We start from the raw sequence: 115343 nt of genomic DNA, 5'->3' as shown, positions 1-115343 counted from the left end.
TGCTCGACATGAAGCGCACCTTCGACGAGATCGTCGAGGCGCACGCGGACCGCGAGCGGGCGGCCGCCATTCTGGGCAACCCCTTCTACCAGTCGCTCTCCGCCGGCTTCGCGGGCACGCAGGAGTACATGGCGATGGAGAAGCTGGGGCAGCTGCGCGCACGGGACGAGTGGGACCTCATCGTCGTCGACACCCCGCCGTCCCGTTCGGCCCTGGACTTCCTCGACGCCCCCAAGCGCCTCGGATCCTTCCTGGACGGCAAGTTGATCCGGGTCCTGATGGCCCCGGCGAAGGTCGGCGGGCGCGCGGGAATGAAGTTCCTGAACGTCGGGATGTCGATGATGACCGGCGCCCTGGGGAAGCTGCTCGGCGGACAGCTCCTGAAGGACGTCCAGACCTTCGTGGCCGCGATGGACACCATGTTCGGCGGGTTCCGCACCCGCGCGGACGCCACCTACAAGCTGCTGCAGGCGCCCGGTACGGCCTTCCTGGTGGTGGCGGCGCCGGAGCGGGACGCGTTGCGGGAGGCGGCGTACTTCGTGGAGCGGCTGGCCGCCGAGGACATGCCGCTGGCCGGTCTGGTGCTCAACCGGGTCCACGGCAGCGACGCCGTCCAGCTGTCGGCCGAGCGGGCACTCGCCGCCGCGGAAAATCTTGAAGAGCCCCGCATTGTGGATCAGCAGGACGGGAAAGCTGGACTTCGTAACTCTCCCGACACGTACGGCAGTTCATCTTCTTCCGCCTCCGAGGCACCTGAAACCGACGCAGGCTCCCCCGCCGCCACGGACCAGGACCGGAGCGTGGAGCAACTCACGGCAGGCCTGTTGAGGCTTCACGCGGAGCGCATGCAGCTGCTCTCCCGTGAACAGCGCACGCGTGACCGCTTCACCGCGCGCCACCCCGAGGTGGCGGTGGCGGAAGTGGCCGCGCTGCCCGGTGACGTCCACGACCTCGTCGGACTGCGGGACGTCGGAGACCGGCTCGCGGCCAATCAGGACGAGCGTCCCGAGGAGCACGAGGCACACGGGTAAGGAGCCCTGATCGTCCGGTGCGGTGACCGAATCCCTCCGCGACCCGCACCACACATGAGCGTCCCAGCCGGCGGGCACGGCTGCCGCACCGCTCGCCCCGGGGCCGTCCCGAAACCGGGAGCCCTTTGGGGCCAGGAGTCGACACACAGGCTGTGGAAACCGAGTCGCACACACACTGCCCGAGCGACTGCGTCCACCGATCGGCGAGGACACGGGCCCCCACGGACGTCCCGGGCAAGTAGTCTTAGCGACCCCGCAGGTCCGGCCGCCAGGGGTGACCGCGCCCACTGCAGGCCCGGATCCGCCATGACAGCAGGCTCACGCCGACCCTGCCGCATGACGATGCCGGTCGTGACGACAGCCGTTGTGTGCGGCAGACCTCATGAGCGTCCCGCGCAACGGACGTCTCGGGTCATCGACGGCCGGCGGAACCGCTCTCCGTGGACTCGCCGAGGGCACGCCGGGGACGACCCGACGCCCCGGGGAGTCCCCGAAGGCGTCCGCGTCCATCGACAGCTCGAGCCGATCCCGGACCCGGCCGGTCCTCAGCCCACGGCCGCGTAGTTCTCGTACACCTCTTCCTCGTCGAGGGGCAGCAGGCCGGCGCCGCGCTCGTACTCCGTACGCGCGGTCTCCAGCAGGCGACGCCACGAGGTGACGGTCGGCCGCCTGCGCAGCAGTGCGCGGCGCTCCCGCTCCGTCATGCCACCCCACACGCCGAATTCGACGCGGTTGTCCAACGCATCGGCCAGGCACTCCGTGCGTACCGGACACCCGGTGCACACCGCCTTGGCCCTGTTCTGCGCTGCTCCTTGAACGAACAGTTCATCCGGATCGGTAGTGCGGCAGGCCGCCTGCGCACTCCAGTCGGTTACCCAGCCCATACCGGCGCCGTCCTCTCCCGAATCGAGGCTCCCCCACGGCGGCAGCGGCATATTCACCGCCGCCAGTTGAGGACGTTACGGAAGGCGGGCACAGCGCAACACCCCCTTCGGGCCCAATCTTGAATGGCCCGAACGGACTATGGGTAAACGGCAGATCACCCGGGGGAGTGAGCTGGGGGCATACGTGACTTTCCCGGCGAACCGGACAATTCAGTTGCGCCACAACGGACGCCCGGTGACACACAAGGCGGATTCGGGCACGCACCCAACAAAAAAGTCGGGAGAACACCGGAACGATTCGGGGTCGCCGGACGTACTTGATACGTGGCCCTACTGCTGTGACAGTTGGGTTCAGCTTAGGCCAATGCCTGGACGCGTGTCCGCCGAATGAGAACGTAGGCTGCCCTCATGCCAAAGAAGCGCTCGGGCGGGGGGACGTCCCCCGTGCAGCAGGCCGCCAAGTTCCTCGGAGTGAGTGTGCTCGCGGGGGCGGTGATGGCCGGCATCGCGCTGCCCGCCGCCGGCGCGCTCGGGCTCGCGGCCAAGGGGTCGGTCAAGGGATTCGACGAAATTCCGGCCAATCTGCAGAGCCCTCAGCTCAGCCAGCGCACAACCATCCTGGACAGCCAGGGCGGCCAGATCGCCACGGTCTACTCGCGCGACCGCACGGTCGTGGACCTCAAGGACATCTCGCCGTACATGCAGAAGGCGCTCGTCGCCATCGAGGACTCGCGGTTCTACCAGCACGGCGCGATCGACCTGAAGGGTGTCCTGCGCGCGCTGAATCAGAACGCGCAGAGCGGCGGAGTGGCCCAGGGCGCCTCCACGCTGACCCAGCAGCTGGTGAAGAACTACTTCGTGGAGGAGGCCGGCGACGACCCGACGAAGGTCGCCCAGGCCACCCAGCAGACCGTCGGCCGGAAGATCCGCGAGCTGAAGTACGCGATCCAGATCGAGGAGAAGCTCGGCAAGAAGAAGATCCTCGAGAACTACCTGAACATCACGTTCTTCGGCCAGCAGGCGTACGGCGTCGAGGCCGCCTCCCAGCGGTACTTCTCCAAGCACGCCAAGGATTTGAGCCTGCAGGAGTCCGCGCTGCTCGCGGGCCTCGTCCAGTCACCCACGCGGTACGACCCCGTGAACGACGCGACGGAGGCCAAGAAGCGGCGCAATGTGGTGCTCCAGCGCATGGCGGATGTGCACGACATAACCCAGGCCGAGGCCGACAAGGCCAAGGCGACCCCCCTCGGACTGCACGTGAGCCAGCCGAAGAACGGTTGCATCACGGCCGTCAAGGGCGCGGGCTTCTTCTGCGACTACGTCCGAGAGGTGTTCCTGAACAACCCGGCGTTCGGCAAGACTCAGGCGGACCGGGCGAAGATCTGGAACCGCGGTGGTCTGACGATCCGCACTACGCTCGACCCGCAGGCGCAGGAGTCGGTGCAGTCGTCCATAAAGGAACACGTCTACAAGAGCGACGAAGTGGCCACGGCCGCGACCATCGTCGAGCCGGGCACGGGCAAGATCCTCGCGATGGGCCAGTCCCGTCCGTACGGCTTCGGCAAGAACGAGACCCAGATCAACCTCTCGGTGGACAAGTCCATGGGCGGCGGCGCGGGCTACCAGCCCGGTTCGACGTTCAAGCCGATCGTGGCCGCCGCCGCCCTCGAAGGCGGCACGCCGGCCACCCAGGAGTACCCCTCGCCGTACGAGATGGCGTATCCGAGCCCGGTCTCGATCTGTGACGGCAAGGTCTGGAAGGACGACCCGTACAAGCCGACCACGCTGACGAACGAGGACGAGTCGGAGCACGGGCCGTACAGCATGAAGGAGGCGACCGCCAAGTCGGTCAACACCTACTACGTGCAGCTGATCGGCGACATCGGCATCTGCCCGGTGATCGACATGGCCAAGAAGATGGGCGTCAACCGGGCGGACGGCACGGCGATCAACCAGGCGCCGTCGATCGCGCTCGGCACCCAGGAGATGTCCCCGCTGACGATGGCGAGCGCCTACGCGGCCTTCGCCGACCGCGGCACGTACTGCACGCCGGTCGCCATCGAGTCCATCACGCAGACCGTCGCCAACCAGAAGAAGTCCCTGCCCGTCCCGAAGACGACATGCTCGCGCGCGATGTCCGAGACCACCGCCGACACGATCAGCACCCTCCTGAAGGGCGTGGTCGAGGACGGTACGGGTACGCAGGCGGGCCTTGACAGCCGTCCCAGCGCGGGCAAGACCGGTACGACGGACAATCGCTACGCGGCCTGGTTCGTCGGCTACACGCCGAACATGGCGGGCGCCGTCTGGGTCGGCGACCCGGCCCACAAGCGGCAGATGAAGAGCATCCGCATCGGCGGCGTGTGGAACGACAAGGTCTACGGTGGCCAGGTCCCGGGCCCGATCTGGCGAGACATGATGAACGGCGCACTGCAGAACAAGCCGGTCGAGAACTTCAACCTCGTCAACATCCCCGACCGACAGGACCGGGGGGACGGCGACGGTCACGGTGACGGGCACGGCCGCGGCAACGACAACGGCGGCCTGGTCAACGGCGGCCTGACCGACGGCGGTCTGACCGGCGGAGGCGCCAACGGCGGTCAGACCGGTGGTGGGTTCCCGACGCCTTCCTTCTCCATTCCCGAGGGATGGATCCAGGGGAACGGAAACGGCGGCAACGGAAACGGCGGACAACGGGGCTAGCCGGCACCGCGGGTCCGCGGCCGTCGGCACCGCGCCGGCGCCGAGGTGATGCTCGTACGACGACGGGGCGCCCCTTCTGTGAGGGGCGCCCCGTCGTCCTGTCCCCGGTGCGGGGCCGTTCGATCAGCCGCCCGCGAGGAGCTGCTTGACCACGGCGGCGACACGACCGCCCTCCGCCTGACCTGCCACCTTCGGGTTCACGATCTTCATGACCTGGCCCATGGCGCGCGGGCCCTCGGCACCGGCCGCCTTCGCCTCCTCGACGGCCTGGGCGACGATCTGCCGCAGCTCGTCGTCGGACATCTGCTTGGGCAGGTACGTGGCCAGCAGCTCGCCCTCCGCCTTCTCCCGCTCGGCCTGCTCGGGGCGGCCGCCCTGCGCGAAGGCGTCTGCGGCTTCACGGCGCTTCTTCGCCTCGCGAGTGATCACCTTGGTGACCTCCTCGTCGGAGAGCTGGCGCTTCTCCTTGCCGGCGACCTCCTCCTTGGTGATCGCGGCGAGCGTCAGCCGGAGCGTCGAGGAGCGGAGCTCGTTGCGCTCCTTGATCGCGGCGTTGAGGTCTTCCTGCAGCTTCGACTTGAGCGTGGTCATGGCTCCGATTGTCGCAGGTGTGACGGCGCGGCCGCCCATTGATTTCCAGGGGTTCGCACGGCCCTCCCCGAACACGCGCCGGCAACGGGCCCTCGTCGTCGGCGGAAGCGCTCGTCCGGCGGTGCCCCCGTTGTCCACAGATGAGTCGACGCCGCCTCTTGTTCTGACACGATGGTCGTATGCGCGCGCGATACGGAGTACCCCTGGGAATCACGGCGGTGGCCGCCGCCGGACTGCTCTACTCGGCCGGGTTCGAAGCCCGCTCCTTCCGGCTGCGCCGGGTGACGATCCCGGTGCTGCCGCCGGGGGCGCGCCCACTGCGCGTGCTCCAGGTCTCGGACATCCACATGGTGAGCGGGCAGCGCAAGAAGCAGCGCTGGCTGCGCTCGCTGGCGGGTCTGCGCCCCGACTTCGTGATCAACACCGGGGACAACCTCTCCGACCCGGAGGGCGTGCCCGAGGTGCTGGACGCGCTCGGCCCGCTGCTGGAGTTCCCGGGGGCGTACGTCTTCGGTTCGAACGACTACTACGGTCCCAAACTGCGCAACCCCGCCCGATACTTGCTCGAGAAGACGCAGGGCCGCCACGGTCTGAACGGCAACGCGCCCGCGGTCGGGGTCGTCCACAACCCCTGGGAGGACCTGCGCGACGGCTTCGACGCCGCCGGCTGGCAGAACCTGACGAACACCCGGGGGGCACTGAAGATCGACGGCCTGGAGGTGGAGCTGACGGGCCTGGACGATCCGCACATCCGGCGCGACCGCTACGAACACGTGGCGGGCGGCCCGTCCTTGTCGGCGGACTTCTCGATCGGCGTGGTCCACGCCCCGTACCTGCGCACGCTGGACGCGTTCACGTCGGACGGCTATCCGCTGATCCTGGCGGGGCACACCCATGGCGGCCAGCTGTGCATCCCCTTCTACGGTGCGCTGGTCACCAACTGCGACCTGGACACGGACCGGGTGAAGGGCCTGTCCCGGCACACCGCCGAGGGACGAGCGTCGTATCTGCACGTGTCGGCGGGCTGCGGCACCAACCGCTACACGCCGGTGCGGTTCGCGTGCCCGCCGGAGGCGTCGCTGCTGACACTGGTCGGCAAGGAGTAGCGGCCCGGACGCGGGCTGCGGTCGTAACCCGACTGGACCACCCATATCGCCCGATCTGCCCCATCCACTTAGCGTGAGGGCATGATCTCGCCGATACCCAAGGAGATCCCCGACCTGCCGGCGGTGCAGAGCAGGCCGAGGCTGCGGCCGTCCTTCGTTCCTCCTGCGGCCGTGGTGGCCCCCACCTATCGTCCGATGGCGGCCGCCTACCGTTTGCTGGTCGCGCTGGTCGCCGCGGCGGCGGTGGCCCTCGATCTGCTCATCGGCAGTCCGGTCCGGGTGCTGAGCCATTTCGCTGTCCAGGCCAACGTGATCGTCGCCGTGGTCTTCGCCCTGTCGGCGTGGCGCTGCACGACGGCCCGCCGCCCACTGCCCGCCCTGGTGACCGGGGGCGCGCTGTTCTATGTGCTGATCGCCGGCCTGGTCTACCACGTGCTCCTGCTGCACGAGCCGGGCTCTTTCTCCCTGACGAGCCGACCCGCCGTGCACACTGTCTGGGCGGCGGTCGCGAGCCACGTGATCCACACGGTGACGCCGATCGCGGTACTCCTGGACTGGCTGCTGATCATGCGCCCGGCCCCGCTGTCCCTGCGCCAAGCGCGGACGTGGCTGCTGTACCCCATGGCGTACCTGGCCGCATCCCTGGTGCGCGGCGAACTGATCACTCCGGGTACGCCCGGCCGGTACCTCTACCCCTTCCTGGACGTGGGTCGACTCGGCTACCGAAGCGTCCTCGCCAACGCGCTGCTCCTGGGTCTGGCGTTCTTCGCCCTGGCCGTCCTCCTGGTCGCCCTGGACCACATCCGCCCCGACCCCACCCGCCGTCACCGCCGAAAAACCGGATTTCGTCTACGGCTGCCGGTGGGCTAAAGTAAACGTCGTCGCCGCGACAAGCAGCGACATCGGGGTGTAGCGCAGCTTGGCAGCGCGCTTCGTTCGGGACGAAGAGGTCGTGGGTTCAAATCCCGCCACCCCGACAGTGAAGTACCAGGTCAGGGGCCTGATCCGCATCGCGGGTCGGGCCCCTGAGCGGTTTCCTGGGTCTGCCTGGGAGAAATCTGGGAGAAGATCTTGGAATCTCGCTGCTAGCCAACCCCCGCGACGCGCCCGCAACCGCTCACTTCCCTGTCACCCACTGCGGGCCACCCCCGCCCTGTCAGAGGTGCTGCCGCTACTGTCACAGAAGATCGATAGGGCAGCGTTGCTGGGGGGAGCTGACTGTGGGCGGGAAGCTACGTGTGGGACAGGTGTATCGCTACGCGAGTGGCAAAGATCCAAAGCCAGCGTCGCTGGATGGCTTCCCAAACTTCCACCACGTGACCAACTCGCCAGTCCACAAGCGCGCCTTGCTAGAGGCTGGCATCAACGGCATGGCCAAGGTGACTACCTCCGATGGCACCCGCCGGCCGGCGATCCTCATTCGATCCAGCCCCTGGAAGGCTGGTACCGAGCAGACGCCATGGCACGACGTATTCGACATGGACAACGGCCACGTCCGCTACTTCGGTGACCACAAAGCCGGTCTGAGCGCCACACCCGGCACCACCACCGGCAACGCGGCTCTGCTCGACGCCTTCACTGGCCACCAAGGGCATACACTCGAAGAGCGGGCAATTGCCGCTCCTCTGCTGTTGTTCCGTGCCGTCTCGCAGAACGGCAAGCCCAAGGGACATGTGGAGTTCTGCGGGGTGGGCATCGTCGAGCGGACTGAGCGGCTGGTGCAGTGGGGCGGACGCGAACACACGACGTTCGTGAACTATGTCTACGACATCGCCCTCATCGATCTCACGTCAGAGGGTGACGCGGTTACTTGGGACTGGATCGAAGCCCGCCGAGACAAAGGCACTTCCCACGCCCAAGCCCTCGAACTGGCACCGCGAGCATGGCGCGAGTGGGTCAAGCACGGCTCCTCGGCCCTCCCCAGACTTCGCCGACGAGTCGCACAGGCCCAAGTCACCAAGGTGCGTGATCAGCGCCCCCAGCTCGGTGGTAGCGGTGCCGCGGATCTCGAACTGGTCTACAGGTACTTCGACGGCCGCAAACACGATTTCGAGGCGGTAGCCGCTGCGGTGGCCGCCCGGCTGCTGCGCGGGGCTGGGCATGGCTACGTCGAAGGCTGGCTGACGCGCCGGTCAGGTGACGGCGGAGCTGATTTCGTAGGACGCCTCGACCTTGGTACCGGCTTGGCTGGCACAAGTCTTGTTGTCCTCGGGCAGGCCAAGTGCGTCAGACCCGACACCCTCATCACGGCCGAGCAGATCGCTCGGGTTGTTGCTCGGCTCCGGCGCGGATGGATCGGCGTCTATGTAACTACAGGTGCCTACTCGGAACCCGCACAGACAGAGATGGTGGAGGATCAATACCCGATCATCCTCATCAACGGTATGAGCCTCGTCGCAGAACTACGCAGCATGGCCCGCGATGACCACGGGGGCGACCTGGCCGCATGCATTGAGCGTGTCCTCAGCAGCCGTGCGAGCGTTGTTACTAACCGTCGCCCGGAAGAGATTCTTCTGCAGTAACCAGCTCGGGATAGCTGGTCGCCGTCACGGCGGTGCGGGACAAGGACTTGGAACAGGAGCTCACGACGGGGGAACGCGCCCTCGAACGAGACCGTCTGTCCCTGCCGCCGCTGATCATGACCAGCCGGGAATTGGCCGCGGAGGTGCGGGCCGGTACAGCACCGAGCCAGCGGCACAGGACTTCGCTCGGTATCCGAACGAGAGCCCGACTTCCTGTCCAGATGACCTGTCTGCGGCGATGTTCAAAAAACGGCTGCACCAGCGATCTCACGCTGTCACAATAAGGCCAAAGTAGCGGCAGGGGAGGGCACATGGGGGAAATCTACGGCGAGTCGCCGCGGCCTTGGACTTTCGTAATAGGCAAGACAGCTACAAATAGCGAAAAAGAGCTAATCGAGTCCATCCCAGGCACGGTAGAACATGTCGATCATATTTCTAACGTCCGACAGGAAAATTTTGATGCCGCCATCGTCTTTGGCAATCTGCCAGCAACGCCTGCAACACATCTCATGGTGATGAAAATTGGCGGATCCGGAGTGACTGATGGCTGGGGAACTAAACAGTACCTGGTTCACACCTCGGGAAATTCTACACTCCTCACGATCGAAACGGAAAGCGCCCCTGAGGGCGTTTCCACTGCAGAACTGCGCGAGTTGGCCGAGCTGATCAGAAACAAGCGGCCGCACGCCTTGCTTCGTAGCGGTTTTTCGGGTCATTGGTCGAATGCTGACGTCACTCCGATCATTCGCGAGAAAGACGGTTCTGCGTGCGTCGGATGGTGGAGGAGACCAGAAGGTAAGGGAAGCGAATTTTGGTGGTTTCCTCGCGGCACCCCCGGCCTAGCTACCTGGCGCTCAGCCCTCTACGCAAGGTGGAACAAAGTTGCACCCCTAAGGTTCCCCAACGGCACAGAAGACTGGACCACGTCGCCCGACTGGATCACAGCTGAAGAAATCTCCGCCATGCAAGCCCTGAAGGCTCATGACAGGGAGACCGAGGAGATAGTTTCACGGAGGACACGACAGTCAAATGTCCTCAAGCGAGAGATCGCAAGCGCCACCGAAGCGGCGAACTCTACGACGAGATTGCTTCTGACAGCTCAGGGTAAGCAACTAGTCGACGCAGTGGAATCGACCCTATCAGACATCGGCTTCACAGTTATCGACTCCGACGAACAGAAAGGAGAGGGAGCCTACCTCCTTGAGGACCTCAAAATAACTCATGAGGACTGGGTTTGCTTGGCGGAGGTACGCGGATACGCAAAAGGAGCAAAAACCAGCGATCTTCAGCGGATTGAAAGAGCCGTGCGCCACTATGAACGGGGGCACGGCACGGCGCCTTCCGCTCGCTGGTACGTGGTCAATCACAACCTAAGGGCTAGCCCGAGCAGCAGACCTGCCGTCCTCTCTGGCGCAACCGACGACATCGAGGTATTCGCCGAAGAGAATGGCCTCGTGGTTGACACGCGCGATCTCTTTAGACTCGCGAGGGATGTCAGGGAAGCTCGCCTGTCCAGCGCACGCGCACGTGAGCTACTCATGACCAGCTCAGGCGTACTCGCCTACCCGTCCCAGCAGAACCAAGCCAGAGGCCCCGCGGGAGACGAAGAGGGGGATCAAGCAGGGGGCCAAACTGAGCAGCCCGACCAAGACACTTCCGGAACGCAAAGGCCACTACAAGGCTGAGCGCGTTTGGGACGAAGAGGCCGTGGGTTCAAATCCCGCCACCCCGGCAGAGGGGTATTTCAGGGCCGGTGTGTGTATTCGCACACCGGCCCTGATTCGTTGTGTGGGACCCCTCCGGAGAAATCCGAGAGAAGATCTTGGGATCGTGCTCTCAGATGGCGTCTACCGCCGCGCCCTGAGACGCTCCCGCAAGAGATCGTTGAACACCGCAACCGGTGACGTGGGACATATCGCGAGCCGGGCATCGAGGGATGCCTCCCACTCGGCGGTGAGGTGAGCCAAGAGCTCCGCACGCATTTCTCGGGTGATGTGCGAATAGCGTGACTGCACCGAGCCGTCAACGTGCCCCATGCGCTCATCCATCAGCTTCGGCGGAGTGCGGAATCCCTCCATGCGCGTCTTGTGCGTGTGGCGCAGCCCGTGAGGCGTGAGCCCCTTAGCAATCGGCAACCAGCAGGAGTCCGCCCGCGCTTGGGCGCCTCTCCCCCGCGCTGGCACACCGGGCCATGGTTCGGCGAGCACGGGTACGGGACGCGCCTCCTGCGGAGCCTTCTTCGGGTACCAGCCGGAAGCGGCCGGCGTGAACAGCCACGTGGCGAACCCGTTCCGGCGCCAGTGCTCCGCCTGGTCGACGGCGCCTCCGCCGCGGGTGAACCCGAGAGCCTCGATCGCCTCACGAACGCGCGCCTTGGTGGCTTCGGCTACGGCGTCCGGCCGGTTGAGGACGTTGGACACTGTGCCGGTGGAGACGCCAGCGCGTCGCGCCACGTCCACCACCTTCGCTCCGGTCTCCCCGGTACGGGACACTCCCTGTCCTCGGAACACGTACGTCTTGCCGTGGCACGTGCATGGCTTCGGCTGCGTACGTGCTATGTGCCCGGTCCACAGGCGAGCGAGCCACGCCGGGGCGTCGATGGTGCGGTAGCTGTCGTCCTTGGGCGGGCAGCGCTCGAACTCTCCGGAGTCGAGTTCGTAAAGCTGCCATTCCACGCGCACGGCTGAGGGGCGGATGAACTCCGACTCCAGGCCCACGATTTCGGCCCACCGCATCCCCGTGTAGCCCTTGGTGACAAGCGCTACGAACTCGTTATCGCGCCCGGAGAGTAGCGACGCACGCTCGGCGCACAGCAGGATACCGAGCGGATCCGTGACGACCTTTTCCGGCCCGCGGTCACGCGAGCGTCCGGCGCGTTTCCCCCTGCCACGGCGCTTCGTAGCGGGGTTGGAGCTGATGAGTTCCTCGTCCACCGCGTCTTCCAGGACCAGGTGAAGCGTGCCGCGCCACGTCTTCACGCTCGATGCGGCGTACAGCGCCTTTTCCTTCTTCTCCCACACGTCGACGTCCACTCGTTGGATCGACGCAAGCGAGCGGTCCTCGAACTCCGGAAGTAGATGTTCTTCCAGGTGACGGCGATAGTTCTGCATCGTGGACGCGGCCAGATCTTGCGCCACGTACCACCGTGAGGCGTACTCGCCAAAAGTGATCTGTCCGGCCGCCGGATCCTTCCATGTGCCGCCTCGCACCTTAGCTTCTTCGGCATCAGCGGCCTTCTTAGCTTCGCGCTTGGTACGGAAACGGATGGCGTTGCCGTTCTCGTCGGCCACTGTTCCGTACTTACGCGGCGAGATCTTGTAGCGGCCACGCCAGTACGTGCCGCGGTTCTCGACGTACCCCATGCTTCCTCTCATCACAAGCGACGGGCGGGAGCCGGTGGTTCGGCTCCCGCCCGTCTCGTCATCTCGTTGTCAGGCTGCGTTCCGAGCACGTCGCGGACGTCGCGCCCTGAGTTGCACCGCAGGAGCGTCGAAGGAGACGCCTTTCCGACGGCGCGCCGAAGTGACCTTGTTCTCGGAGGTATTCACCTGGTCCGGACGCTCCTCAAGGATGTGAAAGATGTCCTCCACGTGTGTCCGCGTGAAGCGATAGCCGCTGCCGCTACGTATGAAAGGGATGCGGCGACGGCGCGCCTGTTCCTTCACCCACCACTCCGAGCAGTCAAGCGCCTCAGCGACTTGGGCAGGTGAGTACGTCGGCGGAAGCGCATCATTCTTCTGACCCGAGTTCATGGCTTCTCCTTCTTGGAGTCGAGCAGGCAGGACGGGGGCGGTGGCCCCCTTCCTGTCAGGTCCGCTACTTCCGCTACCTCCGCTACCGCCGTGGTCAGGGGCATGATCGAGGTAGCGGATCGGGTTAGCGGTAGCGGATAGAGCCGCTACCGGCACAGAATCGCGGGCGGGGGCAGGTAGCGGATGGAGCGGCGCGGTAGCGGATGCGGTGTACCGATCCGCTACCGGTTTTAGGGCTCTGACCTGCCCGGTAGCGGCGGTAGCGGAAGTAGCGGACTTTCAGAGGGGGGTGGGCAGTAGCGCTGCCACGCGTCGTTCAGATCCGTTGCGTAGTAGCCCTTCATCACGCTCCCGCCTGCCTTGATGTTGCGGGCTGCGATGGGGGTGTTGTCCGCGGTCATGTACTCGCGCAGCATCCGTGATAGTCCGCGTGCGTCGAGTGGCTTGCCGCTCATGTCCGCCCACGGTGCCTCTTCGAGGCTGTGGAGCCTGTCGAGGATGGCAACGGTGGGCAGGCGGTCGATGCCGTTGAACACGTAGTCCCGCAGGTCGGTCAACAGCCGGATGCCGATGCTGCCCTTGTCGCTGGTTTTCGCCGCGTTCACCAGCTCGATGCAGGCCTCGCGGGCCCTCTCCGGCCACGCGCCGCCCGCCGCGTCTGCCACGGCAAGCAGGGGCTCCCATACATCCGCGGGCCGGTCGCTGATGCCCTCCGGAAGCCTCGGGAACACGCCGTCGACCACGTGGCGGACGGTCTGTGCCCACGCGGCAAGCCGGTCCCGCAGCTCATGTCCTTCCTTCTCGTGGATGCGCTGGCGGAAGGGCTCCACCAGCAGTCGCCGAACGGCGAGGCCACACACAACCCGAGGTAACCGAGCGTGACCGTGAGCAGGCATGCGATAGCAAGGAGGATGGGGTCATCGGGGGCCCTCCGGGGCGGTTTCAAGGGGCTTCCGCAGGTGGGCCGCTATCCGCTAGCGGCCTGATCAACGAGGGTCTCGGGCGCTAGCGGGGGCGCTAACGTTAGCGGGGCGTGCCGCTATCGTTAGCGCCCTGGCGGGTCAGCTCGCGCCCCGGTTCCCGTCACGCTCCGCGATCGCGGCGGCGATGTGGGAGCGGTCGATACCGCGCCGGTTGACGACTTTGCCGTTGACGCGGCGGCCCACCTGGATGGTGGTGATGCCGTGCGGCTTGAGGGCGGCGGCGAGCGCGTCAGGGTCCCAGCCGTCGTAGACGTCGAGGCGCAGTTCGGCGAGCCGGGCTGTGATGGTCTCGGACCATTCCTTGGCTTGCGCGGCGGGGACGACGGCGAGGATGTCGGCGAGCAGGTCGTAGGACGGCCCGGTCACTGTCTCCGGGGCCTCCCCGAGCGCGTGCCCGGACAGGAGCCCGGCCTTTTCGCGGGCCTTGCGGGCGCGGGCGGCGATGGCTGCGGCGCCGGGGGCGTCCACGAAGGTGCCGTAGACGATCCGGGCGTCGGCGCCCTCGCCCACGAAGTAGTGGATGCCCTTGTCACCCCAGGCGAACATGGTCGCCCGCACCCCGCGCTTGTAGGCGGAGGTGCCGAGCACCATGTCGTTCTCCGTCTGGCCCATGACCTTCAGACACCACCTGGTGGAGGCGTTCGCGCTGATGCCGGTGGGCAGCGACTTGGCGTCCGGGCGCTGGGTGGCCAGCAGCATCACGATGCCGGTGGCCGGACCGCGCTTGACCAGGTCGGTCGCGATCTCCTCGAACTCCTTGCCGTGCTCGGGGTGCTCGAACAGCACCTGGCACTCATCCACCCCGACCACGATCGGGTGCAGCCCCAACGACCCCTTGTCAGCGAGCGCGGACGTGACCTTGGACTCGGGGCAGATGTCCCGCGGCAGTGAGCGGATCACCTTGGTACGGCGGCGCAGTTCCTCGCGCAGCGCCCGCCAGTCGGCAAGCGCGTACTGGATGGCCTCGTCGTCGTCGCCGGCCGCATGCCGGTGCGAGACCGCATCGCCCACCGGATCGAGGTCGCCGGTGCCCTTCATGTCGTAGGTGTGCAGCTCCGCCCGCGGATCCAGCGCGGCCATGAGAAGCAGGAGCCTGAGCAGGAACGTCTTGCCCATGCGCGGGATCGCGCCGATCACCCCGGCGATGTACATCAAGGTGACCTCGACCCAGCGTCCGCGCTGGTCCGTACCGTAGGCGACGGGCTTGAACAGGTCCACCGTGCCAGCCTTGGCCAGCGGCCACGCGGGCTTCTTCGCCTTGGACAAGTCCTGGTCACCGACCCACAGCACCAGGTGCCCGGTGTGCTCTTCGGCCACCGCCTCGGGCCACACGCAGCCCAGAGGCCGGCGCAGACCGGAAGCGAGACGCTCACGGCGCTCGATGATGTCCGTGACCGTCACGCCGAAGGGCAGGTTGCCTTGCGCGCGCCAGCCGGGGCCGTCGCGGGTGATCGGGGCGGTGAACTCGAACCCGTCCCGGCCCTTGGCCTGCGCCTGATTGATGGCCGGGATACCGAGGGAGCCGAGCGCCCGCAGCACGATGTCACTGGTGAGCTTGGTCGCCTTCGGCATTTCCACAGCCCTGTGGATGACAGGGGCATCGGCCCTGCGCCCGGCGGCACCGAGCGCCATCACCAGCGCGCTCACCGACAGGGCTTGCAGCCAGCCGGGGGCGAGTACGTAGATGGCGAGCGCAGTCGCCAGCCCGACGAACATCCCCAGCACGGCGACGAGGGTGCGCAGTCGGACCCGGCCGTCGCGCTGCCGCGACAGCTTCAGATACTCGGCTGCATCCTCGCGCCGCACCGCGGCGAGTCGGACAGGCTCGCCCTCACGGTCGGCCACCCACCGCATCGTGCCGCCCACGAACTTCGCGGCCCCTGCGGGGGCTTGGAGGGTGAGGCGAGCGGCGTAGACCGGGGCCCGCAGCGCGTGATACCCGGCCGTGTGGGCGTAGTGACGCGCCACCCACGCGGACGCGGTGCGCAGTTCCGCCAGGGAGCGCAGCCACGCCGGAACGACCGGACGGCGCTGCGCTGCGGCGAGCCGACCGAGGTAGCCGGGACCGGCCGCCTTCAGCGTCGGCGAGTCGACCAACACCGTCGTGTTCGGATCGGCTGACTCCCTGCCCGACTCGCCGGGGCCGGAGTCGGCCGACCGGTCGGCACCGGGTCGGATGGTCGGATCGGTCGACTCCTGGCGGGCCGAGCGGGCCTTGTCGAGGTCGACCACTTCGCCGCCGGAGTCGGCGGCCATCTCGGCTTCCAGCCGGTTGAAGAGTTCGTTGTCGTCGTCGGGGTGCTTCACTGAGGGTTCCTTCTCTCTGGGAGGGATGCGGGGCCCGGCCGCTGCTTTGGTCGGTTTGGGACCGGGCCCCGTGGCTGTTCAGGCGGCGCGCTGTTCCTCGGGGTAGGCGCAGGGGACGCACGTCCCGAGCGAGGTCGGGATGCAGTAGCTGTAGGTGACCTGGCACGTGGGGCAGGTGCGGCGGGCGAGCATCGCCAGGGCGAGCGCGCCCCACTTGCGCGACGTCATCGTCCGGACCGGCTTCGCCCGGTCGACGCGGTAGAGGTAGGCGACCTGCACGCCCGACTTGCGGCCCCGGTGGCGGCGCATCACCTGTGCGGCGACCGGCTGTCCGCCCGGCCGCAGGCCGGCCGCCCTGAGTTGTCGGCGGGTGGCGTAGCCGTCGGGGGCGAACCGCCACGGGAAGGTGGGGATACCGAATCGGGCTCCGGTCGGGTCGAAGCACTTGGTGTAGGCGGACATCAGGCCGCCACTCCTACAACCGGCACATCGGCGCGGGCGCCGGCGCGTCCGGCGCGGCGGCCGGCGAGGGTGGCGAACAGCCTGCCGAGCCCCGCCCGGCGAGTGCCGGTGCGGGCTTGCTTGGCCGCGTACATGGCTTCATCGGCCCGCCGGAGCAGGCCGGACAGGTCGTTGTCGGGGAAGTCCGCGGCGCGCACCCAGCCGAGCGAGACGGTGGTGTGTACGGCAGGGTCCTGGCCGTCGACGGGGCGGGCGAGCGCGCCGTGCAGGACGGCGAGCATGTCGCCGGCGGTGCCGTTGTCGTCGATGAGGACGGCGGCGAACTCATCGCCCCCGAGCCGCCCGGCGACCCCGGATCGGCCGACGTGGTGGGCGAGCCGGTCGGCGGTCGCCTTCAGCAGAGCGTCCCCGGCCGCGTGGCCGAAGGTGTCGTTGATGTGCTTGAACTTGTCGACGTCGGCGAGCACGACGACCGCGCGCGGGTCCTTGAGCAGGCCCGTGGCGCGTTGGGTGAAGCCGTCGCGGGTGCGTAACCCGGTGAGCGGGTCGCGCCGGGCGGTGTTTAGGCAGCGGCCGAGCCACCGCACGTGCACCGCCCAACCGGCGGCCAGAGGCAGCGCGGACAGCAGGATCGTGGCGAGCGTGTTCATGCGGCCACCCCGTCGCCTGCGTCGGCCGCGGTCCGGTCGATGGGGTGCAGCGTGCGGCCATCGGCGCGTTCGGCGAGCAGGGCGTCACGCACCTGCCGGGCGGGACCGGAACCGCAGTGCAGGGCCTTACGGAGCGCTTCGGCGTTGATCGCGGTGTCGGTCCAGTCGGCCGTGACCGTGCGCGCCTCGGTGAGCAGGTCGGCCACGGTGCGCGGCGCTGCCTTGGCCTTGCTCTTGGCGGGCCGCTTCCGCGGCGGCTTGGGCGCCGAAGAGGTGGGCTCTTCCGGGGCCGGGGCCGGGGCCGGGTTGGTGGCGGGGGCGAACTCCACCGCGGTCCCAGCGGGGTTCAGTTCTCCCAGGTGCAGAAGCACGCGTTCACGGCGAGGGGTCTTGCGCCGCCATGCACGGCCGTAGCGCTCACGCAGGTCCGCGCGGGCCAACAGCCGTTCCCGCTCACGGGCGAGGGCGTCGGCGTAGGAGGTGACCTCCCACAGCGTCATCCGACGCCACAACGCGAACGTCGACAGCGGGGCGAGCATCCAGCGGGAGAACCGGATCTTCTCCATCCGCCGGCCGGTCGCGGCACCGATCCGTACGGCGTAAACGTGGGCGCCGATCTCGGAGAACACCACCCACAGCAGGGGCATCGTGCCGTGCGCGAGCTTGGCCGACAGGGAATGCCCGGCCGCGATGTTCAGCCCGCACGTGATCAGCGTGAGCGCCCAGGGCACGAACCGCACCCACGCAAGCGCCATATCCATCCGGATCAACAGCAGGTTGGCGACGGTGAACGCCGGAATGGCCACGTCGATGCCGACCGGCAGCATCCACGGAGCGCCGAAACCCCAGTGTGCCGCGGCAGTGGAGACCGCGTCGAAGGACGAGATCAGTCCCAGGGCGCCGACGCCAGCCGCGGCCAGCGCGCCCAGCCCGGCAAGACCCATCTCCGGGCGCGTCAGCGGCGGCACGGCGGGACGCTCGATGGCCTGCGTCGTCATGCCGCCACCCCCCGGCGGGGCGTGCGGCGGCGGGTGGGGCGGACCAGGGGGACGATGTCGAACAGTTCCGGGTGCATCTCGACGACCCCGGCCGCGATGCGGATCAGGTCGTCGGGCATGTCGGGGTGGTCCGCGAGGATGTCGCGGCCTGCGTCCTCGCGGGCGGCGCGCTCTTCGTCCGTCTCGCCCTCGACCCCGAGCCACAGCTCGACCGGGGTGCCCAGGGCCAGTTCGGCGAAGTCGTCGACAGAGACGGCCTGATGACCGCCGATGTAGGTACGCACAGTGCACTCCTGATGGTGGAGGGACGGAAGGAAGCCGGGACGGGCGCAGGCTTGTGGTGAGACGGCGCCCGTCCCGGCGGAAGGGCTGAGAGTGGAAGCGCGGCAACTGCCGCGGAAGGTTCTGCGGATGCAAGATCACGCAGTGCCAGTCACCGCCCTGGAGGGCGGATCCGGGCAGGTCACCCGGCCCAACATGGGAGGTCGGGATGGTGACCCGCACCCATCGACCGCACGTGTTCATGCGGCTGGGTCGGCACTCTGTTGAGTTCTTCACAGCGATTGCTCCGGGCGATACATCCGGACGCTGTTCGTGCAGGTCAAGCAGGTCGTTCAAACGCTCTGCCCTTTCGGGTGAGCCGTTCTAGCAACTCTGCCTCAGAGTGCACTGTGAGGCAGAGTGCGTCAAGTCCCCTCGCGGAACAGGCAGCGTGGGACGCTGGTTCTACCTCTGCGGCTTAGGCACTATGAGGCAGAGACCTAGACGAGACATGGGGTGCAGATGGTCGAGTGGACCGGCAAGTTCGCCTATCAACAAGTGGCCGATGACCTTCGGCGACGCATCGCTGATGGCGAGTTCGCCAGCACCGGACAGCTCCCGTCCTTGGCGCAGCTCCAGGAGATGTACGACGTCACGGTCACGGTCGCCCGCGCCGCCATCAATCAGCTGAAGGCTGACGGCTTGGCGGTGAGCCACCAGGGCAAGGGAGCCTTCCTGACACCCGACGCCGGCCACGCCGCCCGGATCAGCGATCCTGCCGGAGCTGTGGCCGAACTGCGCGAGGAAGTCGAGAAGCTGCGGAGCGAGGTTAGTGAGCTGCGCCAACGCGTAGTGACCCTGGAAGAGAACTGACCTTTTGGCGGGTCGGGAAGGGGCCTGTGCGGTCGCGTCGGGCAGCATCTCAACCTCCTTGTGTCGGCGTGGGAACAAGTTCACCGCCACAGCGCGAAAACCTGTATCACGTCCCGCTACTTGAGATAATCCTGGCGGTTTTATACATCCGCTTACACATGCGCTATCACGAATTTCCATATACCTAGTCGAACCGCTACACTCCCGGCTCGACTAGCTATCTAGGAGGGGCAGATGGCTCGGAAGCACCCAGACTGGAAACCCGATCTCCTGCGAATGCACCGCGAGGAAATAGGACTCACCCTGGAAGACACCGGGGAAAAACTCCGCGAAATCGCGGAGCGTCACGGCTTCAATATTGCCGCGAACTTCCAAAAAACTATCTGGGGCCACGAGAAGGGCTCGGTATACCCCGGTCCGCATTACCGCCGGGCGTACTGCCGTCTCTATCGTCGCAACGAGGCACAACTCGGCTTCCGTAAAGCCCTGCCCGGAGAGGATGCCCCTGTGGAATCCGTGCCGGCGCCCGCTTCCGCCGAGCGAAAGCTCCCTGACCAACCAGACGCAGTACGTCAAGCGCTCAGCAGTATCCGTGAAGGTACCGACGATGTGGACAGTGAGGCGCTGCGCAATCGCGTGGTGGATGCATGGCGCCGCCACACGGCAGGGGGAAGTGTCGACGGCCCTACCGTGGTCCTGGTCGGAGGGTTTGCAGGCTCGGGAAAGTCGGAGTTCGCAAAGTTCCTCGGCGGGCTCACCGGTTGGCCCATCCTCGACAAGGACTCACTGACGCGCCCCCTGGTAGACCAACTCTTGGTCGCACTGGGCGGAGAGGCGCACGACCGGAGTTCGGATCTATACCGGGAAAAGGTTCGCCCGCTCGAATACCGGTGCCTCATGGAAGCCGCATGGGACAACGTGGATTGCGGGATTTCTACGATCCTCGACGCCCCGTTCATCTCCGAATTCTCCCAGGCCGAGTGGATGCAACGCTTTCAAAACCGCTGCCGTTCAAAGCGCGTCTCCGTCGCGACCATATGGGTTGAGTGCGACCCGGAATCGATGCGCGAATACATCGAATTCCGCGGGGCGGCGCGCGATGCTTGGAAGATGGAAGCTTGGGATGAATACGTCGTAGGGCTCGACCTGAAGATGCGCCCGCAAGGCCCGCACTTCGTCGTCGACAACCGGCTCGGCGCCGCCGTGGCCCTGGTCGACGAAGCCCGTGACGTACTGAGTGGAGGCGGACTGTGAAACCTACGGGCGTCATCCTGTACGGCCCTCCGGGGTCCGGCAAAGACACGATCACGGCCGAACTGTCCGCATCGCGGCAGGAGTTCACGCTCTTTCGGCGGCTCAAGGCGGGCCCCGGACGGACCACGGGGTACAGGCTCACGACGGCCGAGCACATCGCGGAACTGGCGCAGGCCGGAGAGGTTCTGTACCGCAACAGCCGGTACGGCGCTGAGTACGCCATCGACCGCAGCGAGGTTTCCTCGCTCGTCGACTCCGGGCACATCCCCGTCCTTCACATGGGCCAGTTGGCCGGAGTCCGCGCTGTCGCGGTCTACCCCATCAACTGGGTACGGGTGCTCCTGTGGTGCCCCGAAGATGTGACGCGTCAGCGCTGCCAGGACCGCGGAGACACGGGCTTGGAAGCCCGGCTCAAGGTCTGGCACGAGACCCGGCAGGATCTCTTGGACCACACGGCAGAGCCGTGGTCGCTCGTCATCAGAACTGACCTGGTCAGCGTGGCTCAGGCAGCGCAGGCCATCGATGAAGCACGGTTGACCGGTGCACCCGCCGAGGTGCGCGACATCCACGGACTCGTCGGATGACAGTCGTTGGGGTCCTTCACCCGGGAAGCATGGGCGCCGCAGTGGCAGCACAGGCGAGGCTCAACGGAGCCGAGGTTCTGTGGTGCCCGACCGGCCGCAGCCTCGCGACCGCGGAACGGGCCCAGAGGTCCGAACTCACCGCGGTGGGCAGCCTTGGCGAACTGACAGAGCGAGCCGACGTCATCCTCAGCATCTGCCCTCCGGCATACGCAGAAGACGTCGCAGTGGAGGTCTCGGCACACCCGTTCACCGGAATCTACGTGGACGGCAACGCCATCTCTCCGGCCAGCATGGCGCGCATCTCCACCACCATGGGCCGAACTGGGGCAACTGTTGTCGACAGCTCTGTCATCGGCTCGCCCCCATCCGACTCGAAGTCCGCTCGCCTGTACCTGTCTGGACCGGCGGACGCGCTCACGCCCGTGGCGTCGCTTTTCGCTGGCACAGCAGTACAGGCGCACACCCTGCCCGGCGGCATCGGTCGCGCTTCCGCGCTAAAGCTGTCGTACAGCAGCTATCAAAAGGCGAGCCGCATCCTCGCCGCGGTCTCATACGCCCTCGCCGAGGACTACGGAGTCGAGGAAGAGCTACTCGACATCGCGCAGGGGCGCACTACCAGCTACCTAGCGGAGACGGCCTACATTCCCAAGGTGGCTGCGCGAGCATGGCGCTGGGGACCCGAGATGCTCGAGGTTGCCGCCGCCCTGCGGGAAGTCGGGCTTCCCGCCGATCTGGCAGAGGCGTCGGCCGTGGTCATGAGCCGATGGGATGGCCACAGGGATTCATCCATGAGCATCTCCGACGCACTCGAACAGCTACACCACGGTACGGACGACGAACCTCACTAATCTGTCGCCGCCAAGATCACCTCAATGGCCTCCGTCACGCCTCGCACCACAACGTCAGGCTCACGGGGGCCCTCGGCCCACCTACGGCCATTGGCCACCCATGCCGTTCGAAGCCCAGCTACACGACCGCCTTCCATATCCGTCTCAGGGCCGTCACCAACCATCCACCCGCCGGCACCAAGCCGGGCACCACACAGCTCTGCGGCAGCCTCGAAGTGTTCGTACGCAGGTTTCCTGACCCCGACCTCTTCCGAGACGGCGATCCCGTTGAAGAAAGACGCCAGTCCGGTCACGGTGAGCTTGGCCCGCTGAATGTCCCCCGCGCCGTTCGTCGCGATGCCGAGGCTCCACCCCGCACCCTGCAGTGCTTCAAGGCCTTCTCGCACCCCCGGAAAGCAACGCACCGACAGCGCGACGCCTTCGACGTACTCGCGCCACAAGTCGCCCGGATCGTCGTTCAGTCCGAGCACCACCCGCAGATGCACGAAGTCCGCCGGGTAAGCCCGCTCTCGTAGTCGCTCGCAGATAGCGGACTCCGCTCCCGCGGGCAGGCCTCGCGACCGGGCGAACCCACGAGCCCAGTCCATCAGTCCCTCACGTCGGTCAATCAACGTGTTGTCGAGGTCAAAGAGTGCCAGCACACGCCGACGTTACGCGACAGATGGGTGGTCCCAAAGCGGCGGCAGAGGTGCTGAGAGCAGGAACGGACTTCGACGGCACCGAACGGTCGCCAATGCGCAACACGGAAGCACGCGTCACGCTGGGCGTCACGGCGGGCACAGGACTACCTCGCACGGCTTCAAGCGTTGGGTCAGACGAAGCCGGGGTCTCTTCCGCGCTGATCCGCCGCGCTGAAACCACCCGATGGACGCGGCACCCAGGCTTATCATCCGTATCCCAACCGTTCGGGTTACTACGACGATAGAGTCCCTCTAGCATCTGCCTACTGCCTACCGCCGGTTGCCTAACGCCGCGCGGCCGGATTGGCTCGTCCACAAGGAACCCCAATGCCCCGTGAGCGCCGACAGACCACCCAAACCGTCGCATGGTTTCGTGATCTTTGGGCCCGAGAGCTGCTAGAGCTTGACCCTCCCTACCAACGCAGAAGCGTTTGGAATCAGTCCTATAAGGACTACTTCATCGAAACGCTAATGCTCCAGTACCCAGCCCCGGCGATCTTCATTTACGAGAACATGTCGGCTGACGGGATTGCGACCTACTCTGTCGTTGATGGCAAGCAGAGGCTGAGTGCAATTTTCGAGTTCACCTCGAATCAATTCCCTGTCAGCGAAAAGAGCGCAATTAAGCGCGCTCGGGGTCTCTTCTTCAATCAATTGTCCGAAGAGGAAAGGAAGGAATTTTGGTCCTATCAGTTCGCCGTTGAATATCTTCCCACAACAGACGACAGTACTCTCAACAACATTTTCGACAGGATCAACCGAAACGTTGCGCGCCTAACTCCACAGGAGTTGCGTCACGCTCGATACAACGGGCAGTTCTCGCGAACCTGCGAAGAGCTAGCCGAGGTCCTTCCGGTAGTTTTGGCATCAGACTTCCCCCGCTTTGCGCCAGCGTCGCGCCGTCAGATGAAAGATGTCGAGTTCGTAACCAATCTTTTGCTGCTCACAGAAGAAGGAGTGCGAGCATACTCTCAGGACGACCTAGACAGAGAGTACGGCTCGAGGGAAGACGAATGGTCCGAACAGCAGAGGGTAGACGTAGAGTTCCGCGAAACCATTCGGACCATGTCGGAAATCCACCCCGAGCTACTCTCCGGTGTCGGGAAGCGTCTAAAAAATCAAGCGGATTTCTACTCCCTCTACGGCGCAATCTTGGAACTCTCGCGCCAGGGAGCTCTGCCAGGTAAGGCGGAAATGAACGAGCGCCTGGTCAGCTTCATGAATGTGGTAGTCAGCGATGACGGACGGGCGAATGACGACGTCGCTAAGCAATACTTCGAAGCTGCCCGATCGGCATCTAACGACGCGCTGCAACGCCGCACTCGGATTGGTATCGTCAAGGATGTCCTGACGGGGGTGTGGGGTGCCGGTACCGCAAAGCGTCTCTAACGCCTATAACCAGGTAGAGCCGCTACTTAAGGCGGTCTCGGAGTACGTAGAGCAGACCCTGCGAACATATTGCGACCGATCCGGCTACCTTTTCTTTGATCGTATCAAGCAAGTTGAGTCGCTCTCCGAAAAACTAGAAGGTGGTCGCATTGCCAAGTGGTCAGACATCGATGATCTCTATGCGTGCACCATCGTAGTTCCAACAACATCGCACGAGCCTGGCGTTATCCGCAAATTGGACGCTTGCTTTGCGCGAGTTTCCATGAGATCTCGAGGCACGACCAAGAAGGCTCCCGAAGTTTTCCGATTCGATACGACTCGCTACTATGCGCGCCTTTCGGAAGGTGCATCAGCAGAACGAGCACCCGGCATCGAAAACGTTACGTTCGAAGTTCAGATTGCCACTGCATTCGAGTATGCATGGTCAACGGTTACGCATGATCTAGTCTACAAGGGCGACCGAGTTGACTGGAAAAAACAACGGCTCGCTGCGCAGCTAAAGGCTGCAGTTGAGCAAATTGAAATGATCATTGGAGCGTTCGATCAGGTTTCTGGCGCAGTTCCGGAGTCAGAGTGGCCCGAGATTGCTGCGAAAGACTCGATCGTAGAGCGCTTCCAAGAACTAATTGCTGATGGAGTCATCGCGTCAAATTTGACTCCAGTCAGTTGGCGACGCTTCGCCGATAATGTCTTCGCTCTGGTCGCGAGCTACACACCCAACAACTATGCCAGACCACCTGCAATTGACGCGCTGCTAACCGAGTTTGCGACAGCATGGCGGCAGCCGAGCGCGCCGCCATACCCTGAGAGCGGCTCACTGTTTCAAATGGTCCTCGGTCATGTCGGCAAATCAGACACGGTCGGTTCACTCGATAAATACACTGTCGTAAGTTCGGTCGAGATGCGCGATTTCTACAATCTCGAGAATGTCAGTCGCGAATTCGAATTCGACAGTGGCCAGCAGAAGCCGGATGCAGAGAGTAAACCTTCCTGAGCCGCTCATCCCAATCCGCTTGACAATCAAAGTCCTATTCGGGGGGAGCGGGCCGTGCCCGTAAATAGATGGTGGAGACAAGATCCAGCCGAACGCTACTGGCTGGAGATCACCAACCGCGAAGACATCGGCACCAACCTCCTTGCACCCCAAGTCAATGATCGGGGGGAGGAATACTGGTCCTACGCACTCGTCCGCGAGGTGCGCCCCGGTGACCTCGTTCTGCACTGGGACAAGAACCACGGTCCCGGAGTCGTGGGGTACTCCCACGTACAGAGTGATGCCTTCGCATCTACGATCACCTGGCAGAGCCGAGGCTCATACGGCCGGCAGCGGGGCGCATCGGGCCCGGAGGCAGCCTGGCAAGCGCCTCTCAGCGGCTATCGGCGGTTGAAGCACCCACTCACACAGGAACGCCTACGGGAGATCGAGCCGAGCGTCCGAGCTCTGAGGGATCACCTCACCGAGGTAGTCGAAGGACCGCTCTACTTCCCCTTCGCTCTGTCGGACAGCCGGCCACTTCGTGCGGCACAGGGATACCTCACCAAGCTCCCGCGGGCACTCATAGACGAGCTCCCTGAGCTTCTGGAGCTGCGCCAGACCGCAATCTCTGAGCCCTACGAGCCGGAAGTACCCGACCTGACGTCCTCTTCGTCGCGCAAGCCGGCCAGGTCGACCGGTTACGGCCGGCAGCGCGACGCCAAGCGGCGACAGGCCGTCGAGCGCTACGCCATGGGTCTCGTACTCGGTCACTACCGCTCGCTGGGCTATGAGGTTGAGGACGTGGGTGATCACTCGCCATGGGACGTCACCGTGCGCAGGGACGGCACGGAGTCGCACATAGAAGTGAAGGGCAGTACCACTACCCGCGAGGCTATCGACCTCACCGAAGGAGAGGTTCGCCACGCTGAAGGCATCGCCACCTGCCTCATAGTGATAGATCGGATCGAGCTCGATGACGAACTCCGCTGCCATGGCGGACGTTGGCGCACCTGGACGGACTGGTTGCCAAGACGTGAGGAACTCGTTGCCACCGCCTACCGATACCCCCTCCCAGGGGGAGCACGGCCGGGGCGCCCTCAGGCGTAGTCGCCGGGGGCAAACGTGCGGCCGCACCAATACCGAGCCGGACGGTAGTGGACAGCGTCGGAGGCGAACAGGTAGGCCAGTGACTATAAACCGAGGTCACGAGGGTCCCCATCCCGTTCGGGACGAAGAGGTCGTAGAAAGCCCTTCGGCTACTACGCCTTGCCCAAAGTGATGACGGCGGCCCATGGCCCCGTCGATGAAGTACCGGCTTCGGCGTTGCCGGGTACCCCGGCCCCGCGGGACGTGTCCCAAGGTGCGCGGGGCGGGCGCTTGTACGCGATACCGACGGCGAAGGCTGCGCTTTGCAGGGCCACGACGAGCGTGGTGCGGTCATGCGTTTCACGGAAGACGAGGAGCCGAACTCGTCGGAGCCGTTGCCCCGGGGGTCGGGCCCTGCGCCGTCTCGCCGGCGCCTCCCATGCCGAGGAGGAGCGCGAGCACGGTGATGACGCCCACCGCCGTTCCGATGGCACCCACCAGGTCTCCCCGGGCCGGGGCACCGGTATGGGTCCGAGCAGTGTGTCTGTAGACAACGAGCCCGACGATGCAGCCGATGACGAGGATCATCACAGCTTGGGGGGCGATCTGTACGGTCATCGGCTGCCCCGTTCGGGCGCGGGAGACATGCGGACCTCCGGAAAGGGTCGGTGCGGCCCGCCGGTTGGCGAGCTGCAGCGACCTTGAAGGAGCGGGGGGTTAGCTCCGCAACCCCGTCCGGCCCTCTCCGGAGTGATCTCCGTCACGGTCCCGACGCATGGCCACGGTTGGGTTGTCGGCCCAAGGCACCTTTTCGTCGAGGTAGCGGGCCAGCGCCTTGGAGTCGGGCACGTAGCGGCACTGGGCCTCGATGATGTGCCGCGGGGTGCCGAGCCATGCAGATGGCGGACGTGTCCGCGGCGCATGCTGTGGCCGCTTGACCGACCCGGCATAGTGTCGCTCGGAGGCTCAGTGAGCTCCCGGGCCACACAGACCGGACGGGGACCCAAAGGTGACAGCCGAGGGCAGCGAGCACTCTGCGGCTTCAGAGTGCCGATTTTTGTGACAGCGCAGTCCAGGAGTCCCAGTCCTATCCCCGCTGAGCGTTGGAATCGCGGCGCTCGCGGCGCCATTGCCGCGGCAAGGAAGGCTGACCGGTGTAGCAGGTGAGAACGGTGGCGACGTCCTTGTCCGGGACGCGTTCGAGTGCTCGCCGGCTGAGTCGGTACGCCCAGCATCGGTGCAAGGCATAAGCCGCCGGGCCGGATAGGGCCAGGGCCAGGGCTGCAGGCCATGGCATCATCCCAGCTTGGAGGACGGCTGCAAGAGGAGAACCTAGGGCAGCCACTGGTTCTGGACGCACTGCCTCTCAGCCCCCGCCCGCGGTTCGGCGTCGCTCGTACAGGAACGCTCGTCGCGTCGCCCACAGACGGCACAGCACGCGCAGGGCGTGGGCGAGTTGGCGGCGCCGTGACGCGCGTTCCTCAATAGCTAGAACCCACAGCTCGCTATCCTGCTCTTCCACATAGCGTGCGCGAATCCCCGCCGGCAGCACACACGAGCCAAGCCCAGTGAGCCATCGCGCGACCGGACTCACCTGGTTGCGGGCCGTTGCTGGCTCCTCTAGCTCCGTCGAGGCCTTTGTTGCTTCAGCGAACTCTCTCCTCTGGCCCTCCCGAACCCGGGTGACCCAGTCTCCAAGCAGCATCACAGGAGTCATGAGGCAGAACAGCAGCATGTAGATCTGATGAGCTGCCAAATACATGGCCGTGCCAAATACCAGGGGTAGGAGTGCTACGAACATCTGGAATTGGGGGCGCTCCCCCATCCCAGATGTGTGCGGAGCAGCCAATCCTGTCGGAGACAGGTGAGCATCAGGCGTGTGTTGGCTTGCGGCCGCCAGGCCGCGGGAGTTGCGCCAGATTGTGCGGATCATGCGCTTGCACCTCCGGCAATGCCGGGGCGTAGGGCGCGCAGTGCGTTCCTGGATGCGGTGGCTTGGGCGAGCGCGTCACGAGCTCGCGCGGCACCATCAGGATTGAGGCGGTAGTAGCGGCGGCGCGGCCGACCCTGCTCGTGCGGATCGACGTCCTCCCAACGTGAATCCAGCCACCCAGCGCTCTCAAGCCGGGCCAGGATCGGATGAATGGTGCCGGATGGCAGCTCCGCCTTGGCGCAGACCTCCAGCCCATACAGCTCCTCGGACGGCTTCTCCAGCAGTGCCCGGAGCACCAGTTGTGTCTGCAGTGTCATCCGAGGTTGCGGGGCGGATCTGTTACCCATGCTCCAACTCTACCTAGCCCTAGGTAGAGTTCAACTATGTTTGGCGGTTACATTCAGTCCCGGCCTGTGGTGCCGCTGTCGTCACGCGAATCCGACAGGACTGCGCGAGACCGCTCAGCATCAGGGAACCCCAGCCCGCCAGCAGTTCTGACACGTTCTAGTAGATGGTGACCCTGAGGACGCCCATCAACTTCGCGATCGAGACAATGGAGTTCTCCGGCCGCGCCAGTGGGTCAGAATTGTGGCGGATCTACTCCAGGCTCACCACGAGCGACTGGCCGAAGCGTTCGCCGCTCCCAGCAAGTGGGACTAACCTCCAGGTGCTGGGAGAAAACTGGGAGATGATCTTCTCCCAGTGCGCCCCCAAACACCCAGGGATGCCACGCCCCACCAATGGCCTGACCTGCGTAGACACTAAATAGGTCAGGTGTGGATCTTGCCCGGACCTTATTCGGGACGAAGAGGTCGTGGGTTCAAATCCCGCCACCCCGACAGCCGAAATACCAGGTCAGGGCCTGTCTTCCTTCACGGAAGACAGGCCCTGACTCGTTCCTCGGGGCTTCTGGGGAGTAAACGGGAGTGGATCAAGGAATTCCGCTCCCGAACGTCACCCCTGGCGCGCGCTCAGCAAGGCATCCAGCGCACCCACCGGGGACCGAGGATGCATGGCCAACCGCGCATCCAACGACTCCTCCCACTGCTCGGTCAGTTCGCCCATGAGTCGATTCCTCATCCGCGCGGTGATGTGCGAGTAGCGCGCCAGCCCAGGCACGTCGTTCCTGCGAAAGGTTCTTCGGCGTCATATGACGCGATGCCGTCACCGCCCTAGAGGGCAGATCTGGGCAGGTCACCCGGCCCGACATGGGCGGCGTCCTGGTGATCGCGCACTCCGACAAGGAGGACGCGGCCGCAACCTGGAAGAAGACCTACGGCCATCACCCCCTGACGGCCTTCGTGGATCACGGCCCGAGCGGGACCGGAGAGCCGGTCGCCGCTCTCCTCAGACCGGGCAACGCGGGCTCGAACACGGCCGCCGACCACATCGCCACCGCCCAACTGGCCCTGGCTCAACTGCCGAAGAAGTACCGGCGAGGGCGGCGGACGCTGATCCGCACGGACTCCGCCGGCGGCACCCACGACTTCGTGTCCTGGCTGGCGAAGCGAGGCCGATGGCTGTCCTACTCGGTCGGTATGGTGATCACGGAGGCGATCCACCAGCATGTGCTGAAGATCCCGGGCCCGGCCTGGACGCCCGCAGTCGAGGCCGACGGCCAGGTCCGCGAGGGGGCCTGGGTTGCCGAGCTCACGGGCAGGCTGCTGGACGGCTGGCCCGGCGGCATGCGGCTGATCGTCCGCAAGGAACGACCCCATCCCGGCGCCCAGTTGAGAATCACCGACGCGGACGGCATGCGGATCACATGCTTCGCCACCAATACCACCGGCCGGCCGATCGCCGAGCTGGAGCTCCGTCACCGGCTGCGGGCCAGGGCGGAGGACCGGATCCGCGCCGCCCGGTCCACCGGCCTGCGCAACCTGCCCCTGCACCACACCGCGCAGAACAGGGTCTGGCTGGAGATCGTCCAGATCGCACTCGACCTGCTGGCCTGGATGCCCATGCTCGCCCTGACCGGCAAGGCCCGGCTCTGGGAACCCCGCCGGCTGCGGTTCCGCCTGTTCACCGCGGCCGCCCAGCTCGTCACCACCGGCCGCCGCTGGATCCTCCGCCTCACCCAACACTGGCCCTGGACAAATGAGATCACCACCGCCCTCGAACGACTCGCGCTCCTGCCCAGCCCAGGCTGACCAGCAACTTCCCGTCCCGACGACAGAGCCACCCGACCCCGGGCAGTGGAACCCGGCGCCCACCCGACGCGACAGTCGGGTCACCGGCCTGCTCACCACCCGCCCCGGAAAGCGGAAAGACCCGCCAACTCCGTCGACGGACCCTCACGCAAGATCGAGGTTAGGGGGTCGTTGCAGGACGTGTTCCGCGACCACAAGGGGTCGGGGACAGCGCGACCGAAGGCCGGAGAGGCGTCGGATGGATGAGTTGGTGCGGTGGATCGGCAAAGCGGCTGGACGTGGAGGCGGCCCACGTTCGGCGGGTGGTCGACGAGCACGGGGCGGAGTGGAAAGCGGCCCGGGACTGGGTGAGCAGCGGCACGGGCGCTGACTGAGTGTCTGGAAAGGTGGGACACCAGCGCTGGAGGCTCAGATGACCCTGCCGGGCTCTGCAATCGACGGTCGGACAGGATCGGCCTGGGAGTCCGCTGGCGGCGGATTCACGGGCCGATGTGGGGCTTTCAGCCCGGCCTAGTAACTACTGCAGAGCGGCGGTGCTGTACGGGGGATTGAATACGCAGAACTCGTTGCCCTCAGGGTCGGCAACGACGAACCAGCGAAAGCCGTGTTCGCTGAGTTCTTCAGAGAGCCTCTCAGCGCCGAGCTCTTCCAGGCGATCGACCTCGGAGACCAGGTCCGTCCTTCTGCCCGCGCTGCATCGCCGCTACCCGCCGCCGAGTGTGCTGCAGGGCTCACCACCGCCTTGACCTGCACCTACCCGAGCAGAACACCGCTGCCGCCGACTTCGTCGTCGGCAGCGGCGCCCCACACTCCGAGCAGTACCGCCGCACGCCCCGCCAGAGCTCATGACCTCCAGCATCACGGCCGCAGAGGCATACGATCAGAGATTCCAATCAGGCACTGAGCGCCACACACCCCGCGCCTCCGTGTCTCGATCGCGACACGTAGCCTGAGGCCGCCGAGCCGCGAAGGGGGGCCTGACCTGTGGCAGGTGGTGCAGTGATCATCCTGTTCCCGGCGGTCGTTGTAGTCATTCTGCTGGCGCTGCTGTCGTACGTGGTCGGTAAAAGGACGTCCCCGAAGATGGGCCTGCTGATCGCCTCGGCCTTGGTCGGCCTGCCCATTGCGCTGCTGATCGCCCCGTTCATCAGTCGAGGCGGTGCCTCCGAACCGTCGCCCCCGATCATCTATGGGAACCCGTACGAGCCCGGCTCGATTGCGTACGCCCAATACGAGCGCGGCTACGACTTTGCTGCCGCTCTCGCCAGGCGTGGGGAGGGCCCCGGATCCGGCATGGCGGACGACGTCTATCGCTGGTGTAAGGACCGGCTGACGCCGGCAGCAGGCTTCAAGGGCAAGGTCACTACGGCGGTGATGCAGGGCTGCGACTGGGGATCCAATCGGCGCTCCGTACCTCCGTCGAATGCGCGGTAAGGCCAGCTGGCATACCTGCCCTGCCCCGTCTCCTGCGAGGCGGGGCGTTGTCATACCCCGGACGTAGGGTCCATGCGTGGCACACACCTTTGACGATCTTGTGGAGATGGAACGCGTCGCCGATCAGGCACAAGCGCAGGTCGCGCAGCTCCGTGACGAGTACGGGCCCCCGAGCGTGAAGCCATGGACCGAGCAGCAGACCGAGGCGTACGAGGAGGCTTGGCACGCCTGGCGTGATCGCGCGGCCGCCGTCCAGGCGGCGATCACCGAGTACGCCAAGAATGAGGGCCAGGCCCGCAACGACGTTGAGGCAGATGTGAAGAGGCAGGCCCGGCATCCGGAGCTGGCCTCGGCTTGATCTACGGCGTGGAGCTGACTGCGGGCTTCGGCCAGGCGGCCAGCTCCTCGTCTGTCTCGGTGTCCACGAGGGTGATACGCGCCCCGTCGCGCCCGTAGTCGCCGACTACGGCGGAGAACTTCTTGCGGCCCGTGACCTCGCGCCCCCACCAGCCGTCCATCACTCGGCGGTCGTCCAGAACCAGGGTGAGGCGGTAGCGGCCGGCGTCATCCATGAACGGCACCTGTCTTGCCGAGCACGGTCGGCGCGGCCAGTTCGGACAGGATGCCGGGCGCGCCAGAGACCGACCCACCGGGGCCCGCTCCCCATGTCGACCACCCAGGCGCTCAGGCAGGTATCGCCGCAGACTGCGCATCCGGCCGGGAGTGCAAGGTGATCCCGCATCTCCCTCCATGAGGGGGAAGGCGGCGCGGGTTCGAGTCGGGCGGTGTCGACGCCGTGGTGCTGCAGCAGTTCGTCCACGTCCATGACGTCTCCTTCCGTTGCCCCGAAGTGGCAGGGGAAAGCCTACGCCGTAATATCGAACATGTGAACGACCCCGTGCCGTCGAGACTCGATCTTCTCCACTTCGCGCGCCGCGTCGTCGTCCAGCTCAGTTTCTTCAAGCCCAGGCTGCGCTCCGCTTCGCCGGGCGTGCTCCCGGCTCCGCTGGGGGCGACTCTCCTGCCTTCGGCCCGCTCCGCCCGCGCTGCGCCGACGCGCGCACACGCGGATAGGGCCGATGGGCATGAGTCGATCACCGCATACGCGGCGGTCAGAACAGTGCCTCCGGAGGGGGGATTGGCCGGCACCGGGATGGAAAGGGGCGCCGTCGCCGACCGCGGGCCTGTCGTGACGGATGCTAGGGGCTCCCCATCCCGCACGCCACCGACCCAGCCGGAGCCGAGCACACGCGGCCCCTGGCGTCCACGTCGTTCGTACAGTGGCATCCACCTGGACGCCAGGAACCAAGCCTGCTCCACGGTGTGTGGGTCGTACGGGATGGGAGCTGGGGCGAGCGGTGGGCAAGGTGGCGGGAGCACCCCGGGCGGCAGGCCCTGTGGAGGGCTTCGGGTGGTCCGGCCCGGTCACGCAGCCGATGCCAGGTGGGGGACGACGGGAACTGATGGGGCTGGATGCTCGGCCCAGACGATCTTCCCGGTGGAGGTGAAGCGGGTTCCCCACCGCTCGGCGAGCTGGGCGACGAGAAAGATGCCGCGACCGCCTTCGTCCATGGCCTCTGCGTAGCGCAGGTGCGGGGAGGTGCTACTGCGGTCACTGACCTCGATCACCAGGCTGGTGTCGCGCAGAAGGCGCAGGTGGACAGGGGGTGCCGCGTAGCGAATGGCGTTGGTGACCAGCTCGCTGAGGATGAGTTCGGCAGTGAATGCCGTCTCCTCCAGGTTCCAATCGGCCAGCTTCGCGACCACATCGGCGCGCAGGGCGGGCACCGCGGCGGGAATGGCCGGAATGTCCCATTCTGCGATACGGTCACGTGGAAAAGCGCGGGTGCGGGCGATCAGGAGAGCGGCGTCATCGACTGAACGGGTGGGTAGCACCGCCTTCAGGATCATGTCGCACGCCTTTTCCGGGTCGAGCCCCACGCTGGAGAGCGTGTCGCACAGCAGCTTCAGGCCGGTCCCTATGTCGCGGTACCGGTTGTGGATGAGCCCGTCGGTGTAGAGCACGAGTTGCGTGTCCTCCGGCAGCTCCCGCTCGGCGCACTGAAAGCGCAGGCCGCCCAGACCGAGCGGGGGTCCTTCGGGTAGGTCGACAATCTCCACACGGCCGTCCGGATGGACGACGGCGGGCGGAAAGTGACCGGCCCGTGCCATCATGCAGCTACAGGAGACCGGGTCGTAGATCGCATACAGGCACGTAGCCACGACGTTCATATCCTGCCCGGCGCCCGCCTCCGCATCCATCTGATTGACCACCTCATCAAGGCGGGCCAGCAACTCGTCGGGCGGCAGGTCAATGGAGGAGAAATTGCGGACCGCGGTGCGCAGCCGACCCATGGTGACCGCAGAGTGCAGGCCGTGGCCGACCACGTCCCCGACCACCAGCGCGGTGCGAAAGCCTGGAAGAGGGATCACGTCGAACCAGTCCCCACCGACCTCGGCCTCGGCGGGCACGTACCGAAACGCTGGCCGGACGGCGCTGGTCTCCGGCAGCACCCGCGGCAGCAGGCTGCGTTGCAGCGTGGTGGCGATGGCGCGCTCGCGGCTGTAGCGGCGAGCCAGCTGAGAGACCGCAAGGCCGACGACAAGCAGCAGTCCTGCGGTGACGCTCTCGTCCGCCCTGTCGAAGCGGATGAAGCTCCCGTACGGCGCGGTGAAGAAGAAGACGAACCACACGGCGGCAGACAGGGCCGACAGGACCGCGACCCAGCGATAGCTGAGGGCAGCCACCGTCGCCACGACCAACATAAGGATCAGGGCCACGTTGGTGTGGGACAGGGTGCCTCGCACCGGCAGCAGAAGCACGCACACGGCGAGCGGGGCGGCCACTGCCGCAAGGAGCGCGCTCAACCCCCTGACGAGATCACGAGGCATGCACACCTCCCTTCTCTCCGGTGTAGCAGGGCTCACGTGGGGCGGCCAGTCGCCGTGTCATCGGCCGACAGCCCACAGCCGCTGTCGCGCAAATCGACGCCTGGATCGCCCAGGAAGAGGAGCGCGAGGCGCGCCAGCAGCAAAGCCGACGAGATGCGGCCGGCTCCACCTGAGTGGGCAGTCGACCGCGGCCTGCGGAAGACGAACCTGGTCGCCGTGCACACCGGCGACTGCTGGACCATTCGGAAGAGCAGCAGGCGCGTCGGCGTCTCGCGAGCTCAGGCGATCGACGCGCTACGGCGGCAGGTGCCGGCGTGCACACACTGCCGACCGGACACCGAGCTGGGGATTCTGGAATGACGTGAGCCTCCGCACGGCTCTGTGCGAAGGGCTCACGGTGCCAATCTGGGCGCAGGTCAAGTAGAGCCATTCAGCCTAGTCGCCAGCTCCTCACGGATGTCTGCGGCAAGCTTGCCGGTCACACCCCATGTGACGACCAGCTCGGCTACGTGCCGCAGTTTGATGTTGGTGGACATGGACGCCTCACGGAGCAGATCCCAGGCCTGACCTGGGGTCAGGCGTCCGACGGCGACGATGATGCCGATCGCCTGGTCGATCACGGCGTGCGAATCCACGGCGTTCTCAAGCTGAGCGACCTTGCTCCGAAGCTCATTGATCTGATCAACAGCATGGTTTTCCGGCTCCGGGACCGCGCCAGGGAGCTCATTCGCGTGGGACTCCACGTTGCCTCCGCGGAAGGGGGGTCGGCATTTCACGAATATTCTGTCCCCCTTTGGACCGAGCAAGCACATGGTCACACCGAGAGTTGGTGCGGGCAAATGAGCCGCGCAGGGCGGTCCCGACTCGACCTCGGCCGCCCTCGGCCTGCTAAAACGCCCCCCACACCGCGTGGCTCGTGCGGGGGGCGCGATGCGTTGCGCGGGCATCGAGGGCGTAGCCGACCGGTGAGGACAGCATGGACACCGGCAACCTACGGGCGGCTACGCTCGGCGCAACGCGTACTTGTCGGCGCGGGCCAGTGAGCCCGCTACGGGGGCACCCCAGACCGGTGAGCCGGCCTGGGAGGTCAGCCGCCCGGGGCGCCTTCCGCTATTTCAAGCGTGACGCTGCCGCGCCGCGGATGCACCTCGAACGCGCGAGCGCGCCTCCCACTCCCTGCGTCCAAAGGAGTGGGGGCGCGCTCTGCCTCGACTTCCAGCCTGCCTGACCTGGAAGGACCACCAGGCCGCGTGGAGTCGATTCGATCCTGACCGGTCGGTGTCGGGAGCTCAAACCGGAGCAGCCATGCGGGTGGCCGGGGCCGGGAGTGCGCGTCCGGCGTCCTCGGGTGAGGCTGGGCATATGGCCAGGCGTCGCGTGATCGTCTACCCGCCGACCAAGACGGGCGGGCGAAGGGTGCGTGTGGACGGATGCATCCTCGGCACGGCCTACAGCCTGCACGATCTCAGCGCGTTCCTATGCCACGCGGGCATCCAGGGCCTGACCGAGGTGGACCTGGCGGCCGAGGACCCGATTGAGTACGTCGGTGAGCTGATCGAGTGGCGTGGAGGCGGACCAGCCGTGTGGGAGGTCTGAATCCGTGAAGGGCCTGGTGTCCGCCCGTTCAGTCGGCATGGACTACGACGGGACACGTCGCCACAGAAGGCCCGCCGCCCCCAGGTTGGCGGGGGCGGCGGGCCTACCCCCTGGCCGATTTGACGGCTACGGCCCTGCCCTACGTCCCTACGCCTGCCATACCTGAGGCTTGTCGTGACCAGCCGAGAGAGAACCGCGGGCGTACGCCAGCCAACCCGTACGCCAACAGCAGCGCACACCCATGGCCGACCCCGGTTTCCCACGTCCGGTGTGACCGGCTCTCAGGCCGCCCGGACACGGCCTGGAAAGAAGGTCAGGCAACGCGTCGGCCCTGGGGAGTGAACGGGGAGTGGATCAAGAAAGCCGCGCGGATGGCCACCCACAGAAACCAACTCGTACCAACGCCCTGACCTGCACAGGAGTCAAGTGGTGCTGGCCAGCGATCTTTCCCAACATTATTCGGGACGAAGAGGTCGTGGGTTCAAATCCCGCCACCCCGACACAGAAGCAGCGTCGTGTGCGGGGGACGGAACGCAGGGAGGCGCGCCAGTCGGTGGTCGCCCTGGGGGGATGTCGTCTGTTGGGCGGCTCGGCCGGTACGTGCCGAGGCTGCTGTTGTCCGTGGCGATGGCGGCCTCGGCTGTGGTTGCCCTCCCGGCCGGCCGGGCGGCGGTACCACCGGGGACCTACGCCTACGTCGCCAACAACAACAGCGACAACGTGTCGGTGATCAACACAGCCACCAACACCGTGACCGCCACCGTCCCCGTCGGCGACGACCCGCAACAGGTGGCGGTGGCTCCGGACGGCACCCGCGTCCCGTGGCCAAGCAACCTGCACGGTGCCCGAGGGACAGGACGAACACGACACCGGCAGGCAGGACAAGCGCACCTGCTGCACCGCCACCTTCGCCGGCGGCAACGCCTACCGGGCTTCCACCGCCACCGTCTGCCTCTGCTCCCGCCACGACAACGACAATCGGTCGTCCGGACTGCGCACAGCCGGCCACGCCATCACCGGCACTGTCGCCGACGGGCGGATGAGCCCCATCGGTTGACCCGACGCCCACCGGCTGCCGCCACAGCACGTGGCCCTGCCCCCGACCCGGGTCAGGGCCATCAGCTCTGTACGGGCCGCCCTCCTGGTCAGCGGTGGTTGACGGTTCCTCGAGCGCGGCCGGGAACCCGGTCGGGGTGATGTTCCGGGTTGAGGTGCGCGGCCGCCGCTCCGCCCATGCTGGTGCGGCTTCCGCGCCCGGTGCGCGGCAGGAGCAGGACCACGACGGCTCCGGCTCCGGCCGCGATCACTGGGTCACCGCGTCACCGGCTGATCGGCGTCCTTCGGTCCCGTACGAGGCAGAAGGCGCAGGGAGGTGTCACAGATTCAGGCCGTGCCCTGTCTTCCCTGCGAAGCAACCGGTTCGATACGGGAAGGCTGACAACGGCTGACACGATGACCGCACACTCCGGAGAGCACGCCGTCCGAGAGAGCTCCGCTCCCGGCGGTACTCATCGCCGCCGCGATCCCCGCTTGCGCCACGAACAGCTGGTGTTCGCCAGGATGCGCACGTCGCAGGACCGGTTCGCGGACGCGATCACCGCCCTCGCGGGCACGATGGGGTTCGTCTATGTCCACGCCGTCTGGTTCGCGGTGTGGATCGCTCTCAACCTCGGGCTGTTGGGCCGTTCAGCGGTTTTCGACCCTTACCCGTTCGGGCTGCTCACCACGATCGTGAGTCTGGAGGCGATCTTCCTGTCCACGTTCGTGATGGTGAGCCAGAATCGGCAAGCCGCACGAGAGAACCTGCGGGCCGATCTGGATTTCGAGACCAATCTTCGCGCCGAAATCTGGGCGGTGCACACGGGCAAGGCACTCGGCCTGAATCCGGAGGAGATCGAGCGTCACGTCCAGGAGACCATCCGGCAGAGCAGGCGCGCGATGGACTCGGAGGCCGAGGTTCAGCCGGTGGACCCGGAGGCGCTGTGAACGTGACCCCAGGACCGGCTGCGCCACGGGTCGCAGTCGTCGAGGGTGGACCGCTTCCGTGGTCGCCCGGCTGGACAGAGCTTCTGCAGCAAGGGCAGAGGCTCTCGACCGACGGGCGATCCCAGCCGTGAGGATCAGGTCCTGACAGAGCGACCGGGTGGGATCCGGGGAAAGCGGGACGCCCCGCCTCGGGCGAGGCGGGGCGTCATCCATGGTGCTGCCGCCCGCCGGGCCGGATGTGGAGCACCCGGCCGCGACTTCTCGGGCCCATCAGGTGTACCGGAGATCACTTCCTCGTAACCGTGTACGGACCCGCCACGGACGGGACGCGCGTCCCGGCAGGAGCACCGGATGCCGGGTCGGTTCGGCGTTTCGCCCGGGAGCGAAGGGACCGCGGAGGCCCTGAGCAAAGTCCGGGTCGACGGACAGTGAAGGTACAACCTCCGCCCGGCCCCATGTGTCGTGATCACGAACGTTCCTTTCCGCGTTCTGAACCGATCAGAGGACCGAATGAACCCAGCCGGACGACGCGTGGCCTCCGCGGCCGCCACCGCCGTCGTGCTCACCACCGCGGGTGGCCTGCTCACCGCCCTCGCCACGCCCGCCTCAGCAGCCGTCAGCTGTGCTTCCCCCGTCTACAAGCGGCAGTTCTTCGCGAACACCACTTTCTCGGGCACACCGAAGAAGACTGACTGCGACTCCACGATCAGCGAGAACTGGGGCACAGGCCGCCCCACTTCGGCCCTGCCGGTCGACAACTTCTCCGTCCGCTGGACGGTGACGCGCGACTTCGGCTCCGGCGGCCCCTTCGCCCTCACCGCGTCGGCCCAGGACGGCATCCGTGTCTACCTCGACGGCAGCCGCAAGATCGACCTGTGGAAGAACGTCTCGTCGACGGTCTCCAGGACCGTCAACCTGACGGTCCCCTCCGGCAAGCACACCCTCCGCGTCGACTACGTCAACTGGACCCGGAGCGCGAACGTCAAGTTCGCCTACGCACCCCGCACTTCCGCGACCGTCGACAAGGTCAGGCCGCTCGCTCCGGCCGGAACATCCGTGTCGTACGACAGGGCGACGGTGAAGGCCAGGCTCACCTGGTCCAAGAACAAGGAGATGGACCTGGCGGGCTACCGGGTCTACCGGCGTCCCAAGAGCAGCACCGGCTGGACGAGGCTCGCGACCACCACCGCCACGTCGTACACGGACACGACCCTGCCGGTGACCGGCGCGGCCTACTACTACGAGATCCGCGCCTACGACAAGGCGGGCAACGAGTCGGCCGGCACCGCCGATCAGGCGGTCACCACCGTCGACCGGACCCCGCCGCCCGTGCCGGCCGGCCCGAGCGTCACCCGGGAACCGGAGGCGCTGCGGGTCCGGTGGAGCGCGGCCGAAGGAGCGGCGTCGTACCGGGTGTACCGGGCCACCGGCGCGGACGGGACGTACACCCGCGTCGGCACTACCGCCCAGGTCTCGTACCTTGACGCCTCGGCCGCCGAGGGCACCACCTACTACTACCGGGTGACGGCTCTCGACTCCGCGGGCAACGAGTCCGCGCGGTCCGTCGCCGTCAGCGGCACGCTCTGGGACCTCACTCCGCCGTCCGCCGTCACCGGGGTGACCGTCACCCCGACCGAGTACGGCTTCGAGGTGCACTGGGACGCCAACCCGACCGCGGACCTGGCACGGTACGTGGTCCGGCCGGGCGAGTTGCAGGGCGACGAGGAGGGGCAGTGGTGCTCCCTCCACCCCGGCTATTACCTGGGGGCCGACACCACCTCGTACGCGTACACCACCCTTCCGGACGGCGAGGAGCGCTGCTTCATCGTCGATGCCGTCGACGACGCCGGGAACTCTTCCTTCGAATGGACAGGCGAGGCCCGGGTCGTGACCGCGACCGAGCTCGACATGACACCGAGCGTGTCGACGCCGGAGGCCTCGCCGGTCGAGCTGACGGCCACGTCGAAAGAGGCGGGCGTCGAACTGTCCTGGCATCCGGTGACCGACGCCATCGGCTACCAGGTCTATCGCTGGAACCCGGACGCCAAGGCGTACGAGAAGCTGGCGGCCACGACAGGGACTTCCTACGAGGACACCGGCGCCGCCAAGGGCACCACTCACTTCTACCGGGTGACCGCCGGGTACGCGGACGGTGGCGAGTCCGCGCCCGGCGCCGACTGGGTGGCCATGGCGCCCTGAGCGCACGGAAGAGGGCCCGGAGGTCTCCGGACCCTCTTCACGATGGGGTTTCCCCGTCCCCGCGTGGACCGCGGGGAAGCGGTGCACGGATCAGAGCGAGCCGCCCGGCCGAAGGGCCGAAGCGATGTGGTTGACCCGTCGACCCAGGTACCGCGCCGCTTCGAGACGGCTCTCGTCGGGCAGGTCGGCGCCGTTGTTGGAGGCGTGCGAGGGGCCGTAGGGGTTGCCGCCGGCCTGGAACACCAGCGGGTCGGTGTAGCCGGTCGAGACGATGATGCCGCCCCAGTGGTAGAAGGTGTTGTTCAGCGCCAGGATGGTGCTCTCCTGACCACCGTGCACGTTGGCGGCCGAAGCGAACGACGAGTACACCTTGTTCGCCAGCTTGCCCTGGGCCCAGAGCGGGCCGGTGAGGTCGAGGAACTGCTTCAGCTGCGCGGCCGGCAGGCCGAAGCGGGTCGGCGAGCCGAAGACCACCGCGTCCGCCCACTCCAGGTCGTCGAGCGTGGCCTCGGCGATGTGCTCCGAGTCACGGTGGTTCTCGGCCCAGGTCGGGTTGCTGTTGATGGCTGCTTCCGGCGCCAGCTCGGCGACCTTGCGCAGGCGGACCTCGGCACCGTCCTTGGCCGCCCCTTCGGCGACCGCCTCGGCGAGCTTCCGCACGGATCCGGTGGCCGAGTAGTAGATGACCGCGACGCGGGCGGCTTCACTCATGTCGGTACTCCCAAAGAGGTTGTGAAGAGCGGAGTTGTGCAGTCGACCTGGGACTTCGGCCGGTATGGGCGTCTTCGGGCGTCGATCGGCCGAGGCCAGGTCGTTTCGAATTCAACAATGAAGTTGAAAGAAAAACAAGTTCTGCCGGACCGGGCTCGCCGTGGCGGGCGTCACTCCCGGCCCATCCCCTCGGCACCCCGGCAGCGCGAAGAACGATCGCGCGTGCATGACGAGGGGTCCCATCTGTGTGCACCCGTGCGTGACGAGGAAGCACACCGACGCGCACCCCGTGCGTGGCCAGGGAGCACACCGGCGGAGTCCGTCGGCCGGAGCAGCGAACATCACATTGACCCGGCCCAGCCCTCCCCCGAGGGTTGGCTGCATGCACCATGGATCCGCCGGATCGGCACCGTTCCGGATACCCGACGCCCCCCGGCCCGCCAAGGAGTGGCCGTGCAGGGGGTGTTGAGCGGATTCGCGGTCATCGCGGCCGTCATCGCCGTCGGTTATCTACTCGGCCGCGGCGGCCATCTCGGCGAGCACGGCCGGGAGGTGCTGACCAAGCTGGCTTTCCATGTGGCGTCCCCCGCCCTGCTGTTCGCCACGCTCGCCCGTGCCGACCTGTCGGTGATCTTCTCCAGCCGACTGCTGGTGACGGCGATGAGCACGGCCGCGGCGGCGGGCGCCTTCGTCGCGGTCGGTGCCGTACGCCGCTGGGGTGTGGGCGACACCACCATCGGCGCCCTGTGCTCCAGCTACGTGAACTCCGGCAACCTCGGCATCCCCATCGCCGTGTACGTCCTGGGCGACGCGTCCCTGGTGGCCCCGGTGCTGCTCTTCCAGGTCGTCATGGTGACCCCCATCGCCCTGACCGTCCTCGACCTCTCCGGCAGGGGCGAGAAGGGCCCGTGGTGGCGGCGCCTGCTGGCTCCGCTGCGCAATCCGATCGCGCTGGGCTCGCTGAGCGGTGTCCTGGTCTCGGCGACCGGCGTCCACGTCCCCGGCCCGGTCATGGACCCCATCACCCTCATCGGCAACATGTCCGTCCCGGCGGTCCTGCTCGCCTTCGGCATCTCTCTGCGCGGCAGCGCCCTGCCCGGCCGCGGCCGGGAACGCCACCCCGTGTTCCTCGCCGTGGCCTTGAAGGCGTTCGGCCAGCCGGTCGTCGCCTGGGCCCTCGCCACCACGGTCTTCGGGTTGCGCGGAGCGCCACTGCTCGACGTGACGGTGACCTCGGCACTGCCGGCCGCGCAGAACCTGTACACCTACGCAGGCACTTACCGGGTGGGCGAGGTGCTCGCCAGGGACTCGATTCTGCTGTCCACGGTGCTTTCGGTGCCGGTGTTGGTGGTGGTCGCGGCTCTACTGGGTTGACGGCGGTGCCGGCCGGGAACTCCGGCGGAAGACCGCGAAAGGCGAACCCGTCCCTTCACCGCCGCCCGGCGGACAGAGGTGGAAGTCGATCACCGTGACCGGGTCGCCGGAGCCGACGTCACCGGGCCGGGCCGCGGTCGACGCCGCTTCGGCGGTGCACCCCGACCCGCACCTGGTTGCGTGCCGGGGCGCACCGCCGAGCAGGCGGGTGCTCGCTCGGAGCACCCGCCTTCCTGGCCGGGCTTCGGTGGCTCAGCCGGCAACGGTGCCGCCGCCGACCGGGTTGCGGGAGGCGTCCTCCTCCGCCGGACGGGACGCAGCCGGGTCCGCATGCCCGTCAGGGAGGGGACGTGCCTCCTGGACGGCGTTGGTCACCTGCCGTTCCGCCGTGTCGCGGGCGGGATGCTCTGCTCGTACTGGAACACGTTGTAGGGGTCGTACTGCGCCTTGATCTCGCGCAGCCGGTCGAAGTTGGATCCCCAGTAGGCGGTCTCCCAGTCCTGCATGCCGATGTTCGGCACGTTGACGTAGGCGCCGTTCACGTAGGGACGCAGTGCCTGGCTGAACTCGGCGATCCATGCCTGGGCCTGTGGGGTGAGCGGGTCGCACACGCCCGGTTGTGTTCCCCGAGTCCCCCAGCCGGCGCCGGGCTCGGAGTAGAAGAGTGCGTCGCGGTGCGGGAACGCGGTGCCGCCGCGAGGGCTCCTTCGGACCGCCCCGCCGAAGGCTTGGGTGAAGAAATTGCTGTCATCCGTGGGGGCGTCGGACATGTACGAGGCGATGACTTCGATCGCCGCGCTCGGGAACGGCTTTCTCGTGAACTGCGAGAAGAACTTCCAGTTCGCGGGCTCGCTCTGGATCGGGACCTGGAATCCCGCGTAGATGTCACCCCAGTTACCGTTCTGTTCGGTGACATCGGGGCTGCCGATCGACAGGACCGGGGCCAGCATCTGCCGCGCCTGCGCCGGTGTTCCTTCTGCGAGAACGGCGAACAACAGGATCTGGTTCCGGTGGATCTCGAGCTGGGTTCCGAGCCGGTTGTCCGCGACCGGCGCCGTACGCTGCCATGCGTCGAAGATCCCGGGCAGGCCGGCGATGCCGTTCCACGTCGCCTGCACATAAGCAACGCTGTTCAGCGGGGTCACTTTGTAGGTGAGCGAGGTGATGATTCCGAAGTTGCCGTTTCCGGCTCCGCGGAGAGCCCAGAGCAGGTCCGAGTGGTTCCTCAGATCCACCTCGATCACCTCGGCGCACTCGTCGCCCGACGGGACGACGATCTCGGCACCCACAAGGCTGTCGCAGGCCATGCCGAGCCAGCGGGTGAGGAACCCGAAGCCGCCGCCGAGCGTCGCACCGGCCAGGCCCACGCTGCCCTCGGTTCCGGTGGTCACCGCGAGGTTCTTCTGCGCGAGTGCGGTCACCGCTTCCAGTTGGTTCAGCCCGGCGCCGACTCTCGCGATACGCGAGCCGGTGTCGATGTGGACCGACTTCAGCTCGCTGATGTCGATCACGAGGCCGTTGTCCACGTTCGACCAGCCTTCGAGGCTGTGGCGGCCGCTCCGCACCCGCAGCGCGACGTCGTGCTGTCGCGCCCAGGTCAGGGCGTTGACCACGTCCTGGGTGTTCTGGGCGAAGACGATGACAAGCGGATAGTGGGAGAAGAGCTGGTCCCAGCCGAGACGCGCGGCCGTGTAGTCCGGACTTTCGGGGCGGACGATACGACCGGTCAACTGCGCCGGCGGGCATTTCCCGCTTTTGGCCTCCGTGCTCGCGGCACTCGCGACCGGGGCTTCCACGGCTGTGACACCCGGAACGACGACCGCCCCTGCACCGGCGGCCGCCGTCGCCTTGAACAGGCCGCGGCGAGAAAAATCGTGCATGGTCCGTATCCTCTCGACCGGGATGGGCCGGTACTCGGCTGAGGCACATCTTTTCGCCGGCCGGCGCGCTTTCGGTCCTTTGTGGGTTGCAATTCCCCGGGAAGCGCAAAGTAACAGCGGTGCCCCATGGGGGTGTTGCCCGACACGCTTGTCCGGCGCAACGGCGATTTACCGAAGAAGGGGATATCCGGCCGATCATGAATAAGCCCGTGTGGGGTACTTGGGGCTTTATATTCATGTTGTCGGCACGGCGGTCGACCTGACGTTACCTCGGTGAGCGTGAAGGCGCACGATGGATTACCGCGTGCAGCAGGGACGAGTACAGGTCGCAGAAATATGCAACCCGTGACGATTTCAGCCGTTGGCTTCGCACGTCCGGCGCCCCCATCGCCTGGCCCCGTCCCATGGAAAGACCCGGGAAGTATTTCCGTCCTCCGAGGCAGAAGGTTCCCCTTCGAGGCAGAAGGTTCCCCCTTTCCTGGGCGCCGTTACTCAGACGACCGCACCGGGCCACGGCCCGCGCGAGGGCCCTGAAGAGGCTTCTCGTGTGCATCCGCAGCCCACGGCTCCGTGCGGGACGGCGGCGACCGGCGAGCCATGCACACCCCGCCCGCTGCCCGCAACGGCTCCGTCATTCCTCGTCGTCGGTGCTCGACGCCGCACGGGTCCGGCCCGCCGGGGGCGGCTCGGGCGACTGCGACCGGATGTGCAGGACATCGCCGACGAACAGGTCGTAGGCGAGGACGCCGATCACTCCTCCGACGAGGGGTCCGACGATGGGTATCCAGAAGTAGTCGCTGAAGGAGCCGGCCAGTGTGCCCGGGAGCGCGAGTTCCTGCCATCCCGCCAGCCAGGTGAACAGGCGTGGCCCGAAGTCCCTCGCAGGGTTGACGGCATAACCGGCGTTCGCGCCGTACGACATGCCGACGGCGGCGACCGCGAGTCCGATCACCAGAGGCCCGAGGTTGGCCTTCACCGCCGTGTTGCGCAGGTCGACTACCGCCACGATGAACATGACCAGGAACGCGGTCCCGACGATCTGGTCCACCAGCGGCCCCCAGACGCCACCGTGGAAGTACGAGGCGGGGAACGTCCCGAAGATCGAGAAGGTGGCAAGGGTGTGCCCATTGGTCTTCGGATCCGTCGAGGCGCTGTCGAAGGCGTGGATCGCATCGTGGTAGACGCCGTACACCAGCGCGGCCCCGGCGAACGCGCCGGTCAGCTGCGCGAACATGTACGGCACCACCTTGGCCCAGGGAAATCTGCGACGCACCGCGAAGGCCAGCGTGACCGCCGGATTGATGTGCGCGCCGCTGACCCCTCCGGCCACATAGACACCGAAGGTCACGGCCATGGCCCAGCCCCATGTGATCAGCAGCCAGTCTCCAGCGCCGAGAAAGATGGTGGTGGGTCCCGCCGTGCGACCCGATCCCGGCAGTGCGGCGACCGCCACGGCTCCCACCCCGCACCCGAAGGCGATGAGGACGAACGTCCCCAGGAACTCTGCGAGGCATTCGCCCAGGAGGCCCCCTCGGCGCCTGAGCCGGGAGGGGCGGACCAACGGCGGAACTCCCACAGCCATGATGGCCCCCTAAGGGACTGGTCCGGCCGGGTGACGGCTCCTGCGGCCGCCGGTACACCCCCGATACGGGCTGCCTCGCTCCCTTGCCGGGTGTGGCTATGGCACCCGTCCGGGCCTGGATGGACGAATGTTTCCTGCGGGGACCTTTTTCACCGGCCGGGAGGGAGCACAAACGGCCCACGCACTCCCGCGGGCCCGTGCGGCACCCGCCTTCCTCCGTCCCCGGGCGGTGATGCGCCGCGGATTTCGAACGTACGCTCCCATCCGTGGCCACGGTCGAGGTTCACATCTGAGTATGACTCATGGGCTGCCGCCTCGCTCCTCGCCGATCAGTGCCCTTCGCAAGGCCACGCGGAGACGTGCCGGGCAGTTCCTCTCTCGACGAGCACCACGGTCGTGGGGACCGTCGTGCAGCGCCGTCACACGCTCGGCCTGCGGCGGCCACCACATCGCCGGTCGCCGCAGGCACTCCCGTCCAGTGCCTCAGACCTCGGCTGCGGGGTCGGCCTCGGTGAGCAGGTTCAGCAGTGTGGCGCGGGCGCGGGCCACACGGGAGCGGACCGTGCCGACGGGGCAGCCGCTCCGGACGGCCGCCTCCGCGTAGGGCAGCCCCAGCAGTTGGGTGAGGACAAAGGCCTCCCGCCGTTCCGCGGGCAGCGCCGTCAGCAGATCGAGCAGCGCCACACCGTCGTCGAAGCCCGGCGCGTGCGGCGACTGGGCACGCTCGGCGGCCGGCAGCCAGTCGTGGACGTCGGACAGCCGAGGCCGCGTGGCCGCGTGCCGAAAACTGTCCACCACCGCACGGCGGGCTATGGAGAGCAGCCAGGAACGGGCGGAGCAGCGACCCTCGAACCGATGCAGGCTGCCGAGCGCCCGCAGGAACGTGTCCTGCGCCAGGTCGTCGACGGCCTGCGGGTCGGCGCAGAGGTGGGCGACGTAGCGCTGTACGTCGCGGTGCAGGGCCCGGACCAAGCGCTCGACGGCGTCGGCGTCGCCGCGACGGGCGGCGAGTGCCCAGGCGGTGATCGAGTCGTCGCTCGATCGTGTCGGCCGGCGTCCCTCACGGGAGGCGGGCAGGGCAGAAGTGATCACCTGGTGTCCTTCTCTGGTCATGCGGGATCCGCACCGGGGCACGCGCGCGCAAAGGGCACGCGCCGGCGGCGCCCGCGGTCCGGTGAGTGGGGTGCGGCCGTGAGGGTCGGCGTCGTGCGTTCGGCGCCTGCGCCGGATCACGGCCGTGGCCCGGGGCACGCGGTGTCGCGGCCTCGGGAAACGGCTGTCGGTCAGAGGACAGCGGTTCCCGGTGGCGGGCCCCTTGAGGTGATCGAGTGAACGAGGGGAAGCCGACGCGGTGAGCGGTCGGCCCGGCCACGGCGGGCCCGGACCCGCGGCCGCTCCGGAGGGACCGGCAGGGTCAGCAGCAGGCGCAGCGGTGCGGACAGCCGGCCGGCGACCGCCCGCAGGACCCGGAACGCGGCCCGCTCGCCGTATGCCAGCCACAGGCCGCACAACACGGCTGCGAACAGGTGGGCTACGAGCATGCCGCCGGAGGCTGCCGCCGCGGCGGGTCCGAGGCCGGCTGGATCCAGGAGTCCCATGTCGGCGCCGGCCATCGTGGCGCCCATGTCCATGCCGTCCATGGGACCCGTCGACGCAGGCCCCATGTCCGCGCAGTCCATGGGCTCCCGAGGTATGAGGTCTCCGCCCGTGGTGGCGGGCGCCATGAGGTGCCGCCCCGACTGCGCGTAGGAGAACCCCACGTGCAGTCCTGCCTGGGCGACGACCACGGCGGAGACGACAAACGGACGTCCGCGCTCGCGGCCGGCCAGGAACCAGCCCGCGCCACCGGTGACGAGGACACCGGCGGCCGGCCCCCACCAGGGCAGCGGGGAACCGGACATCATCGTGTGCCCCAGGGCGGCGAGCGATACGCACACGGCGGCGAACACCGCGGCCCGTAGCGTGCGAGAACACCACCCGACGGCCATGACGGACACCATCCTTGCATCCGGAGCCCGATCGTCATGGGTGGGTACGCACATCGGCCGGGGAATCCGCTCAATGCGCACCGTGTGATCCAGCGCACCCGAACCGGCCTGAGCGGGGCCCGAGTCGAACCCGTCGGTTTCCGCCCTCCGTCCCACGGGACGGCCTTTCCCGAAACCGCACGTCGCATTGCCCACCCCTGTGGAACCAGCGCCCTCAGTAGGGCAGTCTTTCTCCCCGTGGCAGGCGTTCCGCAGCAGAACGGGTCGGGTGAACCCGTCGCGCACATGGTGGTGTGCGGCGACGACGGACTCGCGCACCGGCTGGCCGCCGAGTTGCGCGGGGTGTACGGCGAGCAGGTGACGCTTGTCGTACCGCCCGCCGAACGAGTCGCCCGGCAGCCGGTCGTGGGGCGCGCCCGGGGATCGGGGCTGCTCGACCGGGTCTCGGCCGCCGTCACACGAGCGGCGGGCAACGGCAACGGTCAAGGAAACGGTACGGACGCACGTCCCGCCACCAGGGGCGGCGGCCCCACGACGGAATCCCCCGGCTCCGTAAGACTGTTGGAGGCCACCGAGGCGTCCGAGGCCGTGCTGGCCGAGGCCGGAGTGGACCGGGCCACGGCGCTGGCACTCGTCTATGACGACGACGAGACCAATATCCGGGCCGCGCTCACCGCCCGCCGCATCAATCCTCGACTGCGACTCGTGCTGCGCCTGTACAACCGGCGCCTGGGACAGCACATCGAGGCACTGCTCGACCAGGCCGCGGCGTTGGCCTCGGGCGGGCCCGGCGGTGAGGAGGAGTCCGACGCATCCACGACCGTCCTGTCCGACGCCGACACCGCCGCGCCCGCGCTGGCCGCGACCGCCGTCGCCGGCACCACCAAGGTCGTACAGACCGACGGGCTGATGCTGAGGGCCGTCGAGCGTCCACCGCCCCCGCCGGGTCAGGTCGCCGACCCGGGGCTGTGCACACTCGCCCTGCTGTCCGCGACGGCGAACGATCCGGCGGGAGCGGATGGTTCGGAGGTGAGCGGTGAGCAGGGACCCCGGCTCCTGCCCGACGAAAGGGCCGTCGCCGAGGCCACCGGGCGCGGCACCGTCGTCCTGGAGGCCGTCTCGTACGCGGGTCCCGCCCTGGCCGCCGGGCGCGGCCCCGTGCCGCTCGGCTCGCTGCTGTCGCGGCGGCTGCGCTGGTCGTTCGCCGGACTCGTCGGCTGCGTGGTCGCGCTCGCCGTCGCGTCCATGGCCGTCACCGACGAAACTCCGCTGCGAGCCACGTACTTGACGCTCCTCGACCTGTTCGCCATCAACAACCCGGCCATCGGTGAGCCCACCGGGCGGCAGATCCTCCAACTGCTGTCCGGGTTGGTGGGTTTGCTGCTGCTTCCGGTGCTGCTGGCAGCCGTGCTGGAGGCGCTCGGCACCTTCCGCAACGGGTCCGCGCTGCGCAAACCGCCGCGCGGACTGTCGGGACATGTGGTGCTGCTCGGCCTCGGGAAGATCGGCACCCGGGTCATGACCCGGCTGCGTGAGCTGAAGATCCCCGTGGTGTGCGTCGAGGGTGATCCCGACGCGCGTGGGCTGGCGACGGCGCGCAGGCTGCGGGTGCCCGTCGTGCTCGGCGACGTGACGCAGGAAGGCGTTCTGGAAGCGGCCAAGATCCAGCGGGCGCACGCGTTGCTCGCGCTGACCAGCGCCGACACCACGAACCTCGAGGCGGTGCTGTACGCCCGCTCCGTACGGCCCGACCTGCGGGTGGTGCTGCGTCTTTACGACGACGACTTCGCGACGGCCGTCTACCGGACACTGCGTGCCGCTCACCCGCACGCCCTGACCCGCAGCCGCAGCGTGTCGCACCTGGCTGCTCCTGCGTTCGCCGGGGCCATGCTGGGACGGCAGATCCTGGGTGCGATCCCGGTGGAGCGACGCGTGCTGCTGCTCGCGGCTGTGGATGTCGCCGGGCATCCGCAGTTGGAAGGACGGACGGTCGCCGCGGCGTTCCGTCCGGGGGCGTGGCGTGTGCTCGCCCGGGACACCTCGGCGCCCGGCGAGCGCGGCCGGTCGTCCGACCCGGAGTCCGACGCCCCGGCCCGCGCCCCGGGGCTGGTGTGGGACCTGTCGCCCGATTACGTCCTGCGACCGGAGGACCGGGTGGTCCTGGCGGCGACACGACGCGGGCTGGCCGAACTCCTCGGCCGCAGGCGCCGCGAGACGACCGGAGGATAGAGAGAGCCCGGAGCTGCGAAAACTGCGGGGGCGGCTCGCGGGCAGGTGGGCAGGACGTCCCCGAGTGCGCGCGGCGGACGGGGTCGCACCACCCCTGCGTGGAGCCGTCAGAAGCGCTCGACCAGGTGTTCGCGGCCCGCCGGCGGCTCGTAGGGCTCGGGCCAGAAGTCCGTCACCGTGGCTATGTGTCCCTCCCGGTCGGCGGTGAAAAAGGTGATGCCGTGCATCTCTTCCAGGCCCACCGTGAAGTGGAGCCAGGTGACGGCCTGTTCAGGCTCGGCGACGATGCGCTCGACACGCAGGTGCCAGTCGCCCGGGTACTCACGGTTGAACCGGACGTACCGCTCCCGCCCACGGATGCGCTCGCGCGTCTGCGGCAGGGTGTAGACGACGTCCTCGGCCAGAGTGGCCGCGAACGTGTCCCAGTCGCGGGCCTCCGCAGCGGCCCAGAAACTCTCCACGGTCTTGCGCAGATCGGTCATCGAGGTCATGCCGAGAGTGTGCATCCCGCCACTGACAGTCGGACCGTGGTTGCGCGCGGTGCAGAGGTGAGTGATCAGAGTGCGGGTCGGTGGGGTCGCCGAGGCGCCGGTCGCCCACCGCCGCCGGGCCGTCCACGGGCGCGCCCGTCGCACTCCACCGCCCTCGCCGCCCACCGCCGCCCGGCCGTCCACCGTCAGGCCCGGCCGCCACCGTCGGAGTCGTCCACCGCCAGGCCCCTCACCCGCCATGTCAGGTCGTCCGCACCGGGCCGTCGTCCTCCGCCGTGCCCACGTCGCACGCCCCGCGTCCCCCGCGCATGCGCCGCGGACCCCGCAGCCGGGGCCAAAGCCAGTGCCCGGCGGTGAGGCCGCTGTACGGCTCGCACCGGCAGCAGGGGATCATGCCTGGTCACGCCCTTTCCGGGGTGAGTTTTCCACAGGCTGGGCACCTCGCCCGCGGAAACTCCGCCGGGCCAGGCACTATGGGGCCATGACTGAGAGCAACGGGTCCAGCTCGCCGGAGCACGGCGAGGACATGCCGGACTGGGAGAAGCGCTTCCGTGCGCCGCGGGTGTCACTGCCCGACTGGGCGGAGGACGCACCGCAGCGTTCCCTGTTCGTCTCCAATGCGACGGGGACGTACGAGCTGTACGCGTGGGACCGGACCACGGGCGAGCAGCGCCAGGTCACCGACCGGGCCAACGGCACGACGGACGGCGTGCTCTCGCCGGACGGCGAGTGGATCTGGTGGTTCGACGACACGGACGGGGACGAGTTCGGGATCTGGAGACGCCAGCGGTTCGCGCACGGCGCCTCCGGTGAGGACTCCGGCGCAGCCCGGAGCTCGGAACCCGACGCGCCGGCCGCTCCCGGACTCGAGCCCTCGTACCCGGCCGGACTCGTGATCGGACGGGACGGGCGGACCGCGGTCGTGGGCCGCTCGACCGACCAGGACGGGTCGACGATCCATCTCGTCCGGGCCGGTCAGAACCCGGTGGAGATCTACCGGCACCGTGAATCCGCCGGGGTGGGAGACCTCTCGTGGGACGGCTCGCTGATCGCCGTCGAGCACACCGAGCACGGCGACGCCATGCACTCCGCACTGCGTGTGCTGCGGCCGGACGGTTCGACGCTCGCGGAGCTGGACGACACCAAGGGCGGCACGATCGAACTCGGCCTCGAGGTACTGGGCTTCGCGCCGGTCGCCGGGGACACGCGCCTGCTGATCGGGCACCAGCGGCGCGGTCGGTGGGAGCCGATGGTGTGGGACGTCGCCTCCGGCGAGGAGACGGACCTGGGCCTGGACCTGCCGGGTGACGTGGCCGCGGAGTGGTACCCCGACGGTTCGGCGCTGCTGATCGTGCACGGCTTCGAGGCACGTAGCGAGCTGTTCCGCTACGACCTCGCGGCGCGGAAGCTGACGCGGGTGCCGACACCGCCCGGCACCGTGTCCGGGGCCACGGCCCGGCCCGACGGGACCGTGGAGTACCTGTGGTCGTCGGCCGCCGAGCCGCCCGTGGTGCGCTCGACCTCCGGCGCGGTCGTGCTGGACCCGCCCGGGATGAAGTCCCCGGGGACGGTACCGGTGGAGGACGTCTGGGTGGACGGGCCCGGCGGCCGTATCCACGCCCTGGTCCAGAAGCCCGTGGGGGCGAGCGGGCCGCTGCCGACGGTGTTCGACATCCACGGCGGCCCCACCTGGCACGACAGCGACTCGTTCGCGGCGGGGCCGGCGGCCTGGGTGGACCACGGGTACGCGGTGGTGCGGGTCAACTACCGGGGCTCGACGGGATACGGACGGGACTGGACGGACGCGCTCAAGCACCGGGTCGGGCTGATCGAGCTGGAGGACATCGCGGCGGTCCGTGAGTGGGCGGTGTCGTCCGGGCTCGCCGATCCCGAGCGGCTCGTTCTGACGGGCGGCTCATGGGGCGGTTACCTGACGCTGCTCGGGCTCGGCACACAGCCGGACGCGTGGACCATCGGCATCGCGGCGGTCCCCGTCGCGGACTATGTGACGGCCTACCACGACGAGATGGAGGCTCTGAAAGCGATGGACCGGACGCTGCTCGGGGGCACACCCGAGGAGGTCCCGGAGCGCTTCGAGGCGTCCTCGCCGCTCACCTACGTCGACGCGGTGAAGGCGCCCGTGTACATCTCGGCGGGGGTGAACGACCCCCGGTGCCCGATCCGCCAGGTCGAGAACTACGTGGACCGGCTCACCGCGCGGAAGGCCATGCACGAGGTGTACCGGTACGACGCGGGACACGGCTCGCTGGTGGTCGACGAGCGCATCAAGCAGGTGCGGCTGGAGCTCGACTTCGCCTCGCGGCACCTCGGGACGGCATAGGGGGAGGTGGAGCGAGCGCCGGACAGGGCGTGGCCCCCGGGCGGTGAAGTACGCGGTGCGCCGGGCCGCTGCGCCGGGCGAGCGGCGTATCCGCAGGTGTGAGGCAGGGCCGGATGTACGGGGCATGCGCGTGTGCCCCGTGCACCGGAGGCCGACGGCCGATCCCCCGGGGGACCGCGGGCGGATCCCCAGGGCCCCACGGGCGGGTCCGCGGGGGCGGCACCGTACCGTGGAGGTCGTGTACCGGTTTCTGCTGACGCCCCGCTGGTGGGGGATCAACGTCTTCGTGCTGTTGGCCATCCCCTTCTGCATCTTCATGGGGTCGTGGCAGTTGAGCCGGTTCGAGTCCCGGGTCCAGGACCACCGCACGCAGACCGAGCAGGCCGAAGCCGGTGCGAAGGAGGCTCCCCGGCCTCTGGAGCAGCTGCTGCCGGTGGACAAGAAGACGTCCGGGATGCGGGCCAGGGTCACCGGCCGGTACGGGAAGCAGTTGCTGGTGCCGGACCGGGCGCTGGACGGCAGGCAGGGCTTCTACGTTCTCACCATGCTGCGAACCGATTCCGGCAAGGCGCTGCCGGTGGTGCGGGGCTGGCTGCCGGGCAACGCGGACGCCGCGAAGGCGCCGGTCGTACCGTCCGGCGAGGTCACGGTCACGGGAGCGCTGCAGGCGTCGGAGAGCCCCGGGGCGAACGGAGTGGGCGCGGGCGGTGGGCTGCCCACCGGTCAGACCGCCGCGATCAGCGCGGCGTCGCTGGTGAACCTGGTGCCGTACGACGTGTACGACGCATGGGTCACCCTCGACAAGGCCGATGCCGGGATGAAGGCCGTACCGGCGACGGCACCGGCGGGGAGCGGGCTGGATCTGAAGGCGTTCCAGAACCTGGGCTACACCGGTGAGTGGTTCGTCTTCGCGGGATTCACGGTGTTCATGTGGTTCCGGCTGCTGCGACGCGAGGCCGAATACGCCCGGGACGCGGAACTGGGGCTCGTGACGGAGACAACGGCGGCCACGGATTCCGGGGCGGCTGCCGCCCGGGCCGGCGGCTCGGCGGAGGGCCCGACGAACGGGACCCCGGCAGAACGCCCCACGGGTGAGGCCCCGGAAGAAGGTCCGACCGGCGAGGACCCGGCAGACGGTTCGACAGTCGAGGCCCCGGAAGAGGATTCCCTCATCGAGGGGGCCGTGAGCGGGGAATCCGGCGGCGAGAGCCGTGCCCGCGCCACCAAGGCCTGAGCCTCACCGCGGGTCGTAGCAGGACCGCGCGCCCGCTGAACCGAGCGTTCGCCCGCGGGCGTCTCCACCGTTCACGAACGCCCCAGCACCCATGAAAGCCCCGCCTCGTCGAACTCCTCTGACGGCCTGCTACACGGCGAGCAAGGCGTACCGGACATTCGGAACGGCATCCGGCGGGGCGGCAGGACGTGCCGGACGTCCGCACAGCAGACCCCCGAACCGCCGTCACAGCCGACCGCGCCCCGGACCGCCGTTCACGGTCGGAACAGGAGTACGCCACGGGCACAACGGACCGGCCGGCGATTCGAGCCGGCCGATGCTGCACCGTGCGCGTCATCCGCCGGGGCACCGGACGCGCCATCCGCCGAAGAGAACCACGCGCGCCGTCCCCCGAAGCACGGACCCGACAGGCCGGACGCCCGGCCGCCGATGCGGCAGGCCGGCGGAACCAGGGCCTTGGGAGGTCCGGTGTTCCGGGTCAGGACGTCGGCAGCAGGATTCCCGTGCGGTAGACCGTGCCGGCGCAGGCGTTCGGGATGGTCGCCGTGGACGCGGCGGAACCGGTCACCGGGGTGTTCGTGACCGCCACGCTGCCGTCGGCGACGCCGTCCTCCGTCATCAGCTGGGGCGCCGTGCCGAGGGTGCCGTCGGTGGTGGAGCCGCTGCCCGTGGTCGCGGTGTCCGAGGGGCTCGGGTTGGGGGACGGGTTGCCGGGGTTGCCGCCCTGGGTGGGGCAGGTCTGGGAGGGGACCCAGGCGAACTTCACGTCGTATGCCGTCCCGGGCTTGAGCACCACCGAGGTGACTTCCTGGGTCGGGTCCGGCAGAGCCGTCGCCGGGTCGCCGACGACGTGGTTCACCACGCTGACCTTGGACTGGTCGGCGGCGCCCTGGGCGACGGTGGTCACACTGCCCGCGCCGGAGACGGTGCAGCTCGCGGTGGAGGTGTTGGCGACACGGAACGTGCCGTAGATCGCGCCGGTGGAGTCCGGGGCGCCCGCAGTGGCGGTCGCGTCCCCCAGCTGGTCCACCGTGCACGCCGGTGCGCTCCCCGCGGAGACCGACGGGTCGACCTCGCCGGTCGCCCCGGTGCCCACGCCCTTGCCCTTGTCTCCCTTGTCCTTCTGGCCGTTCCCGCCCTTGTCCTTGGCGGTGCCCGCGGTCCCGGCGGCGCCGCTGGAGCCGCCGTCCGGGCCCTTGCCTTGGGAGGTGCCGCCCTGGGCCTGCGAGGCCTGGCCGGCGATGGACGGGTCGGCGTTGGAGCCGGTGGCGTTCGAGACGTGGACGAGTGCGGGGATCGCCGTGCCGATGAACAGGGCGGCGGCGGCCATGCCGACCACGGCCTGCCGCTTCCGGGCCCGCCGGGCGGGCACGGCACGCCGCAGATGCGTCAGCGAGCCGTCGCGCGGCTCGATCTCGCTCACCGCCTGCTGCAGCATCCGCCGCAGCGCCAGCTCGTCCTCGGCGAGTCCTTCCGGAGCCGCCTCCGCCTCGGGGCCCGTCGCGGCTCCCCCGCCGTTCGAAGCGGTCCGGTCGGTTCCTGAGACGCCTGATCCGAGATCGTCCCGGCCGAGGCCCTCGAGTGCCGCCATGAGCCGGTCCCCGCCGGGCCCGTGGCGGTCGGTACGGGGGCCTTCGTCGTCCGCGCCGGAGTTCTCGCGCTCGGCACCGGGGCGATCGGCGTCCGTGTCGTCCCCGCCGTCGACACCGACGGGCCCGGGCACGGAGTGGTGGTCGCCCGCGGTCGCGTCGGCAGCGGCGCGGTCCGGTCCGGGCTCGCGCCGGTCCTGGTCCTCGGGGCGGTGGTTCACAGTTCCGTTCCCAGCATGCTGGTCTTGGTCGTCCTCATGGGGCTCGGTCCGGTCGGTCGGCTGATGCCACTCATAGGGCTCATGGCGGTGCTGGGCGTCGCTCCCCCAGGACGCCCCGCGCCGCTCGTCGTGCTTGCTCATGCCGGCGCCCCCATGGCGGTACGGAGCGCGGCGATGCCACGTGAACCGTACGCCTTCACCGACCCGAGCGAGATGCCCAGCGTCTGCGCGACCTGGGCCTCGGTCATGTCCGCGAAGTAGCGCAGCACCAGGACCTCGCGCTGCCTGCGCTGAAGTCCCTTCATCGCCTTGATCAGCGAATCGCGCTCCAGCTGGTCGTACGCGCCTTCCTCGGCGCTCGCCATGTCGGGCATGGGCTTCGACAGCAGCTTGAGGCCGAGGATGCGGCGCCGCAACGCCGAGCGTGAAAGATTCACGACGGTCTGGCGGAGGTACGCGAGCGTCTTCTCCGGGTCGCGGACGCGCTTGCGCGCGGAGTGGACCCGGATGAACGCCTCCTGGACGACGTCCTCGCAGGACGCGGTGTCGTCGAGGAGGAGCGCCGCGAGGCCCAGGAGGGAGCGGTAGTGGGCGCGGTACGTCTCGGTGAGATGGTCGACCGTGGTGCCGGCGGCCGTCTCGTCGGCGCCCTCGCGCTGATTCGGTATGCGGGTGGGCCGCGCTGCGGGCATGGGGGCGATCACCGGCATGCCGCCGGGCGCGCCGGGCATGCGGGGGCGGCGGGGAGGACGCAGGGTCGTGCCCCTCGCCCGTACCGCGGTGAATTCGAGTACCTCTGCCACGCTTGTTGGACACGTCTCCCCCCGCCAGGGTTGTACGCGGGAGACAGCGCTTTTGCCTCGGGCGTCCCGCCCGGCCGCGCGTCCTCGCGTCTGCCCCCCAGCGCACCGGACCGTGCGTCAAGTGCCATGCGTACCAGCTCTTCCCCTATGCCCCATGTGTGGTGGTGCTCGGCCCCCGAAGGGCGACCGCAAAGACGCTCTCCGGCCTGTGCGCGGTTGCGGGGGCGGGGAGAAAAATCTTCGAACGCCGGGAGACGTCGATCAAGTGGTCTCAACCAATAGGACTGGACCACGGATCCGACACAGATCCTACAAATGATTCGGCCGATGACCACGGGGTTTCCGGCCCGTGGACATGCGTTACCGCAGAACGTCCGTATCACGTGTGTCACATGACACCCGTCGACGGATGCCGCTCATCGGGCGAACCACACAAAGGGGTCACCTGGAGAACGCGTCGATGACGCGTGTCCGGGACCCGCACCGGCCATCGCGAACGGGACGCCGCGCCCCGCGTCCTCACTCGGAGGCGGGGGCGCGGCGTCCCGAACGTCCTACGACGCTCCGAGCTCCGCGGCCACCAGCTCGGCGATCTGAGCCGTGTTCAGGGCCGCGCCCTTGCGCAGGTTGTCGCCGCACACGAACAGTTCCAGGGCGGTCGGATCGTCCAGGGCTCGGCGCACCCGGCCCACCCAGGTCGGGTCCGTGCCCACCACGTCCGCGGGCGTGGGGAACTCGCCCGCCGACGGGTTGTCGCAGAGGACCACGCCGGGCGCGGTGTCGAGGATCTCGCGGGCCCGGTCGACCGTGACCTCGCCCTCGAAACGGGCGTGGACCGTCAACGAGTGGACCGTGACGACCGGTACACGCACGCAGGTGACGGCCACGCGCAGCTCCGGCAGCCCGAGGATCTTGCGGGACTCGTCGCGGACCTTCATCTCCTCCGAGGACCACCCGTCCTCGCGCAGCGACCCGGCCCACGGCACCACGTTCAGTGCGACCGGCTCCGGGAAGGGTCCCGTGTTGTCACCCACCGCACGCCGCAGGTCACCGGGGCTGGTGCCCAGTTCGGTGCCCGCGACGAGCGACAACTGCTGCCGCAGCGTGTCGATGCCCGCACGCCCCGCCCCGCTCACGGCCTGGTACGAGGAGACGACCAGCTCGCGCAGCCCGAACTCGGCGTGCAGCGCACCGAGGGCCACGATCATCGAGAGGGTCGTGCAGTTGGGGTTGGCGATGATGCCGCGCGGGCGCACCCGGGCGGCATACGGATTGACCTCCGGCACCACCAGGGGGACCTCGGGGTCCATCCGGAAAGCGCCCGAGTTGTCCACCACGACCGCGCCCTGCGACGCCGCGATCGGCGCCCACCGCTCGGCGACCTCGTCCGGCACGTCGAACATCGCCACGTCGACGCCGGACAGCGCCTCCTCGCTGAGCGCTACCACCTCGACCTCTTCCCCGCGCACGGTCAGCTTGCGGCCGGCCGAGCGCGGTGAGGCGATCAGGCGGATCTCACCCCAGATGTCCGCGTGCTGGGACAGGATCTGGAGCATGACCATGCCGACGGCCCCGGTCGCTCCCACGACCGCGAGCGTCGGCTTCCCGGTCCGCGCCGTCATCGGCGCTCCGTACGGCCCGGGCCCCCGCGCAGGAGGCCTGCCGACGGCCCGCCGCACGCAAGGGCCGACGACTCCGTACGTCCCGTGCCCCCGAAGGGGAGGCCGGTCATCGCCCGGTGCCTCCGTAGACGACGGCCTCGTCGCTCTCGGAGTCCAGACCGAACGCGGTGTGCACGGCACGCACGGCCTCCGCGACGTCGTCGGCGCGCGTGACGACCGAGATACGGATCTCGGAGGTCGAGATCAGCTCGATGTTCACGCCCGCGTCGCTGAGCGCCTCGAAGAAGGAGGCCGTGACGCCGGGGTTCGTCTTCATGCCGGCGCCGACCAGCGAGATCTTGCCGATCTGGTCGTCGTAGCGCAGCGAGTCGAAGCCGATCGCGGTCCTGCCCTTCTCCAGGGCGTCGATCGCCTTGCGCCCTTCGGTCTTCGGAAGGGTGAAGGAGATGTCCGTGAGACCGGTCGCGGCGGCGGACACGTTCTGCACGACCATGTCGATGTTGATCTCGGCGTCGGCGATGGCACGGAAGATCGAGGCGGCCTCGCCCGGCTTGTCCGGCACGCCGACGACCGTGATCTTGGCCTCGGAGGTGTCGTGCGCGACACCGGAGATGATGGCCTGCTCCACCTTCACGTCCCCTTGCTGAATCGGCTCGCTGCTGACCCACGTGCCCTGCAGCCCGCTGAAGGACGAACGGACGTGGATCGGGATGTTGTAACGGCGTGCGTACTCCACACAGCGGTGGAGCAGCACCTTGGACCCGGACGCGGCCAGCTCCAGCATGTCCTCGAAGGAGATCCAGTCGATCTTCCGGGCCTTCTTCACCACACGCGGATCGGCGGTGAACACGCCGTCGACGTCGGTGTAGATCTCGCACACCTCGGCGTCGAGGGCCGCGGCCAGCGCAACCGCGGTCGTGTCGGAACCACCGCGACCCAGGGTCGTGATGTCCTTCTTGTCCTGGCTGACGCCCTGGAAACCGGCGACGATGGCGATGTTGCCCTCGTCCAGCGCGGTACGGATGCGGCCCGGCGTGACGTCGATGATCCGGGCTTTGTTGTGGACCGAGTCGGTGATGACACCCGCCTGGCTGCCGGTGAACGACTGGGCCTTGTTGCCCAGGTTCTTGATCGCCATGGCCAGGAGCGCCATGGAGATCCGCTCTCCGGCGGTCAGCAGCATGTCGAGCTCACGCCCGGCAGGCATCGGGGAAACCTGCTCGGCGAGATCGATCAGCTCGTCCGTCGTGTCGCCCATCGCGGAAACCACGACAACCACATCGTTGCCGTTCTTCTTGGCTTCCACGATCCGCTTGGCGACGCGCTTGATGCCCTCGGCATCGGCTACGGAGGAGCCTCCGTACTTCTGCACGACAAGGCCCACGTGCGCTCCTCGCTCAATCCGTCTCTTTCCGCACCTGCGCATGTGCGGGTGCGGTCGGCTCAGTCTATCGAGCGACCGAATTTCCCTTCCGGGATACCGCATGGTGAGATGTCTCGCTCACCCCGGGATCATCCCGGTTTTTCTCCGGACGTACGGCGGGCCTGCGACGGTTTTCACCGCAGGGTCCACCGCGCGGCTCCGGCCGCTCCAGCAGCCCATCTGCCCCGGCAGGACCCCCGTACTCGGAAAGTGCCGCGTGTCACAGGCGTGCCGGGTGCATCACCTCTCCGACGGGGGGCACCGCCCGCCGCACCACGACCGGCGACGGATCCGTGCACGGCCATTGATCCTGCCGGATCGGCGGCGGGAGGATACCGGCCCGTGACGGATGGGTGGGCGCCGGAACTGCTGCTGGCCGGGGTGGTGCTGCTCGGCGGGTGCGTGCAGTGGCTCACCGGGATGGGCTTCGCCCTGGTCGCCGTCCCCGGGCTCGTGCTCCTGCTCGGGCCCGCGCAGGGTGTGGTGCTCGCCAACTGCGCCGCCGGCGCCATCAGCGCCTTCGGGCTCGTGGACGGCCGGCGCGCCGTGCGACTGCCCGTGATGGCTCCCCTGTGTCTCGCCGCGGTGATCACCGTCCCGGCCGGGACCTGGGTGGCCCGGCAGCTGCCGGAACCCGCGCTGCTGGCCTGCCTGGGCGCGCTCGTCACCGGGGCGGTGGCACTGGTCATGCGCGGCCTGCGGGTGCCCGCCCTGCGCGGTGGCCGGGGCGCCGTCGTCGCCGGCGGTCTGGGCGGGTTCATGAACTCGGCCGCGGGTGTCGGCGGACCGCCCGTCTCCCTGTACGCCCTCAACGCGGGCTGGACGGTGCGCGAGTTCGTACCGAACGCGCAGTTCTACGGTGTCGTCGTCAACCTGGTGTCGGTGACGTCCAACGGGCTGCCCCGGCTCACCGCCCCGGTCTGGGCCGTGGCCGTCACCGCCCTGGCGGCGGGCGCGCTGGCGGGCCGCGCGCTCACGGGACGCGTGCCCGAGAACCGGGCACGCACCCTCGTCCTGCTCCTCGCGCTCGCCGGAGGCCTGAGCGCGCTCGCGAAGGGGTTCGCCGGGCTTACTTGACCGGACGCAGCCCCAGCGGTCCCGCGATCTCCTGAGCCATGACCCGGCCCGCCTCCTCGGCGAGGGTGTCGTCCCCGAGGCCCTGGTCGGTATCGAGGCCGTCGAGCTCCTCCAGCGGCTGGTTCAGCCGCACATGCGCCACCAGGGACTGCAGCGCGCGGAGCGTCGCGGACGCCGTGGAACCCCAGTTGGAGAAGTACGAGAACTGCCACCACCACAGGGCCTCGGTGGTACGGCCCGCACGGTAGTGGGCCATGCCGTGGCGCAGATCGGTGATGACGTCCGCCAGGTCGTCCGAGATACGGGCCGGAACCGGTGCCTTGCGCGGCTCGTAGGGGTCGAAGACCTCCGAGTAGACGTCGACCGGGTCCAGCATGGCGGCGAGGCGTTCGCGCAGGTCGTCCGCGTCCGCGTCCGGGCCCGAGTCCGGTTCGTAGCGCTCGTCGGGCACGATGTCCTCGTGCGCGCCGAGACGGCCGCCCGCGAGGAGCAGCTGGGAGACCTCCAGCAGGAGGAACGGGATGGCCGAGTCCGGCTCGTCACCCTTGGCGACCTCCGTGACGGCGACCAGGAAACTCTCGATCTGGTCCGCGATCTGCACCGCGAAGTCGTCGGGGTCCATCGTCGTGGAGTGCAGCGTGGCGTCAGACATCTAGGAGTCGTCTCCCCTCGAAGGCGCGGCCGAGGGTGACCTCGTCCGCGTATTCCAGGTCGCCGCCCACCGGGAGGCCGCTGGCCAGGCGGGTGACCTTGAGGCCCATGGGTTTGATCATCCGGGCGAGATACGTGGCCGTGGCCTCGCCCTCCAGGTTCGGGTCCGTCGCCAGGATCAGCTCGGTGACCGTGCCGTCGGCCAGCCGCGCGAGCAGCTCCCGGATCCGCAGATCGTCGGGGCCCACACCCTCGATCGGGCTGATTGCGCCGCCCAGGACGTGGTAGCGGCCCCGGAACTCGCGGGTCCGCTCGATCGCGACGACGTCCTTCGGCTCCTCCACCACGCAGATCACCGAGGCGTCGCGACGCGTGTCACGGCAGATGCCGCACAGTTCCTCCTGTGCGACGTTGCCACAGATCGCGCAGAAGCGGACCTTCGCCTTCACCTCGAGCAGCGCCTGGGCGAGCCGGCGGACGTCCGTCGGCTCGGCCTGCAGGATGTGGAAGGCGATCCGCTGCGCGCTCTTGGGACCGACGCCGGGCAGCCGCCCCAGTTCGTCGATGAGGTCCTGGACCACGCCTTCGTACAACGGACTGCCTTTCCTGGAGAGCGTCGGTACGTACCGTAGCCGGGCTGGGTTTCTTGGTACGTACGGTAGTTGGCCCTCGCCTCGCTTAGAAGAGACGGGCCGGTGGACTCAGAACGGCAGGCCGGGGATGCCGCCACCCAGCCCCTGGGCCAGCGGGCCGAGCTTCTGCTGCTGGAGGGCCTGCGCGTTCTCGTTGGCCGCCTGCACGGCCGCGACGATCAGGTCGGCGAGCGTCTCCGTGTCCTCCGGGTCGACCGCCTTGGGATCGATGGCCAGGGCGCGCAGCTCGCCGGAGCCGGTGACCGTGGCCTTCACCAGACCACCGCCCGCCTGGCCGTCGACCTCGGTACGCGCCAGCTCCTCCTGCGCCTTGGCGAGGTCCTGCTGCATCTTCTGGGCCTGCTGGAGCAACTGCTGCATGTTGGGCTGGCCACCACCGGGGATCACGATCAGCTCCTGGTCTCGTTCGGTACGGCGGTTGCGGTTTCGTACCGCTGCCTGGGCGGGTTTTTGCCGCCTGGCACGAGCCTACGTGGTCACCGTGACGCTCGCTCCGGTAGTCCGTCCGGACCCCGGAAGGAACGGGGTCAGCACTCTTTCGAGTGACTTCGCCTGCCGGTCTACACCTGACCAAGGCCCACTTCCGGGCGGAAAAGCAATGAAACCCGGGCCCTCGCCACCCATTGGGCGGTAGGAAGGGTCAGGCGCTTCAGTACCACGCGTCACGTACAGATCGCGGAGCGTGCGCGAACCGACGCGCACCGCGGGGTGTACATCACGGAACGTGACAGCCGTACGGAGGGAGTGCCGGGTGAGCCAGCCGGAGATGCAGCCCGAGGGTCCGCTCCAGGACGGCCGGGGCGACGACGCGACCGGGTTGCGGCCGGACGACCTCACCGGGCGCCCCTTCCCGCACGGCGACTGGACGGAGCCCGCGGAGCAGCTCGACGAGCTGTACCGGTGGGTGGAGCGCCGCGCGCTGGAGACGGCGACCTGGTACCTCACGAACCGCGTGTGGAAGCGGCGGGGAGCGCTCGCGCTGCGGGCCGGCGCCGCGACCGGGGCCGTCTGCGGGGCGGCGCTGCCGCTGCTCGATCTGACCGGCGCGGTCGGCGGGGTCGCGCCCTGGGCGTATCTGTCCCTGTTGCTGGGAGCGGCGTGCGTGGCGGCGGACCGGTTCTTCGGGGTGACGTCGGGATGGATGCGGGACGTGGCGACCGCGCAGGCCGTGCAGCGCCGGCTCCAGGCGCTGCAGTTCGACTGGGCGTCGGAGAGCGTGCGCGAGGTGCTGGGACCGACGGAGGGGACCGCGGGGGAGGCGGCGGAGCGGTGCCTTTCGGTGCTGCGGCGGTTCTCGGAGGACATCACGGAGCTGGTGCGGGCGGAGACGGCGGACTGGATGGTGGAGTTCCGTACGAGGTCCGGGCCGCTGGGGATGCAGTCGGCGGGGGTGACCGCGCCGCGGGTGGAGGGGACGGCGCCGGGAAGGTTCCCGCCGGCGAACGGAACCCGGCCGAACATGCCCCGGCAGCGGCCGCCGGAACCGCGCTGAGAGGGCCGGCGGCGGCCCGGCGCCGCCGGCTTCAGCCCTCGTCGTCCGCGCACAGCGGAAGCACCGCGGGCGCGGAGCACGGCAGATGGCCGTGTGCCCGGATCACGGTCCCGCCCACACCCTGGCCGAGATAGGCGAGGAAGCCGGCCGCGAGGGAGCCGGCCGCCGGGCTGCGATAGGTGTAGGCGTACTCGACCCCGCGATAGGGGTAGTGGCTCCTGCCGAGCTCGATGTCCTCGACCGAGGCCGCGGCACCGTCCAAGGACACCCGGCGCACGCCCTTGTGGCCGAGAGCGAGGTTCAGCTCGCTGTAGCCGATGGCGCCGGGAAGTTCGGCCACCTTGTCCAGCACCTGCTGCGTGGAGTCGAGTTCGCAGCGCATGACGGGGGCGGACCGGTCGTCCTTGTGGACGCAGTCCAGCGAGGTGCTGGGGGCGCGCTCCCAACTGCCCAGCACCTGCCGCTGGAAGATCTGCCGCGTGCCGGAGTCGGCGTTGCGGCTGACGAGGACCACGGGAAGATCGGGCAGCCGGCGGTCGATCTGCTTCCAGCGTGTGACCTGTCCGCGGTAGATGCGCCGTACGTCGCTCAGGGACAGCCCGTGGGGCAGGTCGATGCCCTTGTTCACGACCAGGGTGAAGGCCAGTACCGCGACCCGGTTCGCGACGAGTTCACGGGACCCGTCGGCGGTGAGGCCGTCGGAGAACGCGATCACGGAGGGCGAGCCCCCGGACTTGGCTCCCCGGCCGGTGAGTTCGCCCACGCCCGCCTCGCTGCCGCGCGCATCCACGGTGATGCGGGCGCCCGCGCACTTCTCCTCGTACTCCTTCGCCACCTCCCGCGCCACAGGAGCGAAGGCCGTCGAGCCGGTGATCCTCAGGGAGCCGCGGGCGCAGTCCATCGGCGGCGGTTTGGGCGGGCTGTCGTCGCGGGCGACGACGATGCCGGCGAGCGTCACGACGCTCAGGGTGAGCGTGATGCTGATCAGCCGGGCGGCCCGGCTGAACAGCGGCGGCTTGTCGTCCGGCGTGGCGCTGCGGTTGGGGTGCACCTCGCCGTCCCGGATGCCGCCCGTGAGCCGTATCGCACGGCCCACGTCGCCGCCCGACAGCAGCACGAGCAGCTTGAAGTGGTCGCCGTGGTTGAGCGGTACCCGCGGGATGCGCAGCCGGTTGCCCTCGTAGCCGAACCCGCGCTCCGGAGTGAAGTGGTCCATGAGGTGGTCCGTGTCGGTCGGCTGCGTGACCGAGACACCGCGGATGGTGCGATCGGTGAACACCGCGGTCAGTCCGTGGCGTTCGGGACCGGTGTAGTCGTCGCGGTCGATGCCCTGCGAGCCGTCGTTCTCGATGCGGAGGAGCACGAGCGTCGCGTCCACCATGCCCGGGGTCTCGTCGAAGAGACCGAGACGTCTGTTGGCGCGGCCCGAACGGACGTCGTCCCCTATCGGGTTGTCCATCTGGACGCGGTAGCCGATGCGTTTGCGGCGCGGGACCCGGCGCTCGTACCAGACCATGACACCGGACGCGACGATGCCGAGGAAGGCTGTCCCCACGGCCACGACGTTCTCTGCGCTCAACCACTCCATCGTGGGTCCCCCGCCACTTCCCGGAGCCGATCGTGGGGTCACGGTACGACTGCGGGCGGAAACGGGCCTGGGTCGCCCGCCGAAGTTCGAATGACGTTCAACGGACAAGCGGATGACGGGAGTTCAGTTCACCTTCGTGTATGTCAGGGACTCGCCGGTGCTGGTGTTCAGACGCTCGAGCCGGCCGTCCGGGAGGATCGTCAGCTCCGTCGCGGCGCCCGGGGTGCAGGACGAGGCGGGGCTGCCGACCGTGACCGTGGACGGCCCGATCCTCAACGGGCCGCCGGAGGCGGGTTCTTCGGCGAGCTTCGCCCGGAAGACGCAGTGGTACGTGCCGCTGCCCGCCGGGCCCTCCGCGGTCAGGGAGAGCACCGGGTCGCCCACGGCGCCCTGCTCGATGACCAGGCTGCGGGTGCTGTGGCCGCCCGAGTTGTCGATGCTGCCGTTCCAGGTTCCGAGGTAGGCGTACGGCACGGCGCCGGCAGCCGGCGACGGCGAGGTGGGGCTCGCGCTCGCCGGGCTGGAGGGCGCGGGCGTGGTCGGACCGTGGGTCGTGGGCGCGGCGGAGGTGTGCGAGGGCGCTGCCCCGCCACTCGTCCCGATCCCCCCGCCCCGCATCAGCGCGAACACCGAGCCGCCCGCGCCGAGCGCCACCACCAGGGCGACGACGATCAGCACGGCGGTGGAGCGGCCGCTTCTGCGTGCGGGTTCCGGCTGCCCCGGATCACCGTAGGGAGACGGCCCGTACGAGGACGGCCCGTACGGCGGGGTCGGGCCGTAGGCCTGGTCCGTGGCGCCGCCCCGGCCACCGGCGTGCTGCGGGTAGCCGTACGCCGGTGGCTGGAGGTGCTGCTGGGGATGACCGTGGGCGGGGTGCGGGGCGGGCACGGAGGTGTGATCGGCGCGGACCACCTCGGTGGGCCGCCGTTCGAGGTCGCGGGACCCGCCCGGCGGGGGCGCGTCCGGGCCGTCGGTGCCGTCCGCCGGGTCCGCCGCGGAAGCGTGCTCGAGCGGCACCCCGGCCGCCCGGGGCGCCGGCACCTGCTCGATGAGGTCCGCGCGATCCCGCGGTCCGGCCTCGACGGAGACCGTGGGACCCCCGCGTCCGGTGGCCCCGTCACCGCCCACCGCATCCACCTGCTGCCCGCCGCCCTCGGCTCCGGGCACCCGGGGGCCCTCAGCGCCGGCGCCGGCCATCGCGCCCTCCGGCACGGCACCGGCAGAAGCGGGCGCCGCGGGGCCGAAGTGCCCCGGGTCCACGGCCTGCCCCATGGCGCCCCCGGGAGCCGTCACCGGCACGGTGGCGGTGCCCCGCGTCCCCTCCTCCGGGTCCTCCGTGTCCAGCAGCCGTACCGCGTGGCGGCCGAGTTGCGCGACCAGGACGCCGGGCAGCCAGGGGTCCTTGCTCCGGCCGCCGGAGACCGTGTCCTCGGCACCGGACCGCTCCAGGATCTCGGCGAGCGCGGGCCGGGCCGCCGGGTCCTTGCGCAGGCAGTCCCGCACGAGGTCGTCGAGCCCCTCGGGCAGCCCCTCGAGGTCGGGGTCCTCCTGCGCGATGCGGAACATCAGCGCGTGCGCAGCGCTGTTCGCGTCACCGAAGGGAAGGGTGCCCGTGGCGGCGTAGGCGAGCACGGACCCGAGGCAGAAGACGTCGCACGCGGGCGTGATGCGGTCGCCGCGCACCTGCTCGGGCGCCATGAACCCGGGCGATCCGACGAGCGCGCCGGTGCGGGTGAGCCCCGCGCCGGCCAGGGTCTCCAGGGCGCGGGCGATGCCGAAGTCGATGACCCGTGGCCCGTCGATCGTCACCAGGACGTTGGAGGGCTTGAGGTCGCGGTGGATCAGCCCGGCGGCGTGGATGTCCTGGAGGGCGTGGGCGAGTCCGGCGGCCAGGATGCCCACGGAGCGTTCCGGCAGGGCACCGTGATCGTGCGAGACCACGGCCTGGAGGGTCGGTCCGGCCACGTACCCGGTGGCGACCCAGGGGATGTCGGCCTCAGTGTCGGCGTCGAGGACGGGTGCGGTCCAGTACCCGCCGACCTGCCGCGCGGCGTGCACCTCCTGCCGGAAGCGCGCCCTGAACTCCTCCTGCTCGGCCAGCTCCCGCCGGACGAGTTTCACGGCGACGGTCCGGCCCCGGTCCGACCGGGCCAGATACACCCTCCCCATGCCGCCGGCCCCGAGCCGCGCGAGCAGCCGATAGGCCCCGATCCGTTGCGGATCCCCCGCCCCCAGCTTGTCCATCACCGCGTCACCTGCCCCGCCCCTGCCTGTGCGACAGCCAGAGAATAGTGCCGCCGTACACGTAGTCGGCCGGCCCGGTGCCCGCGGTTCCATGAACGCCCCCCCACGTCGACACACTGTCGCGTTCACGTCCCGACCGCAGACAGGACGCCGATGTCGCGTCCGCACCCCGGACACCTACGCTTCGCCGCATGACCCCTCAGATCGACCCCCGGGCCGGCGCCGCCGTCAAGGCCGCGGACCGTGCGCACGTCTTCCACTCCTGGTCAGCGCAGGACCTCATCGACCCGCTCGCCGTAGCCGGTGCGGAGGGGTCGTACTTCTGGGACTACGACGGCAACCGCTACCTCGACTTCACCAGCGGACTCGTCTTCACCAACATCGGCTACCAGCACCCGAAGGTCGTCGCCGCGATACAGGAGCAGGCCGCCACCCTGACCACGTTCGCGCCCGCCTTCGCCGTGGAGGCCCGGTCGGAGGCGGCGCGGCTGATCGCCGAGCGCACGCCCGGTGACCTCGACAAGATCTTCTTCACCAACGGCGGCGCCGACGCAGTGGAGCACGCCGTGCGCATGGCGCGCATCCACACCGGCCGCCCCAAGGTGCTGTCCGCCTACCGCTCGTACCACGGCGGTACCCAGCAGGCCGTGAACATCACCGGAGACCCGCGCCGCTGGGCCTCCGACGGTGCCGCGGCGGGGGTGGTGCACTTCTGGGCGCCGTTCCTGTACCGCTCGCGGTTCTACGCCGAGACCGAGCAGCAGGAGTGCGAGCGGGCGCTGGAGCACCTGGAGACGACCATCGCCTTCGAGGGGCCCGGGACGATCGCCGCCGTCGTCCTGGAGACCATTCCCGGGACAGCCGGGATCATGGTCCCGCCGCGCGGCTATCTGGCGGGCGTCCGCGACCTGTGCGACAAGTACGGGATCGTCTTCGTGCTCGACGAGGTGATGGCCGGGTTCGGACGGACCGGCGAATGGTTCGCGGCGGACCTCTTCGAGGTGACCCCCGACCTGATGACCTTCGCGAAGGGCGTGAACTCCGGCTATGTGCCGCTCGGCGGCGTCGCCGTCTCCGGGAGGATCGCGGAGACCTTCGGCAAGCGGCCCTACCCGGGCGGTCTGACGTACTCCGGGCACCCGCTGGCCTGTGCCGCGGCCGTCGCCACGATCGACGTGATGGCGCAGGAGGGTGTCGTCGCGAACGCGGCGGTGGTCGGCGCCCAGGTCATCGAGCCGGGGCTGCGCGAACTGGCCGAGCGGCACCCGTCGGTGGGCGAGGTGCGCGGGGTGGGCATGTTCTGGGCCCTGGAGCTGGTGAAGAACCGGGAGAGCCGGGAGCCGCTCGTTCCGTACAACGCGGCCGGTGAGGCGAACGCGCCGATGGCCGCCTTCGCGGCCGCCGCGAAGGCCCACGGCCTGTGGCCCTTCGTCAACATGAACCGCACGCACGTGGTCCCGCCCTGCACCATCACGGAGACGGAGGCGAAGGAGGGCCTCGCGGCCCTCGACGCGGCACTGTCGGTGGCGGACGAGCACACGGAGTGATCGCCCTCCGCCGCGCAGGCGGATCACGCCGCACAGGAGCGCACGGGATGCGGCACTCCGGGAACCCCCACCGCGTAAGGTGACGTGCTCGATGAGGAACACGAGACCGTACGCGGATGGGGGATCCAGAGCACGATGCCCGGCAATGGCACCGTTACCCGTAGCACCCTGCGGCAGCAGATCGCGGACGCGCTCCGCGACGAGGTGCTGGCCGGCCGCTTGCAGCCGGGGCAGGAGTTCACGGTGAAGGAGATCGCCGAGCAGTACGGCGTCTCCGCGACTCCCGTCCGCGAGGCTCTGGTCGACCTGTCGGCCCAGGGCCTCCTGGACGCCGTCCAGCACCGCGGCTTCGCGGTCCGCGCCTTCTCGCTCGACGACTACCGCGACATGATCGAGGCCCGGAGCCTCGTCACCGAGGGGATCTTCCACCGCCTCGCCACCGGGGACGGCGCGGCCGTGCTGACCGAACCCCGCCATGCCGCCGCCCTCACCGCGGTGCGCCGCCGCGGCGAGGAGGCCCAGCGCGCGGCCGCCGCGGGCGAGCTGAACATCCTCATCGGGTACGACCTGCGATTCTGGCGCGAGTTGAGCGCCGTGTTCGGCAACCCCTACCTCGCCGACTTCCTGCACCGGCTGCGGGTGCAGTCGTGGGTCTGCGCGGTTCAGCATCTGCGCAGGGTGACCGACCTCAAGGGCCGGCTCTGGGCCGGCCACACCGAACTCGTCGACGCGCTCGCCCGCCGCGACGCCGCGGCGGCGCGCGCCCTGATCGAGGCGTACAACACGCACTCCCTCGACCTCCTCGAGCGACTGGCGGCCGGATGAGCGCGCCCCAGGCCACGGACGTCAGGAAGAACGTTCCGGCCGCCCCCCTCGACCTGTCCGTCGTCGTCCCCGCCCACAACGAGGAACAGCGGCTCGGCCCCACCCTCGAGGCGATCGTCGGCTATCTGGGCGCGAGCGGGAGCCGTTTCGGCCCGTGGGAGGTCCTCGTCGTCGACGACGGGTCGACCGACGGCACCCGCGACGTGGTCACCTCCGTCGCGGCCCGCGAGCGGCGCGTCCGGCTCGTCACCAGTGCCGAGAACCAGGGCAAGGGCCATGCGCTGCGCCTGGGCGTACTCGCCTCCCGCGGCCGCCGGGTGCTGGTCACGGACGCCGATCTGGCCACCCCGATCGAGGAGTTGGAGGCGCTCGACAAGGCGCTGGCCGACGGGCCCTCGGCGGCGATCGGCTCGCGCTCGGCTCCGGGCGCGACCATAGAGCGGCACCAGAGCCGCGCTCGCGAAGTGCTCGGGCGCGCCGGGAACTTCCTGATACGCCGGATAGCCGTGCCCGGCATACGTGACACGCAGTGCGGCTTCAAGCTCTTCGACGGCGAGCGGGCCCGCGAGGCCTTCGCCGGGTCCCGGCTCCGCGGCTGGGGCATCGACGTGGAGATACTCCAGCACTTCCGGCGCTCGGGCTGGCCGGTCGCCGAGGTCCCGGTGCGCTGGGCGCACCAGCCGGGCTCCAAGGTCCGCCCGTGGGACTACGCCCGCGTCCTGGCCGAGCTTACCGCCCTGAAGGTCCGTTCCGTCCGGCCCGCCGACCTCCTCGCGGTGGCCGCTTTCCTGGTGATGGCGGTCTGCCTGTACGCCGGCCGCTGGGCCGACCCGAACCACCGCTACCTCCCGGAATCGCTCCAGGACCAGAACCAGTGGGAGTGGTTCTTCGCGGTGACGGCCGACAACGTGGCCCATCTCCGCAACCCCCTCTTCACCGCCCTGCAGGGCTATCCCGACGGCGTGAACCTCATGGCCAACACGGTCATGCTGGGCCTGACCGTTCCCTTGACTCCGGTCACCCTGCTTCTCGGCCCCGCGATCACCCTCGCCCTCGTCATGACGGTCGGACTGGCCGCCACGGCCACCGCCTGGTACCGGCTGATCGTGAAACGGGTCGTCCGGCACCGGGGCGCGGCCTTCGTCGGCGCGGCGCTCGCCGCCTTCGCGCCCCCGATGGTCAGCCACGCCAACGCCCACCCGAACTTCATCGTGCTGTTCATGATCCCGCTGATCATCGAGCGCGCGCTGCGGTTGTGCGGGGGCGATCGGGTCGTCCGCAACGGCGTGGTCCTCGGGCTGATGCTCGTGTACCAGATCTTCCTCGGGGAGGAGCCGCTGCTGCTCGCCTGCATCGGCATGGTGCTCTTCGCGGGCGCGTACGCGGTCCTGCGCCCGGATGTGGCGAAGGCGGCCTGGCGGCCGCTGCTGAAGGGCCTCGCGATCGGTGCGGCGGTGTGCCTCCCTCTGATCGCGCTGCCCCTGTACTGGCAGTTCTTCGGCCCGCAGAGCTACAAGAGCGTGCTGCACGGGGACAACGCGGGCAACAGTCCGCTCGCCCTGCTCTCCTTCGCCGGGCGCTCGCTGGTCGCGGGCAACGACGCGAGGGCGAGCGCGCTCTCCCTGAACCCCACCGAGCAGAACGCCTTCTACGGCTGGCCGCTCGTGGCCCTGGCCTTCGCCATCGTGGTGCGGCTGTGGGAGCACGTCCTGGTCAAGGCGCTGGCGTTCACGGCGGCGGCGGCCGCGTTGCTCTCGCTGGGCCCGCGCTTCCGGATCCCGCTCAGCGACTCCACGCTCCCCGGCCCCTGGGCCCTGCTCGCGGACAAGCCCCTGTTCGAGTCGGTCATCGAAGGCAGGGTCGCGATGATCTGCGCACCCGCGCTCGGCATGCTGCTGGCGGTGGCGATCGAGCGGCTGGTGCGCACCCCGAACATCGGCAACCAGTTCATCGGCCTCACCGCGATCGCCGCGGCCCTCATCCCGATCGTCCCGGCCCCGCTGAAGTCGGTCGAACGCGCCGAGGTGCCCGCCTTCATCGCGGACGGGACCTGGAAGTCGTACCTCGGCAAGGACGAGACGCTCGTACCGATCCCGCTGCCGGACTCGGGCAACGCGGAGGCACTGCACTGGCAGACCGCGGCGGGCCTGGGGTTCAGGCTGCCCGGCGGTTACTTCAACGGCCCGTACGGCAGTGAGCGCATCGGCATCTACACCGCGTCCCCCCGCTACACGTCCAACATGCTGCGTGACGTCAGTTTCACCGGCCGGGTCCCCGTGATCGGCAGGAACTGGCAGGCGCAGGCCCGCGCCGACTTCGCCTACTGGAAGGCGGGGGTGCTGGTGCTGCCCCCGCAGCAGTACCAGGACCAGCTGCGCCAGGCCGTGGACAAGCTGGTGGGGCGGCCGGGTAGGTGGGTCGGCGGAGTATGGGTATGGGACCTGCACGGTTGAGGCGAACCGCCCTCGCGACCATTACTCTGCCTGGACCACACCGATAACCGGAGGAGCCGACTGTTGGCCTGTGACCTGTGGCTGGTCCCGCTCGTCGACGTGTTGTGCCACACACCCGACAATCCGTTCGCGGAAGAACTCGCCCTCTACGACAAGGTGCTGGGCGAGGCAGGACTGCCGCCGGTGCCGGTGTACCAGTACATGCCGGGGCTGACCGGTGAGGTGGCCCCGATCGCGGGGTTCGACTACGACGCGCTGCACTTCCTGCGCCGCGCGTACCTGCTCCAGGTGTGCGGTCTCGCCGTGACCCCGGTCGACGAACTGGGCGGCGACTACGAGCAGCTGCTGGAGATGTTCGAGTCGACGGCCCAGCAGTCCCATCTGGTCTGGCACTACGACCACGCCGGCGCGTACGTCCCGGTCGACTTCCCGCACCCGCTGTCGAACGACGAACTCCTCACGGGCGGCGGCCCCTTGGGTTCCTCCCACGGGCTGCTGCGGGAGCTGAAGCTGGTGGCCCCGGCCATCGGCATCGACCCGGCGAACCCGCCCGCCGCGCCGGAACCCCCGGCCGCCCCCACGGAGCTGGAGGAACCGGCGCTTCCCGCTCCGTACGACCCGAGCCCCTTCGCGCGTGAACGGCACGTGTGGCTCGGCCTGCACACGGCGGTGACCCGGAGCCTCGCCCAGGGCTCGATGATCGTCTTCAGCTGAGGCGGCCCCACGGCCGCGCACAGGCTTCAGGACGGGCCGTGGAACGACCCTGCCCCCGGAAGTGGCCGGAGCCACACCGAGGGCAGGGGCGGACGGCGGATCCGCGGTCTACAGGAACGAGTTGACCTCGATCGTCTCGTCGCGGCCCGGGCCCACACCGATCGCGGAGATCGGGGCGCCGGACATCTCCTCCAGGGCCTTGACGTACCCCTGGGCGTTCTTCGGCAGATCCGCGAAGGTCTTGGCCTTCGTGATGTCCTCCTGCCAGCCCGGCAGGTACTCGTAGACCGGCTTCGCGTGGTGGAAGTCCGTCTGGGAGTAGGGGAGCTCCTCGACCCGCTTGCCGTCGATCTCGTACGCGACGCAGACCGGGATCTGCTCCCAGCCGGTGAGCACGTCGAGCTTGGTGAGGAAGAAGTCGGTCAGTCCGTTCACCCGGGTCGCGTAGCGGGCGATCACCGCGTCGAACCAGCCGCAGCGGCGGTCACGGCCGGTGGTGACGCCCCGCTCGCCGCCGATGCGGCGCAGGGCCTCGCCGTCGTCGTCGAACAGCTCGGTCGGGAAGGGGCCCGAACCGACGCGGGTCGTGTACGCCTTCAGGATGCCGATGACCCGGCTGATCTTCGTCGGGCCGACGCCGGAGCCCGTGCACGCGCCGCCCGCGGTCGGGTTCGACGAGGTCACGAAGGGGTAGGTCCCGTGGTCGATGTCCAGCAGGGTGCCCTGGCCGCCCTCGAACAGGACGACCTTGCCGTCGTCGAGCGCCTGGTTGAGGACGAGCACCGTGTCGGCGACGTACGGCCTGATCTTCTCGGCGTAGCCCAGCAGTTCCTCGACGACCTGGTCGACGGCGATCGCGCGCCGGTTGTACAGCTTGGTGAGGACCTGGTTCTTGACGTCGAGGGCCGCCTCCACCTTCTGGGTGAGGATCGACTCGTCGTACAGGTCCTGGACCCGGATGCCCACGCGGTTGATCTTGTCGGCGTAGGTCGGGCCGATGCCGCGACCGGTGGTGCCGATCTTGCGCTTGCCCAGGAAACGCTCCGTCACCTTGTCGACCGTGACGTTGTACGGCGTGATGACGTGAGCGTTGCCGCTGATCAGAAGCTTCGAGGTGTCGACGCCTCGCTCGTTCAGACCGCTCAGCTCGGAGAGCAGGACCGACGGATCGACGACGACGCCGTTGCCGATGACGGGTGTACATCCGGGCGACAGGATTCCGGAAGGGAGGAGGTGGAGCGCATACTTCTGGTCGCCTACGACCACCGTGTGGCCGGCGTTGTTGCCGCCCTGATAGCGCACTACATAGTCCACCGAGCCGCCGAGCAGATCGGTGGCCTTTCCCTTGCCCTCGTCACCCCACTGAGCACCGAGCAGCACAAGTGCGGGCACGCGCGTACACCCCTTCCGGGCGGGGCATGTCCAAGGCCAGGGGCGTACGCGGAGGGTCCACCGCCGCGTGCACCGCGACCGTCATCGGTCGCAACCGTCGGACCGGATGCCCCGGAATAGACGAAGCCCCTGGCGCAATAGCGCAAGGGGCTCTTGCACAAAGATGCTACCCGAGGAAGCGAGGCAGGACCGAGGTGGCGACTTCCGACCAGCTCCTCGTGGTCATCGACCCGGTCGCCCGTCACAGTGACGGTGAGTCGGTACGGATCGCGAAAGACGTGCTCAGCGCGGGTGCGGCGGCCAAGGTGTGCCTCCCGGACGGCCCGGAGGAATTCGCCCGGGCGCTGGATCGCCGGGGGGCCCGGCGACCGGTCGTCGTGGGTGACGACCGGGCCCTGCTGCGCGCGGTGACCCAGCTGCACCGCAGACGCGAGCTCGGCACGACGAACCTGTCGTTCGTGCCGGTGGGGGCCGTGCTGACGCTCGCGCGGTCCCTGGGGGTGCCCACCGGGGCGGTGGCGGCGGCCCGGGCCGTGCTGGACGGGGCGGTACGTCGACTGGATCTGCTGGTGGACGACAGCGACGGAGTGGTCCTCGGGGATCTGCGGATTCCGTCCGTACCGGCCGCACCCCCCGGATACGACGGCCCGCCGGTCGGCGAGGAGGCCGCGCAGGGACGGTCGTGGCTGCGGATGCGGCAGTCCCTGGTCCGCACGCTGGCGCCGCGCCCCCCGAAGCCCGCGTCCCCTCCGGCCCGGCCCTCCCGGCTGCGGGTGGAGGTCGACGGTCTGATGCTCGTGGACCTCGACCAGCCCGTGGCGGGGGTGTCCGTGGTGCCGGGCGATCCGGGGGTGGCCGAGGTCCAGGTGCGACCGGTGTCGGTGGGGGCGGAGGCCGCACCCCTCAACGCGGTCGGGCGCCGGGTGACGGTGTCCGGCGCCGACTTCCGCTACCGGGCGGACTCCGTGGTCGGCGGGCCCGTGCGGACGCGCACGTGGGTGGTGCGCGAGGCGGCGTGGGGACTGACGCTGCCCGGGTGAGGACTGCTGCCCGCGTCCCGGCGTCCCGACCGGTTCGCCGGTCCGCCCGGGTCCCCCCGGGTCAGCCCACGTGGCCCGCCCCGTCCGCGCCGTACCGCTGGTCCCGATGGACACGCCAGCGCTCCATCATCCTGGCGATCTCGCCGTCGATGAACTCGAAGAAGGCCAGCGTCTCCGACAGCCGCCGGCCGGCCGGGGTCTGCGCGCCGAGGCTGTCGACACCCTCACGCAGGGCGTGTTCCCAGCGCTTGAGCACCGCGTCCCGGTTGGTCAGCGCCTCGTACCACTGGTTGCTGCTGACGCGGTACCGCTCGCGCCGCGATCCCGGCTCGCGCTCGCGCGCGACCATGTGCTGCTGGGCGAGGTAGCGCACCGCGCCGGAGACGGCGGCGGGGCTGACCTGGAGCTGCTCACCGAGTTCGGCGGAGGTCAGGGAACCGGGGTCGGAGGACAGCAGCGCCGCGAAGACCCGGGCGGGCATCCGCTGCATACCGGCCTCGACGAGTTGCGCCGCGAAGCCCTCCACGAACTTGGAGACCACCTCGGGGTCCCGCCCCTCCGTACCCGGCTCCGTCATCCCGCGATCATCTCCCCTGCTCGTAGACCCCTCGCCAGTCTATCCGGAGTTTATACGTTTCCTTAACTTCACAAATTTCTGAAGATAGCGTAGCTTCCAAAGCATGACCAAGGCCATCACCGTCTCCGGACTGCACAAGTCGTTCGGCAGGACGCACGCGCTCGCGGGCCTCGACCTGGGGGTCGAGGCCGGCGAGGTCCACGGTTTCCTGGGCCCCAACGGCGCGGGGAAGTCCACCACCATCAGGGTTCTGCTCGGTCTGCTGCGCGCGGACTCCGGAGCCGCCCAGGTGCTCGGCCGCGACCCATGGGCGGACGCGGTGGAGCTGCACCGGCGGGTCGCGTACGTCCCCGGGGACGTCACCCTGTGGCGCAACCTCTCGGGCGGCGAGGTCATCGACCTGTACGGCCGTCTGCGCGGGGGCCTCGACCAGGCGCGCAGGGCGGAGCTGATCGAGCGCTTCGAACTGGATCCCACCAAAAAGGGGCGGACGTACTCCAAGGGCAACCGGCAGAAGGTCGCCCTCGTCGCCGCGTTCGCCTCGGACGTCGACCTGCTGATCCTCGACGAACCGACCTCCGGCCTCGACCCGCTGATGGAGGAGGTCTTCCAGCGGTGCGTCGAGGAGGAGCGCCGGCGCGGCCGGACCATCCTGCTGTCCTCGCACATCCTCAGCGAGGTGGAGGAGCTCTGCGACCGGGTGAGCATCATCCGCAAGGGCCGGACGGTCGAGAGCGGCTCACTCTCCGAACTGCGGCATCTGACCCGCACCAGCGTCACCGCCGAACTCGCCGGGACGCCCAACGGACTGGCCGGACTGCCCGGCGTCCACGACCTCGACATCCAGGGCCGCCGGGTCAGGCTCCAGGTGGAAACGGACAAGCTGGACGCGGTGCTGAGGTCGCTCGGCGAGTCGGGCGTGCGGTCGCTGACGTCGACACCGCCGACCCTCGAGGAGCTCTTCCTGCGCCACTACCAGGACGAACTCCAGGAAGAAGGGGCCCGATGACCGCCGTCGCGCCGGCCTTCGCCGTGCGGACCGGAGGATCCCGGCAACTCGCCGGAACGGGAACGCTGTTGAGGTTCGCCCTGCGCCGGAACCGGTCGATGATCCCGCTCTGGGTCGCGATCAACGCCCTGATGGTGCTGTCGATGCCGGGCACGCTCAAGGGCCTGTACGGCACGGCGGCCCAACGCGCCGACCTGGCCGACCAGATGGCCACCAACAGCTCGCTGCGCGCGATGGTCGGACCGGTCTTCGGCGAGTCGCTCGGTGCCCTCACCGCCTGGCGCATCGGCGTCTACGCCGCGCTGCTCGCCGCGGTGATGTCCCTGCTCGTCGTCGTACGGCACACCCGTGACGAGGAGGAGAGCGGACGGCAGGAGCTGATCTCCTCGGCGATGGTGGGGCGACGTGCCCCGCTGACGGCGGCCCTGCTCACGGCCGCCGTCGCGAACGCGGTCCTGGCGCTGGTGATCACGGGCGGTCTCGCCGGGCAGGGCGCCACGGGCGCGCTGGCGCTGGGGCTGGGGATCGCCGGAGTCGGCATGGTCTTCGCCACGATGGCGGCGATCGCCGCACAGCTGACCGAGAGCGCACGGCTGGCCCGCGGTCTGACCAGTGCGGTGCTGGGCGCCGCCTTCGTGCTGCGGGCGGCGGGCGACGCCGGATCGAGCGACGGCTCGTCGGTGCTGACCTGGCTCTCCCCCCTCGGCTGGCTGGAGAACGAGCGCCCCTACGCCGGCGAACGCTGGTGGGTGCTGCTGCTGTTCGCGGCGGCGGTGCTGGTCCAGGGCATGCTGGCCTACACGCTCGCCGGGCGGCGTGACATCGGTATGAGCTTCCTGCCCACCCGGCCGGGTCCCGCCACCGGGCGCCTCGGCTCGGCGGGCGCCCTGGCCTGGCGGCTGCAGCGTGGCGGTGTGCTGGGCTGGAGCGTGGGCTTCTTCCTCGCCGGGGTCGTCTACGGCGGTATGACCGACGGCGCGACGGACCTCGTCGGCGACAACGACAAGGCCCGCGAGATCTTCCAGCGGATGGGCGGGCAGTCCGGGCTGACGGACACGTTCCTCGCCGCCATGGTCGGCATCATGGGCCTGGTCGCCGCGCTCTACATCGTGGCGTCCGTGCTGCGCCTGAACGGCGAGGAGACGTCGGGGCGGGCCGAACCGGTGCTGGCGAACGCGGTGGGACGGCTGCGGTGGGCCGGCGGCCATCTGGTGATCGCCTTCGGCGGCGCCGCACTGATCATGATCCTCTCGGGGCTGGGTTTCGCGGTGGGCTACGGCAAGGAGATCGGCCCGATCCTGGGCGCGTGCCTGGTCCAGCTCCCGGCGATCTGGGTGATCGGCGGACTGGCGGTCCTGTTCTACGGCGTGTTCCCGCAGGGTGCGGCGGCGGCGTGGGGCGTGGCGGGAGCGGCGCTGCTGATCGGCTGGGTGGGCCCGGCGCTGGACCTGCCGCAGGCCGTACTGGACATCTCGCCCTTCGGTCATCTGCCGAAGCTCCCGGGCGGGGAGATGGACTGGCCGCCGGTGCTCCTGCTGACCGCACTGGCCGCCGTGCTGGTGGCCGCGGGGCTGACGGGGTTGCGCAGGCGCGACCTGTCGACCTGAGGGTGCCTCCGGGAAGGCCGGCGTTCTCGCCGGCCTTCCCGGGTGCGTGACCCTCGTCCGTCCTCCGGGTCGGCGCGGCCGGGCGCGAGGGCGCCCCGGGACCGCCGACCCGGCTCACACGCAGGTCGTCCGAAGGGGAGATCAGCCGATCTCCACGCTCAGTCCTTCCAGCCCCCGGATCACGAAGTTCGGCTTGCGCCGCGGCTCCGCCGCGAGACGCAGCGTGGGCGCCTTCTCGAGCAGGGCCGTCATGGACGCCGCCAGCTCGATGCGGGCCAGCGGCGCGCCGATGCAGTAGTGGATGCCCGCGCTGAAGGAGATGTGCGGGTTGTCCCGACGGGTCAGGTCCAGTCGCTCAGGGGCGCCGAACACCGCGGGGTCGTGGTTCGCGGAGCCGAACAGCATCGCGATCTCGGCGCCCCGGGGGATGACGGTGCCGTCGATCTCGATCTCGTCCAGTACCCAGCGCTCGAAGAGCTGGAGCGGGGTGTCGTAGCGCATCAGCTCCTCCACGGCGGTCGGGACGAGCGAGTGATCGGCGCGGAGGGCCGCCAGCTGGTCCGGGTGGCGGAACAGCGCCCACCAGCCGTTCACCGTGGCGTTCACCGTCGCCTCGTGTCCGGCGTTCAGCAGCAGCACGCAGGTCGAGATCATCTCCTGCTCGGTGAGCCGGTCGCCCTCGTCGTGCGCGGCGATCAGACCCGAGATCAGGTCTTCGCCGGGCTCCTTGCGGCGCTGCTCGATCAACTCCCGCAGATAGGCGGAGAACTCCACCGACGCCCGTACCGCCCGCTGCGCGGACTCCCCGGACGGATGCAGCTCGTACATCCCGCAGATGTCCGCCGACCAGGGCCGCAGTCGGGCCCGGTCCGCCTCGGGGATGCCGAGCATCTCGGCGATCACCGCGACCGGCAGCGGCTCGGCGACGTCCTTCAGCAGATCGCCGCCCCCGCGCGCCACGAGCCGGGACACCAGCTCCCCCGCGAGCTCCCGCACATAAGGCGCCAGCCGCTCCACCGTCCGCGGTGTGAACGCCTTCGACACCAGGCGCCGGATGCGGGTGTGGTCCGGCGGCTCCAGGTCGAGCATGCCGTGGTCGTTGAGCGTGTGGAACGGCTCGTGCTCGGGGGGCGGGGCGGTCCGGCCGAATTCCTGGTGCGTGAAACGGTGCTGGTACGTCCGGCCCAGCCGCCGGTCGCGCAGCAGCGCCGACACATCCGCGTGGTGCGCGACCAGCCACTGGTCGGTGGGCTCGTAGTGGTGCACACGGCCCCGCTCGCGCAGGTCGGCGTAGGCGGGGTAGGGGTCCGCGAGGAACGCCGGGTCCCAGGGATCGAACGCGAGGTCGGAACGGGCTGCCATGCCCGGACGCTAACCCGGCCTCCCCCCGCCTGACCAGAGGCGTCCCACGCAGAACGGACCCGGCGGGGCGCCTCAGCCCGGCGTCACCAGTCTCGCCTCGTACGCGAACACCGCCGCCTGCGTCCGGTCGCGCAGCCCCAGCTTCACCAGGATCCGGCTCACGTGGGTCTTGATCGTCGATTCGGCGACGACCAGTCGCGCGGCGATCTCCGCGTTCGACAGACCCTGCGCGATGAGCACCAGCACCTCCGTCTCCCGCTCGGTCAGGTCCCCGTACGCGGCCTGGGCCGAGGGGGCGAGGCGCGGTCCCTCGGACAGTTTGGAGAACTCAGTGATCAGCCGCTTCGTCACCGACGGGGCCAGCAGCGCCTCGCCGGCCGCCACCACCCGCACCCCCTCGGCCAGCTGCCGTGCCGAGGCGTCCTTGAGCAGGAAGCCGGAGGCACCGGCCCGCAGCGCCTGGTAGACGTACTCGTCGAGATCGAACGTCGTCAGCACCAGCACCTTCGCCGACCCGTCCGCGGCGACGATCTCCCGGGTCGCCTCGATCCCGTTCAGCTCCGGCATGCGGATGTCCATGAGCACGACGTCCGGGGACAGCTCGCGGACCCGTTCGACCGCCTCCCGGCCGTTGACCGCCTCCCCGACGACCTCGATGTCGGGCATCGCCCCGAGGAGCACCGAGAACCCCTCCCGGACCATCATCTGGTCGTCGGCGATCAGTACCCGGACGGTGCCGCTCACGCGGCCTCCTCCGCCGCGGCCACCGGCAGGAACACCGTCACCTCGTACCCTCCGTCATCGCTGTCCCCCGCCGTCATCTCGCCGTTCAGCATCGAGACGCGCTCGCGCATGCCCGTGATCCCGTGCCCCGCGCCGTGCGTGGACTTCCCCGGATCGGCCTGCGGCGGCGGCCCGTTGACTATGCGCAGGCCCAGACCGCCGAGCACATAGCCGATCTCCACCCGGGCCGAAGCGCCCGGGGCGTGCCGCAAGGTGTTGCTGAGCGCCTCCTGGACGATCCGGTACGCCGACAGCTCCACGCCCTGCGGCAGTTCCCGCACCGCGCCGGTGACCACCTTGTCGACGGTCAGGCCCGCCTCGCGCACGTTCGCCAGCAGGGCGTCCAGGTCGGCGAGGGTGGGCTGCGGGGCGTCCGGGGCCTCGTAGTCCTCCGCCCGTACGACGCCCAGGACACGGCGGAGCTCGGTCAGGGCCGCCACCGCGTTCTCCCGGATGGTGGCGAAGGCCTTCTCCAGCTCCGGCGGCGGGTTCTCCACCCGGTAGGGCGCCGCCTCGGCCTGGATGGCGACCACCGACATGTGGTGGGCCACCACATCGTGCAGTTCACGGGCGATCGTGGTGCGCTCCTCCAGCAGGGTGCGGCGGGAGCGCTCGTGCGCGGTCTCCGTCTGCTGGGCGGTCACCTCCTGCGCGGCGTTCCGGCGGATGTGCCAGACGGTGACGGCCAGCAGCGCGAACGCCGACAGGACCAGCATGGGCGCCGAGTCGTTGCCGAAGTGATAGCCGAAGACTCCCTCGGCGAAGGAGGCGTAGGTCGCGGTGAGCAGCCACATCCAGGCCGCCGTGCGCGGCCGGGTGCGCACCGCCACGACGGTGAGCACCGTCAGATGCGAGACGAAGCTCCCGGGCGTCCAGGGCCAGTCCCCCGAGCCGCCGGCCACCACCCCCGAGACGGAGGTCGCAAGGAGGGACAGCCAGAACGCACCGACCGGACGGGCCAGGGTCAGCAGCACCGGGGCCAGGGCCAGCAGACCGGACACCAGGGCCGCCGGTCCGTCGTCGCCCGTCCAGGCGACGAGCATCGCCAGCAGCCCGGCCGCCGCCACCGCGGCCCGCGGTGTCCAGGCCGCGTACTGCCTCATACGCCCGGACAGCCGCCTTGCCAGGGGCCCGTCGACGGTCGGCCGGGGCAGCGGGCGGTAGGCGAAGGCGTCGTGGAACAGGTCCTGCCGCAGGCCGTGCAGGGCGTTCACGGCCGCCCGGTACTCCGGGCTGCGCGGCGTGTAAGGGCTGTGCGCGCCGTCCGGCGTCTCGTGCGTCTGGGTCGTCTCGGTCACGGTGAAAAGGTAGGCCGAGGACAGGGGCGCGGTCGTCACCAGTGAGGGGGGTCCTCGAGGGTCCTCCTCAAGTACTACGGGTGGCCCGGGTCATCGTCCCGACGGCCGGACCAGCCCCGACTCGTAGGCGAACACCGCCGCCTGCGTCCGGTCCCGCAAGCCGAGCTTGACCAGGATCCGGCCGACATGGGTCTTCACGGTCTGCTCGGCGACGACCAGGCTGCCGGCGATCTCCGCGTTCGACAGTCCCTGCGCGATGAGGGCGAGGACCTCCGTCTCCCGCTCGGTCAGATCGCCGACGCGCTGCTTGAGCGGAGCCCGAGGAGCATCGGTGAGCCGCGAGAACTCGGCGATCAGACGGCGGGTTATCCCCGGCGCGAGCAGTGCGTCACCCGCGGCCACCACCCGCACCGCCTCCGCGAGCTGGTCGGCCGAGGCGTCCTTCAGCAGGAAGCCCGACGCCCCGGCGCGCAGGGCGTCGTAGACGTACTCGTCCAGGTCGAAGGTGGTGAGCACCAGGACCCTCGGATGCGGGGCGTCCGCGGTGATGCGGCGCGTCGCCTCGATGCCGCCGAGACCGGGCATGCGGATGTCCATCAGCACAACGTCCGGGGCGAGTTCGGCGACCTTGGCGACGGCCTCCTCGCCGTCCACGGCCTGGTCGACGACCTCGATGCCGGGCCGGGCGTTGAGCAGCACAGTGAAGCCCTGCCGCACCATCATCTGGTCGTCGGCTATCAGTACGCGGACGGTACTGCTCGTCATCGGTCCTCTTCTCCTGTCGTGCCGGTGGGGTCGTCGGGCGCAAGGCCCTCGGTGCCGGGCAGGAAGCACGCCACGACGTAACCGCCGTCCGGAGTCGCGGAGGTGACGAGCGTGCCGTCGAGCATCATGGCGCGTTCCCGCATGCCGAGCAGCCCGTGGCCCGCCCCCGGTGACGGCGGCGCGGTGCGGGTGGGAGCGGAGTTGGCGATCCGGACGTGCAGCCCCCTTGGGAAATAGGCGAGTTGGACGCGGACGGTGGATCCGGGGGCGTGCCGCAGCGCGTTGCTGAGCGCCTCCTGCACGATCCGGTACGCGGACAGCTCCACGCCGGGCGACAGCCGGCGCACCTCGCCGGTGATCTCCGTCTGCACCTCGAGGCCGGCCGTGCGGGTGTTCTCCACCAGGGCGTCGAGCCGGTCGAGGGTGGGCTGCGGGGCGTCGGGGGCGGGACCGGTGCCGCTGCCGATGCCGTAGGGGTCCGCGGGGTTCTCCGACCGCAGGACACCGAGGACGCGGCGCAGTTCGGTCAGTGCCTCCAAGGCGTTCTTGCGGATGCCGTCCAGGTTCTCCCTCAGCTCCTCGGAGGGGTTCTCCACGAGGTGCGGGGCGACCTGGGCCTGGATGGAGATGACCGACATGTGGTGGGCGACCACGTCGTGCAGTTCGCGGGCGATGCGGCTGCGCTCCTCCAGGAGCGTGCGCCGGGCGCGTTCCTCGGCGGTGACACCGGCGAGTTCGACGAGTTGGCTGCGGGCCACCCGGCGGCCGCGCAGCGCCGTGCCGATGAGGACGACGACGGTGAGCACGACCATCGCGGGCACGCTGGTCGGCGAGTACGAGGAGGCGCCTTCGACGCCTTGCAGCAGATACGTGCCGAACGCGGTCAGTGCCAGCGCTCCGGCGCTCACCCGGGTGGGGACCCGCAGGGCCAGCAGGAACAGCACGAGCGTGCACGCCACGACACCCGATCCGGTCCAGGGCCACGGCGGGGGGTCCGGCGACGGGTGCGAGACACCGCCCGCGGCGACCCGGCTCGCCTGGGCTGCCGTCACGAGCGCCGCCAGCGACAGCCACCAGGCGGGCAGCGGACGCCACAGGGCGAGCGCGACGGCCCCGCCCTGCGCGCCGCCGATCGGCACGGCGAGCGGGAGAGTCAGGGCATACGTGCTGTGCAACTCGCCCACGGCGCCCGACGACAGGACGAGCGCGATCGCGCAGAACAGGACATGCGGCGCCCGGCGGAGCAGCCGCGGCCGCGACAGCGGCGGCAGCGGGTCCGAGGAGAACGTCCACAGGTCGTCCCGGAGAAGGCCGAGCAGCCCGGGCAGACGCCCGCGAACCCACGAGGCGCCCGGACCGGCGACGCCGGAAAGATGCGGCGGCGGCGCGGCGGCCGGGGGGCGCGCTCCCGGCGGCCGGTCGCCGCCTTCCGCGTACCGCCCCTCGTCCGTCGGATCCGCCCTAGGCACGGTCGGCCGCCTCGATGCGCGCCCGCCCGGACCGGTGGACGGCCACCACACGGGAACGGCGGCCCCGCGACCGGCGCGGCCCCTGTTCGTGGACCCGGAAGGCGGACCGGCACAGGGCGAGGGCGAGGGCGAACACCGGGAGCCAGACCAGCCGGGCCGCGACCCAGGAGGGCCCGTCCGGGACGGTGTGCAGCCCCGGCAGTCGTCCCGCGAGGAGACCCGTCGCCGTGGTCGCCATCAGGGCCGTCTGGTGCCAGAGGAAGATCGTCATCGCGGAGAGGTTCACCAGGGCCACGGCCGCCCAGGCCAGGGGGCGGCGCAGCGCGCGGCGCAGCGGTTCGCGCAGCACCAGCGCCAGTCCGCACTGCGCGAGACCGAAGGTGACGGCGGCCAGGGTCGGCGGGTCGAGGTTGGAGACCGCGGCACCCGGGACGCCCACCATCGACGCCGGGTAACCCGCCCACACCACCAGTCCTGCCGTCGCCGCGGCGCCACCGGCGAGCAGCACCCAGCCGGCTCGTCGGCCCTCCAGCTCACCGCGCGTCCAGGCCGCGCCCAGCGTGTACGGCACGAGCCAGCCGGCGGCCAGATTCGTCCAGCCGAGCCAGGACGGGCCGCCGAACCCGAAACGGATGAGGTCCACATGGAGAACGACGGCCAGTGGCCACAGCGGGTTGAGACGGGTCAGCAACGGGGTCGCCGCCGTGAGGACCGCGAAGACGAGCAGGAACCACAGCGGCGACAGGGCCAGCTTCACGAGGGTGTGCACCGTGCCGGCGTCCGCGCCGCCGAGAAGCAGACAGCACGCCGCCACCGTCCACAGCACCACCACGGCCGCGACGGGCCCGAAGAGCCGGGTCACTCGGGAGCGCAGCCAACGGCCGTAGGTGACCCCGCGTGCCCGGGCCGAGGCGAGGCTCCCGGTCGCCGTACGACCGCCCACCAGGAAGAACACGGCGAGTGTCTGGAAGACCCAGGAGATCGGGGCGAGCCAGGGCATGAAGTGCAGCGGACTGGCCGTGCGCAGGGCGCCGCCGTCGGCCACCAGGGCGGTCACCAGCCAGTGGCCCAGGACGACGCCGAGGATCGCGAGGGCCCGCAGGGCGTCGACCGCGCGGTCCCGTCCGGCGGGGGTGGCCGAATCGATGCGGTGCGCCGCGGTGCACAGGGCGTCGCGGACCGGCACGCGGGTGCTCCGGTCACGCACGGGGCACCTCCGGCGTCCTGCCCAGGACGATCCGGGCGAGGCCGGCCAGACAGCCCGAGGCCGGTGCGAAGTAGTCGCTGTGGCCGCCGTCGCCCGCGGCGAACACACGGGCGCCGAAGGCCGGGGACACCGGGTCCGTGCCGAAGCCGACGGTGGTGCCGAACAGATCGGCGCGCAGGTGGGGCACGTCCGCGATCCAGTCACCGCTGCCGCGGGCAGCCCACACACGGGCACGGGTGTGCAGATCGGCGACGGAGTCCAGGCCCGTACCGGGGCTGCCGAGGAGGACGACGTCCTGCACGTCGGCGGAGGCGGCGCGGGCGCACACCGCCGTGCCGTAGGAGTGGCAGAGCAGGGAGATACGGGGTGCGGGCCCCAGCGCGCCGCGCAGTTCGCTCACGAACCGCTCGAGGAGCGGCGCCGCCCGCTCGGCGCCGGTCGTGGTCAAGGCACCGGTACTGAGCGTGCGGGGCGTGTCGTACCCGAGCCAGGCGATGACGGCGGTGCTGCCGCCCACCGCGCGATGCAGGTTCTGTGCGCCCGAGCGGAGGCGGTCATAGGTGTCCAGCGTGGTGTCCGAACCCGGGACCAGGACGGCTATCCGCCGCGCCGTGGCCAGGTCGCCGAAGACCTCCGTCGCCCGGCCCGTGCCCCGTCCGTCGAAGGCGAGCAGGTCACGGGCGGGGGAGGCCAGGGCGCGGTCCTTCGCGGCGCGCCCGCGGTCCCCGTGCGCCGCGGCCGTCCGGGACGCCTCGGCGGCGTCGGCGCGGTTGGCCCGGTACGTCGCGTTGAGGGTGGCCACCGAGAGCGGGGCGAGCGCCGCCGGCGCGGGTGCCGGGATCCGGGGCCGCACGGCGGCCGAGAGGGGGACCACCACCGCGCTCATGACCAGGGCGGCCAGCAGCGTACGGCGCAGGCGTCCGCGACGCGACCGGCGCCGTTCCGCTTCCCCGGTCCGATCGCCCTCCTCGCTCCCACCGACCTCGGCCCGGCCGCCGTTCCGCACCCACCCGGCAGCGCCGATGACGGCGGCCGGGCTCCACCCCCGCAGGCCCATGGCGTCCCTCCCTTCCGCCGGCCCGCTCATCGGGCCGTCCTGGAGGGGACGTTACGAAGCGTGACGTGTCGTCGGCATCACGCCGTGGAACTCACCTGGGAAGTAGCTCTCAGGTATGACGGGTATGACCGGGACGGCGCGGGGAGGGCCCGAACGTCCTCCTCGACTCGCCCTGCTCACAGGGGCGTTGGCCGGTCACCAGGCCAACTGCGCGATCTCCTCGGCCACCACGGCGCACGCGTCCGCCGCCGGGTCGATCAGGGGGAAGTGTCCGACGTCCTCGAGCAGGGTGAGGCCCACGACCTCGCCCGCCTTGGCCGCAGCCTCCGCGTAGGCCTCGGCGACCGCCTGCGGAACCACGATGTCCGTGCGCCCCTGGACAAGGGTCGTGGCGATGCCGGTGGGCAGCAGCAGAGCCGGATCGGCGTACGGCTGACGCTCCGCGAACATGTCGTCTCCGCCCATGAGTTGGGACACCGCCCCGCCGCACACCTCCAGTTTCCGGGCGATGTGGAAGTCGGCGATCGGCGCGAGCGCGACGACACCGCGCAGCGGGGCCGGGCGGTCCGTGCGCCACGGGGAGTCGGGCGGGAGGACATGGCGGGCCGCCGCCCACAGCGCGAGATGACCGCCCGCCGAGTGGCCGGTGATCACCGTGCGGCGCGGATCGGCCTGCGGCAGGACATCGTGGACGAGCGCCGGGAGCGCGTCGAACGCGGCCGCGACGTCGTCGAACGTATCGGGCCAGCGGCCCGACACCGGTCCCGTGCCGCCGTCCGCACCGTCGGCCTGGGCCGGGATGAGCGCTCCCCGGCGGTACTCGACGTTGGCGACGGCGAAGCCCCGGCGGGCCAGATAGTCCGCGAACGGAGTGAGGTGCCTGCGGTCGTAGGGCGAGCGCCATGCTCCCCCGTGCAGGACGACGACCAGGGGGACCTGGGCCTTCTCCGCGGAGTCGGCGGGCTCCCGCGGGGCGTAGAAGTCGATCACCTGGTCGGGGTGGTCGCCGTACGCGGCGGTGGAGTCGGGCTCGACCGGTGGATGCGAGAAGGCGGAGGCCTCCTCGGCGGCGTCACGGGCCGCGGCGTCCCGGGCGGCGTCGTCCGACATGCTCCAACCTCTCAGCGGCGAAACGGAATACGTACGCGGGCCGGAAGGAAATCGGCCGTTGGCGGGGACGGTATCAGGCGGGCGAGGCGGGTCCCCACGGGGATGTCACGCTCGGTGAAGGGCAAACGGTTCTGCCGTCTCCCACGGCCACGGCGCACATACTCGCGCGGTGACACGCCCGCCGGCCGGCACCGCCGCCCGAGCTGCACAACGACGGCTGGGCGGCGGTCTCGCAGCGTGGTGCGCACCGCCGCCGGGTCCCCTTCCGTCCCCTCGCGGGCCGGGAGGGGACCGGTCCGTCAGGACAGCGTGCCCGCCAGGATCCGGGCCGCCCGCTCCACGTCGGCGAAGCCCACGTACAGCGGCGTGAAACCGAAACGCAGCACGTCCGGCGGCCGGAAGTCGCCGACCACGCCGTTCTCGATCAACCGCTTCATCACGTCACCGGCGCCGGGGCAGTGCAGCGCCACCTGGCTGCCCCGCTCGGCGTGCGCGACGGGCGTCAGGGACTCGACGGCGCCTTCGGGGACATAAGCCGCCACGCACTCCAGGAAGAAGTCGGTGAGTGCGAGGGACTTGGCGCGCACGGCGTCGATCGGGACGCCGTCCCACACCTCCAGCGCCGCCTCCAGAGCGAGCATGGACAGGATGTCCGGGGTGCCGACGCGACCGCGCACCGCGCCCGCCGCCGGTTCGTAGGACGGGCGCATCCCGAAGGGTTCCGTGTGCGAGTTCCAGCCCGGCAGCGGGGAGTCGAAGCGGTCCTGCAGTTCGCGTCGCACATACAGGAAGGCGGGAGAGCCGGGACCTCCGTTGAGGTACTTGTAGGTGCAGCCGACCGCCAGATCGACACCGTGCTCGTCCAGGCCCACCGGCAGTGCGCCCGCACTGTGGCACAGGTCCCAGACCACCACGGCACCCGCCTCGTGCACGGCCGCGGTCAGCCCCGGCAGGTCGTGCAGTCGTCCCGTGCGGTAGTCGACGTGGTTCAGCAGCACCGCCGCCGTACGGCCCGTGACGACGTCGGGCACCTCCGCAGGCGTCGCCGGTCGCAGTGTGCAGCCCGTCATCCGGGCAGCCGACTCGGCGATGTAGCCGTCCGTCGGGAAGGTCGTCGCGTCGACCACGATCTCGTCCCGGCCCTCGCCGGCCAGCCGCACGGCCGCCACGAGTGCCTTGAAGACGTTGACGCTGGTGGAGTCCCCCACCACGATCTGCCCGGGCGCCGCCCCGACCAGCGGCGCGATCCGGTCGCCGATCCGCTCAGGCGCCGTCCACCAGCCGCTCTCGTCCCAGGACCGGATCCGCAGCGATCCCCACTGCCTGCGGACGACGTCCTCCATCCGGGCCGGTACGGCGGCCGGCAGCGCGCCCAGCGAGTTCCCGTCCAGGTAGACGACCTCGTCGAGCACGAACTTCGCCCGCAGTCCGGCCAGTTCGTCGGCAGCGTCCAGCTTCTGCGCTCTCAGGATGGGTTCAGACATACGACCGCGCCGTCCACAGTTCGGGGAACACGTTCTTCTGCGTCCGCTTCTCCAGCCAGGCCACGCCGGCCGAACCGCCCGTGCCGGACTTGGCACCCATCGCGCGGCGGGTCGCCACCAGGTGGTCGTTGCGCCAGCGCCAGACCAGCTCGGCCACATCGGTCAGCGTCTCGCCCAGCCGCGCGAGCTCGTCCATCGGATCTCCGGAGTAGACGGCGGTCCACACCGCCTCGACCTCGGCCGAGGGCTCGTAGCGACGGGAGACGTCACGCCGCAGCACCGCGTCCGGAACCGCGTGCCCGCGGCGCGCGAGCAGCCGGAGCACCTCGTCGTACAGGCTCGGCTCGTGCAGCGCCTTCTCCAGTTCGGCGTGGACACGCGGCGCACCGCGGTGCGGGACCAGCATGGAGGCGGACTTCTCGCCGAGCAGGAACTCCATGCGCCGGTACATCGCCGACTGGAAACCGGAGCCCTCACCGAGGGCGGAGCGGTAGGAGTTGAACTGGGCGGGTGTCAGCTGGGCGAGGGGGCGCCAGGACGCGTTCAGCGCGTCCAGTTCCCGTACGGACCTCTTCAGCGCGTCGATCGCCACCGGCACCCGGTCCTCACGCAGGGCCCGGGCGGCGGTCTCCCACTCGTGGACGATCACGGTGAACCACAGCTCCATCACCTGGGTCGTGACCAGGAAGACCATCTCACCGGGGTCGTCGGAGAGGGTGTGCTGGAGGTGGGTGAGCACATCCGCCTTGACGTAGTCCTCGTACGGCGTCGTGCCCTGGAAGTCGAGATGCGGGGTCTCGGGCTCCTGAGTCTCGTGCGACTGATGAGCCTGTTGGGACATCGCTGTCTCCTGTTGTGTGCTTCGGGTAGCGGTCCGCCCCTGCCGATGCCGGCACGGGGGCCCCGGTCCCCACCGGCATCCTGCGTAAAACACGAGGTCCTCGCAAGGCCCGCCCTGTCACAGGCGGGCCCCGCCACTCCCAAGGGCTAGCCGAGCGTCTGGGCCGCAGTCGGAGAGGAGTCCTTCAGGAACTGCGAGCAGCGTTCGTACTCCTCCTGCTCGCCGATCCCCTGTGCGGCGCGCGCGAGGGCGTGCAGGGCGCGCAGGAAGCCCCGGTTCGGCTCGTGCTCCCAGGGGACGGGTCCGTGGCCCTTCCAGCCGTTGCGGCGCAGGGCGTCCAGACCCCGGTGGTAGCCGGTACGCGCGTAGGCGTACGACTCGACGACCGAGCCCCGCTCGAACGCCTCGTCGGCCAGCTGGGCCCAGGCGAGCGAGGAGGCCGGGTACTTGGCGGCGACGTCGGCGGACGCCGTGCCGCTCGCGAGGAGCTCACGCGGCCCCGGGTCGTCCGGGAGGTGGGTCGGGGGCGGGCCCCCGAGCAGATTCTCGTGAAGGGTCATGAGATCCAGTGTGAGGCATCGCCCTCGATCACCGCCGGTCGCACGGGCTCCCTCCGGAAGGATCCGTTCCAGCGGCGGCCGGGCCGACCGGTCCCGCGGCCCGGCGGACGCCGGGTGTCCGCACCGGCGAGAAGCCGGTCAGGTGGCCGGATCGGGCTTGGCGACCGCGGTCCCGCGCGGCGGCTCCAGCGGCGGCGCGGCCACACAGCTGTACGTACGGCACTGGGGCCGACGGCAGTCCGGAGCCGGACTCCGGACGGTCGCGAAGGCGAGCACCGCACCGACCGCCAGTACCGCGGCGCACAGGGGCATCGCCCGGTCGAAGGCCGCGTCGAAGGCGTCCGGCGAGCGGTACGCCTCCGGGCCCATGCCGGTGAGCACCGGCAGCGCCGCCACCGCGATCAGCCCGGCCGCGCGGGCCGCCGCGTTGTTGATGCCACTGGCCAGGCCCGCCCGGTCGGTGTCCACCGAGGCGAGCACGGTCGAGGTCAGCGGGGCGACCAGGGTGACCATGCCCGCGCCCATGACCAGCACGGCCGGCAGCACGTCGGCGAGGTAGGAGGCGTCCTTGCCGACGCGCAGCATCATCAGCATGCCGACCGCGCACAGCAGAGGGCCGACGGTGAGCGGTATGCGCGGTCCGATGCGCTCGGCCAGGGCGCCCGAGCGGGACGAGAAGAGGAGCATCAGCACGGTCGTGGGCAGCAGGGCCGTGCCGGCCCGCAGCGGCGAGTAGCCCGCCACCACCTGGAGCTGGAGCGCGGTGAGGAAGAAGAAACCGCCGAAGGCCGCGTAGACGCAGAGGGTCACCAGATTGACCGAGGTGAACTGGCGGGAGGCGAAGATGTCGAGCGGCATCATCGGGTCCTGGTGGCGCTTCTCCACGTACACGAAAGCGACGCCCGCGGCCAGGCCCGCGACCGCCATGACGACCACGACCGGGGAACCGCTGCCGGCCTCGATGAGGGCGTAGGTGACCAGCGCGAGGGACACGGCACCGAGCGCGGCGCCGAGGGCGTCGAAGCGTCGGCGCGAACGCTCTGCCCCGCTCACCTCCCGGGCCGAGCTTCCGACCGATTCCGGTACGTGCCGGACGGCGACGGGCGCGCACAGCAGGGCCAGCGGGACGTTGAGGAAGAAGACCCAGCGCCAGCCCGGGCCGTCCACCAGCCAGCCGCCGAGGAACGGGCCGATCGCGGCGCCGATGCCGCCGAAACCGGACCACAGACCGACCGCCCGTGAGCGGTCGTCCGGGTGGAACGACGCCTGGATGAGCGCGAGCGAACCGGGCGTCAGGAGGGCACCGCCGATGCCCTGCAGGGCGCGGGCGGCGATGAGGAAGCCCGAGGTGGGGGCCAGTCCGCAGAGCAGGGAGGCGGCCGCGAACCAGACCACGCCGATGACGAAGACCTTGCGGCGGCCGTAGTGGTCGCCGAGGGAGCCGCCGAGAAGGATCAGGCCGGCGAGCGTGATCAGGTAGGCGTTGACGGTCCACTGCAGGGCGGCGAGGCTCGCATCGAGGTCCTTGCCGATGCGGGGAAGGGCGACGTTGACGACGGTGGAGTCCAGCAGGGCCATGCTGGAGCCGAGCACGGTCGTGAGGAGGATCCACTTCCCCTGCGCGGTGCCGATCCTGACGACGGGCCCCTGCTGTGCGGTGACGGCCATGTGGGGATCATCCCGCGTCCGTCGGCACCGGGCCAGACCGGGGCCGTGCCGGTGCTGTACCGAACGGCCCGGGCGGCCGGTGGTGGCGGGGTGCCGCCGCTGTACGGCACCCCGCCGACCCGTGTCACTTCATGCGCGTACCGGTGGACCGGAGGTGGCCGCAGGCCTCGAAGACGCGCTTGGACATCGACGCCTCCGCCAGCTTGCCCCAGGTCCGCGGGTCGTAGGTCTTCTTGGAGCCGACCTCGCCGTCGACCTTCAGGACGCCGTCGTAGTTCCTGAACATGTGGTCGGCGACCGGACGCGTGAAGGCGTACTGGGTGTCGGTGTCGATGTTCATCTTGACCACGCCGTTCTCCAGCGCCGTCAGGATCTCCTCCTCGGTGGAGCCGGAGCCGCCGTGGAAGACGAAGTTGAACGGCTTGCTGTCGGCCGGCAGGCCGAACTTGGCGGCCACACCCTCGCTCAGGTTCTTGAGCAGGTCGGGGCGCAGGACGACGTTGCCCGGCTTGTACACGCCGTGCACATTGCCGAACGAGGCGGCCAGCAGGTAACGGCCCTTTTCGCCCAGGCCCAGCGCCTCGGCCGTACGGATCGCGTCGTCGACCGTGGTGTAGAGGGAGTCGTTGATCTCGTGGGAGACGCCGTCCTCCTCACCGCCGGTGGGGGTGATCTCCACCTCGAGGATGATCTTGGCGGCGCGGGCGCGCTCCAGCAGCTCCTGCGCGATCTTCAGGTTGTCGGAGAGGGTCTCCGCCGAACCGTCCCACATGTGGGACTGGAACAGCGGGTTCTCGCCGCGGGCCACACGCTCCTCGGAGATCGCGAGCAGCGGGCGCACGTACCCGTCGAGCTTGTCCTTCGGGCAGTGGTCCGTGTGCAGCGCGATGTTGACCGGGTACTTCTTCGCGACGATGTGCGCGAACTCGGCCAGGGCCGCGGAACCGGTGACCATGTCCTTGTCGTACTGCCCGCCCAGGAACTCGGCGCCGCCCGTCGAGATCTGGACGATGCCGTCGCTCTCGGCCTCCGCGAAGCCGCGCAGGGCAGCGTGCAGGGTCTGGGACGAGGTCACATTGATGGCCGGGTAGGCGAACTTGCCTGCCTTCGCCCGGTCGAGCATCTCGTTGTAGACCTCGGGGGTTGCGATGGGCATCTGTCCGCTCCTTGTATGTGCGGGTGCGTTCTGCGTACGTACGGCCCTGACCTAGGGTGTGACGTCATCGTCGGCCCCATCTTTCCAGACTTGACCGGATGCTTCGGACACCCTGTCCAGCGGATGACCGTGCGGGTCAGTCCAGTCCCAGCTCGTCCTTCGAGTACGCGAAGCGGTAGGGGACCCCGGCGCCGTCCTCGATCTTCTCGGCCGCGCCCGTGGCCCGGTCGACGATCGTCGCGACCGCGACGACCTCGGCCCCGGCCTCGCGCACCGCCTCCACCGCGGTGAGCGGAGAGCCGCCCGTGGTGGAGGTGTCCTCGACGACCAGGACCCGGCGCCCCCTGATCTCCGGACCCTCCACGCGCCGCTGCAGACCGTGCGCCTTTGCCGCCTTGCGGACGACGAAGGCGTCCAGCTTCTTCCCGCGCGCGGCGGCGGCGTGCAGCATTGCGGCCGCGACCGGGTCCGCGCCCATGGTCAGACCGCCGACGGCGTCGAAGTCCAGGTCGGCGGTCAGGTCCAGCAGCACCTGACCGACCAGCGGCGCGGCCTCGCCGTCGAGGGTGATGCGGCGCAGGTCGACGTAGTAGTCGCCCTCCAGGCCGGACGACAGGGTCACCTTGCCGTGCACCACGGCCTTGTCCTTGATCTGCTGCAGCAGGTCGCCGCGTACGTCACTCATACGAGTCAGCTTAAAGGGGGGTGCTCACGGGCGGCGCCAGCTCCACGTCGTCGACGCCTCCAGCGGCTCGATGGGCGTGACCAGGCGGGGAAGAGTGTTGAGGCCGTTGGGCGGACCCGTCTGCGGCTCCACGCACACGGCCTCCTGCTGCTGGTCGTAGACCACCACCCACTCCTCCCGGCTGGTCACCCGCAGCTCCAGCCGGTCCGGCCAGAGCACCGCGACGTCGACGCCACCGGGCATCCCGAAGCAGTCGTCCCAGGGGCCGGGCCGGGGGTCGATGCGGTTCCCCGTGGGCAGGTGGTCGTCCCCGCGCTCCTCCTGCCAGGCGGGGCTGAAGTCGATGCGCGCGTCCACACCGTCGAGGGTGCGGTTGAACCAGGGGTGCCAGCCGATCTGGGCCGGGAACGAGGACTCGTAGGTCTCCACGGACATGGTGAGCGTCAGGGAGTCGTCGGTGAGCGTGGCGAGATGGGTGACGCGGCCGACGTAGGGCCAAGGGTCGACCAGGTCGTAGGTGAGCACCGCCTCGGCGCGGTCCGCGCGGGCCACCCGCCACGCGCCGTCCCGCGCGGTGCCGTGGATGGCGTGCGGCGGGGAGTTGAGGGGCATCTGGTGGACCGTGCCCCCGTCGCGGAACCGGCCGTCCCTGGTGCGGCCGCACCAGGGGACCATGGGGAAGCACCCGAACCGTTCGCCCTGCCGCAGCAGCTCCGTGCCGCCGACGCGCAGACTCCGCACGCGCCCGCCGTTCGCCGGCGCCAGCACGACCTCCGCGTCTCCCGCGGTCAACGTGATCTCGTCGTTACTCACGGAGCCGACCCTACTTGGCCGATCAAGAGGGCGTGCCGGGACGCCGCTGTGCCGTGGAACCTGCGGGATCAGCGGCGGCGGCGCAGCAGGCGGGCCGCCACGATCGCGGAGGCCAGGAGCAGAGCCGCCGCCGGGGCCGCCCAGCGCAGGGTCGCGCCGGCCGCCACGGTCTCGGGGACGGGTACGGGGGCGTAGCGGCCGCGCGGGGGCGCGTGGTCGACCTCCTCGGCGCTGCGGCCGATCATCGTGCGCCGGGCGTGTGCCGCCTCGGCGGGCGGCAGCTCCCCCTCGCCGTCGAAGTCTTCCTCGGGCTCCTCCTCGCCGACGAACCCGTCCGCGTCGGCCAGGGGGTCGAGGGACGGCGGCGGGACTTCGGTGTCGTGGATCGAGGGCGTCGCGGAAGCGTCCGCGGACGACGTCCCGGAGGTCTTCTCCGGGGACCCCTCCGGCGCCTGTCCGGCCGCGGCCTGCGCTTCCTCGGTCGGTGCCTGTCCTGACGGCTCCTCGGAGGTCCGGTCGCCGGCGGCTTCCCCGGACGCCGCGGCCCCGGCCGTGCCGCCCGCCCCGAGGCCTTCCGCGAACCGTCCGAGCAGCCGGGCCCCCGCCGACGCCACCGCGTCCGCGGGCAGTTCCGCGATCCGGCCGTCGCCCGTGGCCGTTCCCGTGAAGAGGACGTTCGTACCACCGTCGGCCGGGAGCAGGCGGACGGACAGGGACAGCTTCACCGTGCCGGTACCGCGGACCTCCGTCGCCTCGCAGCGCGCCGTGTACGAGCCGTCGGGCCGCGCGGCGACCCGCAGCACACCGCGGTAGGTGATCGTGTGGCCGGCGACGCGCACCTTCAGCCTGCCGGAGACCGGCTCCGCCTCCGCGTCCTGCTGGAGCCCCGGGATCGCGCGGGCGACCCGGACGGGATCGGCCAGCGCCTCCCCCAGCCGCTCGGCGGGTACCGGAACGAACGCCTCATGCTCCATACCAGCCGAGCCTACCCAGCAGCGCCCGAACCGCACCCGTGCATCACGGGATTCTCGACTCCGGCAGGCCGGGCGGCTCAGTTCGCGTATCTCGGCCGCACCAGCGTCGACGGCGGCAGTCCCGGCACCCGGGTGCGCGCCGCCGCCCGGGCGTCCGCCCGCAGCACCTCCGGGGACAGTGTGGCCGGGCGGGGGGCGTCCCGGTCCAGGGTCAGGGCGGGACGGGTGCGGGCGGCGAGCACGAAGCCCCAGTCGCGTGGCGCGCCCGCCGGGCGGTGCGGTCCCGCCCAGGGCGCGGGGGCACGCTCGCCGACGCGGTACGGGGCGGTCCTCAGACCGGCCGCCCGGATCGTCGCCTCGACGGTCCAGAAGACCCGGGGGCGCGAGGTCACCGGGCCCGCGTGCACCACCAGCCGGCCGCCCCGCGCCAGGACCCGGCGGGCCAGACCGTAGAACTCCTGCGAGTACAGCTTCGTGCTCGCCGTGACGCGGGGGTCGGGAAGGTCGGCGATCACCACGTCGTAACTGCGCCGGGTGTCCCTGAGCCGGCGGAACGCGTCCGCCGTGCACACATGCACCCGCGGGTCGCCGAAGACATGGCCGTTCAGCGCGGACAGCGCCGGGTCGCGGCGGGCGAGCCGCACCACGGCCGGGTCGGGGTCGACGACGTCGACCCGCTCGACGTCCGGGTGCCGCAGCACCTCGCGTGCGGCGAGGCCGTCGCCGCCGCCGAGGACGAGCACACGCGCGTGCGGGCCGTCACTCATCGCGGGACGCACGAGCGCCTCGTGGTAGAGACGTTCGTCGCGGCCGCTCACCCGCAGCCGGCCGTCGAGGAACAGCGCGAGCGGACGGCCGTGGGTTCCGCCGGTGAGCACCAGCTCCTGGGCACCGGTGTGCACAGCGATCCGGATGTCGCCCCCGTACACCGCCTGACGCGCCGCCCGTTCGAAGTCGTCGACCAGGAGGGCGGCGGCGGCCAGCACACCCAGCACGGCGACGTTGGCGACCACGAGCAGCAGCCGGCCGCGGCGGGAGAGGTCCCGCCGGAACAGCCCGAGGACGAGGGCACCGCCCGCCACCGCGTTGATCGCGCCGGTGAGCAGGGTGCCGGTCAGCTGGCCGAGTTGCGGGAGCAGCAGGAAGGGGAAGGCGAGCCCGCCCACCAGCGCGCCCACGTAGTCCGCCGCGAACAGGTCGGCGACCGCGCCGCCCGCGTCCTGGCGGCGGACGCGCTGGATGAGCTCCATCAGCAGCGGGACCTCGGCGCCGATGAGCAGGCCGATCGCGAGGGAGAAGGCCACCAGCAGACAGCGCGGGCCCCCGGACCACACTCCGCCCCAGCCCCCGGTCCAGGCGAAGACCGCGTACAGCGCCATCGCACTGCAACCGCCGACCAGGGCGAGTGCCGCCTCCACCGCACCGAATCCGGCGGCGGCGCGGCAGCGGAGCCGCTTCGCGGCGAGCGAGCCGATGCCCATCGCGAAGACCATGACCGACAGCACGACGGAGGTCTGGGTGACCGAGTCACCGATCAAGTAGGAGGCCAGGGCGACGAGTTCGAGTTCGTACACGAGACCGCAGGCCGCGCAGACGAACACCCCGGCGAGGACGAGGAACCTGCCTGTGCCCGGACGCACGGGAAGTGCCGTCCGGCTCTGGCCGCCATCGCCGCTCCAGGAGCGTGGCGCGCTAGGCGGCGCGGGCGCGTGCGGTTCGATCACGGTCGGAACGCTACGTCACGCTCGCGCTGGGCCCTGTCACCCACACGTGTGGAACTGCCCGGTCCGGGAACGCCCGCGACGCACGGCGTCCCGCACTTGGACGCCGCCTCCCCCGACCTTCGCCGCGTGCCGTACGGCACCGTCCTCACACCCGCCCGCTCATCGCCTCCCGTGCCGCCGGCACCTTCACTCCCACCCTCGTCCGCGTCGCCACCAACTGCCCGTCCTGCGGATACGCGTGCCAGGTGCGCCAGTGGACCTGGCCCCCGTGGTGCTGGGCCAGCATCGCCGTGAAGGCGTGCGGGCTGCCGGGAAAGACCCCGGCCAGGCCGTGGGGATGATCCGACACCAGGGCCAGCAACTCCTGGGCCCGCCCCGCGAAGGAGCCCGGCGACAGGACCTCGACACGGGCCGCGAACTCGTACTCCCAGTCACCCACCCGCTTGGCGACACCGAGCGGCAGCGGGGCGCTGGAGCCCGCGATGCACGCCACCGTCTCCGAACAGGTGCCCCGCTCCTCCTCCAGGAGCACCTGGTGGGATGCGCCGAGCAGTCTCAACTGAAGCCGCGCCCCGGCGAGTTCCAGATCGAGGGTGGCCAGTGCGGGCAACGGCTCACGGCCCAGAGTCCAGGCGAGGTCGGCCGCGCGCGTGTCGGTGTAGGAGGTGTTCAGGGTCGTGAGCATGGATCGGCTCCGCTAGCACACAAAATGGGGAGTGGTCCCGGCACTTCCGGGTCGGCACCGGGCTTCGGCCGGTTCAGCACAGCCGGTCGGGCACGCCGTCCGGATCGGCCGGGCCGGGCGAAACGCCTGCAATACGGGCGTCCGAAGGCTGCGTCGGTGGTTGAGAGCGAATCATGAACTGCTGCGGCGCCACAGCGTTTTTACCCAAGTTCGTAGGGTTTCCATCCCACCGGGGGCCCCGCAGCTCAACTGTTCAACCAGCACGTACGCCGGGAGCGACGATGCGCAGGTCGGACGTGTTCCGGCAGCGGGGCCGCGAGCGCACGCTCGACGCAATGCGCCGATGACGTGCGCCCTCACGCCCCCCACTCGGGTGTACTGCCGCACGCCCGTCGGGACACTTGCGGACCGCGGTCGTCGCGGCGGACACACGCCCCCTGCGGAGCCCGGCCGACCGTGTCAGCTGCCTCCGCCGCACCCGCCTCCGCCACCGCCGCATCCGCCACCGCCGCCGCACGAGGAGTGGCCGCCGCAGGAGGAGTGACCACCACCGCACGAGTGGTGGCCGCCCGAGTGGTGGCCACCCGACGACGAACCGCCGTCGCTCCCCGCGGCCCACCAGCTGCCGGCGCTCCCACCGGTTCCTGCCCGCAGCCCACGGCGCTTGCCGCGCCTGCGCCCGCCCATGACGAGGCGTACGACGACACCGACACAGATGATCGCCAGGATGATGCCGAAAAGCATGACTTCGTCCCCCTTTCTTCCCCGGGACCGGCCCCCCGTGGGCCCCTCCGTGTTCCCGGGTGCACGGGGGATGCCCCCGGGCTCCCTCCGCCAAAGCAGAGTTGAGGAAGTTCTGAGGGTCACGACCCGGAAAAAGCCCCTGACCTGCAAGGATGCACAGTTCGCCGGCCTTGCGGGTCGCGCCGTGGCCGACGATGGGCCGTGGTCCTCAACCGGGTGCTACGCCGCGCCGGGGCCGTCCAGGAAACGCAGCAGCACAGCGGCCTCCGCACGCAGCCGCGTGGCCCGGTCGGCGTGCGCCGGGGCAGTCAACTGCTCTGCGATGTCGAGCCGTTCGGCGGCCTCGGCTCGCACGATCTCCGCCACGCCGCCCTCGGTCAGCTCGCGTCGCACCGCCTCGGTGGCGCCGGCACCGACCGGCGACTGCTCCAGGGCCAGGCCGCGCAGGTCGGCTTCGCCGACGGGCACCGCCTCCGCGTTGTCCAGCGCGGCGAGCGTCGCGCGCAGGGCGCTCACCGCGGCCTTGTCGCGGGCGCGCATCGCTTCGGGGAGTGCCTGACGCATACGAGCACGGAGTGACATGCCGGGAACCTAGATCGGTGCTCTCGACCCCGGCAAGCGGATATCCCCGCAGCGCCGGGCGCCGCCGTCCGCAGTCGGCCATGCCCGTCACGCCGTATGCCGTCCCGCTCGGCGTGCGCCCCCGCCGCCGCTCGTGCCCGGCCGACCGCCGGTGGGCCGTCCGAGGGCGTCCCACAATACGGAGCCCGACGGGTGCGGACGCCTCCTCCGCTGCTCGCAGGCGGTGCTCCGGGCGCCGGCACGGGCACCCGTCCTTGCGGGCAGGTTGAGGAGTCCCGGAGCTTCGGCGCAGGATGGCGGCCATGACCTCCAGCGCACGCCCTCTCCTCAACCGCCGGCTCGCCGAGTTCGGGACGACGATCTTCGCCGAGATGTCCGCCCTCGCGACGAGCACGGGTTCCATCAACCTCGGGCAGGGTTTCCCCGACACGGACGGGCCCGAGGAGATCCGCGAGGCCGCGGTGCGGGCGCTGCGTGAGGGTCGCGGCAACCAGTACCCGCCGGGCCCCGGCATCCCCGAGCTGCGCACCGCGGTCGCCGCCCACCACCGGCGGCGGTACGGGCTGTCGTACGACCCCGACACCGAGGTGCTGGTCACCGCGGGCGCCACCGAGGCGATCGCCGCGAGCCTGCTGGCCCTCCTCGAACCCGGCGACGAGGTGATCGCGCTCGAGCCGTACTACGACTCGTACGCCGCCTGCATCGCGATGGCGGGCGGCCGGCGCGTACCCGTCACGCTGCGGCCACACCACGAGGACACCGCCCGCTTCCGGCTTGACCTCGACGAGTTGCGCGACGCCGTCACCGACCGCACCCGGCTGCTACTCGTCAACACCCCGCACAACCCCACCGGAACCGTGCTCACCCGCGAGGAGCTGCGGGCGATCGCCGACCTCGCCGTCGAGCGCGACCTGCTCGTGGTCACGGACGAGGTGTACGAGCACCTGGTCTTCGACGACGCCGAGCACCTGCCCCTGGCGTCCTTCCCGGGCATGCGCGAGCGCACCGTCACCATCGGCTCGGCGGGGAAGACCTTCTCGTTCACCGGGTGGAAGGTCGGCTGGGTGACGGCGGCGCCCGGCCTCGTCACGGCGGTGCGCTCGGCCAAGCAGTTCCTGACCTATGTGGCGTCCGGGCCGTTCCAGTACGCCGTCGCCGAGGCGCTCGCCCTCCCGGACACGTACTTCGCGGCATTCCGCGCGGACATGCAGGCCAAGCGGGATCTGCTCGCCTCCGGCCTGGCGCAGGCGGGCTTCGAGGTGTTCCGGCCTGCCGGCACGTACTTCGTCACCACCGACATCCGGCCCCTCGGCGAGACCGACGGATTCGCCTTCTGCCGCGCCCTGCCCGAGCGTGCGGGCGTCGTCGCCATCCCGAACGCGGTCTTCTACGACCATCGCGAGGCCGGCGCCCCGTTCGTCCGCTTCGCCTTCTGCAAGCGGACGGAGGTCCTGGAGGAGGCGGTCCAGCGACTCAAGGCACTGGCGGACTGAGGCCGCAGGCGGGTCCCACGGCGGCCGGGTGTCCGGCGGCGCACACCTAGGCGTGGGAATTCCCCGCCTCTCACGCGCGCAAGGTTCGCAAATCAGCCGTAATCGCAGCATGGTGCGGGTGTGACCCATGCCAGCACCGTCCCGGCCGCCGCCGAAGCGGTCCCCGCAGACCGCGCCCGTATCCGTCCGATCGGCCGAGGACGGCGGCTGCCGACCTCGGCCGTCGCCGCCCTGGGGCTCTTCGTCGCCGCCCGCCTGTGCGGCTGTCTTGTGCTCGCGGTGGTCGCCCGGCCCTCGGACCGCCGGCCCCTGCTCCTGCTCGGACGGTCCTGGGACTCCGTCTGGTATCTGCGGATCGCCTCGCACGGCTACGGACACACGCTGCACAGCCGCAGCGGCACCGGCATCCACAACGATCTGGCGTTCTTCCCGCTGTACCCGGCCCTGATCCGCGGCATCGGCATGCTCACCCCGCTGGACGGCATGGCGGCGGGCCTGCTCGTGTCCTGGACGGCCGCGGCGGTCGCCGCGCTGGGCATCCACCAGGTCGGCCGCCTGCTGCACGGGCCGTCCGTGGCCACCGTGCTCGTCGTCCTGTGGGGGCTGCTCCCGCACTCCATCGTGCTGTCGATGGGATACACGGAGCCCGTGCTGACCGCGTTCGCCGCCTGGTCGCTGTACGCGGTCCTGACGCGTCGCTGGGTGTGGGCCGGCACTCTGGCCGCGCTCGCGGGCCTGTCGCGGCCCAACGGCTTCGCGGTGGCCGCGGCGGTCCTGGCGGCGGCCGTGCAGGAGGTCTGGCGGATGCGCGGGCGAGAGGTTCCCCACAGGCTGTGGACGGGTGCGGCACTGGCCCCGCTCGGCTGGGGAGGCTATGTGCTGTGGGTGGGCCGGCGCAGGGGGGACCCGCTCGGCGGCTATTTCACCGTGCAACGGCTGTGGGGGTCGCGCTTCGACTTCGGGGTGGGCTCGCTGCAGTTCGCCGAGCGGATGATGCTGCACGGCACCCGGCTGCACTTTCCGATGGCCCTGGTGATCGTGGCGGTCGGCACGGTGCTCTTCGCCCTGCTCCTGGCCGACCGCGCGCCGCTGCCGCTCGTCGTCTACAGCGGCCTTCTGCTCGTGGTCGCGCTCGGCGGCTCGGGGTTCTTCGAGTCCAAGCCGCGCTTCCTGCTGCCGGCGTTCCCCCTGCTGATCGTGGTGGCGCAGGCGCTGGCGCGAACCGCGAGAGCCCGGCCCTGGCACGCCGCAGTGGTGGCGAGCGCCCTGGCCGGGTTCTCGTTCGTCTATGGGGCGTATCTCGTGGTGCTGGCCCGGTCGCCCCTCTAGCCGGGTCTACTCTCCGTCTTCCTCGGGCTTCCCCGAGTCGTCGACGTCCTCCGCGAGGCCGAGCTGCTCGACGAGCCACCGGTCGAACTCGATGGCGGCCCGCACCCAGCTGACGGTCGACGAGACGAAGTGCTCCAGGCTGACGCCCGTGCCGATCAGCATCTGCGCCTCACCGATGAGGCGGACGGTGCCGTCGTCGTGCGTGTGGCTGTACACCTTGGGCCACAGCGTCCGCCGGTTCCAGTCGTCGATGGACTCCAGCAGCTGCGGCTTCTCGTCGATCTTGTGCGGCCGGTCGTAGAACGTCCGCACCGAGAAGACCTCCTGGTCGCCTTCGCCGCGGAACATGAAGTACGTACGGAACTGCTCCCACGGCGCGACGAGGTCTCCCTCTTCGTCGACGAGGTGCTTGAGCTCCATCTGGTCCAGGAGCTGCTTCACGAGGTCCTGATCCGGAACCACGGGGCCCGCCGGCGGCTGCGGCTCGGGCTGGCCCCCGAAGTTCGGAATCGAGGACGGGTCGATGCTCACCGTGTTCTTCCCTTCGTACGGATTCCGCCATCCTCCCCCATGCGGGGAGGGGGGTGGCAACCCCGGACGGGGTGTGTCCGCCCGTGGCTGACATGATCCGGCCGGTTCATGGGAAGCCCGGCACGGGGGTGGGGTTTCATGACGGGCACGCTGCCGGGGAAGAGGGCACCGCTGGACGGGCCGCAGCAACCGCCGGGAGGCACCAGGTGGCGGCTGGTCGCGGCTGGTCGCGGCCGTCGTGGCCCCGCCGGTACTGGCTCTGGCCGGCTCCGCCGCCATGGCCGTGGACTGGTTCCGGCCCGGTGGCGGATCCGGGGAGAAGACACACGAGGTCCCCTGCGCCGCAGGCTCCGCCGCCGCACACGACGGACTGTGCACAGAGCGCGGATCTCTGTCTCGATGTCGATTTCCAGGTCGGACCCCAGGACGGCGGGCCGACCGGCGCCGACGCGGTGAGCGTGGAGGTGGTGCACGAACACGCGGGCACCGCGCGTGTGCGGCTCTCCGCGTTCACGTACTGAGCGGCCCCCGGCACCGGACGTGACCGAAACGGAATCGGGCCCCCTCCTCCCTCCGGTGAGCGGGAGGAGGGGGCCGTACGGCGGCGGGGGTCCGGGGCTACAGCGTCTTGCCCGTCGCGGGCCCGACGATCAGCCCCTCGCCGAAGCGGTCCACCCGGACCGTGTCCCCGTCCTTGACCTCGCCGGACAGGATCTCCTTGGCCAGGCGGTCGCCGATGGCGGTCTGGACGAGGCGCCGCAGCGGGCGGGCACCGTAGGCCGGGTCGTTGCCCTCGTCCGCAAGCCAGGCCAGCGCCTCGGGCGTGATCCGAAGGGTCAGTCGCCGCTCGGCCAGCCGCTTGGCGAGGCGGTCGATCTGGAGCTGGGCGATACGGCTCAGCTCGCCCTTCGACAGCGCCGAGAAGACCACCAGGTCGTCGAGCCGGTTGAGGAACTCCGGCTTGAAGGAGGCGCGGACCACCTCCAGCACCTGCTCCCGCTTCTCCTCCTCACTCGTCATCGGGTCGACCAGGAACTGGCTGCCCAGGTTCGAGGTCAGCACGAGGATCGTGTTGCGGAAGTCGACCGTGCGGCCCTGCCCGTCCGTGAGACGTCCGTCGTCCAGCACCTGCAGGAGGATGTCGAACACCTCGGGGTGGGCCTTCTCCACCTCGTCGAGCAGCACGACGCTGTACGGGCGGCGGCGGACCGCCTCCGTCAGCTGGCCGCCCTCCTCGTAGCCGACATAGCCGGGCGGGGCGCCGACCAGCCGGGCGACGCTGTGCTTCTCGCTGTACTCCGACATGTCGATGCGGACCATCGCCCGCTCGTCGTCGAAGAGGAAGTCGGCGAGCGCCTTGGCCAGTTCGGTCTTGCCGACACCGGTGGGGCCGAGGAAGAGGAACGAGCCGGTCGGGCGGTCCGGGTCGGCGATGCCGGCCCGGCTGCGACGCACGGCGTCCGACACCGCACGCACGGCCTCACCCTGGCCGATGAGCCGCCTGCCGATCTCGTCCTCCATGCGCAGCAGCTTCTGCGTCTCGCCCTCCAGGAGGCGGCCGGCGGGGATTCCGGTCCAGGAGCCGACGACGTCCGCGATGTCGTCGGGGCCGACCTCGTCCTTGACCATCGTGCCCTTGGAGGCCTCCTCCTCGGCCTCGGAGGCGGCCTCCAACTCCTTCTCGACGGCCGGGATCTCGCCGTACAGCAGCTTCGACGCGGAGTCGAAGTCGCCGTCGCGCTGGGCGCGTTCGGCCAGCCCGCGCAGCTCGTCGAGCTTCTCCTTCAGCTCGCCGACCCGGTTGAGGGACTGCTTCTCCTTCTCCCAGCGGGCGGTCAGGCCGCGCAGTTCCTCCTCCTTGTCGGCGAGGTCGCGGCGCAGCTTGTCCAGCCGCTCCTTGGATGCCTGGTCGGTCTCCTTGCTCAGCGCGAGTTCCTCCATGCGCAGCCGGTCCACGGCACGCTGGAGCTCGTCGATCTCGACCGGGGAGGAGTCGATCTCCATACGCAGCCGCGAGGCCGACTCGTCGACCAGGTCGATCGCCTTGTCCGGCAGGAAGCGGGAGGTGATGTACCGGTCGGAGAGGGTCGCGGCGGCGACCAGCGCGCTGTCCGCGATCTGCACCTTGTGATGGGCCTCGTAACGGCCCTTGAGTCCGCGCAGGATCGCGATGGTGTCCTCGACGGTCGGCTCGGCGACCAGCACCTGCTGGAAGCGCCGCTCCAGCGCCGGGTCCTTCTCGATCCGCTCGCGGTACTCGTCGAGCGTCGTGGCACCCACCATGCGCAGTTCGCCACGGGCCAGCATCGGCTTGAGCATGTTGCCCGCGTCCATGGCGGAGTCGCCGCCGGCGCCCGCGCCCACGACGGTGTGCAGCTCGTCGATGAAGGTGATGATCTGCCCGTCGGAGTTCTTGATCTCCGCGAGCACCGTCTTCAGGCGCTCCTCGAACTCACCGCGGTACTTCGCGCCCGCGACCATGGCGCCCAGGTCGAGCGCGACCAGCCGCTTGTCCTTCAGCGACTCGGGCACGTCGCCCTTCACGATGCGCTGGGCGAGCCCCTCCACGACGGCGGTCTTGCCCACGCCGGGCTCGCCGATGAGCACCGGGTTGTTCTTCGTACGGCGGGACAGCACCTGCACCACGCGCCGGATCTCCTGGTCCCGGCCGATCACCGGGTCCAGCTTGCCGTCGCGCGCGGCGGCGGTGAAGTCGGTACCGAACTTCTCGAGCGCCTTGTACTGGCCCTCGGGATCCGGGGTCGTCACCCGGCGTCCTCCCCTGGTCTTCTGGAACGCGTCCAGCAGCTTCCTGGCGTCCGCCCCCTGGCGGGAGAGCACCTCGCCGGCGGCGCCGCCCTTCGCGGCGACACCCATGAGCAGATGCTCGGTCGACAGGTACTCGTCCCCGAGATCCCTGGCGCGCTGGGTCGCGTCGGCGATCACCGCGAGCAGTTCCCGGTTGGGCTGGGGCGGTGCGACGGTCGACCCGGTCACGCTGGGCAGACCGGCGAGCACCCGTTCGGCACCTGCCCGCACCGAGGCCTGGTCCGCGTCGACGGCGGCCAGCAGGTCGATGATGTTCTCGTTGTCCTGCCCCTCGAGCAGCGCGAGGAGCAGGTGGGCGGGGGTGAGGTCCGGGTGACCCTCCGACACGGCCCTGTTGCTGGCCGCGTTGATCGCGTCCCGGCTCCTGTTGGTCAGCTCGGCGTCCACGTTCGCCTTCTCCTCCTTGCGTCGGCCGCGCTCAGACGTTGCCCTTCCATTCTGACCCGAGCAACGTGCACAAAGTTGAGTCTATTCCACTCAAGGCAGCGTTCGGGAGAGACACCGGCTAAGTTCCGCACCCATGGCCACCTATTCCGTAGACCCGGGCTCGCCCGACGACCTGTACCTCAGGTTCTGGCGGGAGCGGCACCTGTGCACGCTGACCACCCTGCGTCCGGACGGCAGCCCGCACGTCGTCCCGGTCGGCGTGACGTACGACCCCGAGGCGCGGCTGGCCCGGGTGATCGCGAACAAGTCCGGGGCGAAGGTCGGGCACGTGGCGAACGCGGGCCCGGACGGCGCCCGCGTCGCGGTCTGCCAGGTGGACGGCCGGCGCTGGGCGACACTGGAGGGCCGCGCACGGGTGTCGGCCGACCCGGAGCGGGTCGCGGAGGCCGAGCGGCGCTACGCCGAGCGCTACGGACGGGTGCCGGCACCCAACCCGTCACGGGTGGTGATCGAGATCGCCCTCACCCGGGCGATGGGACGGGGCTGATTCCAGCCACTGTCCGCTCCGGGCTATAGCCGGAGATGTCCCCACAAACTGCAGCGGCGTCACCGTGTTCAGGTCACGGTGACGCCGCTGCGGGGGGAAGTACCTGAGCGATCTGTTACGACGGGGGAATCGCGTCAGGCACTGCGGGGGGTGGCAATGGTCTGTACTTCCGGACTGCCCGGTTCGGACAGCCGGTGGTCACGCCGGTCGAGATTCACAAAGATCATTCCGTACCGTATGGCGCACCGCACGGGCTGCGGCGCCCCCCGAGGCCGCCGCAGAAGCCGGTAGGCCCGCACGTCCTCGTCCTCGTCCCGCGTCACGACGACCGGCTGTCCGAAGACGGTCACCATCAGCGAGTCACCACTGTGGGGAATGGCGGTCGCCAGGTCGATGAAGTGCCAGCCGGAGCGATAGGCGGTGGCCATCTCACGCCGGAACGAGCGGTCGTCGGGAGGGATCATGCGTCTGCGTCCGCGGGGAGATCGTTCCAGCCGCTGTCGGCCGGGGCGACGTTCCAGCCGCTGTCCGCCTGAATCGCGTTCCAGCCACTGTCGGCGGGGACGACGTTCCAGCCGCTGTCGGCCTGTACGGCGTTCCAGCCGCTGTCCGCCTGAATCGCGTTCCAGCCACTGTCGAAGGGGGCGACGTTCCAGCCACTGTCCGCCTGGATGGCGTTCCAGCCACTGTCGGCCTGGACGGCGTTCCAGCCACTGTCCGACCGGACCACCGACGAGGTCTGCCCGGGATCAGGAACCGAGCCGCTCTGAACACCGAGAACCGCTGCGGCGGAGAAGACGGCTGCAAGCACTGAACCAAGCAATCTCGGTCGCATAGTCGGCTTCGTCCTCACTTGATGGAATCCTCTCCCCCGCAGCACAAGACGATGGCTCATTCAGGCACGTCAATGCCACAGGGGCGATGCATCATGTTCCTGCACGTTCATGACCCTGGGGGGTGGAGAAATGACCACGAACAACTCAAAGCCGACACATCCCCACGGCGTCACCGAGTTGTGCGACGACGGAGCACGGCTTTATGCCAACGCGCTCCGGTCCGGAAGGATCACACGTTCCGAGGTGGAGCCGGCTCCGTGTCTCCTGGAGTTCGCCCTGCTCCACCCCGATCCGGACGACGCCAACTGGCTGCGGCCGGTTCCCCCGTCCGTCGCGCTCGCCCAACGGTTGCACCCGCTGGAACGCGAGATACAGGACCGGCGGCGCCAGACGATCGAGCTGACCGAGTCCTTCGACCCGTTCATCACGATCAGCACGCAGAGCCCGCAGGCGAGCCTCCATTCGATCACGGTGCTCGAGGGATTCGACCGGATCAACGCGGCACTCAACTCGGCCACGGCGGAGTGCCGCAGCGAGATGATGACCGTACAGCCGGGGGGCGGCCGTCCCGCCGACACCCTCATGGAGGCCCTGGAGCGCGACCGGCCCCTCGCCGACCGCGGGGTCAGCATCCGCACGCTCTACCAGCACACGGCGCGGCACAGCCAGAGCACCCTCGCCTATGTCGACCGGATCTCCGACGGCAAGATCCAGGTCCGTACGCTCCAGGAGCTGATCGAGCGGCTCATCATCTTCGACCGGACCGTCGCCTTCATCCCGGCGAGCGAGGACCGGAGCGTGGCCCTGGAACTGCGCCACCCCGGCCTTGTGCGGTACCTCGCCATGGTCTTCGAGCGGCTGTGGGAACGGGCGGTCCCGCTGACCGAGGAAGTGCCCAACGCCGTTGACCCCAACGGCATCACCGGAGTGCAGCGCTCGATCGCCAAACTCCTCATCGAGGGCCATGTGGACGAGGCGATCGCCCGCCGCCTGGGCATGAACGTGCGCACCTGCCGGGCGCACATAGCGAAGATCGCGGCCACCCTCGGCAGCGGCAGCCGGGCCCAGCTCGGCTACCTGATAGCGCAGTCGGGGATCCTGGAGCAGGGCGACTGAACCTCCGGGCGCGGGGGAGCCGGCCCGCTGAACGCGCCACAGAGCGGCTGTGGCGGCGGACCGGCCCGTCCCCGGCCCAGGACCGCCCACAGCCCTCCCTGGGCCGCCCTGAGCCGCTTCAGCGGCCGTCCAGCACCTCTGCCGGGGGCGCGGGGACACGGGATCCGCCCTGAGCGCGGAACACCCCACCGCCGAGGACACCACCGGCAGGGGAAGTCGGGCGCGGCCCGGACGGCTCACAGGTCGCCCGAGGACTCCCGGGCGGCGCCGGGTGCCGTGACCGGCAGCGGTTCGGCCGCGAGAGTGGGGCCGTCCAGGCCCACCTGGGCGATACGGACCCCGAGCTGCGTCCGGCTGGCCGCGCCCAGGGTCTCCGAGAGCCGGGCGATGTGCGCACGGCACGTGCGGACACTGATGCCGAGGCGCTCGGCGACCACCGCGTCCTGGTGCCCCTCCGCCAGCAGTGCGGCGATCGAGCGCTCCCGGTGGGTGATGCCGTCGATACCCGTGTCAGGGAGCGGCGAGGTCAGCGGGATCGCCAGCCGCCAGAAGCGCTCGAAGGCGGTCACCAGATAGTCGATCACCGCCGGGTGCCGCAGCTCCAGGGCGATCGTGCGGTCCGTGTTCGCGGGGATGAAGGCGACCGTGCGGTCGAAGAGGATCAGCCGCTCGGGCACCTCGTCGAGGGTGCGCGCCTCGGCCGAGTCACCCATCATCTCCATGTAGTTGCGCAGGCCCTGTCCGTGCCGGGCGACATGGGTGTACAGGTCGCGCATGCGCACACCCCGGCGGCGCATCTCCAGGGCCCGGTGCAGCCCCTCGGAGAGCTCGTCCTCCCGCCGGATACCGCCCGGCTGGACCGTCAGCACCTCGGCCGTGCACTGCTCCGTCGCCTCGTCCATGGCCGCCCTGATCCGCGGCAGCCCGTCCAGCACGCGGATGGCAACGCCCTCCCCGGACCCCTGCTCGCGGCCGCCGAGCCCGGCGTACCACTCGACCGCGGCCACCGCCGTCCCGACCCGCGCCTGGCTCGCGCTGACCTCCTCGTGCACGCTGCGCAGCAGCCGGGTCATGACCTCCTGCGGGGAGGTCGGCACCAGCCAGTCCATGTCGTCGGGGTCGGGATGCAGCAGCGCGAGTTCCAGCAGGCACGGCACCGGCCCGGCGTCGGCGCGCGACACCCGGCCCCGGCGAACGGCCCGGGAGTACACGCGGTTCCCCGCTTCGCAGAGTCGGTCAGCGCCGTGTGGATGCGCGTCCGTCCCGTGCCCGGCCATCTTCCACCTCTGGCTCCGACTCCTGGCCCCAGCGTCCTGAGCGATGCGGCTCACCAGCGACGTCCCGGCGCTCACCGTCCGTGCCGCGTCCCGCACGCCTTCGCAGCGCAACTATGCGCGGCACCGCCCGCCTCCGCAACAAGTTCCTGCACCTCAACGCCCGTTAATGCCCCGGAATCAGCCGTATCCTCCCTACCTCCGGAACTTCCGCTGCACCAAGCTGACGGTCGACAGGGCGTCCCGTCTCGCATGCGGTGGGCACTTCCGGGCACGCCGGAGCGACCGGCGTGTGACGTAGGGCACTTGACCTCGGGTGATGGCGGACATGTCCGATCCGTCGCGCAACGGCAGCCGCACGGATGCGGGTTCGTCCGGGGCCGCGGCCGATCGACCGGACGAACCTCGGTGCGCGCTCGCCCGGATGACCCGGACCGGGTCACGACCGCCGTGCCCCGGGGGTGGGACGGGAAGTGCGCGGCGGACGGCCGCGACCTCCACGAGGCCACCGCACGGGGGACGTGGAGGACAGGGTGCCGGGGGGGACCGCCGTGGGCGGCGGTGGAGTTCAGGTGTGGGAACGCCTCGGACGGGCGGGTGGTGACACCCGCCCGCCCGGAGGGTCAGTGCAGACCGGCCGCCGCGCAGGCCGCCTTGTACTTGTCGGTGCAGATCTGCTTCACGGTGTAGATGCCGTCCTGGATCACCGTGTCCTTGATGTTGTCCGTGGTGAGCGCGACCACCGGCACCAACATCGACGGGATGTTCTTCGTCGTCGGGCTGTCGACCTTGTCGCGGGTCAGCGCGTCGAACTCGATGGAGCGCCCCTGGACCTTGGCGACCGCCATCTCCGCGGCGTTGTTCGCCTCTTCCGGGTACGACTTGTACACGCTCATGTACTGCTCGCCCGAGATGATCCGCTGCACCGCGTCCAGCGCCGCGTCCTGCCCGGTCACCGGCGGCATCTTGGTGACGCCGGCGTCCTTCAGCGCTTCGATGACGGCGCCTGCCATGCCGTCGTTCGCGGAGTAGACACCGGCGATGTTGCCGAGCCCGATGGCCTGGATCGCCTTGTCCATGTTGGCCTTGGCGTTCTCCGGCTTCCAGTCCTTGGTGTCGAACTCCCCCACCTTAGGGATCTTCACCTTGTCCTGGAGCTCGCTCAGCGCACCCGCCTTGAACTGTGCGGCGTTCGGGTCGGTGGGCGAACCGTTCATCATGACGATCGTGCTGCCGGAGGCCTTGGTGCCGAGCTTCTCGACGAGCGCCCGGCCCTGCACCTGGCCGACCAGTTCGTTGTCGAAGGAGATGTACGCGTCGATCGGGCCCTGCGCGAGACGGTCGTAGGCGATGACCGGGATACCCGCGTCCTTCGCCTTCTGCACACCGGGCTCGATGGCCTTGGCGTCCACGGCGTCCACCAGGAGCACGTCCACCTTGTCGGCGATCATCTGCTCGAGCTGCTGGCTCTGCTTGGCCGCGTCCGCGCCGGCGTTCGCGGAGACGACCTTGCCCTTGTCGTGGGTGAGCGACTTCACCTGCCGCTCGATGATGGGACGGTCGAACTGTTCGTACCGCGGATTGTCGGTCTCGGGCAGAAGGAGACCCACCGTGATGTCGTTGCCCTTCTTCGGGGTCGCGGAGCTGCTGCCGCCGCCGACTCCGTCGATGACGCCGCAGGCGGCGAGCGAGACGGCCGACACCGAGGCGGCCAGGGCCATGGCGGTACGACGCACAGCGGTCCTACGGGTGGTACGAGCGTTCACATCAGGTGCCTTCCGGGCGAGGGAGCAGCATTGCGACCCAGGTGGCTGAAAGCCAACGCGGCGACGGTATGCAGCGTCAAGAAGTACCGGTTAACGAGATGGCAACAGCCCCCGTGTGGAAGTCACGTGAAACCAAAGAAAGTGTAGTGCGCGAGCCGTTTCCGAACCTTCGCGGGGTGGAGTTTTGAGCTCCGACCTGCGCGGATCGGGAAACCGACACCCCATCAACTTCCTTGAAAGTTAAAGACGTTCATCGATCGACCCAAACGTGATCTACGTCACGTGCCGCCGGGCGATCGCTTCTCCTCCGGAGAGCCGGCCATCGCGCACCGCATCGCCGGCGAGCCGGTTGCGCACGATGACCCGCGCGTCTTCCGTCGTCGGGCGGGAGTTCTTCACGAACTCTCCATTAAGGGGCACATCGACAGAGACTCCTCATCATCGGCGATCGAGCACAACTGGGGCACCGGACAACCGGTTTCGAGTCCTCGGGAACGACGAGACGGGCCGAACGCAAAGCACCGCCACCGCGGCCTCCTGTGCTCAGCCGGTCCTCAAACGGCAGTTCTTCGCGCACACGAGCCTGTCCGGCACACCGAGAAGGACCGACTGCGACAGCGCTGCCGACCACCGACCGGACCGGCTCCTGGCTCCGGCCACGCGCGAAGGGGCGGCACCGGAGACATTTCCGGTGCCGCCCCTTCGGCGTGATGTCAGTCGGACTGCTGCTGCCGCTTGGGCCGCCACACGACCAGCGCGCTGGTCTGCTGCACCTCCTGGTACGGCACCAGGTCACGGCGGTACGAGGCGTGCACCGCGGCCTCGCGCTGCCGCATCGTCGCCGCCGCGCCGTCGAGCGCGGCCTGAAGCTCCGCGACCCGGGACTGGAGCGCGGCGACCTGGTTCTCCAGCTCGATGATCCGCTTGATGCCGGCGAGGTTGATGCCCTCGTCCTGCGACAACTGCTGCACCTGACGGAGCAGTTCGATGTCGCGGGCCGAGTAGCGCCTGCCCCGGCCGGCCGTGCGGTCCGGGGAGACGAGCCCCAGACGGTCGTACTGGCGCAGCGTCTGCGGGTGCAGGCCGGAGAGCTGGGCCGCCACCGAGATGACGTAGACCGGGGTCTCCTCGGTCAGTTCGTACGGGTTGCGTCGACGGCCGTCCATCTCCTCATGCTCCCTTCGCCGCCTGGAACAGCTCCGCCCGCGGGTCCTCGCCCGCGGTCGCCTCGCGATACGCCTCCAGGGCGTCACGAGCCTTCCCCGACAGGTCCTTCGGAACACTCACCTCGACGGTGACCAGCAGGTCCCCGCGGGTGCCGTCCTTGCGGACCGCGCCCTTGCCACGGGCGCGCATGGTCCGTCCGTTGGGCGTGCCCGGGGGCAGCTTCAGCGTGACCGGGGGTCCGCCGAGGGTGGGGACCCGGATGTCGCCGCCGAGCGCCGCCTCCGTGAACGTCACGGGCACGGTCACCGTCAGGTTGTCGCCCTTGCGGCCGAATACGGGATGCGCGTCCACGTGCACGACGACATACAGGTCGCCGGCCGGGCCGCCCCGCTCGCCGGGACCGCCCTTGCCGCGCAGCCGGATGCGCTGCCCGTCCGTGACACCCGCCGGGATGCGGACCTGCATCGTCCGGGACGACTTGGCCCGGCCGCTGCCCTTGCACTCCATGCAGGGGTGCTCGGCGATGAGTCCGCGGCCCTTGCAGTCCGGGCAGGGGTCCGTCAGCGAGAATCCGCCGCCGGAGCCGCGCGCCACCTGGCCGGTGCCGACGCAGGTCGGGCACACCCGCGGCGTGCCGTTCTTGTCGCCGGTGCCCGAGCAGGCCTTGCACGGCGCCTGCGAGGACATGCGCAGTGGAACGGTCGCGCCGTCCACCGCCTCCATGAAGCTGAGCGTGACCTCGGACTCGATGTCCTGGCCGCGCCTCGGCTGCGTGCGCGTACCCGCGCCGCCGCCGCGGTTGAACAGGCCCCCGAAGACGTCACCGATGCCGCCGCCGAAGTTCCCCCCGGCACTGCCGCCCTGACCGCCGAAGAGGTCGCCCAGGTCGAAGTTGAACGATCCTCCCGCCCCGGGACCGGGACGGAAGCCACCGTTGCCGAAGAGGGCGCGCGCCTCGTCGTACTCCTTGCGCTTCTTGGGGTCGCCGAGGATGTCGTTCGCCTCGGAGATCTCCTTGAAACGTTCCTCCGCCTTGACGTTGCCCTTGTTGGCGTCCGGGTGGAACTCGCGGGCGAGCTTCCGGTACGCCTTCTTGATCTCGGCCTCGGTGGCGTCCTTGGGGACGCCGAGGACCTTGTAGTAGTCCTTCTCGATGAAGTCCTTGGTACTCATCCCCGACGCCCCTCCTTCCGTTCCGCGTTGTTCTCCGAGGGGAGCCCGGTGCGGACACCCCTGTCGATCACGTCAGCCCTCGTCCGGGCCACCGCTCTCCTTGTCGTCGCCCGCCTCGCTCGTCTCCTCGGCCTTGACCGTCTGCGCCCCCGGCTGCGGCTCGGCCACGGCCACCCGCGCGGGGCGGATGGTGCGCTCGCCGAAGCGATACCCGGGCTGCAGAATCGCCACGCACGTCGTCTCGGTGACGTCCGGCGCGTACGAGTGCATCAGGGCCTCGTGGATCGTCGGGTCGAAGGGCTCGCCCTCCTTGCCGAACTGCTGCAGACCCATCTTCGCCGCGACCGTCTCCAGGGACTCGGCGACGGACTTGAACCCGCCGACGAGCTCGCCGTGGTCACGCGCGCGGCCGATGTCGTCGAGCACCGGCAGGAGCTCGGTCAGGAGGTTCGCGATGGCGATCTCCTTGACCGTGATCCGGTCGCGCTCCACGCGGCGGCGGTAGTTCTGGTACTCGGCCTGGAGGCGCTGGAGGTCCAGGGTGCGCTCGTGGAGCGCTGTGCGCACCTGGTCCAGCTGGGCCACCAGACCTGCGGTCTGTGCCGTTCCGTCCCCTGCCGGGGCCGCCGCCTCCTCCGAAGAGGGGGAGGCGGCCTGCGGCTCGGCGTCGTCTGGGGTGGCGCCGGAGGGGACGTCGGGCTTCTCCTCGAAGCCCGGGGTCTCCTCCGTCACGCGGCACCGTCCTTACGGTCCTCGTCGACGATCTCGGCGTCGACGACGTCGTCGTCGGCCTTCGCCTGGCCGGCACCGGCGTCACCGGCACCGCCCGCGGCCTGAGCGGCCTGGGCGTCGGCGTACATGGCCTGGCCGAGCTTCTGCGAGACGGCCGCGACCTTCTCCGTGGCGGTACGGATCTCGGCCGTGTCCTCGCCCTTGAGCGTCTCCTTCAGCTCGGCGACGGCGGCCTCGACCTCGGTCTTGATCTCGCCGGGGACCTTGTCCTCGTTGTCCTTGAGGAACTTCTCGGTCTGGTAGACGAGCTGCTCGCCCTGGTTGCGGGTCTCGGCGGCCTCGCGGCGGCGGTGGTCCTCCTCCGCGTACTGCTCGGCCTCCTGGCGCATCCGGTCGACCTCGTCCTTCGGGAGCGAGGAGCCGCCGGTGACGGTCATCTTCTGCTCCTTTCCGGTGCCGAGGTCCTTCGCCGTGACGTGCATGATGCCGTTGGCGTCGATGTCGAAGGACACCTCGATCTGCGGGACGCCGCGAGGCGCCGGCGGCAGACCGGTCAGCTCGAACATGCCGAGCTTCTTGTTGTACGCAGCGATCTCGCGCTCGCCCTGGTAGACCTGGATCTGCACGGACGGCTGGTTGTCCTCGGCCGTGGTGAAGATCTCGGACCGCTTGGTCGGGATCGTGGTGTTGCGCTCGATCAGCTTGGTCA

101 protein-coding genes, 1 tRNA gene and 3 pseudogenes (1 of these 105 running past the window's edge) are annotated in these 115343 nt (G+C 69.8%); 40 read left to right on the top strand and 65 right to left on the bottom strand.

The window, feature by feature from the left end; genetic code table 11:
- Positions 1-1031: the 3' portion of an ArsA family ATPase gene (locus tag ADL25_RS44065; RefSeq protein ID WP_059133595.1), read on the top strand. The gene continues 358 nt to the left of window position 1, outside the view; only the last 1031 of its 1389 coding nucleotides appear in the window; its start codon lies beyond the left edge, outside the window; it ends in the stop codon at positions 1029-1031.
- A 545-nt stretch (positions 1032-1576) separates the two neighbouring features.
- Here ADL25_RS44065 and wblA read toward each other — a convergent pair.
- Positions 1577-1915, bottom strand: coding sequence for a transcriptional regulator WblA (wblA, locus tag ADL25_RS44060; protein WP_059133594.1), 339 nt, complete (start codon positions 1913-1915; stop codon positions 1577-1579).
- Between the two features lie 408 nt (positions 1916-2323).
- On the opposite strand from wblA, the gene ADL25_RS44055 reads away from it, so the two are divergent.
- A complete protein-coding gene (locus tag ADL25_RS44055) occupies positions 2324-4618 on the top strand; it encodes a transglycosylase domain-containing protein (protein ID WP_181923120.1) in 2295 nt (764 codons plus the stop codon).
- A 123-nt stretch (positions 4619-4741) separates the two neighbouring features.
- Here the strand turns inward: ADL25_RS44055 and ADL25_RS44050 are convergent, their stop codons facing one another.
- Positions 4742-5209, bottom strand: coding sequence for a GatB/YqeY domain-containing protein (locus ADL25_RS44050; RefSeq protein WP_059133592.1), 468 nt, complete (start codon positions 5207-5209; stop codon positions 4742-4744).
- 179 nt (positions 5210-5388) lie between these two features.
- Between ADL25_RS44050 and ADL25_RS44045 the strand changes: the two genes are divergently transcribed.
- The 5 genes from ADL25_RS44045 (at position 5389) to ADL25_RS49560 (ending at position 10522) form a co-directional block, all read left to right on the top strand.
- A complete protein-coding gene (locus ADL25_RS44045) occupies positions 5389-6315 on the top strand; it encodes a metallophosphoesterase (protein WP_059133591.1) in 927 nt (308 codons plus the stop codon).
- Positions 6316-6396: 81 nt separating this feature from the next.
- The gene (locus ADL25_RS44040) at positions 6397-7185 is read left to right on the top strand and encodes a Pr6Pr family membrane protein (protein WP_059133590.1); all 789 of its coding nucleotides are present in this window, start codon (positions 6397-6399) and stop codon (positions 7183-7185) included.
- Positions 7186-7218: 33 nt separating this feature from the next.
- A tRNA-Pro gene (locus ADL25_RS44035) sits at positions 7219-7292 on the top strand.
- A 261-nt stretch (positions 7293-7553) separates the two neighbouring features.
- Complete coding sequence (locus ADL25_RS44030; RefSeq protein ID WP_234381305.1) at positions 7554-8837, top strand: restriction endonuclease; 1284 nt, start codon at positions 7554-7556, stop codon at positions 8835-8837.
- 311 nt (positions 8838-9148) lie between these two features.
- Positions 9149-10522 carry a hypothetical protein gene (locus tag ADL25_RS49560; protein WP_159045160.1) on the top strand — a complete coding sequence of 458 codons (1374 nt, stop codon included), beginning with the start codon at positions 9149-9151 and terminating at the stop codon, positions 10520-10522.
- A gap of 162 nt (positions 10523-10684) precedes the next feature.
- Here ADL25_RS49560 and ADL25_RS44025 read toward each other — a convergent pair whose 3' ends face one another.
- From ADL25_RS44025 to ADL25_RS43995, 7 genes and pseudogenes are all read right to left on the bottom strand, one after another.
- Entirely contained in the window at positions 10685-12199 is a 1515-nt protein-coding gene (locus tag ADL25_RS44025; RefSeq protein ID WP_059133589.1) for a LacI family DNA-binding transcriptional regulator, read from the bottom strand.
- Between the two features lie 620 nt (positions 12200-12819).
- Positions 12820-13419: pseudogene (locus ADL25_RS44020) on the bottom strand (DUF3631 domain-containing protein); the annotation flags it as partial.
- Positions 13420-13650: 231 nt separating this feature from the next.
- Positions 13651-15879 (bottom strand): cell division protein FtsK, encoded by a 2229-nt coding sequence (locus tag ADL25_RS44015; RefSeq protein WP_199839315.1) that lies wholly within the window; start codon positions 15877-15879, stop codon positions 13651-13653.
- A gap of 78 nt (positions 15880-15957) precedes the next feature.
- The gene (locus tag ADL25_RS44010) at positions 15958-16341 is read right to left on the bottom strand and encodes an RRQRL motif-containing zinc-binding protein (RefSeq protein WP_059133588.1); all 384 of its coding nucleotides are present in this window, start codon (positions 16339-16341) and stop codon (positions 15958-15960) included.
- Complete coding sequence (locus tag ADL25_RS44005) at positions 16341-16991, bottom strand: GGDEF domain-containing protein (protein ID WP_059133587.1); 651 nt, start codon at positions 16989-16991, stop codon at positions 16341-16343. The genes ADL25_RS44010 and ADL25_RS44005 overlap by 1 nt, the downstream gene beginning before the upstream one ends.
- Positions 16988-17989, bottom strand: coding sequence for a DUF2637 domain-containing protein (locus ADL25_RS44000; protein WP_059133586.1), 1002 nt, complete (start codon positions 17987-17989; stop codon positions 16988-16990). The genes ADL25_RS44005 and ADL25_RS44000 overlap by 4 nt, the downstream gene beginning before the upstream one ends.
- A complete protein-coding gene (locus ADL25_RS43995; RefSeq protein WP_059133585.1) occupies positions 17986-18273 on the bottom strand; it encodes a hypothetical protein in 288 nt (95 codons plus the stop codon). Before ADL25_RS43995 ends, ADL25_RS44000 begins: the two co-directional genes overlap by 4 nt.
- 499 nt (positions 18274-18772) lie before the next feature.
- Here ADL25_RS43995 and ADL25_RS43990 point away from each other — a divergent pair, with 499 nt between their 5' ends.
- The 4 genes from ADL25_RS43990 (at position 18773) to ADL25_RS43975 (ending at position 21809) form a co-directional block, all read left to right on the top strand.
- A complete protein-coding gene (locus ADL25_RS43990) occupies positions 18773-19123 on the top strand; it encodes a winged helix-turn-helix domain-containing protein (protein ID WP_063805873.1) in 351 nt (116 codons plus the stop codon).
- Positions 19124-19357: 234 nt separating this feature from the next.
- Positions 19358-20377 (top strand): AAA family ATPase, encoded by a 1020-nt coding sequence (locus tag ADL25_RS50140; protein WP_059133583.1) that lies wholly within the window; start codon positions 19358-19360, stop codon positions 20375-20377.
- On the top strand, positions 20374-20961 hold the full coding sequence (locus tag ADL25_RS43980; RefSeq protein WP_059133582.1) for a hypothetical protein: 588 nt from the start codon (positions 20374-20376) through the stop codon (positions 20959-20961). The genes ADL25_RS50140 and ADL25_RS43980 overlap by 4 nt, the downstream gene beginning before the upstream one ends.
- The gene (locus ADL25_RS43975; protein ID WP_059133581.1) at positions 20958-21809 is read left to right on the top strand and encodes an NAD(P)-dependent oxidoreductase; all 852 of its coding nucleotides are present in this window, start codon (positions 20958-20960) and stop codon (positions 21807-21809) included. Before ADL25_RS43980 ends, ADL25_RS43975 begins: the two co-directional genes overlap by 4 nt.
- On the opposite strand, the gene ADL25_RS43970 is transcribed toward ADL25_RS43975, so the two are convergent.
- Positions 21806-22450 (bottom strand): HAD family hydrolase, encoded by a 645-nt coding sequence (locus ADL25_RS43970; RefSeq protein WP_059133580.1) that lies wholly within the window; start codon positions 22448-22450, stop codon positions 21806-21808. The genes ADL25_RS43975 and ADL25_RS43970 overlap by 4 nt on opposite strands.
- 366 nt (positions 22451-22816) lie before the next feature.
- On the opposite strand from ADL25_RS43970, the gene ADL25_RS47630 reads away from it, so the two are divergent.
- The 3 genes from ADL25_RS47630 to ADL25_RS47620 are packed head-to-tail and all read left to right on the top strand — an operon-like array spanning position 22817 to position 25961.
- Positions 22817-23878 (top strand): DUF262 domain-containing protein, encoded by a 1062-nt coding sequence (locus ADL25_RS47630; protein WP_079051025.1) that lies wholly within the window; start codon positions 22817-22819, stop codon positions 23876-23878.
- Positions 23853-24872: a hypothetical protein gene (locus ADL25_RS47625; protein WP_079051024.1), complete on the top strand. Its 1020-nt coding sequence runs from the start codon at positions 23853-23855 to the stop codon at positions 24870-24872. Before ADL25_RS47630 ends, ADL25_RS47625 begins: the two co-directional genes overlap by 26 nt.
- A gap of 54 nt (positions 24873-24926) precedes the next feature.
- Positions 24927-25961, top strand: a complete 1035-nt coding sequence (locus tag ADL25_RS47620; protein ID WP_159045159.1) for a DUF3883 domain-containing protein — start codon at positions 24927-24929, stop codon at positions 25959-25961.
- A 339-nt stretch (positions 25962-26300) separates the two neighbouring features.
- Here the strand turns inward: ADL25_RS47620 and ADL25_RS43950 are convergent, their stop codons facing one another.
- From ADL25_RS43950 to ADL25_RS47615, 3 genes are all read right to left on the bottom strand, one after another.
- A complete protein-coding gene (locus tag ADL25_RS43950; protein WP_059133576.1) occupies positions 26301-26558 on the bottom strand; it encodes a hypothetical protein in 258 nt (85 codons plus the stop codon).
- A gap of 748 nt (positions 26559-27306) precedes the next feature.
- Positions 27307-27873: a hypothetical protein gene (locus tag ADL25_RS43945; protein WP_159045158.1), complete on the bottom strand. Its 567-nt coding sequence runs from the start codon at positions 27871-27873 to the stop codon at positions 27307-27309.
- On the bottom strand, positions 27870-28220 hold the full coding sequence (locus ADL25_RS47615) for a PadR family transcriptional regulator (RefSeq protein ID WP_234381303.1): 351 nt from the start codon (positions 28218-28220) through the stop codon (positions 27870-27872). Before ADL25_RS47615 ends, ADL25_RS43945 begins: the two co-directional genes overlap by 4 nt.
- An 807-nt stretch (positions 28221-29027) precedes the next feature.
- Between ADL25_RS47615 and ADL25_RS43940 the strand changes: the two are divergent.
- Positions 29028-30023: pseudogene (locus ADL25_RS43940) on the top strand (IS1380 family transposase); the annotation flags it as partial.
- A gap of 517 nt (positions 30024-30540) precedes the next feature.
- Here ADL25_RS43940 and ADL25_RS49555 read toward each other — a convergent pair.
- Positions 30541-30696 carry a VOC family protein gene (locus tag ADL25_RS49555; RefSeq protein WP_159045162.1) on the bottom strand — a complete coding sequence of 52 codons (156 nt, stop codon included), beginning with the start codon at positions 30694-30696 and terminating at the stop codon, positions 30541-30543.
- Positions 30697-31022: 326 nt separating this feature from the next.
- Between ADL25_RS49555 and ADL25_RS43935 the strand changes: the two genes are divergently transcribed.
- Entirely contained in the window at positions 31023-31457 is a 435-nt protein-coding gene (locus ADL25_RS43935) for a hypothetical protein (RefSeq protein ID WP_059133574.1), read from the top strand.
- Between the two features lie 76 nt (positions 31458-31533).
- Entirely contained in the window at positions 31534-31815 is a 282-nt protein-coding gene (locus ADL25_RS43930) for a hypothetical protein (RefSeq protein ID WP_059133573.1), read from the top strand.
- A gap of 1 nt (position 31816) precedes the next feature.
- On the opposite strand, the gene ADL25_RS43925 is transcribed toward ADL25_RS43930, so the two are convergent.
- Complete coding sequence (locus tag ADL25_RS43925) at positions 31817-32029, bottom strand: hypothetical protein (protein WP_059133572.1); 213 nt, start codon at positions 32027-32029, stop codon at positions 31817-31819.
- A gap of 853 nt (positions 32030-32882) precedes the next feature.
- Complete coding sequence (locus ADL25_RS43920) at positions 32883-34349, bottom strand: ATP-binding SpoIIE family protein phosphatase (protein ID WP_079051021.1); 1467 nt, start codon at positions 34347-34349, stop codon at positions 32883-32885.
- Positions 34350-34502: 153 nt separating this feature from the next.
- On the opposite strand from ADL25_RS43920, the gene ADL25_RS51415 reads away from it, so the two are divergent.
- Positions 34503-34709 (top strand): DUF6233 domain-containing protein, encoded by a 207-nt coding sequence (locus ADL25_RS51415; RefSeq protein WP_234381302.1) that lies wholly within the window; start codon positions 34503-34505, stop codon positions 34707-34709.
- 56 nt (positions 34710-34765) lie between these two features.
- On the opposite strand, the gene ADL25_RS43910 is transcribed toward ADL25_RS51415, so the two are convergent.
- Positions 34766-35092, bottom strand: coding sequence for an ANTAR domain-containing protein (locus ADL25_RS43910; protein WP_059133569.1), 327 nt, complete (start codon positions 35090-35092; stop codon positions 34766-34768).
- 619 nt (positions 35093-35711) lie between these two features.
- Here ADL25_RS43910 and ADL25_RS43905 point away from each other — a divergent pair.
- The 5 genes and pseudogenes from ADL25_RS43905 (at position 35712) to ADL25_RS43890 (ending at position 40130) form a co-directional block, all read left to right on the top strand.
- A complete protein-coding gene (locus tag ADL25_RS43905; protein ID WP_059133568.1) occupies positions 35712-35945 on the top strand; it encodes a hypothetical protein in 234 nt (77 codons plus the stop codon).
- A gap of 570 nt (positions 35946-36515) precedes the next feature.
- Positions 36516-36731 (top strand): annotated as a pseudogene (locus ADL25_RS51410) (hypothetical protein); the annotation flags it as partial.
- A gap of 55 nt (positions 36732-36786) precedes the next feature.
- The gene (locus ADL25_RS51405; RefSeq protein ID WP_059133567.1) at positions 36787-37002 is read left to right on the top strand and encodes a hypothetical protein; all 216 of its coding nucleotides are present in this window, start codon (positions 36787-36789) and stop codon (positions 37000-37002) included.
- A 473-nt stretch (positions 37003-37475) separates the two neighbouring features.
- Positions 37476-37931, top strand: coding sequence for a DUF1003 domain-containing protein (locus ADL25_RS43895; protein ID WP_319113395.1), 456 nt, complete (start codon positions 37476-37478; stop codon positions 37929-37931).
- Between the two features lie 510 nt (positions 37932-38441).
- Positions 38442-40130, top strand: a complete 1689-nt coding sequence (locus ADL25_RS43890; RefSeq protein ID WP_059133566.1) for a fibronectin type III domain-containing protein — start codon at positions 38442-38444, stop codon at positions 40128-40130.
- Between the two features lie 90 nt (positions 40131-40220).
- Here ADL25_RS43890 and wrbA read toward each other — a convergent pair whose 3' ends face one another.
- A complete protein-coding gene (gene wrbA, locus ADL25_RS43885; RefSeq protein ID WP_059133565.1) occupies positions 40221-40841 on the bottom strand; it encodes an NAD(P)H:quinone oxidoreductase in 621 nt (206 codons plus the stop codon).
- Positions 40842-41294: 453 nt separating this feature from the next.
- Between wrbA and ADL25_RS43880 the strand changes: the two genes are divergently transcribed.
- On the top strand, positions 41295-42215 hold the full coding sequence (locus ADL25_RS43880; protein WP_059133564.1) for an AEC family transporter: 921 nt from the start codon (positions 41295-41297) through the stop codon (positions 42213-42215).
- Positions 42216-42586: 371 nt separating this feature from the next.
- Here ADL25_RS43880 and ADL25_RS43875 read toward each other — a convergent pair whose 3' ends face one another.
- From ADL25_RS43875 to ADL25_RS43860, 4 genes are all read right to left on the bottom strand, one after another.
- Positions 42587-44095: an FAD-binding oxidoreductase gene (locus tag ADL25_RS43875; RefSeq protein WP_059133563.1), complete on the bottom strand. Its 1509-nt coding sequence runs from the start codon at positions 44093-44095 to the stop codon at positions 42587-42589.
- 631 nt (positions 44096-44726) lie between these two features.
- A complete protein-coding gene (locus tag ADL25_RS43870; protein WP_059133562.1) occupies positions 44727-45677 on the bottom strand; it encodes an MIP/aquaporin family protein in 951 nt (316 codons plus the stop codon).
- A gap of 483 nt (positions 45678-46160) precedes the next feature.
- Positions 46161-46769 (bottom strand): sigma-70 family RNA polymerase sigma factor, encoded by a 609-nt coding sequence (locus ADL25_RS43865; protein WP_059133561.1) that lies wholly within the window; start codon positions 46767-46769, stop codon positions 46161-46163.
- A 191-nt stretch (positions 46770-46960) separates the two neighbouring features.
- Positions 46961-47665, bottom strand: coding sequence for a hypothetical protein (locus ADL25_RS43860; RefSeq protein WP_181923114.1), 705 nt, complete (start codon positions 47663-47665; stop codon positions 46961-46963).
- Between the two features lie 285 nt (positions 47666-47950).
- Here ADL25_RS43860 and ADL25_RS43855 point away from each other — a divergent pair, with 285 nt between their 5' ends.
- Positions 47951-49894: an NAD-binding protein gene (locus ADL25_RS43855; protein WP_059133682.1), complete on the top strand. Its 1944-nt coding sequence runs from the start codon at positions 47951-47953 to the stop codon at positions 49892-49894.
- 107 nt (positions 49895-50001) lie between these two features.
- Here the strand turns inward: ADL25_RS43855 and ADL25_RS43850 are convergent, their stop codons facing one another.
- Complete coding sequence (locus ADL25_RS43850) at positions 50002-50376, bottom strand: nuclear transport factor 2 family protein (RefSeq protein WP_107116871.1); 375 nt, start codon at positions 50374-50376, stop codon at positions 50002-50004.
- 490 nt (positions 50377-50866) lie between these two features.
- Here ADL25_RS43850 and ADL25_RS43845 point away from each other — a divergent pair, with 490 nt between their 5' ends.
- Both ADL25_RS43845 and ADL25_RS43840 read left to right on the top strand, forming a co-directional pair.
- Entirely contained in the window at positions 50867-52726 is a 1860-nt protein-coding gene (locus tag ADL25_RS43845; protein ID WP_059133559.1) for a prolyl oligopeptidase family serine peptidase, read from the top strand.
- A gap of 238 nt (positions 52727-52964) precedes the next feature.
- Positions 52965-53960, top strand: coding sequence for an SURF1 family protein (locus ADL25_RS43840; protein ID WP_079051041.1), 996 nt, complete (start codon positions 52965-52967; stop codon positions 53958-53960).
- Between the two features lie 478 nt (positions 53961-54438).
- Here the strand turns inward: ADL25_RS43840 and ADL25_RS43835 are convergent, their stop codons facing one another.
- From ADL25_RS43835 to ADL25_RS43820, 4 genes are all read right to left on the bottom strand, one after another.
- Entirely contained in the window at positions 54439-55911 is a 1473-nt protein-coding gene (locus ADL25_RS43835) for a hypothetical protein (RefSeq protein ID WP_234381301.1), read from the bottom strand.
- On the bottom strand, positions 55908-56573 hold the full coding sequence (locus tag ADL25_RS43830; RefSeq protein WP_079051018.1) for a SigE family RNA polymerase sigma factor: 666 nt from the start codon (positions 56571-56573) through the stop codon (positions 55908-55910). Before ADL25_RS43830 ends, ADL25_RS43835 begins: the two co-directional genes overlap by 4 nt.
- Positions 56574-57127: 554 nt before the next feature.
- Complete coding sequence (locus tag ADL25_RS43825; RefSeq protein ID WP_059133557.1) at positions 57128-58195, bottom strand: aspartate-semialdehyde dehydrogenase; 1068 nt, start codon at positions 58193-58195, stop codon at positions 57128-57130.
- Positions 58196-58301: 106 nt separating this feature from the next.
- Positions 58302-59579, bottom strand: a complete 1278-nt coding sequence (locus ADL25_RS43820) for an aspartate kinase (RefSeq protein ID WP_059133556.1) — start codon at positions 59577-59579, stop codon at positions 58302-58304.
- Between the two features lie 381 nt (positions 59580-59960).
- Here ADL25_RS43820 and ADL25_RS43815 point away from each other — a divergent pair, with 381 nt between their 5' ends.
- The gene (locus ADL25_RS43815; protein WP_059133555.1) at positions 59961-60695 is read left to right on the top strand and encodes a sulfite exporter TauE/SafE family protein; all 735 of its coding nucleotides are present in this window, start codon (positions 59961-59963) and stop codon (positions 60693-60695) included.
- On the opposite strand, the gene ADL25_RS43810 is transcribed toward ADL25_RS43815, so the two are convergent.
- From ADL25_RS43810 to ADL25_RS43800, 3 genes are all read right to left on the bottom strand, one after another.
- Positions 60688-61347, bottom strand: a complete 660-nt coding sequence (locus ADL25_RS43810; RefSeq protein WP_059133554.1) for a DUF5063 domain-containing protein — start codon at positions 61345-61347, stop codon at positions 60688-60690. The genes ADL25_RS43815 and ADL25_RS43810 overlap by 8 nt on opposite strands.
- Positions 61340-61939, bottom strand: a complete 600-nt coding sequence (gene recR, locus ADL25_RS43805) for a recombination mediator RecR (protein WP_059133553.1) — start codon at positions 61937-61939, stop codon at positions 61340-61342. Before recR ends, ADL25_RS43810 begins: the two co-directional genes overlap by 8 nt.
- Before the next feature lie 108 nt (positions 61940-62047).
- Entirely contained in the window at positions 62048-62386 is a 339-nt protein-coding gene (locus tag ADL25_RS43800; protein WP_059133552.1) for a YbaB/EbfC family nucleoid-associated protein, read from the bottom strand.
- A 364-nt stretch (positions 62387-62750) separates the two neighbouring features.
- Between ADL25_RS43800 and ADL25_RS43795 the strand changes: the two genes are divergently transcribed.
- A complete protein-coding gene (locus ADL25_RS43795; RefSeq protein WP_059133551.1) occupies positions 62751-63491 on the top strand; it encodes an SLATT domain-containing protein in 741 nt (246 codons plus the stop codon).
- A gap of 31 nt (positions 63492-63522) precedes the next feature.
- Here ADL25_RS43795 and ADL25_RS43790 read toward each other — a convergent pair whose 3' ends face one another.
- A complete protein-coding gene (locus ADL25_RS43790; protein WP_059133550.1) occupies positions 63523-65079 on the bottom strand; it encodes a PstS family phosphate ABC transporter substrate-binding protein in 1557 nt (518 codons plus the stop codon).
- Between the two features lie 123 nt (positions 65080-65202).
- Complete coding sequence (locus ADL25_RS43785; RefSeq protein WP_059133549.1) at positions 65203-67323, bottom strand: serine/threonine-protein kinase; 2121 nt, start codon at positions 67321-67323, stop codon at positions 65203-65205.
- Positions 67324-67514: 191 nt separating this feature from the next.
- On the opposite strand from ADL25_RS43785, the gene ADL25_RS43780 reads away from it, so the two are divergent.
- The 4 genes from ADL25_RS43780 (at position 67515) to ADL25_RS43765 (ending at position 72862) form a co-directional block, all read left to right on the top strand.
- A complete protein-coding gene (locus tag ADL25_RS43780) occupies positions 67515-68870 on the top strand; it encodes an aspartate aminotransferase family protein (RefSeq protein WP_059133548.1) in 1356 nt (451 codons plus the stop codon).
- A 135-nt stretch (positions 68871-69005) separates the two neighbouring features.
- Entirely contained in the window at positions 69006-69695 is a 690-nt protein-coding gene (locus tag ADL25_RS43775) for a GntR family transcriptional regulator (protein ID WP_059133680.1), read from the top strand.
- Positions 69692-72148, top strand: coding sequence for a dolichyl-phosphate beta-glucosyltransferase (locus ADL25_RS43770; RefSeq protein ID WP_059133547.1), 2457 nt, complete (start codon positions 69692-69694; stop codon positions 72146-72148). The genes ADL25_RS43775 and ADL25_RS43770 overlap by 4 nt, the downstream gene beginning before the upstream one ends.
- A gap of 63 nt (positions 72149-72211) precedes the next feature.
- Positions 72212-72862, top strand: coding sequence for a hypothetical protein (locus tag ADL25_RS43765; RefSeq protein WP_059133546.1), 651 nt, complete (start codon positions 72212-72214; stop codon positions 72860-72862).
- 108 nt (positions 72863-72970) lie between these two features.
- Here the strand turns inward: ADL25_RS43765 and ADL25_RS43760 are convergent, their stop codons facing one another.
- Positions 72971-74254, bottom strand: coding sequence for an adenylosuccinate synthase (locus ADL25_RS43760; protein WP_059133545.1), 1284 nt, complete (start codon positions 74252-74254; stop codon positions 72971-72973).
- A 194-nt stretch (positions 74255-74448) separates the two neighbouring features.
- Here ADL25_RS43760 and ADL25_RS43755 point away from each other — a divergent pair, with 194 nt between their 5' ends.
- Complete coding sequence (locus tag ADL25_RS43755; protein ID WP_059133544.1) at positions 74449-75294, top strand: diacylglycerol kinase family protein; 846 nt, start codon at positions 74449-74451, stop codon at positions 75292-75294.
- A gap of 61 nt (positions 75295-75355) precedes the next feature.
- Here ADL25_RS43755 and ADL25_RS43750 read toward each other — a convergent pair whose 3' ends face one another.
- Positions 75356-75871 (bottom strand): GbsR/MarR family transcriptional regulator, encoded by a 516-nt coding sequence (locus ADL25_RS43750; RefSeq protein ID WP_059133543.1) that lies wholly within the window; start codon positions 75869-75871, stop codon positions 75356-75358.
- 103 nt (positions 75872-75974) lie between these two features.
- On the opposite strand from ADL25_RS43750, the gene ADL25_RS43745 reads away from it, so the two are divergent.
- The gene (locus ADL25_RS43745; RefSeq protein WP_059133542.1) at positions 75975-76880 is read left to right on the top strand and encodes an ABC transporter ATP-binding protein; all 906 of its coding nucleotides are present in this window, start codon (positions 75975-75977) and stop codon (positions 76878-76880) included.
- Positions 76877-78487, top strand: a complete 1611-nt coding sequence (locus tag ADL25_RS43740; protein WP_059133541.1) for an ABC transporter permease — start codon at positions 76877-76879, stop codon at positions 78485-78487. Before ADL25_RS43745 ends, ADL25_RS43740 begins: the two co-directional genes overlap by 4 nt.
- A gap of 141 nt (positions 78488-78628) precedes the next feature.
- Here ADL25_RS43740 and ADL25_RS43735 read toward each other — a convergent pair whose 3' ends face one another.
- The 20 genes from ADL25_RS43735 to ADL25_RS43645 all read right to left on the bottom strand — a co-directional run bounded on the left by ADL25_RS43735 (position 78629) and on the right by ADL25_RS43645 (position 99412).
- Positions 78629-79849, bottom strand: a complete 1221-nt coding sequence (locus tag ADL25_RS43735; protein ID WP_059133540.1) for a cytochrome P450 — start codon at positions 79847-79849, stop codon at positions 78629-78631.
- Positions 79850-79921: 72 nt separating this feature from the next.
- Positions 79922-80593 carry a response regulator gene (locus ADL25_RS43730; RefSeq protein ID WP_107116863.1) on the bottom strand — a complete coding sequence of 224 codons (672 nt, stop codon included), beginning with the start codon at positions 80591-80593 and terminating at the stop codon, positions 79922-79924.
- On the bottom strand, positions 80590-81930 hold the full coding sequence (locus tag ADL25_RS43725) for a sensor histidine kinase (protein WP_079051040.1): 1341 nt from the start codon (positions 81928-81930) through the stop codon (positions 80590-80592). The genes ADL25_RS43730 and ADL25_RS43725 overlap by 4 nt, the downstream gene beginning before the upstream one ends.
- A 90-nt stretch (positions 81931-82020) precedes the next feature.
- Positions 82021-82695 (bottom strand): response regulator, encoded by a 675-nt coding sequence (locus tag ADL25_RS43720; protein WP_059133539.1) that lies wholly within the window; start codon positions 82693-82695, stop codon positions 82021-82023.
- Positions 82692-84164 carry a sensor histidine kinase gene (locus tag ADL25_RS43715; protein ID WP_079051039.1) on the bottom strand — a complete coding sequence of 491 codons (1473 nt, stop codon included), beginning with the start codon at positions 84162-84164 and terminating at the stop codon, positions 82692-82694. The genes ADL25_RS43720 and ADL25_RS43715 overlap by 4 nt, the downstream gene beginning before the upstream one ends.
- The gene (locus tag ADL25_RS43710) at positions 84157-85371 is read right to left on the bottom strand and encodes an acyltransferase family protein (RefSeq protein ID WP_059133538.1); all 1215 of its coding nucleotides are present in this window, start codon (positions 85369-85371) and stop codon (positions 84157-84159) included. The genes ADL25_RS43715 and ADL25_RS43710 overlap by 8 nt, the downstream gene beginning before the upstream one ends.
- The gene (locus ADL25_RS43705; protein WP_079051016.1) at positions 85364-86428 is read right to left on the bottom strand and encodes an alpha/beta hydrolase; all 1065 of its coding nucleotides are present in this window, start codon (positions 86426-86428) and stop codon (positions 85364-85366) included. Before ADL25_RS43705 ends, ADL25_RS43710 begins: the two co-directional genes overlap by 8 nt.
- A gap of 195 nt (positions 86429-86623) precedes the next feature.
- Entirely contained in the window at positions 86624-87538 is a 915-nt protein-coding gene (locus tag ADL25_RS43700) for an alpha/beta hydrolase (protein ID WP_059133537.1), read from the bottom strand.
- A 299-nt stretch (positions 87539-87837) separates the two neighbouring features.
- A complete protein-coding gene (gene kynU / locus ADL25_RS43695; RefSeq protein WP_059133536.1) occupies positions 87838-89022 on the bottom strand; it encodes a kynureninase in 1185 nt (394 codons plus the stop codon).
- Positions 89015-89863, bottom strand: a complete 849-nt coding sequence (locus ADL25_RS43690; protein ID WP_059133535.1) for a tryptophan 2,3-dioxygenase family protein — start codon at positions 89861-89863, stop codon at positions 89015-89017. The genes kynU and ADL25_RS43690 overlap by 8 nt, the downstream gene beginning before the upstream one ends.
- Positions 89864-90009: 146 nt before the next feature.
- A complete protein-coding gene (locus ADL25_RS43685) occupies positions 90010-90423 on the bottom strand; it encodes a DUF3151 domain-containing protein (RefSeq protein ID WP_059133534.1) in 414 nt (137 codons plus the stop codon).
- 138 nt (positions 90424-90561) lie between these two features.
- A complete protein-coding gene (locus ADL25_RS43680) occupies positions 90562-92091 on the bottom strand; it encodes an MFS transporter (protein WP_059133533.1) in 1530 nt (509 codons plus the stop codon).
- Positions 92092-92215: 124 nt separating this feature from the next.
- Entirely contained in the window at positions 92216-93247 is a 1032-nt protein-coding gene (fbaA, locus tag ADL25_RS43675; RefSeq protein WP_059133532.1) for a class II fructose-bisphosphate aldolase, read from the bottom strand.
- A 136-nt stretch (positions 93248-93383) separates the two neighbouring features.
- On the bottom strand, positions 93384-93932 hold the full coding sequence (pyrE, locus tag ADL25_RS43670; protein WP_059133531.1) for an orotate phosphoribosyltransferase: 549 nt from the start codon (positions 93930-93932) through the stop codon (positions 93384-93386).
- 24 nt (positions 93933-93956) lie between these two features.
- A complete protein-coding gene (locus tag ADL25_RS43665) occupies positions 93957-94745 on the bottom strand; it encodes an aldose epimerase (RefSeq protein WP_059133530.1) in 789 nt (262 codons plus the stop codon).
- Positions 94746-94813: 68 nt separating this feature from the next.
- Positions 94814-95719 carry a carbon monoxide dehydrogenase subunit G gene (locus ADL25_RS43660; protein ID WP_107116862.1) on the bottom strand — a complete coding sequence of 302 codons (906 nt, stop codon included), beginning with the start codon at positions 95717-95719 and terminating at the stop codon, positions 94814-94816.
- A gap of 77 nt (positions 95720-95796) precedes the next feature.
- A complete protein-coding gene (locus ADL25_RS43655; protein WP_059133529.1) occupies positions 95797-97443 on the bottom strand; it encodes a polyamine aminopropyltransferase in 1647 nt (548 codons plus the stop codon).
- A gap of 145 nt (positions 97444-97588) precedes the next feature.
- The gene (locus ADL25_RS43650; protein ID WP_059133528.1) at positions 97589-98128 is read right to left on the bottom strand and encodes a DUF2617 family protein; all 540 of its coding nucleotides are present in this window, start codon (positions 98126-98128) and stop codon (positions 97589-97591) included.
- A gap of 459 nt (positions 98129-98587) precedes the next feature.
- A complete protein-coding gene (locus ADL25_RS47600; protein ID WP_079051015.1) occupies positions 98588-98872 on the bottom strand; it encodes a hypothetical protein in 285 nt (94 codons plus the stop codon).
- A gap of 219 nt (positions 98873-99091) precedes the next feature.
- Positions 99092-99412 (bottom strand): hypothetical protein, encoded by a 321-nt coding sequence (locus ADL25_RS43645; RefSeq protein WP_059133674.1) that lies wholly within the window; start codon positions 99410-99412, stop codon positions 99092-99094.
- A 335-nt stretch (positions 99413-99747) separates the two neighbouring features.
- On the opposite strand from ADL25_RS43645, the gene ADL25_RS43640 reads away from it, so the two are divergent.
- Positions 99748-100947: a pyridoxal phosphate-dependent aminotransferase gene (locus ADL25_RS43640; protein WP_059133527.1), complete on the top strand. Its 1200-nt coding sequence runs from the start codon at positions 99748-99750 to the stop codon at positions 100945-100947.
- 120 nt (positions 100948-101067) lie between these two features.
- Entirely contained in the window at positions 101068-102276 is a 1209-nt protein-coding gene (locus tag ADL25_RS43635; RefSeq protein WP_181923113.1) for a mannosyltransferase family protein, read from the top strand.
- A 6-nt stretch (positions 102277-102282) separates the two neighbouring features.
- Here ADL25_RS43635 and ADL25_RS43630 read toward each other — a convergent pair whose 3' ends face one another.
- Both ADL25_RS43630 and clpB read right to left on the bottom strand, forming a co-directional pair.
- Positions 102283-102807, bottom strand: coding sequence for a YbjN domain-containing protein (locus tag ADL25_RS43630; RefSeq protein ID WP_059133526.1), 525 nt, complete (start codon positions 102805-102807; stop codon positions 102283-102285).
- A gap of 618 nt (positions 102808-103425) precedes the next feature.
- On the bottom strand, positions 103426-106023 hold the full coding sequence (clpB, locus tag ADL25_RS43620) for an ATP-dependent chaperone ClpB (RefSeq protein ID WP_059133524.1): 2598 nt from the start codon (positions 106021-106023) through the stop codon (positions 103426-103428).
- Between the two features lie 133 nt (positions 106024-106156).
- Between clpB and ADL25_RS43615 the strand changes: the two genes are divergently transcribed.
- Positions 106157-106570: a pyridoxamine 5'-phosphate oxidase family protein gene (locus ADL25_RS43615; protein ID WP_059133523.1), complete on the top strand. Its 414-nt coding sequence runs from the start codon at positions 106157-106159 to the stop codon at positions 106568-106570.
- Positions 106571-106704: 134 nt separating this feature from the next.
- Here ADL25_RS43615 and ADL25_RS43610 read toward each other — a convergent pair whose 3' ends face one another.
- Both ADL25_RS43610 and ADL25_RS50130 read right to left on the bottom strand, forming a co-directional pair.
- Positions 106705-106998 (bottom strand): hypothetical protein, encoded by a 294-nt coding sequence (locus tag ADL25_RS43610; RefSeq protein WP_059133672.1) that lies wholly within the window; start codon positions 106996-106998, stop codon positions 106705-106707.
- Between the two features lie 32 nt (positions 106999-107030).
- Entirely contained in the window at positions 107031-107381 is a 351-nt protein-coding gene (locus tag ADL25_RS50130; RefSeq protein ID WP_059133522.1) for a hypothetical protein, read from the bottom strand.
- A 154-nt stretch (positions 107382-107535) separates the two neighbouring features.
- Between ADL25_RS50130 and ADL25_RS43600 the strand changes: the two genes are divergently transcribed.
- Positions 107536-108522, top strand: coding sequence for a hypothetical protein (locus ADL25_RS43600; RefSeq protein ID WP_059133521.1), 987 nt, complete (start codon positions 107536-107538; stop codon positions 108520-108522).
- Positions 108523-108758: 236 nt separating this feature from the next.
- Here the strand turns inward: ADL25_RS43600 and ADL25_RS43595 are convergent, their stop codons facing one another.
- From ADL25_RS43595 to ADL25_RS43570, 7 genes are all read right to left on the bottom strand, one after another.
- Positions 108759-109799, bottom strand: coding sequence for a helix-turn-helix transcriptional regulator (locus tag ADL25_RS43595; RefSeq protein ID WP_079051014.1), 1041 nt, complete (start codon positions 109797-109799; stop codon positions 108759-108761).
- A 620-nt stretch (positions 109800-110419) separates the two neighbouring features.
- Complete coding sequence (locus ADL25_RS43590) at positions 110420-111532, bottom strand: sugar ABC transporter substrate-binding protein (RefSeq protein ID WP_234381300.1); 1113 nt, start codon at positions 111530-111532, stop codon at positions 110420-110422.
- A gap of 303 nt (positions 111533-111835) precedes the next feature.
- Entirely contained in the window at positions 111836-111961 is a 126-nt protein-coding gene (locus ADL25_RS51745) for a hypothetical protein (RefSeq protein WP_267889307.1), read from the bottom strand.
- A 314-nt stretch (positions 111962-112275) separates the two neighbouring features.
- The gene (locus ADL25_RS43585) at positions 112276-112728 is read right to left on the bottom strand and encodes a heat shock protein transcriptional repressor HspR (RefSeq protein WP_059133518.1); all 453 of its coding nucleotides are present in this window, start codon (positions 112726-112728) and stop codon (positions 112276-112278) included.
- Positions 112729-112732: 4 nt separating this feature from the next.
- On the bottom strand, positions 112733-113902 hold the full coding sequence (dnaJ, locus tag ADL25_RS43580; protein ID WP_059133517.1) for a molecular chaperone DnaJ: 1170 nt from the start codon (positions 113900-113902) through the stop codon (positions 112733-112735).
- A 72-nt stretch (positions 113903-113974) separates the two neighbouring features.
- Positions 113975-114634, bottom strand: coding sequence for a nucleotide exchange factor GrpE (gene grpE / locus ADL25_RS43575; RefSeq protein ID WP_059133516.1), 660 nt, complete (start codon positions 114632-114634; stop codon positions 113975-113977).
- Positions 114631-115343: Hsp70 family protein (locus ADL25_RS43570; protein WP_159045156.1), on the bottom strand; the 713-nt coding region annotated here is incomplete at its 5' end. The genes grpE and ADL25_RS43570, both read right to left, overlap by 4 nt.

The sequence above is a fragment of the Streptomyces sp. NRRL F-5122 genome, assembly GCF_001507435.1.
GTDB lineage: Bacteria > Actinomycetota > Actinomycetes > Streptomycetales > Streptomycetaceae > Streptomyces > Streptomyces lannensis.
The sequence above is the reverse complement of the archived record's forward strand: the minus strand, read 5'-3'. Positions and strand labels throughout refer to the sequence as shown.

What these genes read in the sequence shown, in the direction of transcription:
- wblA (WP_059133594.1), bottom strand. Translation starts at nt 1,915, where the DNA reads ATGGGCTGGGTAACCGACTGGAGTGCGCAGGCGGCCTGCCGCACTACC.
- ADL25_RS44055 (WP_181923120.1), top strand. Translation starts at nt 2,324, where the DNA reads ATGCCAAAGAAGCGCTCGGGCGGGGGGACGTCCCCCGTGCAGCAGGCC.
- ADL25_RS44050 (WP_059133592.1), bottom strand. Translation starts at nt 5,209, where the DNA reads ATGACCACGCTCAAGTCGAAGCTGCAGGAAGACCTCAACGCCGCGATC.
- ADL25_RS44045 (WP_059133591.1), top strand. Translation starts at nt 5,389, where the DNA reads ATGCGCGCGCGATACGGAGTACCCCTGGGAATCACGGCGGTGGCCGCC.
- ADL25_RS44040 (WP_059133590.1), top strand. Translation starts at nt 6,397, where the DNA reads ATGATCTCGCCGATACCCAAGGAGATCCCCGACCTGCCGGCGGTGCAG.
- ADL25_RS49560 (WP_159045160.1), top strand. Translation starts at nt 9,149, where the DNA reads ATGGGGGAAATCTACGGCGAGTCGCCGCGGCCTTGGACTTTCGTAATA.
- ADL25_RS44025 (WP_059133589.1), bottom strand. Translation starts at nt 12,199, where the DNA reads ATGGGGTACGTCGAGAACCGCGGCACGTACTGGCGTGGCCGCTACAAG.
- ADL25_RS44010 (WP_059133588.1), bottom strand. Translation starts at nt 16,341, where the DNA reads ATGTCCGCCTACACCAAGTGCTTCGACCCGACCGGAGCCCGATTCGGT.
- ADL25_RS44005 (WP_059133587.1), bottom strand. Translation starts at nt 16,991, where the DNA reads ATGAACACGCTCGCCACGATCCTGCTGTCCGCGCTGCCTCTGGCCGCC.
- ADL25_RS44000 (WP_059133586.1), bottom strand. Translation starts at nt 17,989, where the DNA reads ATGACGACGCAGGCCATCGAGCGTCCCGCCGTGCCGCCGCTGACGCGC.
- ADL25_RS43990 (WP_063805873.1), top strand. Translation starts at nt 18,773, where the DNA reads ATGGTCGAGTGGACCGGCAAGTTCGCCTATCAACAAGTGGCCGATGAC.
- ADL25_RS50140 (WP_059133583.1), top strand. Translation starts at nt 19,358, where the DNA reads ATGGCTCGGAAGCACCCAGACTGGAAACCCGATCTCCTGCGAATGCAC.
- ADL25_RS43975 (WP_059133581.1), top strand. Translation starts at nt 20,958, where the DNA reads ATGACAGTCGTTGGGGTCCTTCACCCGGGAAGCATGGGCGCCGCAGTG.
- ADL25_RS47630 (WP_079051025.1), top strand. Translation starts at nt 22,817, where the DNA reads ATGCCCCGTGAGCGCCGACAGACCACCCAAACCGTCGCATGGTTTCGT.
- ADL25_RS43950 (WP_059133576.1), bottom strand. Translation starts at nt 26,558, where the DNA reads ATGACCGTACAGATCGCCCCCCAAGCTGTGATGATCCTCGTCATCGGC.
- ADL25_RS43945 (WP_159045158.1), bottom strand. Translation starts at nt 27,873, where the DNA reads ATGATCCGCACAATCTGGCGCAACTCCCGCGGCCTGGCGGCCGCAAGC.
- ADL25_RS47615 (WP_234381303.1), bottom strand. Translation starts at nt 28,220, where the DNA reads ATGGGTAACAGATCCGCCCCGCAACCTCGGATGACACTGCAGACACAA.
- ADL25_RS43925 (WP_059133572.1), bottom strand. Translation starts at nt 32,029, where the DNA reads ATGGATGACGCCGGCCGCTACCGCCTCACCCTGGTTCTGGACGACCGC.
- ADL25_RS43920 (WP_079051021.1), bottom strand. Translation starts at nt 34,349, where the DNA reads ATGCCTCGTGATCTCGTCAGGGGGTTGAGCGCGCTCCTTGCGGCAGTG.
- ADL25_RS51415 (WP_234381302.1), top strand. Translation starts at nt 34,503, where the DNA reads ATGCGGCCGGCTCCACCTGAGTGGGCAGTCGACCGCGGCCTGCGGAAG.
- ADL25_RS43905 (WP_059133568.1), top strand. Translation starts at nt 35,712, where the DNA reads ATGGCCAGGCGTCGCGTGATCGTCTACCCGCCGACCAAGACGGGCGGG.
- ADL25_RS43890 (WP_059133566.1), top strand. Translation starts at nt 38,442, where the DNA reads ATGAACCCAGCCGGACGACGCGTGGCCTCCGCGGCCGCCACCGCCGTC.
- wrbA (WP_059133565.1), bottom strand. Translation starts at nt 40,841, where the DNA reads ATGAGTGAAGCCGCCCGCGTCGCGGTCATCTACTACTCGGCCACCGGA.
- ADL25_RS43875 (WP_059133563.1), bottom strand. Translation starts at nt 44,095, where the DNA reads ATGCACGATTTTTCTCGCCGCGGCCTGTTCAAGGCGACGGCGGCCGCC.
- ADL25_RS43870 (WP_059133562.1), bottom strand. Translation starts at nt 45,677, where the DNA reads ATGGCTGTGGGAGTTCCGCCGTTGGTCCGCCCCTCCCGGCTCAGGCGC.
- ADL25_RS43860 (WP_181923114.1), bottom strand. Translation starts at nt 47,665, where the DNA reads ATGGCCGTCGGGTGGTGTTCTCGCACGCTACGGGCCGCGGTGTTCGCC.
- ADL25_RS43855 (WP_059133682.1), top strand. Translation starts at nt 47,951, where the DNA reads ATGGTGGTGTGCGGCGACGACGGACTCGCGCACCGGCTGGCCGCCGAG.
- ADL25_RS43850 (WP_107116871.1), bottom strand. Translation starts at nt 50,376, where the DNA reads ATGACCGATCTGCGCAAGACCGTGGAGAGTTTCTGGGCCGCTGCGGAG.
- ADL25_RS43845 (WP_059133559.1), top strand. Translation starts at nt 50,867, where the DNA reads ATGACTGAGAGCAACGGGTCCAGCTCGCCGGAGCACGGCGAGGACATG.
- ADL25_RS43835 (WP_234381301.1), bottom strand. Translation starts at nt 55,911, where the DNA reads ATGAGCAAGCACGACGAGCGGCGCGGGGCGTCCTGGGGGAGCGACGCC.
- ADL25_RS43825 (WP_059133557.1), bottom strand. Translation starts at nt 58,195, where the DNA reads ATGACGGCGCGGACCGGGAAGCCGACGCTCGCGGTCGTGGGAGCGACC.
- ADL25_RS43810 (WP_059133554.1), bottom strand. Translation starts at nt 61,347, where the DNA reads ATGTCTGACGCCACGCTGCACTCCACGACGATGGACCCCGACGACTTC.
- ADL25_RS43790 (WP_059133550.1), bottom strand. Translation starts at nt 65,079, where the DNA reads ATGGAGTGGTTGAGCGCAGAGAACGTCGTGGCCGTGGGGACAGCCTTC.
- ADL25_RS43785 (WP_059133549.1), bottom strand. Translation starts at nt 67,323, where the DNA reads ATGGACAAGCTGGGGGCGGGGGATCCGCAACGGATCGGGGCCTATCGG.
- ADL25_RS43780 (WP_059133548.1), top strand. Translation starts at nt 67,515, where the DNA reads ATGACCCCTCAGATCGACCCCCGGGCCGGCGCCGCCGTCAAGGCCGCG.
- ADL25_RS43775 (WP_059133680.1), top strand. Translation starts at nt 69,006, where the DNA reads ATGCCCGGCAATGGCACCGTTACCCGTAGCACCCTGCGGCAGCAGATC.
- ADL25_RS43770 (WP_059133547.1), top strand. Translation starts at nt 69,692, where the DNA reads ATGAGCGCGCCCCAGGCCACGGACGTCAGGAAGAACGTTCCGGCCGCC.
- ADL25_RS43750 (WP_059133543.1), bottom strand. Translation starts at nt 75,871, where the DNA reads ATGACGGAGCCGGGTACGGAGGGGCGGGACCCCGAGGTGGTCTCCAAG.
- ADL25_RS43745 (WP_059133542.1), top strand. Translation starts at nt 75,975, where the DNA reads ATGACCAAGGCCATCACCGTCTCCGGACTGCACAAGTCGTTCGGCAGG.
- ADL25_RS43740 (WP_059133541.1), top strand. Translation starts at nt 76,877, where the DNA reads ATGACCGCCGTCGCGCCGGCCTTCGCCGTGCGGACCGGAGGATCCCGG.
- ADL25_RS43735 (WP_059133540.1), bottom strand. Translation starts at nt 79,849, where the DNA reads ATGGCAGCCCGTTCCGACCTCGCGTTCGATCCCTGGGACCCGGCGTTC.
- ADL25_RS43720 (WP_059133539.1), bottom strand. Translation starts at nt 82,695, where the DNA reads ATGACGAGCAGTACCGTCCGCGTACTGATAGCCGACGACCAGATGATG.
- ADL25_RS43705 (WP_079051016.1), bottom strand. Translation starts at nt 86,428, where the DNA reads ATGGGCCTGCGGGGGTGGAGCCCGGCCGCCGTCATCGGCGCTGCCGGG.
- ADL25_RS43700 (WP_059133537.1), bottom strand. Translation starts at nt 87,538, where the DNA reads ATGTCGGACGACGCCGCCCGGGACGCCGCGGCCCGTGACGCCGCCGAG.
- kynU (WP_059133536.1), bottom strand. Translation starts at nt 89,022, where the DNA reads ATGTCTGAACCCATCCTGAGAGCGCAGAAGCTGGACGCTGCCGACGAA.
- ADL25_RS43690 (WP_059133535.1), bottom strand. Translation starts at nt 89,863, where the DNA reads ATGTCCCAACAGGCTCATCAGTCGCACGAGACTCAGGAGCCCGAGACC.
- ADL25_RS43685 (WP_059133534.1), bottom strand. Translation starts at nt 90,423, where the DNA reads ATGACCCTTCACGAGAATCTGCTCGGGGGCCCGCCCCCGACCCACCTC.
- ADL25_RS43680 (WP_059133533.1), bottom strand. Translation starts at nt 92,091, where the DNA reads ATGGCCGTCACCGCACAGCAGGGGCCCGTCGTCAGGATCGGCACCGCG.
- fbaA (WP_059133532.1), bottom strand. Translation starts at nt 93,247, where the DNA reads ATGCCCATCGCAACCCCCGAGGTCTACAACGAGATGCTCGACCGGGCG.
- pyrE (WP_059133531.1), bottom strand. Translation starts at nt 93,932, where the DNA reads ATGAGTGACGTACGCGGCGACCTGCTGCAGCAGATCAAGGACAAGGCC.
- ADL25_RS43660 (WP_107116862.1), bottom strand. Translation starts at nt 95,719, where the DNA reads ATGGAGCATGAGGCGTTCGTTCCGGTACCCGCCGAGCGGCTGGGGGAG.
- ADL25_RS43650 (WP_059133528.1), bottom strand. Translation starts at nt 98,128, where the DNA reads ATGCTCACGACCCTGAACACCTCCTACACCGACACGCGCGCGGCCGAC.
- ADL25_RS47600 (WP_079051015.1), bottom strand. Translation starts at nt 98,872, where the DNA reads ATGCTTTTCGGCATCATCCTGGCGATCATCTGTGTCGGTGTCGTCGTA.
- ADL25_RS43645 (WP_059133674.1), bottom strand. Translation starts at nt 99,412, where the DNA reads ATGCGCGCCCGCGACAAGGCCGCGGTGAGCGCCCTGCGCGCGACGCTC.
- ADL25_RS43640 (WP_059133527.1), top strand. Translation starts at nt 99,748, where the DNA reads ATGGCGGCCATGACCTCCAGCGCACGCCCTCTCCTCAACCGCCGGCTC.
- ADL25_RS43615 (WP_059133523.1), top strand. Translation starts at nt 106,157, where the DNA reads ATGGCCACCTATTCCGTAGACCCGGGCTCGCCCGACGACCTGTACCTC.
- ADL25_RS43610 (WP_059133672.1), bottom strand. Translation starts at nt 106,998, where the DNA reads ATGGCCACCGCCTATCGCTCCGGCTGGCACTTCATCGACCTGGCGACC.
- ADL25_RS43600 (WP_059133521.1), top strand. Translation starts at nt 107,536, where the DNA reads ATGACCACGAACAACTCAAAGCCGACACATCCCCACGGCGTCACCGAG.
- ADL25_RS43595 (WP_079051014.1), bottom strand. Translation starts at nt 109,799, where the DNA reads ATGGCCGGGCACGGGACGGACGCGCATCCACACGGCGCTGACCGACTC.
- ADL25_RS43585 (WP_059133518.1), bottom strand. Translation starts at nt 112,728, where the DNA reads ATGGACGGCCGTCGACGCAACCCGTACGAACTGACCGAGGAGACCCCG.
- dnaJ (WP_059133517.1), bottom strand. Translation starts at nt 113,902, where the DNA reads ATGAGTACCAAGGACTTCATCGAGAAGGACTACTACAAGGTCCTCGGC.